Source organism: Stutzerimonas degradans, from assembly GCF_024448505.1.
GTDB lineage: Bacteria > Pseudomonadota > Gammaproteobacteria > Pseudomonadales > Pseudomonadaceae > Stutzerimonas > Stutzerimonas degradans.
On the sequence record NZ_JAMOHV010000017.1, the window covers coordinates 1 to 85,614 of the forward strand.

The 85,614-nt window shown below is 62.4% G+C and carries 87 protein-coding genes; 26 read left to right on the top strand and 61 right to left on the bottom strand.

Going from position 1 to position 85,614, the window contains the following annotated elements:
* The first annotated feature begins 137 nt into the window (after window positions 1-137).
* The 4 genes from NAV27_RS17620 (at window position 138) to NAV27_RS17635 (ending at window position 3,774) form a co-directional block, all read left to right on the top strand.
* Complete coding sequence (locus tag NAV27_RS17620; RefSeq protein WP_102829490.1) at window positions 138-1,475, top strand: TRZ/ATZ family hydrolase; 1,338 nt, start codon at window positions 138-140, stop codon at window positions 1,473-1,475.
* A 141-nt stretch (window positions 1,476-1,616) separates the two neighbouring features.
* Window positions 1,617-2,315, top strand: a complete 699-nt coding sequence (ubiG, locus tag NAV27_RS17625; protein WP_043296454.1) for a bifunctional 2-polyprenyl-6-hydroxyphenol methylase/3-demethylubiquinol 3-O-methyltransferase UbiG — start codon at window positions 1,617-1,619, stop codon at window positions 2,313-2,315.
* Window positions 2,315-2,986 (top strand): N-acetylmuramic acid 6-phosphate phosphatase MupP, encoded by a 672-nt coding sequence (gene mupP / locus NAV27_RS17630; protein ID WP_102829489.1) that lies wholly within the window; start codon window positions 2,315-2,317, stop codon window positions 2,984-2,986. Before ubiG ends, mupP begins: the two co-directional genes overlap by 1 nt.
* Before the next feature lie 47 nt (window positions 2,987-3,033).
* Window positions 3,034-3,774, top strand: a complete 741-nt coding sequence (locus NAV27_RS17635) for a YciK family oxidoreductase (RefSeq protein WP_043296458.1) — start codon at window positions 3,034-3,036, stop codon at window positions 3,772-3,774.
* Window positions 3,775-3,896: 122 nt separating this feature from the next.
* On the opposite strand, the gene NAV27_RS17640 is transcribed toward NAV27_RS17635, so the two are convergent.
* From NAV27_RS17640 to NAV27_RS17650, 3 genes are all read right to left on the bottom strand, one after another.
* The gene (locus NAV27_RS17640; RefSeq protein WP_043296461.1) at window positions 3,897-4,310 is read right to left on the bottom strand and encodes an HPF/RaiA family ribosome-associated protein; all 414 of its coding nucleotides are present in this window, start codon (window positions 4,308-4,310) and stop codon (window positions 3,897-3,899) included.
* Window positions 4,311-4,555: 245 nt separating this feature from the next.
* On the bottom strand, window positions 4,556-4,816 hold the full coding sequence (locus NAV27_RS17645) for a hypothetical protein (protein ID WP_043296463.1): 261 nt from the start codon (window positions 4,814-4,816) through the stop codon (window positions 4,556-4,558).
* 184 nt (window positions 4,817-5,000) lie between these two features.
* On the bottom strand, window positions 5,001-5,819 hold the full coding sequence (locus NAV27_RS17650) for an inositol monophosphatase family protein (RefSeq protein ID WP_077684002.1): 819 nt from the start codon (window positions 5,817-5,819) through the stop codon (window positions 5,001-5,003).
* A 166-nt stretch (window positions 5,820-5,985) separates the two neighbouring features.
* Here NAV27_RS17650 and NAV27_RS17655 point away from each other — a divergent pair, with 166 nt between their 5' ends.
* Both NAV27_RS17655 and NAV27_RS17660 read left to right on the top strand, forming a co-directional pair.
* Window positions 5,986-6,606, top strand: a complete 621-nt coding sequence (locus tag NAV27_RS17655; protein WP_054095292.1) for a sigma-70 region 4 domain-containing protein — start codon at window positions 5,986-5,988, stop codon at window positions 6,604-6,606.
* Window positions 6,599-7,333, top strand: a complete 735-nt coding sequence (locus NAV27_RS17660; protein WP_102829488.1) for a hypothetical protein — start codon at window positions 6,599-6,601, stop codon at window positions 7,331-7,333. Before NAV27_RS17655 ends, NAV27_RS17660 begins: the two co-directional genes overlap by 8 nt.
* A gap of 12 nt (window positions 7,334-7,345) precedes the next feature.
* Here the strand turns inward: NAV27_RS17660 and NAV27_RS17665 are convergent, their stop codons facing one another.
* A complete protein-coding gene (locus NAV27_RS17665) occupies window positions 7,346-7,591 on the bottom strand; it encodes a DUF2789 domain-containing protein (RefSeq protein WP_043296704.1) in 246 nt (81 codons plus the stop codon).
* 141 nt (window positions 7,592-7,732) lie between these two features.
* Window positions 7,733-9,223: a dGTPase gene (gene dgt, locus NAV27_RS17670; protein WP_102829487.1), complete on the bottom strand. Its 1,491-nt coding sequence runs from the start codon at window positions 9,221-9,223 to the stop codon at window positions 7,733-7,735.
* 121 nt (window positions 9,224-9,344) lie between these two features.
* Here dgt and NAV27_RS17675 point away from each other — a divergent pair, with 121 nt between their 5' ends.
* Together NAV27_RS17675 and NAV27_RS17680 are read left to right on the top strand one after the other, a co-directional pair.
* Window positions 9,345-9,563, top strand: a complete 219-nt coding sequence (locus NAV27_RS17675; RefSeq protein ID WP_102829486.1) for a hypothetical protein — start codon at window positions 9,345-9,347, stop codon at window positions 9,561-9,563.
* Between the two features lie 116 nt (window positions 9,564-9,679).
* The gene (locus tag NAV27_RS17680; protein ID WP_256055315.1) at window positions 9,680-9,811 is read left to right on the top strand and encodes a hypothetical protein; all 132 of its coding nucleotides are present in this window, start codon (window positions 9,680-9,682) and stop codon (window positions 9,809-9,811) included.
* Window positions 9,812-9,871: 60 nt separating this feature from the next.
* On the opposite strand, the gene NAV27_RS17685 is transcribed toward NAV27_RS17680, so the two are convergent.
* Window positions 9,872-10,762 carry an EamA family transporter gene (locus NAV27_RS17685; RefSeq protein WP_102829485.1) on the bottom strand — a complete coding sequence of 297 codons (891 nt, stop codon included), beginning with the start codon at window positions 10,760-10,762 and terminating at the stop codon, window positions 9,872-9,874.
* 176 nt (window positions 10,763-10,938) lie between these two features.
* On the opposite strand from NAV27_RS17685, the gene NAV27_RS17690 reads away from it, so the two are divergent.
* Together NAV27_RS17690 and NAV27_RS17695 are read left to right on the top strand one after the other, a co-directional pair.
* The gene (locus NAV27_RS17690; protein WP_008566919.1) at window positions 10,939-11,637 is read left to right on the top strand and encodes a YebC/PmpR family DNA-binding transcriptional regulator; all 699 of its coding nucleotides are present in this window, start codon (window positions 10,939-10,941) and stop codon (window positions 11,635-11,637) included.
* Between the two features lie 48 nt (window positions 11,638-11,685).
* Entirely contained in the window at window positions 11,686-12,027 is a 342-nt protein-coding gene (locus NAV27_RS17695) for a YajD family HNH nuclease (RefSeq protein WP_102829484.1), read from the top strand.
* A 27-nt stretch (window positions 12,028-12,054) separates the two neighbouring features.
* Here the strand turns inward: NAV27_RS17695 and NAV27_RS17700 are convergent, their stop codons facing one another.
* Window positions 12,055-12,486 (bottom strand): universal stress protein, encoded by a 432-nt coding sequence (locus tag NAV27_RS17700; RefSeq protein ID WP_102829483.1) that lies wholly within the window; start codon window positions 12,484-12,486, stop codon window positions 12,055-12,057.
* A 130-nt stretch (window positions 12,487-12,616) separates the two neighbouring features.
* On the opposite strand from NAV27_RS17700, the gene NAV27_RS17705 reads away from it, so the two are divergent.
* Window positions 12,617-13,057, top strand: coding sequence for a group II truncated hemoglobin (locus NAV27_RS17705; RefSeq protein WP_102829482.1), 441 nt, complete (start codon window positions 12,617-12,619; stop codon window positions 13,055-13,057).
* Window positions 13,058-13,148: 91 nt separating this feature from the next.
* Window positions 13,149-14,018, top strand: a complete 870-nt coding sequence (locus tag NAV27_RS17710) for a GNAT family N-acetyltransferase (protein WP_102829481.1) — start codon at window positions 13,149-13,151, stop codon at window positions 14,016-14,018.
* Window positions 14,019-14,562: 544 nt separating this feature from the next.
* On the opposite strand, the gene rpoS is transcribed toward NAV27_RS17710, so the two are convergent.
* The 7 genes from rpoS to ispF all read right to left on the bottom strand — a co-directional run bounded on the left by rpoS (window position 14,563) and on the right by ispF (window position 20,427).
* Window positions 14,563-15,558 carry an RNA polymerase sigma factor RpoS gene (gene rpoS, locus NAV27_RS17715; RefSeq protein ID WP_102829480.1) on the bottom strand — a complete coding sequence of 332 codons (996 nt, stop codon included), beginning with the start codon at window positions 15,556-15,558 and terminating at the stop codon, window positions 14,563-14,565.
* A 97-nt stretch (window positions 15,559-15,655) separates the two neighbouring features.
* The gene (locus NAV27_RS17720; protein WP_180981459.1) at window positions 15,656-16,507 is read right to left on the bottom strand and encodes a peptidoglycan DD-metalloendopeptidase family protein; all 852 of its coding nucleotides are present in this window, start codon (window positions 16,505-16,507) and stop codon (window positions 15,656-15,658) included.
* Window positions 16,508-16,536: 29 nt separating this feature from the next.
* Window positions 16,537-17,472 carry a polyprenyl-phosphate transporter gene (locus NAV27_RS17725; RefSeq protein WP_102829479.1) on the bottom strand — a complete coding sequence of 312 codons (936 nt, stop codon included), beginning with the start codon at window positions 17,470-17,472 and terminating at the stop codon, window positions 16,537-16,539.
* Window positions 17,473-17,490: 18 nt separating this feature from the next.
* A complete protein-coding gene (locus tag NAV27_RS17730; protein WP_008566909.1) occupies window positions 17,491-18,126 on the bottom strand; it encodes a protein-L-isoaspartate(D-aspartate) O-methyltransferase in 636 nt (211 codons plus the stop codon).
* Between the two features lie 41 nt (window positions 18,127-18,167).
* On the bottom strand, window positions 18,168-18,917 hold the full coding sequence (gene surE / locus NAV27_RS17735) for a 5'/3'-nucleotidase SurE (RefSeq protein ID WP_102829478.1): 750 nt from the start codon (window positions 18,915-18,917) through the stop codon (window positions 18,168-18,170).
* On the bottom strand, window positions 18,917-19,957 hold the full coding sequence (gene truD, locus NAV27_RS17740; protein ID WP_102829477.1) for a tRNA pseudouridine(13) synthase TruD: 1,041 nt from the start codon (window positions 19,955-19,957) through the stop codon (window positions 18,917-18,919). Before truD ends, surE begins: the two co-directional genes overlap by 1 nt.
* Entirely contained in the window at window positions 19,954-20,427 is a 474-nt protein-coding gene (gene ispF / locus NAV27_RS17745) for a 2-C-methyl-D-erythritol 2,4-cyclodiphosphate synthase (RefSeq protein ID WP_054095303.1), read from the bottom strand. Before ispF ends, truD begins: the two co-directional genes overlap by 4 nt.
* Before the next feature lie 182 nt (window positions 20,428-20,609).
* Between ispF and NAV27_RS17750 the strand changes: the two genes are divergently transcribed.
* Window positions 20,610-20,912, top strand: a complete 303-nt coding sequence (locus NAV27_RS17750) for an ArsR/SmtB family transcription factor (protein ID WP_003290692.1) — start codon at window positions 20,610-20,612, stop codon at window positions 20,910-20,912.
* Window positions 20,913-20,950: 38 nt separating this feature from the next.
* Window positions 20,951-22,000 carry an alkene reductase gene (locus tag NAV27_RS17755; RefSeq protein ID WP_102829476.1) on the top strand — a complete coding sequence of 350 codons (1,050 nt, stop codon included), beginning with the start codon at window positions 20,951-20,953 and terminating at the stop codon, window positions 21,998-22,000.
* A 167-nt stretch (window positions 22,001-22,167) separates the two neighbouring features.
* Here NAV27_RS17755 and fghA read toward each other — a convergent pair whose 3' ends face one another.
* Window positions 22,168-23,013: an S-formylglutathione hydrolase gene (gene fghA, locus NAV27_RS17760; RefSeq protein ID WP_102829475.1), complete on the bottom strand. Its 846-nt coding sequence runs from the start codon at window positions 23,011-23,013 to the stop codon at window positions 22,168-22,170.
* Window positions 23,014-23,104: 91 nt separating this feature from the next.
* Window positions 23,105-24,220, bottom strand: coding sequence for an S-(hydroxymethyl)glutathione dehydrogenase/class III alcohol dehydrogenase (locus NAV27_RS17765; protein WP_102829474.1), 1,116 nt, complete (start codon window positions 24,218-24,220; stop codon window positions 23,105-23,107).
* Between the two features lie 134 nt (window positions 24,221-24,354).
* On the opposite strand from NAV27_RS17765, the gene NAV27_RS17770 reads away from it, so the two are divergent.
* Entirely contained in the window at window positions 24,355-25,254 is a 900-nt protein-coding gene (locus tag NAV27_RS17770) for a LysR substrate-binding domain-containing protein (protein WP_008566901.1), read from the top strand.
* A gap of 138 nt (window positions 25,255-25,392) precedes the next feature.
* Here the strand turns inward: NAV27_RS17770 and ispD are convergent, their stop codons facing one another.
* From ispD to rpsB, 23 genes are all read right to left on the bottom strand, one after another.
* The gene (gene ispD, locus NAV27_RS17775; RefSeq protein ID WP_037019255.1) at window positions 25,393-26,112 is read right to left on the bottom strand and encodes a 2-C-methyl-D-erythritol 4-phosphate cytidylyltransferase; all 720 of its coding nucleotides are present in this window, start codon (window positions 26,110-26,112) and stop codon (window positions 25,393-25,395) included.
* Entirely contained in the window at window positions 26,109-26,387 is a 279-nt protein-coding gene (gene ftsB / locus NAV27_RS17780) for a cell division protein FtsB (protein WP_008566898.1), read from the bottom strand. Before ftsB ends, ispD begins: the two co-directional genes overlap by 4 nt.
* Before the next feature lie 149 nt (window positions 26,388-26,536).
* The gene (eno, locus tag NAV27_RS17785) at window positions 26,537-27,826 is read right to left on the bottom strand and encodes a phosphopyruvate hydratase (RefSeq protein WP_008566897.1); all 1,290 of its coding nucleotides are present in this window, start codon (window positions 27,824-27,826) and stop codon (window positions 26,537-26,539) included.
* Window positions 27,827-27,861: 35 nt separating this feature from the next.
* Window positions 27,862-28,707 (bottom strand): 3-deoxy-8-phosphooctulonate synthase, encoded by an 846-nt coding sequence (kdsA, locus tag NAV27_RS17790; protein ID WP_102829473.1) that lies wholly within the window; start codon window positions 28,705-28,707, stop codon window positions 27,862-27,864.
* Entirely contained in the window at window positions 28,704-30,335 is a 1,632-nt protein-coding gene (gene pyrG, locus NAV27_RS17795; RefSeq protein WP_102829472.1) for a CTP synthase, read from the bottom strand. The genes kdsA and pyrG overlap by 4 nt, the downstream gene beginning before the upstream one ends.
* Window positions 30,336-30,490: 155 nt before the next feature.
* Window positions 30,491-31,795 (bottom strand): tRNA lysidine(34) synthetase TilS, encoded by a 1,305-nt coding sequence (gene tilS / locus NAV27_RS17800; protein ID WP_102829471.1) that lies wholly within the window; start codon window positions 31,793-31,795, stop codon window positions 30,491-30,493.
* Between the two features lie 101 nt (window positions 31,796-31,896).
* On the bottom strand, window positions 31,897-32,847 hold the full coding sequence (locus NAV27_RS17805) for an acetyl-CoA carboxylase carboxyltransferase subunit alpha (RefSeq protein WP_102829470.1): 951 nt from the start codon (window positions 32,845-32,847) through the stop codon (window positions 31,897-31,899).
* A gap of 187 nt (window positions 32,848-33,034) precedes the next feature.
* On the bottom strand, window positions 33,035-36,556 hold the full coding sequence (gene dnaE, locus NAV27_RS17810) for a DNA polymerase III subunit alpha (RefSeq protein WP_102829469.1): 3,522 nt from the start codon (window positions 36,554-36,556) through the stop codon (window positions 33,035-33,037).
* Window positions 36,557-36,656: 100 nt separating this feature from the next.
* Entirely contained in the window at window positions 36,657-37,298 is a 642-nt protein-coding gene (gene rnhB / locus NAV27_RS17815; RefSeq protein WP_008566891.1) for a ribonuclease HII, read from the bottom strand.
* Window positions 37,298-38,431 carry a lipid-A-disaccharide synthase gene (gene lpxB, locus NAV27_RS17820; RefSeq protein WP_102829468.1) on the bottom strand — a complete coding sequence of 378 codons (1,134 nt, stop codon included), beginning with the start codon at window positions 38,429-38,431 and terminating at the stop codon, window positions 37,298-37,300. The genes rnhB and lpxB overlap by 1 nt, the downstream gene beginning before the upstream one ends.
* A gap of 1 nt (window position 38,432) precedes the next feature.
* Window positions 38,433-39,209 carry an acyl-ACP--UDP-N-acetylglucosamine O-acyltransferase gene (gene lpxA / locus NAV27_RS17825; protein WP_102829467.1) on the bottom strand — a complete coding sequence of 259 codons (777 nt, stop codon included), beginning with the start codon at window positions 39,207-39,209 and terminating at the stop codon, window positions 38,433-38,435.
* Entirely contained in the window at window positions 39,206-39,646 is a 441-nt protein-coding gene (gene fabZ, locus NAV27_RS17830) for a 3-hydroxyacyl-ACP dehydratase FabZ (protein WP_008566888.1), read from the bottom strand. Before fabZ ends, lpxA begins: the two co-directional genes overlap by 4 nt.
* A gap of 102 nt (window positions 39,647-39,748) precedes the next feature.
* A complete protein-coding gene (gene lpxD / locus NAV27_RS17835; RefSeq protein ID WP_102829466.1) occupies window positions 39,749-40,807 on the bottom strand; it encodes a UDP-3-O-(3-hydroxymyristoyl)glucosamine N-acyltransferase in 1,059 nt (352 codons plus the stop codon).
* Window positions 40,808-40,809: 2 nt separating this feature from the next.
* A complete protein-coding gene (locus NAV27_RS17840; protein ID WP_003290720.1) occupies window positions 40,810-41,313 on the bottom strand; it encodes an OmpH/Skp family outer membrane protein in 504 nt (167 codons plus the stop codon).
* Between the two features lie 46 nt (window positions 41,314-41,359).
* Window positions 41,360-43,747: an outer membrane protein assembly factor BamA gene (gene bamA, locus NAV27_RS17845; protein ID WP_102829465.1), complete on the bottom strand. Its 2,388-nt coding sequence runs from the start codon at window positions 43,745-43,747 to the stop codon at window positions 41,360-41,362.
* Between the two features lie 68 nt (window positions 43,748-43,815).
* Window positions 43,816-45,168, bottom strand: coding sequence for an RIP metalloprotease RseP (gene rseP, locus NAV27_RS17850; RefSeq protein WP_102829464.1), 1,353 nt, complete (start codon window positions 45,166-45,168; stop codon window positions 43,816-43,818).
* 13 nt (window positions 45,169-45,181) lie between these two features.
* Window positions 45,182-46,384: a 1-deoxy-D-xylulose-5-phosphate reductoisomerase gene (gene ispC, locus NAV27_RS17855; protein WP_102829463.1), complete on the bottom strand. Its 1,203-nt coding sequence runs from the start codon at window positions 46,382-46,384 to the stop codon at window positions 45,182-45,184.
* Window positions 46,369-47,184 (bottom strand): phosphatidate cytidylyltransferase, encoded by an 816-nt coding sequence (locus tag NAV27_RS17860; RefSeq protein WP_102829462.1) that lies wholly within the window; start codon window positions 47,182-47,184, stop codon window positions 46,369-46,371. The genes ispC and NAV27_RS17860 overlap by 16 nt, the downstream gene beginning before the upstream one ends.
* Entirely contained in the window at window positions 47,178-47,939 is a 762-nt protein-coding gene (gene uppS / locus NAV27_RS17865; protein ID WP_043296526.1) for a polyprenyl diphosphate synthase, read from the bottom strand. Before uppS ends, NAV27_RS17860 begins: the two co-directional genes overlap by 7 nt.
* A gap of 135 nt (window positions 47,940-48,074) precedes the next feature.
* Complete coding sequence (frr, locus tag NAV27_RS17870) at window positions 48,075-48,632, bottom strand: ribosome recycling factor (protein WP_043296528.1); 558 nt, start codon at window positions 48,630-48,632, stop codon at window positions 48,075-48,077.
* Complete coding sequence (gene pyrH / locus NAV27_RS17875; RefSeq protein WP_043296530.1) at window positions 48,629-49,372, bottom strand: UMP kinase; 744 nt, start codon at window positions 49,370-49,372, stop codon at window positions 48,629-48,631. The genes frr and pyrH overlap by 4 nt, the downstream gene beginning before the upstream one ends.
* Before the next feature lie 193 nt (window positions 49,373-49,565).
* Window positions 49,566-50,429: a translation elongation factor Ts gene (gene tsf, locus NAV27_RS17880; protein ID WP_054095316.1), complete on the bottom strand. Its 864-nt coding sequence runs from the start codon at window positions 50,427-50,429 to the stop codon at window positions 49,566-49,568.
* A gap of 124 nt (window positions 50,430-50,553) precedes the next feature.
* Window positions 50,554-51,294: a 30S ribosomal protein S2 gene (rpsB, locus tag NAV27_RS17885; RefSeq protein WP_008566876.1), complete on the bottom strand. Its 741-nt coding sequence runs from the start codon at window positions 51,292-51,294 to the stop codon at window positions 50,554-50,556.
* 272 nt (window positions 51,295-51,566) lie between these two features.
* Here rpsB and map point away from each other — a divergent pair, with 272 nt between their 5' ends.
* Window positions 51,567-52,349, top strand: coding sequence for a type I methionyl aminopeptidase (gene map, locus NAV27_RS17890; protein WP_008566874.1), 783 nt, complete (start codon window positions 51,567-51,569; stop codon window positions 52,347-52,349).
* A gap of 33 nt (window positions 52,350-52,382) precedes the next feature.
* On the top strand, window positions 52,383-55,085 hold the full coding sequence (locus NAV27_RS17895) for a [protein-PII] uridylyltransferase (RefSeq protein WP_102829461.1): 2,703 nt from the start codon (window positions 52,383-52,385) through the stop codon (window positions 55,083-55,085).
* Between the two features lie 15 nt (window positions 55,086-55,100).
* Here the strand turns inward: NAV27_RS17895 and NAV27_RS17900 are convergent, their stop codons facing one another.
* The 7 genes from NAV27_RS17900 to NAV27_RS17930 form a co-directional block, all read right to left on the bottom strand.
* Window positions 55,101-55,430: a Na+/H+ antiporter subunit G gene (locus NAV27_RS17900; protein WP_077683981.1), complete on the bottom strand. Its 330-nt coding sequence runs from the start codon at window positions 55,428-55,430 to the stop codon at window positions 55,101-55,103.
* Window positions 55,431-55,439: 9 nt separating this feature from the next.
* Window positions 55,440-55,709 (bottom strand): K+/H+ antiporter subunit F, encoded by a 270-nt coding sequence (locus NAV27_RS17905; RefSeq protein WP_008566870.1) that lies wholly within the window; start codon window positions 55,707-55,709, stop codon window positions 55,440-55,442.
* The gene (locus tag NAV27_RS17910; protein WP_102829460.1) at window positions 55,694-56,197 is read right to left on the bottom strand and encodes a Na+/H+ antiporter subunit E; all 504 of its coding nucleotides are present in this window, start codon (window positions 56,195-56,197) and stop codon (window positions 55,694-55,696) included. The genes NAV27_RS17905 and NAV27_RS17910 overlap by 16 nt, the downstream gene beginning before the upstream one ends.
* A complete protein-coding gene (locus NAV27_RS17915; RefSeq protein ID WP_102829459.1) occupies window positions 56,194-57,702 on the bottom strand; it encodes a monovalent cation/H+ antiporter subunit D in 1,509 nt (502 codons plus the stop codon). The genes NAV27_RS17910 and NAV27_RS17915 overlap by 4 nt, the downstream gene beginning before the upstream one ends.
* Window positions 57,699-58,028, bottom strand: a complete 330-nt coding sequence (locus NAV27_RS17920) for a Na+/H+ antiporter subunit C (RefSeq protein WP_043296549.1) — start codon at window positions 58,026-58,028, stop codon at window positions 57,699-57,701. The genes NAV27_RS17915 and NAV27_RS17920 overlap by 4 nt, the downstream gene beginning before the upstream one ends.
* Window positions 58,028-60,820, bottom strand: a complete 2,793-nt coding sequence (locus NAV27_RS17925; RefSeq protein WP_102829458.1) for a monovalent cation/H+ antiporter subunit A — start codon at window positions 60,818-60,820, stop codon at window positions 58,028-58,030. The genes NAV27_RS17920 and NAV27_RS17925 overlap by 1 nt, the downstream gene beginning before the upstream one ends.
* Before the next feature lie 194 nt (window positions 60,821-61,014).
* On the bottom strand, window positions 61,015-61,476 hold the full coding sequence (locus tag NAV27_RS17930) for an outer membrane lipoprotein (RefSeq protein ID WP_102829457.1): 462 nt from the start codon (window positions 61,474-61,476) through the stop codon (window positions 61,015-61,017).
* Between the two features lie 119 nt (window positions 61,477-61,595).
* On the opposite strand from NAV27_RS17930, the gene NAV27_RS17935 reads away from it, so the two are divergent.
* Window positions 61,596-61,844 (top strand): hypothetical protein, encoded by a 249-nt coding sequence (locus tag NAV27_RS17935; protein ID WP_102829497.1) that lies wholly within the window; start codon window positions 61,596-61,598, stop codon window positions 61,842-61,844.
* Window positions 61,845-61,887: 43 nt separating this feature from the next.
* Here NAV27_RS17935 and pdxH read toward each other — a convergent pair whose 3' ends face one another.
* The 4 genes from pdxH to dinG all read right to left on the bottom strand — a co-directional run bounded on the left by pdxH (window position 61,888) and on the right by dinG (window position 66,889).
* Window positions 61,888-62,535 (bottom strand): pyridoxamine 5'-phosphate oxidase, encoded by a 648-nt coding sequence (gene pdxH / locus NAV27_RS17940; protein ID WP_054095322.1) that lies wholly within the window; start codon window positions 62,533-62,535, stop codon window positions 61,888-61,890.
* Window positions 62,536-62,722: 187 nt separating this feature from the next.
* Window positions 62,723-63,379: an OmpA family protein gene (locus NAV27_RS17945; protein ID WP_102829456.1), complete on the bottom strand. Its 657-nt coding sequence runs from the start codon at window positions 63,377-63,379 to the stop codon at window positions 62,723-62,725.
* Between the two features lie 133 nt (window positions 63,380-63,512).
* Entirely contained in the window at window positions 63,513-64,661 is a 1,149-nt protein-coding gene (locus NAV27_RS17950; RefSeq protein WP_102829455.1) for a serine hydrolase domain-containing protein, read from the bottom strand.
* Window positions 64,662-64,744: 83 nt separating this feature from the next.
* The gene (gene dinG / locus NAV27_RS17955; RefSeq protein ID WP_102829454.1) at window positions 64,745-66,889 is read right to left on the bottom strand and encodes an ATP-dependent DNA helicase DinG; all 2,145 of its coding nucleotides are present in this window, start codon (window positions 66,887-66,889) and stop codon (window positions 64,745-64,747) included.
* Window positions 66,890-66,975: 86 nt separating this feature from the next.
* Here dinG and NAV27_RS17960 point away from each other — a divergent pair, with 86 nt between their 5' ends.
* Window positions 66,976-67,440 carry a CopD family protein gene (locus tag NAV27_RS17960; RefSeq protein WP_102829453.1) on the top strand — a complete coding sequence of 155 codons (465 nt, stop codon included), beginning with the start codon at window positions 66,976-66,978 and terminating at the stop codon, window positions 67,438-67,440.
* An 81-nt stretch (window positions 67,441-67,521) separates the two neighbouring features.
* On the opposite strand, the gene NAV27_RS19175 is transcribed toward NAV27_RS17960, so the two are convergent.
* Window positions 67,522-68,154, bottom strand: coding sequence for an OmpA family protein (locus NAV27_RS19175; RefSeq protein ID WP_476477657.1), 633 nt, complete (start codon window positions 68,152-68,154; stop codon window positions 67,522-67,524).
* A gap of 130 nt (window positions 68,155-68,284) precedes the next feature.
* On the opposite strand from NAV27_RS19175, the gene NAV27_RS17970 reads away from it, so the two are divergent.
* Window positions 68,285-68,776, top strand: coding sequence for a DUF6231 family protein (locus tag NAV27_RS17970; RefSeq protein WP_008566854.1), 492 nt, complete (start codon window positions 68,285-68,287; stop codon window positions 68,774-68,776).
* Between the two features lie 2 nt (window positions 68,777-68,778).
* A complete protein-coding gene (locus NAV27_RS17975) occupies window positions 68,779-69,264 on the top strand; it encodes a YchJ family protein (protein ID WP_008566853.1) in 486 nt (161 codons plus the stop codon).
* 85 nt (window positions 69,265-69,349) lie between these two features.
* Here NAV27_RS17975 and fpr read toward each other — a convergent pair whose 3' ends face one another.
* Window positions 69,350-70,126: a ferredoxin-NADP reductase gene (fpr, locus tag NAV27_RS17980; RefSeq protein ID WP_008566852.1), complete on the bottom strand. Its 777-nt coding sequence runs from the start codon at window positions 70,124-70,126 to the stop codon at window positions 69,350-69,352.
* Between the two features lie 118 nt (window positions 70,127-70,244).
* Here fpr and NAV27_RS17985 point away from each other — a divergent pair, with 118 nt between their 5' ends.
* Window positions 70,245-71,171: a LysR family transcriptional regulator gene (locus NAV27_RS17985; protein WP_102829452.1), complete on the top strand. Its 927-nt coding sequence runs from the start codon at window positions 70,245-70,247 to the stop codon at window positions 71,169-71,171.
* A 24-nt stretch (window positions 71,172-71,195) separates the two neighbouring features.
* Here the strand turns inward: NAV27_RS17985 and erdR are convergent, their stop codons facing one another.
* Window positions 71,196-71,846 (bottom strand): response regulator transcription factor ErdR, encoded by a 651-nt coding sequence (erdR, locus tag NAV27_RS17990; protein ID WP_043296569.1) that lies wholly within the window; start codon window positions 71,844-71,846, stop codon window positions 71,196-71,198.
* A 162-nt stretch (window positions 71,847-72,008) separates the two neighbouring features.
* Here erdR and NAV27_RS17995 point away from each other — a divergent pair, with 162 nt between their 5' ends.
* A complete protein-coding gene (locus NAV27_RS17995) occupies window positions 72,009-72,902 on the top strand; it encodes a DMT family transporter (protein WP_008566849.1) in 894 nt (297 codons plus the stop codon).
* Window positions 72,903-72,913: 11 nt separating this feature from the next.
* On the opposite strand, the gene NAV27_RS18000 is transcribed toward NAV27_RS17995, so the two are convergent.
* The gene (locus NAV27_RS18000; protein WP_102829451.1) at window positions 72,914-73,630 is read right to left on the bottom strand and encodes a tRNA-uridine aminocarboxypropyltransferase; all 717 of its coding nucleotides are present in this window, start codon (window positions 73,628-73,630) and stop codon (window positions 72,914-72,916) included.
* A 174-nt stretch (window positions 73,631-73,804) separates the two neighbouring features.
* Between NAV27_RS18000 and NAV27_RS18005 the strand changes: the two genes are divergently transcribed.
* Window positions 73,805-74,203 carry a PA3611 family quorum-sensing-regulated virulence factor gene (locus NAV27_RS18005; protein WP_180981458.1) on the top strand — a complete coding sequence of 133 codons (399 nt, stop codon included), beginning with the start codon at window positions 73,805-73,807 and terminating at the stop codon, window positions 74,201-74,203.
* A gap of 22 nt (window positions 74,204-74,225) precedes the next feature.
* Here the strand turns inward: NAV27_RS18005 and NAV27_RS18010 are convergent, their stop codons facing one another.
* Entirely contained in the window at window positions 74,226-76,631 is a 2,406-nt protein-coding gene (locus NAV27_RS18010) for a phosphoketolase family protein (RefSeq protein WP_102829449.1), read from the bottom strand.
* A gap of 129 nt (window positions 76,632-76,760) precedes the next feature.
* Here NAV27_RS18010 and NAV27_RS18015 point away from each other — a divergent pair, with 129 nt between their 5' ends.
* Entirely contained in the window at window positions 76,761-78,170 is a 1,410-nt protein-coding gene (locus NAV27_RS18015; protein ID WP_008566843.1) for an MBL fold metallo-hydrolase RNA specificity domain-containing protein, read from the top strand.
* A 124-nt stretch (window positions 78,171-78,294) separates the two neighbouring features.
* Entirely contained in the window at window positions 78,295-79,386 is a 1,092-nt protein-coding gene (locus NAV27_RS18020; RefSeq protein WP_102829448.1) for an LOG family protein, read from the top strand.
* Between the two features lie 104 nt (window positions 79,387-79,490).
* Here the strand turns inward: NAV27_RS18020 and recX are convergent, their stop codons facing one another.
* The 6 genes from recX to eutH form a co-directional block, all read right to left on the bottom strand.
* Complete coding sequence (gene recX, locus NAV27_RS18025) at window positions 79,491-79,955, bottom strand: recombination regulator RecX (protein WP_102829447.1); 465 nt, start codon at window positions 79,953-79,955, stop codon at window positions 79,491-79,493.
* A gap of 5 nt (window positions 79,956-79,960) precedes the next feature.
* Window positions 79,961-81,019: a recombinase RecA gene (gene recA / locus NAV27_RS18030; RefSeq protein ID WP_102829446.1), complete on the bottom strand. Its 1,059-nt coding sequence runs from the start codon at window positions 81,017-81,019 to the stop codon at window positions 79,961-79,963.
* Window positions 81,020-81,103: 84 nt separating this feature from the next.
* Window positions 81,104-81,601, bottom strand: coding sequence for a CinA family protein (locus tag NAV27_RS18035; protein ID WP_102829445.1), 498 nt, complete (start codon window positions 81,599-81,601; stop codon window positions 81,104-81,106).
* 240 nt (window positions 81,602-81,841) lie between these two features.
* Window positions 81,842-82,651: an ethanolamine ammonia-lyase subunit EutC gene (gene eutC / locus NAV27_RS18040; RefSeq protein ID WP_102829444.1), complete on the bottom strand. Its 810-nt coding sequence runs from the start codon at window positions 82,649-82,651 to the stop codon at window positions 81,842-81,844.
* Window positions 82,652-82,677: 26 nt separating this feature from the next.
* Window positions 82,678-84,072, bottom strand: coding sequence for an ethanolamine ammonia-lyase subunit EutB (locus NAV27_RS18045; RefSeq protein WP_102829443.1), 1,395 nt, complete (start codon window positions 84,070-84,072; stop codon window positions 82,678-82,680).
* A 122-nt stretch (window positions 84,073-84,194) separates the two neighbouring features.
* Window positions 84,195-85,478 carry an ethanolamine utilization protein EutH gene (eutH, locus tag NAV27_RS18050; RefSeq protein WP_102829442.1) on the bottom strand — a complete coding sequence of 428 codons (1,284 nt, stop codon included), beginning with the start codon at window positions 85,476-85,478 and terminating at the stop codon, window positions 84,195-84,197.
* Window positions 85,479-85,614 lie beyond the last annotated feature (136 nt).

Here is an 85,614-nt window from a genome sequence, read left to right on the forward strand (position 1 = left end):
GTGTGCGTCAAGCGCTTTGTGCGCTCATGTCTCAACCCAACTGAGACCATGGGGGCGATTCCCCCTTGCGGAGTTTCATTCGCCCCGAAAACCCATCGGCTTTACACTGCCGCCTTTGTTATTGCTTTGGCCATGCCATGTCAGAACTCGACTCCGAACAGCTGGACCTCCTCCTTTTTCCTACCTGGCTCGTTCCGGTCGAGCCGGCGGGCGTAATTCTGCGAGAGCATGGCCTGGGTATTCGCGACGGGCGCATCGCCTTGATCGCTCCTCGGCTGGACGCTAACAAGCATGCAGCGAAATGCGTTCTGGAGCTGCCTGACATGCTTCTGGCACCAGGGCTGATTAATGCGCATGGGCACGCAGCGATGACCTTGTTTCGCGGACTTGCTGACGACCTTCCGTTCAAGAATTGGCTGCACGACCACATCTGGCCGGCGGAAAATCGCTGGGTTGACGAAGCCTTCATTCAGACCGGCACGGAACTGGCGATTGCCGAGCAACTGCTAGGCGGTATCACCTGCTTTTCGGACATGTATTTCTTTCCAGATGTCGCCAGTGAAGTTGCACATAGATGTGGGATGCGAGCTCAGATCACCGTTCCGGTAATGGACTTCCCCGTTCCGGGAGCCCGCGACGCAGGCGAAGCGTTGCGCAAGGGCGTCGCTCTTTTCGACGATCTCAAGCACCATCCGAGGATTAGCATTGCGTTCGGCCCGCACGCCCCCTATTCCGTCAGCGACGACAGTCTGGAAAAAATGCACATCCTCGTCGCGGAGACGGACGCAGGCATTCATATGCACGTTCATGAAACTGCGTCGGAGATTTACGAAGCCTTGCAGCAACACGGCCAACGACCCCTAGCCCGCTTGGCAAAAAGGCAACTTCTAGGACCGCGCTTTCAGGCTGTACATATGACGCAGGTCGACGACGAAGATCTCGCCCTCCTCGTCGAGCATAATTGCAGCGTCATTCATTGCCCCGAATCGAACCTGAAACTGGCAAGCGGATTCTGTCCGGTAGAACGGCTCTGGGCCGCCGGCGTGAATGTAGCGATTGGCACAGACGGCGCAGCAAGCAACAACGATCTCGATCTGCTGGGCGAAACCCGCACCGCGGCGCTTCTTGCCAAAGCCGTCGCCGGATCGGCCAGTGCACTGGACGCACATCGAGCCTTGCGCATGGCGACCTTGAATGGCGCCCGGGCGTTGGGGCTGGACGAGCATACGGGTTCGCTGGAAGTCGGCAAGTTCGCTGATCTGGTGGCATTCGATCTTTCAGGCCTGGCGCAACAACCCGTTTACGATCCGGTGTCACAGCTTATCTATACCTGCGGCCGAGACTGCGTTCGCCATGTTTGGGTAGCAGGAAAGCAACTGCTCACCGATCGTCGATTGACCCGCATCGATCAGGACCAACTGATGGCGAACGTGCGCCAGTGGAGCACGAAGATACGCGATGGGAAAAAGCCCTGACTCTTCCTACCAGAACACTGCGCCACTGCGACAAACTGCCCCACGAGAGAGAACATTACCTCTCTCCTTTATCGGACTGAGGCTGGCAACATGAGCGATTGCAGCTCAAGCTTCACCTCAAGATCTTAAACGGAACAGACCATGAGCAACGTCGACAACGCCGAAATCGCCAAATTCGAAGCACTCGCCCATCGCTGGTGGGATCGTGAAAGCGAATTCAAGCCGCTGCACGAAATCAATCCACTACGCGTCAACTGGATCGACGAGCACGTCGCCTTGGCCGGCAAGAAAGTGCTCGATGTCGGTTGCGGCGGAGGGATTCTCAGCGAAGCGATGGCTCAGCGCGGCGCCCAGGTTACGGGTATCGACATGGGCGAAGCACCGCTTTCCGTGGCGCGCCTGCACCTGCTGGAGTCGGGACTGGAGATCGATTACCGGCAAATCACTGCCGAAGACATGGCTACGCAATGCCCCGAACAGTTCGATGTCGTAACCTGCCTGGAGATGCTGGAACACGTGCCGGACCCGGCCTCGGTAATTCGCGCCTGCTGCGCGCTGGTCAAACCCGGTGGCCAAGTGTTTTTCTCGACCATCAACCGCAACCCGAAAGCCTATGCGCTCGCTATCGTCGGGGCGGAGTACCTGCTGCAACTGCTGCCGCGCGGCACGCACGATTTCAAGAAATTTATCCGGCCGTCGGAGCTGGGCGCCTGGAGCCGCGATGCCGGCTTGGCAGTCAAGGATATCGTCGGTCTCACCTACAATCCGCTAACCAAGTTCTACAAGCTGTCGGCGGATGTCGATGTCAATTATATGGTTCAGACCATCAAGGAGGCTTGATGCGCCTGCGCGCCGTTTTATTCGATATGGACGGAACGCTGCTCGATACCGCCCCTGACTTCATCGCCGTTGCCCAAGCCATGCGACTGGCGCGCGGCCTGACTCCGGTCGCGAATCAGCAGATACGCGATGTGGTTTCTGGCGGCGCCCGGGCGATGGTACTGAGTGCATTCGACGTCGACCCCATGTCAGACGAGTTCGAAACGCTGCGTCTGGAGTTTCTCGAGCGCTACCAATCGCATTGCGCGGTGTACAGCCGCCTGTATGACGGGATGGAGCAACTGCTTAAGGACATCGAGCAAGCGAAGCTCATCTGGGGCGTGGTGACTAACAAGCCGTTGCGTTTTGCCGAACCGATCATGCAGCAGCTCGGGCTCGCTTCGCGCTCCTCGGTGCTGGTCTGTCCCGACCATGTCAGTCGCAGCAAGCCTGATCCAGAGCCGATGCTGCTCGCTTGCAGGAAGCTGCAGCTCGACCCGTCTACCGTGCTCTTCGTCGGCGACGATCTGCGCGATATCGAATCGGGGCGCGCCGCCGGAAGCAAGACTGCCGCGGTGCGTTACGGCTACATCCACCCGGACGACAACCCAGGCCTGTGGGGGGCCGACGTGGTGGTGGACAACCCGCTTGAACTGCGCTCCGTGCTTGACCGGGCACTGTGCAGCTGCTGAGCCGTTAGCGCTTTGCGTCCAGACTTCTGAAACAAGAGAGACTTTTCATGTTTGACTACACCGCCCGCCCCGACCTTCTCGCGGGCCGAATCATCATGGTGACCGGCGCTGGCCGGGGGATCGGCGAAGCGGCCGCGAAGGCTTACGCTGCTCATGGCGCAACGGTGTTGCTGCTGGGCAAGAACGAAGACAACCTCAACCGCGTTTACGACGATATCGAGGCAGCGGGTTACCCACGTCCGGCAGTCATTCCGTTCAACCTCGAGACGGCATTGCCGCACCAGTACGACGAACTCGCCGCAATGATCGAGCGAGAGTTCGGTCGTCTGGACGGCCTGCTGCACAACGCTGCCATTGTCGGCCCACGTACACCGCTGGAGCAGCTCTCAGGCGACAACTTCATGCGCGTGATGCAGGTGAACGTGAACGCAATGTTCATGCTCACCAGCACGCTGCTGCCGCTGCTCAGGCTATCGGCGGATGCGTCGGTCATCTTCACTTCCAGCAGCGTCGGTCGTAAGGGCCGCGCATACTGGGGCGCGTACGCAGTGTCGAAGTTCGCCACTGAAGGGCTGATGCAGGTTCTGGCCGACGAACTCGATGGCACCGCCTCAATTCGCGCCAACAGTGTGAACCCGGGGGCCACACGCACCGATATGCGCGCCAAGGCCTACCCAGGGGAGAATCCGCTGGTCAATCCGTTACCACAGGACATCATGCCGGTCTATCTGTATCTCATGGGTCCCGATAGCGCAGGCATCAACGGCCAGGCATTGAACGCCCAATAACCGAAGCCGCAAAGAGAAACGGGGTGCACCGCATGCGGGCACCCCGTTTTTTGTTAGCGAAGAAGGGAAAATCACTCGCCGGGCCTCGCCACCGCTAGGTGATGCAAGGCTCGGCGGTGCGTTCACGAGCTACGCAGCTGCTCGTCGGCGAGGAAATCCTCCTCCAGCAGCGCATCCTGCATGCCGGCGCCGCCTTCATTTCCTTGTGGCTGGGTGACGGCACGCTTGCTACGCAGCTTGCCGAACTGATGGCTCAGCGCGTTGCCTAGCTTATCGATCGCACCGTCGATGGCCAGCTCCAGCGACTCGGCCTTGTGGGTCACGGAAATCGGCTGCTGCCCTTTCGGGCGTGCCTCGATCTGGCAGCGTTTGTCATGCGCGCCGGCTTTCTCGCCGTTTTCGTCGTTGAGATGCACGACGATTCGGGTCAGTTCGTCGTCGAAACGCTCCAGCTTGCTGGCGACACTGGCACTCACCCAGTCGACTAACCGGGCACTGCCTTCGATGTGGTTATCGCTATGAACCTGGATTTGCATACGTCGTCCTTACTTCCGCTTCGTGAAGGCCATCTTTTCAGATGGCTTGAGACAAGCTATGCCACCGTTGCCGTTTTTAAGCAACGGGGAAATCAGCGCAGCCGTGAAAAGAGCCTGATGACTGCCGACACGGCTCTGCCGTTTAGCAGCGCGATGCGGGCAATTACCCGATGATGGCGAGCGTTCGTCGCCGGCCCCGCTTCTGGAGGGGCCGCATCGAAAACCAGCCAAACCACGCATCGTTTTCAGGCCGCCTCGGGAAATAGCCGCAAGCCGTGATCAAGACATTGATCTACCAGCCATTTTCCATGCGCAAGGGAAAGACGCTGGGCCTTGTCCAGCTCCGCCATGAAGGCGTGCTCGACGGGCAGGGACATGCGGCGGGTAGCATGACCCGACGGGTCGCTGATTCGGCAACCGCCGGCCCAAGGCGTCGGCGAACCGGGATACTCCATCACATCGGCAATGATGTGATAGCCACGGTAGGTGCATTGCATCGTGCTCATGATCGGTACCTCGCAGTCTCGAAGGCATCCATCAGGACGATACGACTGTTCGACAGCAACAAAAGCCCCGCTGGAGTACCAAGCATCCATCCGGCATGCAATCCGAGAACGGATCCTAGCGGATGTGTTCGACAGGCTGCGCGCCTCACCACGGCAATGCAATGTGCGACCGACGAAGGGCGCCTCAGCCATCCAGCGACGGGCCAATCAATTCCGCCAGCTGGTCATAAACGCCCGGACCGGCCACCAGATAAGGATTGCCATCGAGCAAGCCATCGTTGCGAAAGAAGTCGTTGACCCGTCCGCCAGCTTCCGTCACAAGCACAAGGCCGGCCACGCAGTCCCAACTTTTGAGCTGCGTTTCGTAGTAGCCGATCAAGCGCCCGGCGGCGACATAGGCCGTCATCAGCGCACCGGAACCGTTGCGGATGAACATGCCGCCCGCCTCCAGCAGCTTTTGCAGAAAGGGGATGAAATGCTCCTTGCCGCGCGGATGAAAGGTTCCGGTCCCCGTCAACCCCTCACGCACATGTCGCGCCTGACTGACAGCGAGCGGCGTGTCATTGACGAAGGCACCGCTGCCCTTGCAACCGTGGAACAGCTCGCGGTGATTCGGATCGGCGATGGCACCGAGGTACGGCTCGCCGTCGACCAGCAGGCCGACGGACACACACCAGTTATGCAGCCCATTGACGAAGCAGGCGGTGCCATCGATAGGATCGATGACCCAGACGCAGCGTGCATTGAGATCGGCGGAGCCACTCTCCTCGCCGAGAAAGCCATCCTCGGGGAAATGCTCGCTCAGCTGCGCACGAATGAAGGCTTCGATCTGCTTGTCGGCAATGCTGACCACGTCCTGTCGGTCATCCCCCTTGTGCTCTACCGTTAGATCGTTGCGTTGCTGATAGAACTCCATGCCCATTTGCGCTGCCTGCTGTGCCACGCTTTTCGCCCAGGCATAACGCGCCTCGATATCGAGCGTGGTGCCGGTGGAAGAAGCCATCGCAAAATCCTCAGAAGCCGAAGTGAAGGCGGGATTCTAAAGACAGGCAGCGCTCGGGCCTACCGCATCCCAGATATTTCAAGTAGCCCTTATAAGCAACATTTGAATATGTAGCCAATTAGGGCTACTTTCTGACAGGTAGCGTATGTACACAACGGAGCGACTCGTGAACCTGAAGGCTGTCCTGACCGGAGATCTCATCGACTCACGCTCGATGCGCGCCCCCAACGTATTCATCGCTCAGCTAAAGATTTTGCTCAGCGAACTCGGCGAGCACTTTGACGCCCAGGTCGAAACCTTCCGCGGCGATGGCTTTCAGGTTGTCATGCGCCATGCGCAGGACGTGTTCGACTGCGCGGTGGCGATACGCGCCGGCCTGCTTGCCGCCAGCGCGCCAGGCGAGCGCTGGGATGCGCGGCTGGCCTTGGGCATCAGCCAGGACAACACCGCGGCGCAGCCCTACAGCGAAGCCTTCGTTCTCTCCGGCAGGGGGTTGGATGGCATGAAAAAAGAGACGTTCTGCATCTTCAGCGACGAGCCCGGGCTCCAGCGCTGCACCGAGTTGCCGACCGCGTTTCTCGCCGCACTTATTGATCGCTGGACCCCCGTGGAAGCGCAGACCTATTTCCTGCATCTGGTCCAAGGTCGCGACCAGCAGAGCATCGCCGAGCAGCTGGGCAAATCCCGCGTGACGGTGACCAAGGCCCTGCAACGCGCCGACGCGCGCCTGGTGGATCGCTATCTGGCCTGCACTCGCGGCTGGGTCGAGGAGCTGCAGCATGCCTGACTCGACGACGCTGCTGCTGGCGCTACTGCTCGGACACGTCGCCGTGGATTTCCTGCTGCCACTGCGCCAGCGTATTCGGACTCACACGCCAGCCTGGCGCAGCCCGGCGCTCTATCTTCTGGCATTTGCCCAAGGACTCGCGGCGCTGGTGATATTCGCCATGCTGCGCGGCGGACTGGCGTTCGCCTGCGGTGCGGCCCTGGTATTGGCGTCGGGTCGCCTGCTGACCGCCGGCTGGGCGGCCAGCCGAGGTCCTCGCACTGCCGCCACGCTCCTTCTGGAACATGGCGTGCAGGTGGTACTGGTGCTAGCGCTCTGGCTATCCAGCGAACGACTGTGGACTTCGTTCCCGACCTTCCTGCAGGCGCAGGCCAGCACCCATCACCTGTCGATCCTGCTGACCTATCTGGTGGCCTTCAAACCAGCCTCGGCGTTGATCGGCGCCCTGCTCAAGCCCTGGCAGGAGCGCCTAGGCACTGACGATTCACTGGTCAACGGCGGCGCGTTCGTCGGCTATCTGGAACGTGGCCTGATCGTGACCTTCGTGCTGCTGGACCAATGGCAGGCGATCGGCTTTTTGCTGACTGCCAAGAGCATCCTGCGCTTCAACGAATTGAAGGGCCGCAACAACCGCCAGCGCAGCGAATACGTACTGCTGGGTACGCTGTTGAGCTTTTCGCTAAGTATCGCGCTGGGGCTGGCCGTAGCGCTTACACAGGATGCATAAGCGTGCCGGAGGTCACGGCGCGTTGTGTTCGTGCAGGCGCACGTTGAGCTCATCGACGATCGGCGCCCACTCCGCGTCCTCCAGCAATTCGCCCTTGAGGAATGCCGCTTGCGACTCGTTCCAGAACGGCGCCTCGGACACCTTCACCTCGTTGGGCAGCGGCGCATGCTGGGCGATGAACGCGTCGATACTGGCCGGATCGGAGTCCAGCCCCAGTTGTTCGAACAGGGTACCGAGGTCTTTATTGGGCAGTTCCATGAAATTCTCCGCATCGATGGCGCAGGCGATCATGCGCGCGCCGTTGCAGATAAGAGGCCGTTGCAAGCGATGCAGTTCCACCACGTTTCCCCGGCACGATGGCATAGCGCACTCCACGACCGCCCTCCTCCCTGCCTCCAGCTACAGCGCCGACAGCGCGCGGTATTCGTCCTGAGCGAGCTGATCGGTCATGCCGCTGACAAGGTCCTGCAGCAGACGGCTGCGGTAGTAGAACTCCCACAGCGGAAAGTCCGGCGAAGCCTGCGGCACATCCTTCAGCGCCTCGTGATAGGCCTTGACCAGCTGATCGGGCAGGCGACGGGCAAGCATCTGCAGTTGCGGCTCGCGCCGACAGTCGCCGGCGGCCAGCGCACGGAAGGTCGCCGGCGCAACCCGTAGCAACGCGCCATAGCCATCCAACAGTCCCTGGAGGATGCGATAGCCCTGCAGTTGCAGTGTTTCCACTTCGCGATGGCAGAACACCCGATCCATCGCCACGTCCTTGAAGGTCTGCACGATGGCGTTCGGCAGGCTGCGATCCTCCAGCAACGCTCGATCCAGCGTGCCGTGATAGATCGCTTCGATGTTGTCGATGAACTGCCGCGCGGCGTGCTGTACCAGCGGGTGAATCATCGTCACCCGCAGCCAGATGAAGAATTCGCCGGTCTTGTTGATCGGCTCACGCCCGGCGCGCTCCAGTGCGTAGCCAACCATGCTGCGGAAGCTGCGCTCGGCACCGGGAATCGGCTCATCCAGCGCACCATGCTCGGCGAACTTGACCAGTAACAGCTGCGCCAACTGCTCGATGGTGAAGATGCCCTTCTCCACCGAGTCCTCGATATCGGCCAAGCAGTAGGCGATGTCATCCGCGGCCTCCATGATGTAGGCGAGCGGATGGCGGCTACCGGGTTGCAAGTCGAGCACCTGCTGCAATTGCTCGATGAACGGCTGCTCCGACAGGTAGAAACCGGGCTTTTTCTGCAGATAAGCGCCGGGGCTGCCTCGCGGCGGACGCTCGGCATACGCGGCACGCACGTACTTGAGCAGTCCGGCGGTCTGGGTATAGGTCAGATTCAACCGCAACAGACTCACTACCAGACGGATCGCCTGAGCGTTGCCCTCGAAGCGCTTGAGGTCGGCCAGCATGCGCGCGCGTAGCTCGGCATCGCCTTGCCCATGCGGCACCGCGGCGGCAAACAGCTCGTCGAGGTGACGTGCGAACCATTCGCCGATCGCGAATTCGCCGAAATGGCCGAAGGGTGGATTGCCGATGTCGTGCATCAGGCAGGCCATCTCCACCAGGGTCTGCAGCACGTTTTCCAGCCCATCCAGACCGTAGTCCGAGGCTCTGGCACCCAGTTGCTTGTACAGCGTGCGGACGATGAACCGGCCGGTCTGCTGCACCTCCAGCGAATGCGTGAGGCGGCTGCGCACCGCGGCGTTGCGCTCCAGCGGAAAGACCTGCGTCTTCTGCTGCAGCCGACGCACGGCAGCGGAATTGATGATACGGCCACGATCGCTTTCCAGCTGATCGAGGATTGCAGCAATGTCGCCGTCGCTCGCCTTCATGCCGGCCTCGACCCTGCCGTAGGGACGTTGGCGGGAAATCTTTTCCTTGAAATCAACCGGCATAGCTCGCACTCGCGCAACGGAAAGCGCCGAGCCTAACGCGCTGTCGCCGCGATACCAAGCGTGGGGCTGGCATTGGCGCACGGGCTCTGCTATCCAGTCGCCCAAATCGACAGGAGGCCCCATGAAACGAGCGGATCTCCATCAGCAGAACGCAGCACGCGCCCAGGCCGAAGCACAGCGACTGCTCGACCAGCACGCTACGCTGGGTGCGCAATGGCTCGCTTGGGTCGCGACCGAGCTTTATCGGCTCAGTCCCGCCGAATACGCCTCGATGGTCCGTCGCGAACTCGAGCGGCTCAGCCGCGAACCCGAGAATGAGCGCAGCCGCCCGTCTCGCTGAACAGGCTGCCTGACGACAGCGGGTCCATACTGTTTAGGCAGGCAGGCGCGGTTCGACCATTCGCCCCGTCCCGCCGAGTCGAAGTACCCAGCCACTTACCGTCCGAGGTGAACATCATGAGCAAGGGTATGGATACGAAGAAGCAGGCCAAGAAGAAGCCGCTAAAAACCGCTCAGGAAAAACGCCTGGCCAAGCGCGCCAGGAAGAGCGGCTCCACGCTCCTGGGCAGCCACACCGCAACCCACTAGGCGACACTCCCGCCAGACACGCCCCGCACGCTGCGGGGCGTTCGGCCTCGGCGATCAGCATTACGAGCGCGCTCCGAGCGGACGCATGAGCCCGACCAGCCGCGCACCACCGACATTGACCAGCAACCCCAGCATGACCAGCAGGGCACCGGTCATCTGCAGCGCATCGAGGCGCTCGCCGAGCAACAGCACCGACGACGACAGTCCAACCACCGGCACCAGCAGCGAGAACGGCGCCACCTGGCTCGCCGGATAGCGCGACAACAGTCGACTCCACAGGCTGTAGCCAAGAATGGTCGCCCCGAACGACAGATAGGCCAGCACCAACAAGGACTTCAGGCCGAAGCCCTGCAGTGCGGTCTCGATGGCTACCGGCCCTTCCAGCCACCACGACAGCCCCAGAAACGGCAACGGTGGCACCAGGCTGCCCCACACCACCAGGCCAACCAGATTCACATCGCCAATCTTGCGCGTCACGACGTTGCCCAGCGCCCACATCGACGCTGCGCCGATGGTCAGCATGAAGCCAGCCAGCGTCATGCCCTGCCCGCTCTGCGCGCCGATCAGCGCCAGCCCGCCGGCGGCAACCAGCAATCCCAACAGATTGACGGAACGCACCCGCTCGCCCAGCAGCAGCGCGGCAAAGAACAGCGTGAAGAACGCCTGCGACTGCAGAACCAGCGAAGCCAGCCCGGCGGGCATGCCTACCTTCATTGCCGAGAACAGGAACGCGAACTGTCCCAGTGAAATGGTCAGGCCATAGGCCAACAACCAGCGCAACGGCACCCGCGGCGGCCTGATGAAGAAAACCGCCGGCAACGCCGCCAGCAAAAAGCGCAACGCCCCAAGCAGCATGGGCGGCACATCTTGCAACCCCACCATGATGACGACGAAGTTCAAGCCCCAGACCACGATCACGACCAGAGCGAGCAACAGATCTCTCGGCGACATGACACCCCACCCCGCATCGGGTAAAGAATCATTAGAGCCGCTGTCCGGCCGGGCCTCTCCGTACAGTGAACAGGCATTTCGTCGATACAGTTCGCCGCCATTCGCCGCATACAGATGCCGCCGGAACGGCGACCAGCTAGAATTCGCCGCTCGAACGACCTCACACGAGACAGGCTATGGGCGCACAGTGGAAAGCGAAACATAAGGAAGCGGCAGCGAACGCCAAAGGACGGATCTTCGGCAAGCTGTCGAAGGAAATCATGATTGCCGCCCGCAGCGGCGCCGACCCTGACATGAACCCCCGTCTGCGTCTGGTAGTCGAGCAGGCCAAGAAGGCCTCCATGCCCAAAGACACCCTGGAGCGTGCCATCAAGAAAGGCGCGGGGCTGAGCGGTGAGGTCGTCCATTACGAGCGCACCCTCTACGAAGGCTTCGCGCCGCATCAGGTTCCGCTGATCGTCGAGTGCCTCACCGACAACCTCAACCGCACCGTGGCGGAAATCCGCGTGCTGTTCCGCAAGGGCCAGCTGGGTTCCTCCGGTTCGGTGAGCTGGGATTTCGACCATGTTGGCATGATCGAGGCGGCCCCCGAAGGCGATGCCGATCCCGAAATGGCCGCCATCGAGGCCGGCGCACAGGATTTCGAAGCGGCAGATGAAGGTGCCACGCTGTTCATCACCGAGCCTACCGACCTCGATGCGGTGTGCAAGGCACTGCCGGAATTCGGCTTCACCGTGCAATCGGCACAGCTGGGCTATCGACCGAAAAATCCGGTCAGCCTGTCGGGAGCCGAGCTGGAGGAAGTCGAAGCGTTCCTCGAAGCCATCGATGCACACGACGATGTCCAGCATGTCTACGTCGGTCTGGCCGGCTGACGTACGACGCACCTTCACCGTGAACAGACTTCAGCGAGCGGACCAGCCATGAGCACGAACAAGCCAACCACGCCCTACAGCCAGCGCGAGCAGGGTTATCGGGAAAAGGCGTTGAAGATGTATCCCTGGGTCTGCGGACGTTGCGCGCGGGAGTTTTCCGGCAAGCGTCTCAGCGAGTTGACGGTCCATCACAAGGACCATAATCACGACAACAACCCGGAGGACGGTTCCAACTGGGAGCTGCTCTGCCTGTACTGTCACGATAACGAACATTCCCGCTATACGGACAATCAGTACCAGGCAGAGGCCCGCCCCGGCAGCGACCTGGGGCCAAAGGAAACCTTCAAGGCCTTCGCCAACCTGGCCGATCTGCTCAAGAGCAAGCAATGACGAAGGGCGGCCAAGCCGCCCGAGCCGTCACTTGACCAGCAGAACCGGAACGGTCACCTCGTGGATAACCCGGGTCGCCACGGAGCCCAGCACCAGTCCGGTGAAACTGCCCAGCCCGCGCGTCCCCATCACCACGGTATCGCAACCCAAACGCTTGACCGCATCGTTGATCTGCTCGGAGACGTTGCCAAGCACCGCATGGGTTGCATAGGTGATTCCGGCAGCCTTCAGCTTCTGTGCGGCCTCGTCGAGCACTTCCTGAGCTTGCGCCATCAGGCCGGCGTTGAGATCGTCGATCAGGCTGGCGGTAACGTATTCGCCGTAAATGATGGGCTCGTGCTGGACATTCAGTACCTGCACCTGCAGCGGCAACGACGTATCGCGAACCAGATCGATCACATACTGCAGCGCGCGTTTGGCGTTTTCCGAACCATCGAATGCAAGCAGAATATTGCGCATAGACACCTCCCTTGTTGAGTGAACTTGAGCATAGCCCAGCAGCATGACAGCGGCTCGCCACCATCGAGGCTGTCTTGATCTGGCGCAAGCAGGCATCATTTCAGGCTAATCACGCGACGCGGAGGTAAGCATGACAACCCCTGAAACTCCCCCTTTCGGCACCGCCGACGCCTCGTTCCAGGCAGCGGGCGGCACTGCCGGCATCGAGCGGCTGGTAGATGATTTCTATCACGCCATGAATCAACTCCCACAGGCAGCGGGTATTCGCGCCATGTACCCCGAAGACCTGACATTGCCACGCGAGAAACTGGCCGCGTTCCTCAGCGGCTGGCTGGGCGGGCCGCGTCACTATGCGCAAAAATTCGGTCCGATCAGCATTCCGCAATTCCATACACGTTGGGAGGTCGGCGACGCCGAGCGCGACGCCTGGCTCGACTGCATGGCCTACGCCATTGCACGACAGCCCTATTCCGCCGAATTCGCCGAATACCTGCTCCGACAGCTGCGCGTACCCGCCCAGCGTATTCTCCAGGCGCAGCCAGCGCATGGCTGCCCAGGCACACGGCAATAACGCAGCGCAGCTTCACGATGCAGCTTCGTCAGGCTTCGATACAGATGACTCGAACGCTAGACTAGGCGGTCTCGAACACCAGCGGACGGCCATGTCAGCCCTAGAATTCCTGCAGCTCTCTGCCGCGCAGCACCCCCTGATCGTGAAGTTCTACCGCACCCATCACAGTCGCAACCGGGTTCGACCACAGGCGCGATGCTGGGTTGTGCGGCGACGAGGCGAGATCATTGGTGGGCTGTGCCTGACACCCGTGGCGTACGGGCATTTCCTGACCGGCCTGCTGATCGCTCCAGATGAGCGCAACCAGGGCATCGGCGCACAATTGATGCGGCAGGCGCTGAAGGACATCCAGCAGCCGATCTGGCTGTTCTGCCAGCCACGTCTTTATGCTTTTTATGCACGTCTCGGGTTCACCCTAGCCAGCACCTTGCCCGAAGCGCTGGCCGACCGGCTGGCACGCTACCAGCGAACCAAAACATTGATTGCTCTTCAACGCAACGCCCGGATGGCCACCTTGCCCAGACCAACGCTGACGATATCCATTGCCTGCCTGTTCGACGACTCTGGCCGCATCCTCGTCGTGCGCAAGCGCGGCAGCGTCTATTTCATGTTGCCCGGCGGCAAGTCGGAGCCAGGTGAAACACCCATCCAGACGCTGCAACGGGAACTGTGGGAAGAGCTGGGGTTGCAGCTGGCTGAAAGCGAGTTCCAGTCGCTCGGTCATCATTCAGCGCCAGCCGCGAATGAGCCGGGACACTGGGTCGAAGCGGAGGTGTTCCAAGCGTCCCTTACCCAGGCCGTAAAGGTGCAGGCGGAACTGGAGGAGTTGGACTGGCTGGGCTTGCCACCTGCGCGTACCGAGCATCTGGCACCGCTGCTGCGTGAAAAAATTCTACCGCTCCTGCTGGAGCGCGAAGACCAGCTCTCGCTGCGCTTTACACAACCTGCAGCGACTGATTAAAGAACTGCCGTCAAACCTGATCGGCGCGACTGCGCTTGCGGCAAGCCGTGGGTTCGACACTGCGCTACTTTTTTTCGGGCAAAAAAAGGGGCGGGAGTTTATCCCCGCCCGTCTTCTTCCCTGCTCCCTGTCGTCCATCATCTTCCTGATGAAATCGCTCCGCGATTATTCCTTGGCCCTCATCCCTGCTGACCCGTGCTTATCCATAAGCACGAAGGGGATATTAATGACTTTAAGGGCGTCGACAACTCGCAGAGGTTCGCGCACCGGCGACATTCAACGCTTCGCGCCCTGAAAAAATTTCTTTTAAATCAGATAGATAAGAACAGTCTTGACCGACTCGGAGAAAATGCAGCAGCGTGATTTCACGCTTCTCCTACAGTTCTTGTAAGTAAATGCTTACAAAAGAAAGCGACATGCAGGAAATTTTCGACGCCCCCGATTAATTCCATCGACCGTTAACCGTTAAAACCGCAAAGGGGCATCACGGCGCAGGCCAGCGCATCGGCCCGGCAGAGTGGCCGGGCCGACAGCGGGGAACTCCCTACTGGAACAGCGCGTCGCTAGAAAGACCGTTGCGCTCCAAAATCTCGCGCAACCGCCGCAACGCTTCGACTTGAATTTGCCGAACGCGCTCGCGCGTCAGGCCAATCTCCTGCCCGACCTCCTCCAGCGTGCAACTCTCATGACCGCGCAGCCCGAAACGACGGACGACCACTTCACGCTGCTTTTCGGTCAGATCGGAAAGCCACTGGTCGATGCTGGCCGACAGGTCGTCATCGAGAAGCAGCTCGCAGGGATCGCTCGGTTTGTCATCCGTCAAGGTGTCGAGCAAGGTTTTGTCGGTATCCGGCCCAAGCGACACGTCTACCGAGGTAACGCGCTCATTGAGTCCGAGCATGCGCTTCACCTCGGCCACCGGCTTCTCCAGCAGGTTGGCGATTTCTTCGGGGCTGGGCTCGTGATCAAGCTTCTGGGTCAGCTCTCTGGCCGCGCGCAGGTAGACGTTGAGCTCTTTGACCACATGAATCGGCAGGCGGATGGTGCGGGTCTGGTTCATGATCGCCCGCTCGATCGTCTGCCGAATCCACCAGGTGGCATAGGTCGAGAAGCGGAAACCACGCTCGGGATCGAACTTCTCGACCGCGCGGATCAGGCCCAGGTTGCCCTCCTCTACCAGATCGAGCAGCGACAGGCCGCGATTGACGTAACGTCGGGCGATCTTGACGACCAGTCGCAGGTTGCTTTCGATCATGCGCTTGCGCCCCGCCGGATCGCCCTTGCGCGCCAGGCGGGCGAAATGAACTTCTTCTTCGGGGGTCAGGAGGGGGGAAAAACCGATTTCGTTGAGATACAACTGCGTGGCGTCGAGCGCGCGGTTGTAATCGATGAACTTGTGTTGCTTGCTGGCCGCGAGCTTGCCTTTGCTACTCGCGGGACTTCGATGCGCCTCGCCAACCGTCTCGAAGTCCAGGGTGGGTTCCATGAGCAGAACCTCGTCGTCAACGTCAAACTCCAGCGCTTTTTTTTCGAGTGCCATTTTTATTGTCCCGTTCTGAGTTCGACAACGGGCTCAGGCGACGCGCGATCCTTGGCGAAACCAGAGCCCATCCTACGTGGAACGGGTGGCCGTCAGGTCAACGCCTTGGCAGGTACTGCATGGGGTCTACGGGTTTGCCCTGACGGCGGATCTCGAAATGCAGCTTTACGCGGTCGGTGCCCGTCGAACCCATCTCGGCAATGCTCTGCCCAGCTTTGACTTGTTGACCCTCCCGAACCAGCAGCCTGCGGTTGTGGCCGTAGGCGCTCACATAGGTATCGTTGTGCTTGATGATCACAAGTTCGCCGTAACCCCGTAAACCACTACCGGCGTACACAACAGTCCCATCAGAAGCAGCCAAAACAGGCTGGCCTAATTGCCCAGCGATATCAACGCCTTTATTCAAACTCCCGTTTGAGGAAAAACGCCCGATGATCTGACCGTTCGTTGGCCATGCCCAGCCGCTGGCCGAACGTGCCACCGGAGTGACCTTCGTGGCCGGCACCGGTTGGGTGGGTGCCTTGCTGAGTGTTGGCGGCGACTGCTGAGGGACGGGCGTTGCGACAACGGCAGGCGGCACGGTCTTGGACGCTGGCGCTGGCGTTGGCGCGCTTCGGGGTGTCGGGGCACTGGCCACGGGGGTGTTCGCACCCCGGTCGAAACGGATGCGTTGCCCTGGATGAATGACATAAGGCGGCTGAATTCCGTTTGCGCGGGCCAGTGCGCGCCAATCCCAACCGTAGCGACCGGCGATCGACGACAGCGTGTCGCCGCGACGCACCGTGTGATAGCCGCTGGTAACGGCCGGACGGCCGTTACGGTCCACCACCTGCACGCCTCCCTGCTGGGGTGTCGAACAGCCGGTCAGCAACCAGCCAGCCAACAGCACACCAGGCACGAAACGGAACAAGGGATCGCGAATCAACCGCTGAATGGCTGTGAGCCTCAATGCTCGCTCCCTGATGAAGAACTCTCTGTTCAGACGCTTTCTGCAGCCGGCTGGCGACGACTGGCGAGCCACTCCAAGCCAAGCACCAGCGCTATACCGGCGATCGCCAGAACAACGGCCAATACGAATTGCGGATCCTGCCCGGTGAGCTCGCCATAGGCGCCCGGAAACAGGTTCTGTTCCAGCACGGGCGTACGCTCGCCGTGCGAATTGGTGCGCCAGGTCAGCGTTTCCTTCCACGGCCAAACCTTGTTCAGCGAACCCAGCATCAGCCCGGTGAGAAAGGCCAGCGTCAGATCGCGCCAGCGATGCAGCGTCCAGTGAAGCAGTTTGGCGAAGCTGAGCAGCCCCAGTGCACAGCCGACCGCAAACACGACCAGCACGGCGATGTCGAAGCTCTTTACCGCGGCCAGTACCGTCGGATAGAGACCGAGAAGCACCAGCACGAAGCTGCCGGAGATACCCGGCAAGATCATCGCGCAGATGGCGATGGCTCCGGCGAAAAACAGGCTCAGACTATCGGTTCCCCACTGCATCGGCGCCGCCACGGTGATCCAGTAGGCGAAGGCGATACCCAGCACGAAGCTGATGCCGCTCGACAGGTTGCGTTGACGGATTTCCCGAGCGACCAAGTGTACCGAGACCAGAATCAGGCCGAAAAAGAACGACCACACCGGAATCGGATGCTGCTCCAGGAGATAGGTAATCAAGCGGGCCAGACTGAAGACGCTGGTGAGGATACCGGCCAGCAGAGTTATCAGAAACCCGGCGTTGGCGATTTTCCAGGCCTCGCCCACACGGCCATGCAGCAACGAACCCAGCGCCCGGGGAAATGCCGCGATGGAACGCAGCAATTCGTCATAGATGCCAGTAATGAACGCGACAGTCCCGCCGGATACGCCGGGCACCACATCCGCCGCACCCATCGCCATGCCCTTGGCGTACAGCAACAAAGCGTCTTTCATGCTTCCTTCCACTGATGATCAAACAACCGGTCCATTGAGCAGCGGCACGAAGCGTACGGAATCCAGAAGGCGGCGCGAAAAGCCGGTTTCCTCACGAACGATCAGCATCAGTTGCTGAACCTCGCCGGCCCCGACCGGAATCACCAGACGCCCACCGGGCGCCAGTTGATCGAGCAGGGCCTGCGGTACCTCGGCAGCCGCCGCAGTAACGATGATGCCATTGTAGGGCGCCAGCGCAGGCCAGCCCTCCCAGCCATCACCCCAGCGAAAGACCACGTTACGCAGCTTGAGTTCGGCCAGACGCTCCTTGGCACGTTCCTGCAGCGCCTGGATGCGCTCCACGGAAAACACCCGCTCGACCAGCTGCGCCAACACCGCGGTCTGGTAACCCGAGCCGGTGCCGATCTCCAGCACCTTGTCCAGCGGGCCGTCGGCCAGCAGCAGCTCGCTCATGTGGGCGACCATGAACGGCTGCGAAATCGTCTGGTTGTGCCCGATGGGCAGCGCAGTGTCCTCGTAGGCCCGGTGCGCCAGTGCTTCGTCGACGAACAGATGCCGTGGCGTGCGACGGATCACTTCGAGCACATGAGGATTGGACAGCCCCTCCTCGTACAACCGCTGGATCAACCGATCGCGGGTGCGCTGCGAGGTCATGCCGGTACCGTGTCGCATCAGATCGCCCGATCCGCGATGACTCACAGCAGATCCTCCAGCCAGCGATCAAGGCCCAGGAATGCCTCGCGGAACGTGCGATCCAGCTGCAGCGGCGTGATCGACACGTAACCCTGCATCACGGCATGGAAGTCCGTGCCAGGTCCACCATCCTCGACGTCTCCGGCGACCGAAATCCAATAGCCTTCCTTGCCACGCGGGTTGGCTTGCTTGACCGGCGGCTTGGCGCGGCTGCGATGCCCAAGACGGGTCAGGCGGATACCGCGAATGTGATCCAGCGGGAGGTTCGGCACGTTCACACTGAGCACCGTACGCGGCGGCAGATCGAGCTGATCGTGTTTCTCGACCAGCGTTCGGGCGATGGCGGCAGCAGTCGGCAGGTTTTCCGGCGAACGGGAAACCAGCGAGAAAGCGAATGCCGGGCGCCCCGTGAAACGCCCTTCGATGGCCGCCGCGACGGTGCCCGAATAAAGCACGTCGTCGCCCAGGTTGGCGCCCAGGTTGATACCCGAGACAACCATGTCCGGCGTTTCGGCCAGCAGGCCGTTGAGCCCGAGGTGCACACAATCGGTGGGCGAGCCGTTCAGGCCGATGAAGCCGTTGGGCATGCTCACGGGGTGCAGCGGGCGATCCAGGGTGAGTGCGCTGCTGGCACCGCTCATGTCTTGGATCGGGGCAACCACCCGGCACTCGGCATAGTCGGCCAGCGCGTCATAAAGCGCGGCGAGCCCGGGCGCATGCACCCCGTCGTCGTTGGCGATCAGAATACGCATCAGATGTCCGTCTGCCCTGCCAGGTTGACCAACTCGCGCACCACAGCGGTGGCGAAACATCCGGTCGGCAGGACGAATTCCAGTTGCAGAATGTCAGGCTCGGGATAATGCCACGACAAACCCCCGATGGGGAGGCGAAGAATGCGCCGTTCGTGCTTCATGCCAGCATCTGCGAGCCACTTGGCGATCGCCGGCTCGCTGACCGCAATCCGCTGTTCCAGCGCATGGACATCGCCGGCCGCCGGCGATTCACCAGCGCCCCACAGCGGCCCGGTGGGATGCAGATCGAGAATCGTCAGCCGCGGATCGTCACATTCGGCCTCGCCCGCCGGAAAAAAGCTGCGGCTATCGGTGAACGCCAGCAGATCACCCACCTGTGCGCGATCCCAGGTTGCCGCAGCGACCCGCTCGGCCAGAACGCGGTTGAACAGGTAACTGCGGCCGGCCGAGAGCAACCGCGAACGCAGGTTGCGCTGCGCCGGCAGTTCCCCTCGGCCGGCGAATTCGCGGGCGCCGTGCACATTGCCACCTTCGTGGCCAAAACGCTGCAGACCGAAATAGTTGGGTACGCCGAGATTCCGGATACGCTCCAGACGGGCGTCAAGCGCTGCACGCTCGCCGCGCAGCTCCGTCAGGCGCAGGGTGAAACCGTTGGCCGAATGGGCACCGCGCTGCAATTTGCGCTGGTGACGGCTGCGCTGGAGGATCTTCAGACTTTCGTTCTCCGCAGCCGCCAGCTCCGGGTCGCTCTTGCCTGGCAGGTGCAGGCTGAACCACTGGCGGGTCAGCGCCTGACGATCCTTCAGCCCCGCGTAACTGACCATCTTCAGCGGCACCCCGGCGGCGCGCGCGATGCGTCGGGCGGCTTCCTCGGTGTTGAGGTTGCGCTTTTCCACCCACAGCCACAGGTGCTCGCCTTCACCGGACAAGGCGATGTCCAGCACCTCGTCGACCTGAAAGTCCTCGGCCACGGCCTTCAGCACCGCGCTGCCGCAAGGCTCGCCATGCGCCCGTGGCCCCAGCAGCTGGTCCTCGGTCATGCGCGTACCAGCAGGGCGACCGCATGCACCGCGATCCCCTCCTCGCGCCCGACGAAACCAAGCTTCTCCGTGGTGGTGGCCTTGACGTTGACCTGATCCAGCGCCACCTGCAGATCGGCGGCGATCAGCTCGCGCATGCGCTCGATGTGCGGCGCCATCTTCGGCGCCTGCGCAATGATGGTGGTATCGACGTTGCCGACCGTCCAGCCCTTGGCTTTCACCTGCTCGAGCACATGACGCAACAGCACGCGGCTGTCGGCGCCCTTGAACTGCGGATCGGTGTCCGGGAAATGCTTGCCAATGTCACCGAGCGCCGCCGCGCCGAGCAGTGCATCGCTCAAGGCATGCAGCAGCACGTCACCATCGGAATGCGCCAGCAACCCGAAGCGATGCGCAATCCGCACACCGCCGAGCGTGATGAAATCGCCCTCACCGAAGCGGTGTACGTCATAACCGTGGCCGATACGCATATGAGAAATACCTTCGAAAAAACGCAGGCGGCCGATTCTACAGGACCCCGTTGCGTCCGGATGACAAAGAGCCGCTGAGCTATCGATATCGGCGATAAGCATCATCAACCGGATCGATCATATATCGGCAAATCACGATATATAGTTCGCCTCATTCCGATATACCTTTCAACGGAACCAATATGCCGGACGACCTCGACGACATCATCAAAGCGCTCGCCCACCCGCTGCGCCGCGACATTCTGCGCTGGCTAAAGGAGCCGCACCTGCATTTCGCCGAACAGCATCATTCGCTGGAGAACGGCGTCTGCGCCGGGCAGATCGATCAACGGGCCGGGCTGTCGCAGTCAACGGTGTCAGCGCACCTGGCAACGCTGCAGAAGGCCGGCCTGATCAGCAGCCAGAAGGTCGGCCAGTGGCACTTCTTCAAGCGCAACGAGGCCGTGATCCAGGCCTTCGTCGAACGCATCGGCCAGTCACTCTGAAGCTTTTAATCCTCCCACTGCACAGGAGCGGTATCGCTATGCCCACTCTCTTCGACCCGATCAAGATCGGCGATCTGGAACTCACCAACCGCATCATCATGGCGCCTCTGACCCGTTGCCGTGCCGAGCCTGGCCGCGTCCCCGGCGCGCTGATGGCCGAGTACTACGCTCAGCGCGCCGATGCCGGCTTGATCATCAGCGAAGCCACTTCGGTCACGCCGATGGGGGTCGGCTACCCGGACACGCCCGGCATCTGGTCAGCCGAGCAGGTGCAAGGCTGGAAGAAGATCACCGACGCCGTGCATGCCAAGGGCGGCAAGATCGTGTTGCAGCTCTGGCACGTCGGGCGCATCTCCGATCCGCTGTACCTCGACGGCCAGTTGCCGGTCGCCCCAAGCGCCATCAAGCCGGCCGGTCACGTCAGCCTGGTGCGCCCGATGAAGGACTACGAGACGCCGCGCGCGCTGGAAACCAGCGAGATCCCGGCCATCGTCGAGGCTTACCGCAAGGGTGCCGAGAATGCCAAGGAGGCTGGTTTCGACGGCGTGGAAATCCACGGCGCCAACGGCTATCTGCTCGACCAGTTCCTGCAGGACAGCACCAACCAGCGCACCGATGCTTACGGTGGCTCGCTGGAAAACCGTGCGCGACTGATGCTTGAAGTGACCGACACCGCCATCAGCGTCTGGGGCGCCGGCCGGGTCGGCGTACACCTGGCGCCGCGCGCCGATTCGCATGACATGGGCGACTCCAATCGCGCCGAAACCTTCGGCTACGTTGCCCGTGAACTGGGCAAGCGCGGCGTCGCGTTCATCTGCACCCGCGAATACGCCGGCGAAGACAGCCTCGGCCCGCAGCTGAAGCAGATATTCGGTGGCGTGTACATCGCCAACGAGCGTTTCACCAGGGAACAGGGCAATGCCTGGCTGGCAGAAGGCAAGGCCGATGCGGTCGCCTTCGGCATTCCGTACATCGCCAATCCTGATCTGGTCGAGCGTCTGCGCCAGGATGCACCGCTGAACGCACCCAAGCCCGAGCTGTTCTACGGCCAGGGTCCGGTCGGCTACACCGATTATCCGTCGCTCTAAGCTCCGGCGATGGAAAGGCCCGGCCGGAAACTCCGACCGGGCCTTTTTTGTGCCCGTCTTCGGCGTTCATCCTTCCGGGCCGTCCTGAGTGTGTTCAACGCATCCCGGCGTAGCATGCGGAAGCTCGATTGAGCCGGCGCGTGGATGAGGCTGCGCCGTCATCCACCCTACGCGTTCAGCGCCTCGGCGTGATGGCGCAGATGGTCCTCGATGAAGCTGGCGATGAAGTAGTAGCTGTGGTCATAACCCGGCTGGATGCGCAGCGTCAGCGGATGCCCGGCAGCCCTGGCGGCGGCATCGAGCGCCCGAGGCTTCAACTGGCCATCCATGAAGTCGTCACGATCGCCCTGATCCACCAGAATCGGCAGCTTCTCACTCGCCTCGGCCAGCAGCGCACAGGCATCCCATTCCCGCCAGCGTGAGCGATCCTCGCCCAGGTAACGACTAAACGCCTTCTCACCCCACGGACAGTCCAGCGGATTGCTGATCGGCGCGAACGCCGACAGCGACTGGTAACGCCCCGGGTTCTTCAACGCGCAGATCAGCGCGCCGTGCCCGCCCATCGAGTGCCCGCTGATGCCTCGGCGATCGGAAACCGGGAAGTTCGCCTCGACCAGCATCGGCAGCTCGTGCACCACATAGTCGTACATGCGGTAATGCTGCGCCCAGGGCTGCTCGGTCGCGTTGAGATAGAAGCCGGCGCCCAGGCCGAAATCCCAGGCGCCGTCGGGGTCGTCCGGCACGTCCGCACCGCGCGGGCTGGTATCCGGCGCAACGATGATCAACCCAAGCTCGGCAGCCAGGCGCTGTGCACCGGCCTTCTGCATGAAGTTTTCATCGGTGCAGGTCAGCCCCGACAACCAGTACAGCACAGGCAGCCGAGCACCCTGCTCGGCCTGCGGCGGCAGGTACACGGCGAACACCATGTCGCAGTTCAGGCTGCTGGAACGATGACGGTAACGCTTGTTCCAGCCACCGAAACTCTTGTTGCTGGAAACGATTTCTAGAGTCATGGACGTGCCTCGCGCAGGGTGAAAAAACCGCAAGGTGTTTTCCACCGATCAAGGTGGATAAGCCGTGCGGCGGCGTTATCCACCCTACGGGTCAGAAATGGATGACGGTGCGGATGCTCTTGCCTTCGTGCATCAGGTCAAAAGCCTTGTTGATGTCGTCCAGCCCCATGGTGTGCGTAATGAAGGTATCCAGCGGGATTTCGCCGGCCTGCGATTTTTCGACGTAGCTGGGCAGCTCGGTGCGCCCCTTCACGCCGCCGAACGCCGAGCCGCGCCACACGCGCCCGGTCACCAGCTGGAACGGACGGGTGCTGATTTCCGCACCCGCCGGAGCTACGCCGATGATGGTCGACTCGCCCCAGCCCTTGTGGCAGCACTCCAGCGCCGCGCGCATCAGCTGGACATTGCCGATGCACTCGAAGCTGTAATCCACGCCGCCGTCGGTCATTTCGACGATCACGTCCTGGATCGGCTTGGCGTGGTCCTTCGGGTTGACGAAGTCGGTGAGCCCCAGTTCGCGCGCCACGGCTTCCTTGGCCGGATTGATGTCGATGCCGATGATGCGGCTGGCCTTGGCCATCTTCGCGCCGATGATCGCCGCCAGGCCGATGCCACCCAGACCGAAGATCGCCACGGTCGAGCCTTCGGTGACCTTGGCGGTGTTGAGCACCGCGCCGATGCCAGTGGTCACGCCACAGCCGAGCAGGCAGACCTTCTCCAGCGGCGCCTCCTTGGGGATCACCGCCACCGAGACTTCCGGCAGCACGGTGTACTCGGAGAAGGTCGAGCAGCCCATGTAGTGGTAGACCGGCTGCCCCTGGTAGCTGAAGCGCGTGGTGCCGTCCGGCATCAGGCCCTTGCCCTGGGTGGCGCGCACCGCGCTGCACAGGTTGGTCTTGCCGGATTTGCAGAACTTGCACTCGCGACATTCGGCGGTATAGAGCGGAATCACATGATCGCCAACAGCCACGGAAGTCACGCCCTCGCCGACCGCCTCAACGATGCCGCCGCCTTCGTGACCCAGGATGCAGGGGAAGACGCCTTCGGAGTCCTGCCCGGACAAGGTGTAGGCGTCGGTGTGGCAGACGCCGCTGGCAACGATGCGTACCAGTACCTCACCAGCCTTGGGCGGGGCGACATCTACCTCGACGATCTGCAGAGGCTGGTTCGGGCCGAAGGCCACGGCGGCGCGCGATTTGATTGTCATGACGGGACTCTCGATGTGACATGGAAAGCCGAGAGTGTAATTGAGCGGCAAATTGGTTTAATCAGGCTTTCCTGGAAAACATTATTGCCAATCAGGGACAATTGACCGCCACGCAATAAGAGAGAGATCAAACGATGAGTCGCTGGGAAGGCCTGGACGAATTCGTCGCCGTAGCCGAATGCGGCAGCTTCATGCGTGCCGCCGAGCATCTGCGCGTCTCGTCTTCGCATGTCAGCCGGCAGGTCGCCCGCCTGGAGGAGCGACTGCAGGCACGCCTGCTCTACCGCACCACGCGGCGGGTGTCGCTGACCGAGGCGGGCCACACCTTCTTCGCGCGCTGCCAGCGGCTGATCGAGGAGCGCGACGAGGCCTTCCTGGCGATCAGCGACCTGCACGCCGCGCCCACCGGGCTGCTGCGCATGACCGCGGCAGTGGCCTACGGCGAGCGCTTCATCGTGCCGCTGGTCAACGAATTCATGGCGCAGCACCCGCAACTGCGTGTCGAGATCGAGCTGTCCAACCGCACGCTGGATCTGGTGCAGGAAGGTTATGACCTGGCGATCCGCCTGGGCCGTCTCGGCGAGTCGCGGCTGGTCGCCACCCGCATCGCGCCGCGCGCGATGTATCTGTGCGCGGCGCCATCCTACCTGGAGCGCTACGGGCGACCGCACACGCTGTCGGAACTGGGCCGACACAACTGCCTGATCGGCACCGGCGACACCTGGACCTTCCAGATCGACGGCCGCGAACAGCACTTCAAACCGAGCGGCAACTGGCGCTGCAACAGCGGCCAGGCCGTGCTGGACGCTGCGCTGCGCGGCTTCGGCCTCTGCCAACTGCCCGACTACTACGTGCAGGAACCGCTGCGCCACGGTGAGTTGGTTTCGCTGCTGGAGGCCAATCAGCCGCCGGACACCGCCGTGTGGGCCGTCTACCCGCAACGGCGTTATCCGCTACCGAAGGTGCGTTTGCTCATCGAGGCGCTGAAGACCGGCCTAGCACAGCGCCCCGAATATGCCGGAACACCGCTCTAGAACGCGTACTCAATGATCGCCTCAGACGGGCTGACGAGCTGGACGCCTGGGCACGGAGGTTGAAGTCGTCATCGTGCCGTCGACCACCAGCGATGCGGCGGCGCGCTATCGCTATCCAGCGGTAGCGGGCAGAGAGGTCTAGCGGTTGTCAGGCGTTTTGGCCTGCCAGCGCTGCTGCAGCCAGAGCAGGTCCTCCGGCCTGGTGACTTTCAGGTTATCCGCTCGCCCTTCCACCATGCGCGGCGCAAGGCCCGCCCACTCCAGCGCCGAGGCCTCGTCGGTGACGTTGACACCGCTGTGCAGCGCCCTCTCCAGCGCGTCGCGCAGCAGGCCAAGACGGAACATCTGCGGCGTGTATGCCTGCCAGATCACACTGCGATCCACCGTTTCCAGCACGCGCCCATCGGGGCCGACACGCTTAAGCGTATCGCGCGCCGGGACACCCAGAAGTCCACCGACGGCATCGTCGCCAAGCTCGGCCAACAGCGTGTTCAGGTCTTCGCGCGTCAGGTTGGGGCGCGCCGCATCGTGCACCAGCACCCAGTCCTGGTCCTGCGCACCCAGCTCGCCAAGTCGCCGCAGACCATTGAGCACCGAGTCACAGCGCTCGCGCCCGCCGGCGGCGCGCTGCACGCGTTCATCGCGGGCACAGGCGAGGTCCGGCCAGTACGGATCGGCGTCGGCCAGGCTCACCACCAGTCCGCGCAATCCTGGATGATCGAGAAAGCAGTCGAGGGTGTGTTCGATAATGCAGCGCCCACCGAGCGGCAGGTACTGCTTGGGGCGATCGGCCCGCATGCGGCTGCCCACGCCAGCGGCCGGTATCACCACCCAGAAGTCGGGCAATGCGCAGCTCATTCGGTCAACTGATAGAGGGTCTCGCCCTCTTTGACCATGCCCAGTTCCTGGCGCGCTCGCTCCTCGACCGTCTCCATGCCGGCTTTCAGCTCCAGCACTTCCGCCTCGAGGATACGGTTACGTTCAAGAAGGCGCTCGTTCTCGCCCTTCTGCTCGGCGATCTGTTTGTTCAGGCTGCTGATCTGCGCAAGGCTGCCCTCGCCTACCCACAGACGATATTGCAAACCGCCCAGCAATAGGATCAGCACGACGAACAACCAGTAGGGACGGCGCATAGCAGGCATGAAACGAACTTCGGCGGTTTTCAGTAGGGAAAGATGGCGAGCGCACCGCTGGCGGCCCGAGTGACTTCCGCAGCGTTAAGCATCGAGCCGATTGAAACAAAAAAGGGCGACTTGCGCCGCCCTTTTTTAAATGCCGCAACTCAGCCGCGGAATTCGGCACGGCCCTTGTATGGTGCCTTGCCGGCCAGCTGCTCTTCGATACGCAGCAGCTGGTTGTACTTGGACACGCGGTCGGAACGGCACAGCGAGCCGGTCTTGATCTGACCGGCGGCGGTACCCACGGCCAGGTCGGCGATGGTGCTGTCTTCGGTTTCGCCGGAGCGGTGCGAGATCACCGCAGTGTAGCCGGCGGCCTTGGCCATCTGGATGGCTTCCAGCGTCTCGGTCAGCGAGCCGATCTGGTTGAACTTGATCAGGATCGAGTTGGCGATGCCCTTGTCGATGCCTTCCTTGAGGATCTTGGTGTTGGTGACGAACAGGTCGTCGCCGACCAGCTGCACCTTCTCGCCGATCTTGTCGGTCAGTGCCTTCCAGCCAGCCCAGTCGGACTCGTCCATGCCATCTTCGATCGAAATGATCGGATAGCGCTGAGTCAGACCAGCCAGGTAATCCGCGAAGCCGGCGGCGTCGAATGCCTTGCCTTCGCCGGCCAGGTCGTACTTGCCGTCCTTGAAGAACTCGCTGGATGCGCAGTCCAGAGCCAGGGTCACGTCGCTGCCCAGCTTGTAGCCGGCCTTCGCGACCGCCTCGGCGATGGCCGCCAGGGCGTCTTCGTTGGAGGCCAGGTTCGGCGCGAAGCCACCTTCATCCCCCACGGCGGTATTCAGGCCACGGGCTTTCAGCACGGCTTTCAGGTGATGGAAGATCTCGGCGCCCATACGCAGGGCGTCGGCGAAGGTCTTGGCGCCGACTGGCTGGACCATGAATTCCTGGATGTCGACGTTGTTATCGGCGTGCTCGCCGCCGTTGATGATGTTCATCATCGGCACCGGCATGGAGTACTGGCCGGGGGTGCCGTTCAGGTCGGCGATGTGCGCGTACAGCGGCACGCCCTTGGCCTGGGCAGCAGCCTTGGCAGCGGCCAGGGACACGGCGAGGATGGCGTTGGCGCCCAGCTTGGCCTTGTTCTCGGTACCGTCCAGCTCGATCATCGCCTGATCCAGGCCCTTCTGATCGACCGGATCCTTGCCCAGCAGCAGATCGCGGATCGGCCCGTTGACGTTGGCCACGGCGTTCAGCACGCCCTTGCCCAGGTAGCGGCTCTTGTCACCGTCGCGCAGCTCGAGGGCCTCGCGCGAGCCGGTGGAAGCACCGGACGGTGCACAAGCACTGCCGATGATGCCGTTATCGAGGATCACGTCGGCTTCCACGGTCGGATTGCCGCGGGAGTCGAGGACTTCACGACCCTTGATGTCGATGATCTTTGCCATTGTTATTAACACTCCATGAGATAGCTGCAAGGCTTTCAAGCAGTTTCGATTGGCGGAAAACTCTTGACCAGATCATCCAGCTGCTTGAGCTGGGTGAGGAAAGGTTCCAGCTTGTTCAGGCGCAGCGCGCAGGGACCGTCGCACTTGGCGTTGTCCGGATCCGGATGAGCTTCCAGGAACAGTCCGGCCAGTCCTTGGGACAGCCCCGCCTTGGCCAGGTCGGTAACCTGAGCGCGGCGCCCACCGGCCGAATCGGCGCGACCACCCGGCATCTGCAGCGCATGGGTGACGTCGAAGAACACCGGATACTCGAACGACTTCATGATGCCGAAGCCGAGCATGTCGACGACCAGATTGTTGTAGCCGAAGGACGAGCCGCGTTCGCAGAGGATCAGCTGATCGTTACCGGCTTCCTCGCACTTCTTCAGGATGTGCTTCATTTCCTGTGGCGCGAGGAACTGCGCTTTCTTGATATTGATTACCGCGCCGGTCTTGGCCATCGCCACCACCAGATCGGTCTGCCGCGAGAGGAAGGCCGGCAGCTGGATGATGTCGCAGACCTCGGCCACCGGAGCGGCCTGGAATGGCTCGTGCACATCGGTGATCACCGGCACGCCGAAGGTCTTCTTCACTTCCTCGAAGATCTTCATGCCCTCGTCCAGACCCGGGCCGCGGAACGAGGTGATCGAGGAACGGTTGGCCTTGTCGAAGCTGGCCTTGAACACGTAGGGAATGCCGAGCTTCTCGGTGACCCGCACGTACTCCTCGCAGGCCGTCATGGCCAGGTCGCGCGATTCGAGCACGTTGATACCGCCGAACAGCACGAACGGCTTGTCGTTGGCGATCTCGATACTGCCTACGCGGATGGTTTTCTGGGTCATGCCTTGCTCGCTTTGTAGTCCAGCGCCGCATTGACGAAACCGCTAAACAGCGGATGGCCGTCACGCGGGGTGGAGGTGAACTCCGGGTGGAACTGGCAGGCGACGAACCATGGGTGATCCGGCGCCTCGACCACTTCCACCAGCGCACCGTCGCCGGAGCGGCCGGTAATTTTCAGACCCGCGGCCTGCAGTTGCGGCAGCAGGTTGTTGTTGACTTCGTAGCGATGGCGATGGCGCTCGACGATGCGCTCCTGGTCATAGCATTCGAATACCTTCGAACCCGGCTCCAGACCGCACTCCTGCGCACCCAGACGCATGGTGCCGCCGAGGTCGGAGGAGTCGGAGCGTTTTTCTACCGCACCGCTGGCGTCTTCCCATTCGGTGATCAGCCCCACCACCGGGTGAGCGCTGTTCTTGTCGAACTCGGTGGAATTGGCGTCCGTCCAGCCCAGCACATCACGCGCGAACTCGATGACCGCTACCTGCATGCCGAGGCAGATACCCAAGTACGGAATCTTGTTCTCGCGGGCGTATTTGACCGTGGTGATCTTGCCTTCCACGCCACGCAGGCCGAAACCGCCGGGTACGAGGATGGCATCCACCCCGTCGAGCAAGCCGGTGCCCTGGTTCTCGATGTCTTCGGAGTCGATATAGCGCAGGTTCACTTTGGTACGGCTCTGAATGCCGGCGTGGCTCATGGCCTCGATCAGAGATTTGTAGGCATCGAGAAGTTCCATGTACTTGCCGACCATGGCGATGGTGACTTCCTTCTCTGGATGCAGCTTGGCATCAACCACGCGGTCCCATTCGGAGAGATCGGCACCGCCGCACTTGAGATCGAAGCGCTCGACGACGTAATCATCCAGGCCCTGCGCATGCAGGATGCCCGGAATCTTGTAGATGGTGTCGGCGTCCGGCAGGCTGATCACCGCGCGCTCTTCGACGTTGGTGAACAGGGCTATCTTGCGCCGCGAGGAGACATCGATGGCGCGATCGGAACGGCAGACCAGCACATCCGGCTGCAGGCCGATGGAGCGCAGCTCCTTCACCGAGTGCTGAGTCGGTTTGGTCTTGGTTTCGCCGGCGGTGGCGATATACGGCACCAGCGTCAGATGCATCAGCATGGCGCGCTTGGCGCCGACTTCCACACGCAGCTGGCGAATCGCCTCGAGGAACGGTTGCGACTCGATATCGCCGACGGTGCCGCCGACTTCCACCAGCGCCACGTCGGCATCACCAGCGCCCTTGATGATGCGGCGCTTGATCTCGTCGGTGATATGCGGAATGACCTGAATGGTCGCGCCCAGGTAATCACCGCGGCGCTCGCGGCGCAGCACGTCTTCGTAGACGCGACCGGTGGTGAAGTTGTTGTTCTGGGTCATGCGGGTGCGGATGAACCGCTCGTAGTGCCCCAGGTCCAGGTCGGTCTCGGCGCCGTCGTGGGTGACGAACACTTCACCGTGCTGGAACGGGCTCATGGTGCCTGGATCGACGTTGATGTAAGGGTCCAGCTTGAGCATCGTGACCTTCAGGCCCCGCGCCTCCAGGATGGCCGCCAATGAAGCCGAAGCGATGCCTTTCCCCAATGAAGAAACAACACCACCCGTGACGAAGATGTAGCGCGTCATGAAAAACCCTAGAAGTCTGCGTTAAGCGGCCAGCGCCGCCGGGGGAAAGCGAAGATGCCATTGCGCACCAGGCGGCAATAGCGCAACTGCCACGGATTCGAAGAAACCGCAGAAGCTGTATTGAGACGGGAGCGTAGTCTACTGGAAAGCACCTACTAGCTCAAACCTGCGTCGGCCGGCGGCGGCTGCCAGTCGATCGTCAGCGGCAGCGCGCACAGGCCGGGCAGATTGGCCACACCGACCAGCTGGCCATCGGCGTAGAGCAATGGCAGGCGCGCTCTGGCGAACCGCGGCACCCCCGCCTCGTTGAGCAAACGCTTGAGATCGCGGCTACCCCGCCCCGGCACCTGCAGCACTTCACCACCCTGCCGGTAGCGCACCTCGTAACGCGCCGGCGCGGCGGCGCCGGCAATCTGCACCGAACCGTTGTCAGGCAACTGCAGCGCCTGATTAGGATCATTCCAGGCAACCGGACCGACCACCGGGCGCAACCAGCGCCCCGACAGCCACCACAGGCGATCGCCACAGCGGTGCAGTTCGCCCGCGGCCAACCGCCACACGGGCGTCGAATCGGCGGCAGCGGCGCACAGCGACTCCCAACCTTTCCAATGCTCGCTGTCAGGCAATGCGGTAAACGGTGCCAGCCAGTGGCGCAATGCATTGCGCTGCCGGGCGGGACTGAGCGACAGCATGGGCGCGAGCGCCAGGCTCGGCACCGGCAGCCAGGCGTAAGCGCCGGGTGACGCCATCATCGCAACATCCATCTCCGCCAGCTCGTCCAGCAACGCCTGCGCTTCTGCCATGTGCGCCGCTGTGCGCGCCAGTGTCGTTGCCGTCTGCGGCCAACGTTGCGCAAGCACCGGCATCACCTGATGACGGAGATAGTTACGTGAGAACTCGAGGCTGTCATTGCTGGGATCCTCGACCCAGGTCAGCCCCAGGCGTCGCGCATGAGCCTCCAGCTCGCCCCTGCTGACATCAAGCAGCGGCCGCACCAGCCAACCGCGACCGAGCCTGCGCCTGGCAGGCATGGCAGCCAGCCCGCGCACACCGGCACCACGCAACAGGCGGAACAACAGCGTTTCGGCCTGATCGTCGCGGTGCTGCGCGGTCAGCAGCACTTCGCCGTCCTCGAGGCGCAGTTCAATGGCGGCGTAGCGTGCTTGCCGCGCCGCCTGCTCCAGGCTGCTCCCCGCCTCGACCTGCACGCGCACCACCTCAAGCGGAACCCCAAGCGCCGTGCAGACGCGCCGACAGTGCTCGGGCCATGCATCGGCCGCAGACTGCAAGCCATGATGAACATGGATCGCCCGCAACGGGGGGAGCGCTTCGCGCCGGGCAAGATCGACCAAGAGCTGCAGCAGCACCGTGGAGTCGAGCCCACCGGAGAACGCCACGCACCAACGCGGCGCATGACGGACGCAACTCAACGCAGACGACAAACGGGCTTCAAGAGACATATCGATCACGGCGCAACATCAGAGAGCGCAATGCCCCAAATGAAAACGGACAGGGCACATTAGTGCACCTGTCCGTTCGTGTCGCATGGATGGCAGCGCGATCAGGCGATGCCGTAGCTCATCAGACGCTCGTAACGACGCACCAGCAGCTTGTCGGTGTCCAGCGACTTGAGCATATCGAGCTGCTTGATCAGCTCCTGGCTCATCGAAGCCGCCATCGCCGCCGGATTGCGATGCGCGCCGCCGAGCGGCTCAGGAATCACCTTGTCGACGATACCGAGATCCTTCAGACGCTCGGCAGTCACACCCATCGCCTCAGCCGCCTCCGGCGCTTTCTCGGCGGTGCGCCAGAGAATCGAGGCGCAGCCTTCCGGCGAGATCACCGCGTAGGTGGAATATTGCAACATGTTCAGCTGGTCGCAGACGCCGATGGCCAGCGCACCGCCGGAACCGCCCTCGCCAATGACTGTCGCGATGATCGGCGTCTTCAGGCGCGCCATCACACGCAGGTTCCAGGCAATGGCCTCGCTCTGGTTGCGCTCCTCGGCATCGATGCCCGGATAGGCGCCGGGAGTGTCGATGAAGGTCAGAATCGGCAACTTGAAGCGCTCGGCCATTTCCATCAGGCGGCAAGCCTTGCGATAGCCCTCCGGACGCGGCATGCCGAAGTTGCGGCGCACCTTCTCGCGGACTTCACGACCCTTCTGGTGACCGATCACCATGACCGGCTGGCCGTTCAGGCGGGCCGTGCCACCGACGATGGCAGCGTCATCGGAGAAATGGCGATCTCCGTGCAGCTCTTCGAACTCGGTGAACAGATGATTGATGTAATCCAGCGTGTAGGGACGCTGCGGGTGGCGGGCCAGGCGGGCGATCTGCCAGCTGGTCAGATTGCCGAAAATGCTTTCGGTGAGCGATTCGCTCTTGTCCTGCAGGCGGGCAATCTCGTCGCCGATGTTCAGCGAGTTATCGTTGCCGACCAGGCGCAACTCTTCGATCTTGGCTTGCAGGTCGGCAATCGGCTGTTCGAAATCGAGAAAATTCGGGTTCATAGGCATCCGTCATGCGTCGACGGCCAGGCGGCCGGGAGGCTGTTCCGTTTTTTGCGCCATACCTTACGGGAGCGGCGCTTCGAGGTCGAACAAAAATTGTTCGGAACCATGACCCGATCGAGACCGGGCCGTTCTGGCACTACGCGGGCAGTGCCAAGGGATCAGGGTGCTCGGTAGCGACCACCCGTCATCGGTATTGCAGGAAGACGTTGTCGCGTCCGAACTGGTCACGCAACGCCTGAATCAAGTTGTCTGCCGGATCGATCCGCCAGTTCTCGCCGAACTGCAGCAACGCACGCGCGTCGGCCCCGGTGTATTCAAGCGTAATAGGACAGGCGCCACGATGCCGCCCGAATACATCGGCAAGCCAGCGCATCCGATCACCTTTGAGCGCGTCGCTGGCGACCTTCACCCGCAGGCTTTCGGCCAACCCGGTACGCGCCTCCTCCAGGCTCATCACCCGCTTGGCGCGCAGGCGCAGGCCGCCGGAAAAGTCATCGTTGCTGACTTCGCCTTCAACCACCACCAGCGCATCGGTCTGTAGCAGCGCCTGAGCGGTGTTGAAGGCTTCGGCGAACAGCGACGCCTCGATGCGTCCGGAGCGGTCATCGAGGGTGATGAAGCCCATCTTGTCGCCCTTTTTGTTCTTCATCACCCGCAGATTGACGATCAGCCCGGCCACGGTCTGGGTATCGCGCGCCGGCCGCAGGTCGACAATGCGCTGCCGGGCGAAGCGCCGCACCTCGCCCTCGTACTCGTCGATGGGATGGCCCGTGAGATACAACCCGAGGGTATCTTTCTCACCCTTCAAACGCTCCTTGAGCGACAGCTCACGCGCCTTGCGATGATTGGCATAGACATCTGCCTCAGGTTCGGCGAACAGCCCGCCGAACAGGTCCATGTGGCCGCTTTCCTCGCTGCGTGCCGTCTGTTCGGCGGCCTGCACCGCCTCTTCCATCGCCGCCAGCAGCACCGCACGATTACGGTCGATGTTGGCTTGGTAGGCCTTGGCTTCCTCGTGGAAGTAGGGTCCAAGGCGATCCAGCGCGCCGGAACGGATCAGCGCCTCCAGCGTGCGCTTGTTGATGCGCTTCAGGTCCACGCGACTGCAGAAATCGAACAAGTCCTTGAACGGCCCGCCTGCCGCGCGGCATTCGGCAATCGCCTCGACCGGACCTTCGCCGACGCCCTTGACCGCGCCCAGACCGTAGACGATGCGGCCATCGTCGTTGACGGTGAACTTGAACTCGGAGACGTTCACATCGGGCGGATCGATGCGCAGCTTCATGCTGCGGCACTCCTCGATGAGGATCACCACCTTGTCGGTGTTGTGCATATCCGCCGAGAGCACTGCGGCCATGAATGGCGAGGGGTAATGCGCCTTGAGCCAGGCGGTCTGGTACGAGACCAGGCCGTAGGCGGCCGAGTGCGATTTGTTGAAACCGTAGCCGGCGAATTTCTCCACCAGATCGAAGATGTTGCCTGCCAGTTCCGCATCGATACCGTTATTAGCGCAGCCCTCGATGAAGCCGCCGCGCTGCTTGGCCATTTCTTCCGGCTTCTTCTTGCCCATCGCCCGACGCAGCATGTCGGCGCCGCCGAGGGTGTAACCAGCCATCACCTGGGCGATCTGCATCACCTGTTCCTGGTACAGGATGATACCGTAGGTGGGCTTGAGCACCGGCTCGAGGCCGGCGTACTGGTAGTCAGGGTGCGGGTAGGAGACCTCGGCACGACCGTGCTTGCGGTTGATGAAGTCATCCACCATGCCCGACTGCAGCGGGCCGGGGCGGAACAACGCCACCAGTGCGATGAGGTCTTCCAGGCAGTCGGGCTTGAGCTTCTTGATCAGCTCCTTCATGCCGCGCGATTCGAGCTGGAACACGGCCGTAGTCTCGGCCTTCTGCAACAGCTGGTAGGTGGGCTTGTCATCCAGCGGGATGAAATCGATATTGACCGGCTCCAGCCCCTTCTTGGCCTGCTCGCGGTTGATGGTCTCCAGCGCCCATTTGATGATGGTCAGGGTGCGCAGACCGAGGAAGTCGAACTTCACCAGGCCAGCCTGCTCGACGTCGTCCTTGTCGAACTGGGTCACCAGGCCGCCGCCCTCCTCGTCACAGGCGATCGGCGCAAAATCCGTGAGTTTGGTCGGCGCGATAACCACACCGCCGGCGTGCTTGCCGGTGCCGCGGGTGATGCCTTCGAGCTTGAGCGCCATGTCCCAGATTTCCCGGGCATCCTCGTCGACGGCGAGGAAATCGCGCAGCGGCTCCTCCATCTCGTAGGCCTTTTCCAGAGTCATGCCGACTTCGAAGGGAATCATCTTCGACAAGCGATCGGCCAGACCATAGGACTTGCCCTGCACTCGCGCGACGTCGCGCACCACTGCCTTGGCCGCCATCGAACCGAAGGTGATGATCTGACTCACCGCGTTGCGCCCATAGGCCTCGGCCACGTAGTCGATCACCCGGTCGCGGCCGTCCATGCAGAAGTCGACGTCGAAGTCGGGCATCGAGATCCGCTCGGGGTTGAGGAAGCGCTCGAACAGCAGGTCGTAGGCCAGCGGGTCGAGATCGGTGATCTTCAGCACGTAGGCGACCAGCGAGCCGGCGCCCGACCCCCGGCCAGGGCCCACCGGCACGCCGTTGTTCTTCGCCCACTTGATGAAGTCCATCACGATCAGGAAGTACCCGGGGAAGCCCATCTGGATGATGGTGCCCAGCTCGAACTCGAGGCGGTCGATGTACACCTGCTTCTTCGCCGCGTAATCGGGCGTGTCCTTGGGCAGCAGCACTTCCAGACGCTCTTCCAGCCCCTCGTACGAGACCTGGCGCAGGTAGTCGTCAATGGTCATCCCGGCGGGCACCGGGAAGTTGGGTAGGAAGTAGGTGCCCAGCTGCACCTCAATGTTGCAGCGTTTGGCAATTTCGACGGTGTTTTCCAGCGCCTCCGGCAGATCGGCGAACAGCTCGGCCATCTCCTCGGGGGTCTTCAGGTACTGCTGGTCGGAATAGTTGCGTGGGCGGCGCGGGTCATCGAGGGTGCGCCCCTCGCCGATGCAGACTCGCGTCTCATGAGCCTCGAAATCCTCCTGCCGGAGGAAGCGCACGTCATTGGTCGCCACCAGCGGCGCGCCACAGCGTTCGGCAAGCGCCACCGCGGCATGGAGATACTCTTCATCGTTGACGCGACTGGTGCGCTGCACTTCCAGGTAGAAGCGCTCGGCGAACACCGCACTCCATTCCTGCAGCAACGCCTCGGCCAGCCCTTCGTCAGCATTGAGCAGGGCCTGGCCGATCTCCCCTTCCTTGGCTCCTGACAGTGCGATCAAACCTTCGGCCGCGTTCTTGACCCAGTCGCGCTCGATGACAACCAGATCGTTGCGCTGGCCTTCGGTCCAGCCGCGGGACACCAGCTCGGTGAGGTTGCGATAGCCCTTGGCGTTCATCGCCAGCAAGGTCAGCCGACTGAGCGGACCATCCTCCTCGCGACTGGCCAGCCAGATGTCGGCGCCGCAGATGGGCTTGATCCCGCCCCCCTGCGCCGCCTTGTAGAACTTGACCAGCGAACACATGTTGCTCTGATCCGTCACCGCCACAGCGGGCATTCCGGCACCGGCGACCGCCTTGGTCAGTGGCTTGACGCGCACCAGACCGTCGACCAGCGAGAACTCGGTATGCAGGCGAAGATGGACGAACGAAACGGACATGAACGAATCCCGGTAGCGGCGGTGACAAGCCGGCGATTGTAACGGAAAGCCGGTCAACGGACCGCGGAATGGCACCAGAAGGCGCTGTGACAGTCGGCGATCAGCTGACCAGTTCGCCAACCGCCCCGGCGGTGCATGTGAGTGCGGCTCGCTCAAGGAGCACGCGCACTGGCGCGAAGGAGCGCCGATGGATGGGCGTCGGCCCGAGGCTTTCCAACGCCTGGAGGTGCGCCGGAGTCGGGTACCCCTTGTGGCCGGCCAGTCCGTAGCCTGGGTAAACCAGATCCAGCGCCTGCATTTCCCGGTCGCGGCTGACCTTCGCAAGAATCGAGGCAGCAGCGATCGCCGGCACGCTGGCATCGCCCTGCACCACCGCCGCGCTGGGCACCGACAGAACCGGACAGCGGTTGCCATCGATCAGCGCCAGTCGCGGCAACACACTGAGCCCTTCTACCGCTCGCTGCATGGCCAGCATGGTGGCGTGCAGAATGTTCAGTCGATCGATCTCTTCCACCTCGGCGCGAGCGATGCACCATGCCAGCGCCTTTTCCTGAATCTCGTCGAACAGCACCTCACGCCGGGCTTCGCTGAGTTTCTTCGAATCATTGAGCCCCTGAATCGGTCGCAACGGATCGAGAATCACCGCCGCCGTGACCACCGGACCGCACAGTGGACCACGGCCGACTTCGTCCACGCCAGCGACCAGCTCCTGCACCAGATCGAAATCGAGCCCTAACTGCATCAGCCTTGCCCGATCAGGCCAAGCACCGCGTCCGCCGCCTGGCTGGAGGCCTCGCAGCGCAGGGTGCGGTGGATTCGGTCAAAGTCCTCGGTCTGCACATCACCGTTGTCGAGCAGCGGCGACAGCGCCTGGGCCAGCGCCTCGGGGGTCGCTGCCTCCTGCAGTAGCTCAGGTACCAACAGGCGCTGCGCCAGCAGATTAGGCAAGGCCACGTACGGGCTTCTCACCAAGCGTTTGAGAATGCGGAAAGTCAACGGTGCAACACTGTAGGCGACGACCATTGGCCGTTTGAACAGCAAGGCCTCCAGCGTTGCCGTACCCGAAGCGATCAGCACAGCATCGCACGCTGCCAGCGCTTCGTGAGAGCGCCCATCCACCAGGGTCAGCGGCAGGTCGCGCCCGGCCAACATGGCCTCCAGTTGCGTACGACGCTCAGGGCTGGCGCATGGCAGCACAAAATGCACGCCTGGCCGCATCGCACGCAGGCGCTCGGCCGCAGCCAGGAACAACTCGCCGAGACGCGCCACTTCGCCGCCCCGGCTTCCCGGCAGCAAGGCAACAACCATTCCCTGCGCGGGCAGACCGAGGGCCTGGCGCGCTGGTTCACGCTCGGTTTGCAGCGGAATCGTGTCGGCCAGCGGATGCCCGACGAAGCGCACCGGAACCCGGTGTTCCTCATAAAACTTCGCTTCGAATGGAAACAACGTCAGCATGAGGTCGCAGGCATCGCGAATCTTGAAGACCCGCTTCTGCCGCCAGGCCCACACCGAGGGGCTAACGTAGTGAACGGTGCGGATACCCGCACGGCGCAGCCTGAGTTCGAGATCCAGATTGAAGTCCGGCGCATCGATACCGATGAACACATCCGGCCGCGCCTCGAGCAGATCGCGCAACAGCTGCCGGCGTCGCGCCAGCAACTCGGGAAGCCGCCCCAGCACCTCAACGAGTCCCATTACCGCCAGACGCTCAAGCGGGAAGTACGACCTCAGGCCTTCGGCTTCCATCCGCGCGCCACCGACACCGATGAACTGCACATCGGGATGGCGCGCCTTGAGCGCCTGCATCAATCCGGCGCCGAGAATGTCGCCGGACGATTCACCGGCTACCAGCGCAACCTTCAGCGGCGCGCGCATATCAGCGGGTAATACCGCGGGTCGAGGCCTGGATGGAGTCACGGAACATCGCCACCTCCGCGAATGTCTGGGCGTCCTCCGCCAGCTCCGCCAGCGCCGCCTCGACAGTCAGTCCCTTGCGGTAAACAACCTTGTAAGCACAGCGCAGCGCATGAATGGCTTCATCGCTGAAGCCACGCCGGCGCATGCCCTCGAAATTCATGCTGCGTGCCTCGGCGGGGTTGCCGAACACGGTGACGAACGCCGGCACGTCCTTACCAATGGCGGTTCCCATGCCGGAAAAGCTGTGCGCGCCGATATGGCAGAACTGATGCACCAAGGTGTAGCCAGAGAGGATGGCCCAGTCACCAACGTGAACGTGGCCCGCCAGGGCCGTGTTGTTGACCAGGATGCAGTGATTGCCGATCACGCTGTCGTGGCCGATGTGCGCGTAGGCCATGATCAGGTTGTGATCACCGAGCGTGGTCTCGGAACGATCCTGTACGGTGCCACGATGGATCGTCACGCCTTCGCGGATCACGTTGTGATCGCCGATCACCAGCCGAGTCGGCTCACCCTTGTACTTGAGATCCGGCGTGTCCTCGCCGACCGAGGAAAACTGGAAGATCCGGTTGTGCCGGCCGATCACGGTCGGCCCCTTGATGACCACGTGCGACGCGATCACCGTTCCCTCACCAATTTCGACATTCGGCCCGATGATCGACCACGGTCCGACCTGGACGTCATCCGCCAGTCTGGCCGTGGGATCGACGATGGCGCGAGGGTCGATCAAAGTCATAGTTCGCGTTCCGCACAGATGATTTCTGCCGAGCAAACCGCCTTGCCATCGACGCTGGCCTGGCACTCGAACTTCCAGATGCCACGCTTGACCCCGAGGAACTTCGCCTCGAGTACCAGCTGGTCGCCCGGCAGCACCGGCTGGCGAAAGCGCAGCTTGTCGGAACCGACGAAGTAGTACAAGGTCCCATCCGAAGGCGTCGCCCCCATCATCTTGAAGCCCAGCAGACCAGCGGCCTGCGCCATCGCCTCGATGATCAGCACGCCCGGCATGATCGGATGCTGCGGGAAGTGGCCATTGAAGAACGGCTCGTTGATGGTCACGTTCTTGTATGCGCGAATGCGCTTGGCGTCCGTGTCCAGCTCGACCACACGGTCTACCAGCAGAAACGGGTAGCGGTGAGGCAGGTATTCGCGAATCTCGTTGATATCCATCATGTCAGCAAAAAGCCCGTAAATGAGTATGGGAGCCGCCATCGCCCGCACCGCCGGCGCAGGCAGGCACTACCCTTGAAAAAAGACGGCGATCAGAGAGATAGCTCAGGCATCAGAAGCCGTATCCCCATCCGGGGTCACGGCGGCGAGGCGCTTTTCCAACTGCTGCAGACGACGCGCCATATCATCGAGGTGGCGAATACGCGCCGCACTCTTGCGCCATTCGGCTGCCGTTTGCATCGCCGTACCGGACGAATAGCTGCCCGGTTCGGTGATCGAACGCGTCACCATCGTCATCCCGGTCACGAAGACGTTATCGCAGACTTCAATGTGTCCAACCATGCCGACACCGCCCGCGATCATGCAGTTGCGGCCAATCTTGGTGCTGCCGGAGATACCCGCGCAGCCCGCCATCGCGGTGTTGTCTCCGATCTGCACGTTGTGCGCGATCATGATCTGGTTATCCAGCTTGACGCCGTTGCCGATCAGCGTATCGGATAACGCTCCGCGATCGATGGTGGTATTGGAGCCGATCTCCACGTCATCACCAATGGTAACGCCGCCAATCTGAGCGATCTTTTGCCACACGCCCTTCTCGTTGGCGAAGCCGAAGCCCTCGCCGCCTATCACCGCGCCGGACTGAATGACCACCCGCTTGCCGATCCTGACATCGTGGTACAGCGTGACACGCGGCGCCAACCGCCCACCCTCGTCGATGCGGCAGCGTGCACCGATGAAACACTGGGCACCGATCACCACATCAGGGCCGATCCAGGCGCCCGCCTCGATTACCGCATAGGCACCGATGCAGGCCGAAGGATCGACCTGAGCGTCAGCTGCGATGATCGCGCTCGGATGAATACCGGCCACAACCGCCGGTCGCGTCTCGAACAGATGCGAGGCGCGGGCGTAGGCCAGATAGGGGTTTTCGATGACTAATGCCGCGCCGCTATAGCCGGCGGCATCCCCGGGCGTCAGCAGCACCGCGCCGGCACAGGTATCTTCAAGGAACTTGCGATACTGGGCATTGGCCAGAAAGGTGAGATGCTGCGGCCCCGCGTCCTGAAGCGTCGCCAAACCGTGGATCGGCCGAGACGCATCGCCACGTAGGGTGGCGCCCAGCAGCTCGGCCAGCTGGCCGAGCGTATACACGATAGAAGACATGATCAGCGCAGCTGGTTCATGCGCTCGATGACCTGGCGGGTGATGTCGAACTGCGGTTTGACATCGACCACCGCGCCACGCTCGAACACCAGATCGTAATTACCTTTCTTGATGACCTCTTCCACAGCCTGATCAAGCTTCGGCTTCAGTTGCTTGAGCATGTCCCGATCGGCAACAGCCTTGGCCTCGTTCAGCTCCTTGGACTGGAACTGGAAGTCGCGAGCCTTCTGCTTGAACTCCAGCTCCAGACGCTCGCGCTCCGCCTGCTGCATCTTGTCGCCATCCTTGACCAGACGATCCTGGATGCGTTTGGCATCGCTCTCCAGGGTCTTGAGCTTGTTCAACTGGGGACCGAACTTCTTCTCGGCATCCACGGCGTAACGCTTGGCGGCATCGGATTCAAGCAGGGCCATCTGATAGTTCATCACCGCGATCTTCATCTCGGCGAAGGCCGGAGTCGCAACCAGGGCTGCGACGACGAGGAACAACTGAGTCAACTTACGCACGGTATACACCACTCCTGAAAAGGCACTGAAGCGCGACGCTGCAGCGTTAGAATGTTTGCCCCAGCGAGAACTGGAAGACTTGGGTATCGGCATCGTCCGGCTTCATCACCGGCATCGCCAGACTGAAGCTCAGCGGCCCCATCGCCGTGATCCAGGTCAGGCCGACGCCCACCGAGCTGGCCATGTCGCCGAAGTCGATGTCGCTGCAGTCTTCCGAGCCGGAAGGACAGTTGGTATCGAAGACGTTACCGACGTCCCAGAACACGGAGGTGCGCAGCGAACGCTGATCCTTGACGAACGGCATCGGGAACAGCACTTCCAGACCGCCCTGGACGAGCACGTTGCCGCCGAAGGGCAGCGGATCCTGATCATCGGTGCAACGCCCCGAGGAGTCACAGGCGCCTTCTGGCAACAGATTCCCAGAAGAATCATACGCCCGGCTTGGCGTGCTGCGTGGCCCCAGACTGCTGTCCTCGAAGCCGCGCACGGAGTTGAAGCCACCCGCATAATAGTGCTCGTAGAACGGCAGCCGCGATGTCGAGCCGTAGGCGTCACCGTAACCCAGACGGGTGTGCATGCGCAGGGTGTAGTCCTTGCTCATCGGCACGAACAGCTGGCCGTTGTAGTCGAGCTTGTAGAACGACAGATCGCTACCCGGCAACGTCGTTTCGAAAACCAGACTCTGCGAGTGGCCGCGCGTGGCCAGCACACCGCGGTTGAGTGTCGACTCAGACCAGCCTATCGATCCCTTGAAGTTGAGGAAGCTATCGCCCTCTTCGTCCATGAAGTCGTAGATTTCATCGACCGTGTAGCGACCAGTGTCCAGATCGTCCTGCTGCACCGACAAACCGAATGACAGGCGCGCCGTTTCACTGATCGGGTAGCCGATATTCACACCGCCACCCAAGCTATCGACGGAATAGCTGGAAACGTCGTAATCCAGCTCGTCGTAGTCAGTGGTGCGATAAAAAGCGTTGTAGCCTAGGCTGACACCGTCTTCGGTCCAGTAGGGATCGACGAAGCCGAAGTTGTAGCGCGACTGATACTCGCTGCGCGTCAGCCCCAGCGATACCCGGTTACCGGTGCCTAGGAAGTTGTTCTGACTGATCGAACCACCCAGGATCAGGCCGGCGTTCTGAGCGAAACCAACACTGGCCATGATCGAGCCGGACGGCTGCTCTTCGACGCTGTAGTTGACGTCGATCTGATCCTCGGTGCCCGGCACCTGCGGAGTCTCGACGTTGACTTCCTTGAAGAAGCCAAGACGCTCCAGACGGGTTTTGGACTGATCAATCAGATAGGTCGATGCCCAGCCACCTTCCATCTGCCGCATCTCGCGCCGCAGTACTTCGTCCTCGGTCTTGGTATTGCCACGGAAATTGACGCGATTGACGTAGGCACGATTACCTGGATCGACCACGAAGGTGATCGAAACGGTATTATCCTCGTCATGAGCCTGCGGCACGCCGTTGACGTTGGCGAAGGTGTAGCCCTCGTTGCCCAGACGACGAGTAATCAGCTCAGACGTGGTGGTCATTACCTTGCGCGAGAAGACTTGTCCTTCTTTGGCCAGCAGCAGTGCCTCTACCTCCTGCTGGGGCACCTTAAGATCACCGCTGAGTTTGACTTCGCGCACGGTATAACGCTCGCCTTCGGCGATGTTCACCGTGACGTAGACATCCTTCTTGTCAGGGGTGATGGATACCTGGGTAGAGGTGATATCCATGTTGATGTAGCCGCGATCCAGGTAATAGGAGCGCAACCGTTCGAGGTCGCCTGAAAGTTTTTCGCGGGCGTACTTGTCATCGTTACGGAAGAAGGACAACCAGTTGGTGGTCTTCAGCTCGAACAGGTCGATCAGGTCCTCTTCAGGAAAAACCGTATTGCCGACCACGTTGATGTGCTTGATGGCCGCGACCGAGCCTTCATTGATCTTGATCTTGAGGGCCACGCGATTGCGTGGTTGCGCGACCACCTCGGTGTCGATGGTGGCCGAATAGCGGCCTTGTGCGACGTACTGGCGCTGCAGCTCGTTGCGCACACCTTCGAGGGTGGCACGCTGGAAGATTTCGCCTTCGGCAAGGCCCGACTGCTGCAGACCGGCAAGCAGGTCCTCGGTCTTGATGGCCTTGTTGCCTTCGATTTCGATGGCCGAGATCGATGGACGCTCGACCACACTGACTACCAGCACGTTACCTTCGCGGCCAAGCTGGATGTCTTGAAAGAAGCCAGTCTTGAATAATGCGCGAGTGGCCTCGACCAGGCGTCCGTCATCGGCGGCATCACCTACGTTCAGCGGCAGCGCACCGAATACACTACCGGCGGAAACCCGCTGCAAACCGTTGACCCGGATATCGGAGATGGTGAAGGACTCAGCGTGAACTTCGGCGATCATCAACGCGGAAATTACCGCAGGTAGCAGCAGACGTTTCATGAAGTCCTTTCTTATTAAACCTGAAAAAATGAACTCGCGTTTGGCGCAACGACATTAAGAAGCCCGCGTCACAGACGGCCGATATCGTTGACCAGCGCCAGCAGCATCACTCCGACGACCAGTGTGATACCGATCTGCATCCCCCACCCCTGGACTCGATCCGACAAAGGCCGGCCTCGAACCCACTCGACCAAATAGAAGAGCAAATGGCCACCGTCGAGTACCGGGATAGGCAGAAGATTGAGAACCCCCAGACTAATGCTCAAATAGGCGAGGAAATTCAGAAAATCCCCCAGACCCGACTGGGCAGAAGCGCCCGCCACTTTAGCAATGGTTATCGGGCCGCTCAAGTTTTTTACCGACAGCTCTCCGAGCAGCATTTTCTTCAGCGAATCGAGCGTCAGAAGGCTCATCGCCCAGGTTCGCCTACCCCCTTCGACCATCGCCTCGAGCGGGCCGAAGCTAACCTCACGCAGCATTTCGGCGGGCCACTCGCCCGCAGCGACACCCGCGCCAAGATACCCCCGAGCAAATGCCCCCTCACCGCGGACACCAAGGGTCAATGCGATTTCCTCTTGTCGCCCTTCCCGCTCAACAACCAAGCGAACCGGTTGACCTGGCAGGCTCCCGACCTGGTCGATAACCTGCTGCCAGTCCGCCAACGACTGGCCATTCAGGCTCAGCAGACGATCGCCGAGAACGACGCCAGCCGATCGTGCCGGCCCCTCGGGGTCAAGCTGCGCGATTACAGGGGCCACCTGAGGACGCCACGGACGAATTCCGAGCGCACCGATCGGGTCCGGCTCCTCGACGCCCTTCAGCCACTCATGCAGCACAATCTGGCGGTGCTGCTCCTGCGAAGCGCCCAGCTCGCGCACCGTCAGATCCAGCCTGCCGCTTTCACCGAGACGTCGAACCAACTGCAGATTGACCTCTCCCCAGCCCGTCACCCGCTTCCCGTTGACGGCCAGGATCTCCTCATCTGCCGCCAGCCCGGCCTGTTCGGCGAGGCTGCCCGCCTCGACCGCGCCAATGACGGGCCTCACCTGCTCACTGCCGAGCATCGCCAGCAGCCAGAAAAACGCCAGAGCGAGTAGAAAATTGGCCAGAGGTCCGGCCGAAACGATAGCAAAGCGCTGGCGCACAGACTTGCGATTGAACGCACCGCCGAGCAACGCCCCCGGCACGTCAGCCTCTCGCTCGTCGAGCATCTTGACGTAGCCGCCCAAGGGAATTGCCGCAATCACGAACTCGGTGCCGTGACGATCGGACCAACGCAGTAGCGGCTTCCCGAAGCCGACCGAAAAGCGCAGGACCTTGACGCCGCAGCGCCGCGCCACCCAGAAATGTCCGAACTCGTGAAACGTGACCAGCACACCCAGCGCGACCAGAGTGCCGACAATCATATAAAGCGTGCCCATCGAATCCTCCAGGCTAACGCCCGTGACGATCGAGCCAGGAACCGGCGAGAGCCCGGGCCTGCCGATCTGCCGTCAGTACGTCCTCAAGGCAGCGAGCCGGAACCGATGCCTCGCGATCCAGTACATCACCGATAATACCTGCGATTTCAGTGAAACGAATCCGCCGATCGAGAAACGCGTCGACTGCCACTTCGTTGGCCGCATTGAGCACCGCCGGGCTGGTACCGCCCGCCTCCGCGGCTTGCCGGGCAAGGCGCAGACAAGGAAAGCGCTGTTCATCCGGAGCCTGGAAATCAAGCCGACCGATGCGCAGCAGATCGAGCGCGGACACGCCAGAGTCCATGCGCTCGGGCCAGGCCAGCGCATGGGCGATGGGCGTACGCATATCGGGATTACCCAACTGGGCGAGCACCGAACCGTCGACGTAGTCGACCATCGAATGAATCACGCTTTGCGGGTGTACTACCACTTCGACCTGATCCGGCCGGGCATCGAACAGCCAGCACGCCTCGATCAGTTCGAGCCCTTTATTCATCATGCTGGCGGAGTCGACCGATATCTTGCGCCCCATGGACCAGTTCGGATGCGCGCAAGCCTGTTCAGGCGTAACGCTGGCGAGAGCGGCTGCCGGCAGTTCGCGGAAAGGACCGCCGGACGCGGTCAGCAGAATGCGCCGCACACCGACCTCAGCCATACCGCGCGCATAATCGCGCGGCAGGCACTGAAAGATCGCATTGTGCTCGCTGTCGATGGGCAACAACACCGCTCCGCTGTCACGCAGCGCCTGCATGAACAGGCCGCCGGACATTACCAGCGCTTCCTTGTTGGCAAGCAGGACGCGCTTGCCAGCCTGCACGGCAGACAAGGTGGGACGCAGGCCGGCGGCACCAACAATCGCAGCCATCACGAGATCCGTTTCCGGATGAGCCGCCACCTCGCACAAACCGCCTTCGCCCACCAAAACCCGCGTGGACACGCCATCGCGCGCCAACTCAGATTGCAGGACACGCGCCTGAGCTTCCTCCGCCACCACGGCATAGCGTGGCCGATGCAACAAGCACAGCTTGTGCAAATCAGCCATCCGCGTAAATGCTGTCAGGGCGAAGACCTGGTAGCGCTGTGGATGGCGCGCCACCACATCGAGTGTGCTGAGACCGATCGAGCCGGTAGCGCCCAGCAACGTAACGAGCAGCGGTCGCGTCACCATGCCCCCCATCCCGCCAGCCAGAGCAGCACTGCAAACAGGGGAATCGCCGCAGTGAGGCTGTCGATGCGATCCATCACCCCGCCGTGGCCCGGCAGGAGCTGACTGCTATCCTTGATTCCGGCACTACGCTTGAACATGCTTTCGGTCAGGTCTCCAATTACCGAGACACCCACCACCAACGCTGCGCCCAGCAGGGCCAGCACCAACTCGCGCGCGCTCCAGCCGCGATTTAGCCCAACCGCCAGCGTGATGGCCAGGCTGGCCAGCAGGCCGCCGATGAGACCTTCCCAGCTCTTACCCGGACTGACGGCGGGCGCCAGCTTTCGCCGACCGAATGCCTTGCCGGAAAAATACGCACCGATATCCGCCGCCCAGACCAGAACCATCACCGCGATGATCAGCCAGTTGCCAGACGGCCATTGCTTGAGTATCTGGAGCGCCTGCCAAGCCGGCAGCAGAATCAGCAAACCGATCAGCAGACTGCCCGGGGCTCCGCCCCAGAAGCGCCGGCTCTGCGGGTAGCCGACCACAAGCGCGGTTGCCGCAATCCACCAGAGCACCGCCGCAAGCATCAACCAGGGTGCCAGCGCTGGAAGCTGATAAAGCACCGACAGCAGCAGTGCGACCAGAACGGCGTAGGCAATGCGTACCGGCTGCGCATTGAAGCCCGCGAGATGCGCCCACTCCCAGGCGGCCAGTGTCACGACCAGACCAATGAACAGGGCGAAGGCGATGCCTTCGAGGTAAAAAAATCCCACGATGGCGACCGGCAACAATAGCGCTGCCGTGATGATCCGCTGCTTCAGCATTCGGCTCTAACCTCGTTTTCTACTTGTTCGCCGGTCTTGCCGAAGCGACGCTGACGCGAGGCAAAATCGACCAGGGCGCGACGCATCGCCTGATGCTTGAAGTCAGGCCAGAACAGATCGGAGAAATAGAGCTCCGCGTAAGCCAGCTGCCACAGGAGGAAATTACTGATGCGTCGCTCGCCACCGGTACGGATGCACAAGTCAGGTGGCGGCAGATCGCCCGTAGCGAGATAGCCCTGAAACAGAGCAGGCGTGATCTCATCGGGATTCAAGCGTCCGGCCTGAGCCTCAGCCGCCAGGTGACGGGTGGCCTGGAGAATGTCCCATTGCCCGCCATAGTTGGCCGCGACCTGCAGGATGAAACGATGGTTGTGCGCGGTAATCGCTTCGGCCTCGAGCATCGCCGCCTGCAATTCGGGGTGAAATCGCGAGCGGTCGCCAATAATCCGCAGGCGGATACCATTGTCGTTCAGCTTGCGCGCTTCTCGGCGCAGCGCCCTGAGAAACAGCTCCATCAGCGCACCGACCTCGTCGGCGGGACGCTGCCAGTTTTCGCTGGAGAAGGCGAACAGGGTCAGCACCTCCACGCCGGACTCGGCACACACCTCGATGACCGCGCGCACCGCATCGACACCCGCCTTGTGCCCAGCCACACCCGGCAACAAGCGCCTCTTTGCCCAGCGGTTATTGCCATCCATGATGATCGCCACGTGACGGGGAATATTCCGCCCAGCGATCTGCCTGACCTTTTCCATCAAACAACTCTACTTGCGCTGAAACACGCTTCGAACGATGAGAGGCGCAGCAAAAGCCGGCCAAATGCATCGATTGGACTGCCGCGTCCGGCAGCGGTTTCGTCCATTGTGCCGGCTAGAGATCGAGGATGGCGATTAGACCGCCATCAGATCGGCTTCCTTGCTTTCCAGCGCCTTGTCGATCTCTGCAACGAACTTGTCGGTGAGCTTCTGGACATCATCCTGCCCGCGGCGCTCGTCGTCTTCGCTGATTTCCTTCTCTTTCACCAACTCCTTGAGCTGCGCCAGAGCATCCCGGCGAATGTTGCGCACGGCGACGCGGGCATTCTCCGCTTCGGCGCGAGCCTGCTTGGTGAAGCCCTTGCGGGTCTCTTCGGTAAGCGCCGGCATCGGTACGCGAATGGTGGTACCGGCGGTTGCCGGGTTAAGCCCGAGATCGGAGGTCATGATCGCCTTCTCGACCGCCTGGATCATGCTCTTGTCGAACACGGTCAGAGCAAGCGTACGCGAATCCTCGGCGATCACGTTGGCAACCTGGCGCAGCGGCGTATCGGCGCCGTAGTAGGACACCATGACACTGTCGAGAATGCTTGGGTGCGCTCGGCCGGTACGAATCTTGGAAAACGCGTTATCCAGCGATTCCAGAGTCTTCTTCATGCGCTCCTGCGCGTCTTGCTTGATCTCGTTGATCATTCGTTCGATTCCTCGATCAGGGTTCCTTCGGCGCCACCGAGCACAATGTTCAGCAGGGCCCCAGGCTTGTTCATATTGAAGACGCGCAGCGGCATGTTGTGGTCGCGGCACAGGCAGATGGCTGTGAGGTCCATGACACCCAGCTTGCGGTCAAGCACGTCATCATAGGTCAATTGCGCAAATTTCTCGGCGTTTGGATCCTTGAATGGATCGGCTGTATAGACGCCGTCCACTTTGGTCGCCTTCAGCACGACATCCGCCTGGATCTCGATGGCGCGCAGGCAGGCTGCCGAATCGGTGGTAAAGAACGGATTGCCGGTGCCAGCCGAGAAAATCACGACCTCGCCAGACTTGAGATGGCGCATCGCCTTGCGCCGGTCGTAATGATCGGTCACACCAACCATGGAAATCGCAGACATCACCAATGCCGGGATATTCGAACGCTCCAGCGCATCACGCATCGCCAGCGCGTTCATAACCGTTGCCAGCATGCCCATGTGGTCGCCAGTGACGCGATCCATGCCCGCAGCGGAAAGCGCGGCACCGCGGAACAGGTTGCCCCCACCGATGACCAGGCCGACCTCCACACCGATGCCGACCAGCTGGCCGACTTCCAGCGCCATACGATCCAGCACCTTGGGATCGATGCCGAAGTCTTCGGACCCCATCAGGGCCTCGCCGCTCAGTTTGAGCAAAATGCGCTTGTAGCGAGGATTGCGTGAACTCATCTGCTGAGCCATTGGCATGTGTCTCCTGCGGCGTTCAAATGACTAGATTGATTGGCCAGACAAAAAATATCTGCGCTAGGACACTGCGTGAGCAGTTTGGTGCCCGGCGGCGAGCATAAAGCGTAAATACAATTTGTGCGCTTCTCTGAAAAAGAGGCCGCGCGCGTAAGCGGGCAGCCTCTTCGGGGACAGCGGAACCGAGGTATTACTGCTTGCTGGCTGCGACCTGAGCGGCCACTTCCGCAGCGAAGTCGACTTCAGCCTTCTCGATGCCTTCACCCACTTCGTAGCGAACGAAGGAAACGATCTGTGCGCCGGCTTTCTTGGCCAGATCGCCGACCTTGACTTCCGGATCCTTGACGAAAGGCTGCTCAACCAGGCTGGCTTCAGCCAGGAACTTGTTGATACGGCCCTTGATCATGTTCTCGACGATGTTCTCCGGCTTGCCGGCGATCTTATCGGCGTTGAGCTGCAGGAAGATTTCCTTCTCCTTGGCGATCAGCTCCTCGGAAACGTCCGCCGGGCTCAGAACAGCCGGATTGCTGGCCGCCACATGCATGGCGATGTCCTTGGCCAACTCAGCGTCGCCGCCCTTCAGAGTGACCAGCACACCGATACGATGGCCGTGCAGGTAAGCTCCCACCACTTCGCCTTCGACCGCAGTCAGACGACGAATGTTGACGTTCTCGCCACACTTGGCAACCAGCGCCTCGCGAGCGGATTCGCGCGAAGCGATCAGCGGAGCGGCTTCAGTCAGCTTCTGCTCGAAAGCTTCGTCCAGGCTGTCCTTGACGAACGCTTTGAAGTCGTCCTGCAGGGCCAGGAAGTCGGTCTGCGAGTTGACTTCGATGATCAGGCCACGACCGCCTTCAACGCGAACAGCGATGGCGCCTTCGGCCGCGATGTTGCCGGACTTCTTGGCCGCCTTGATGGCGCCGGAAGCGCGCATGTCGTCGATGGCCTTCTCGATGTCACCGCCAGCAGCGACCAGCGCCTTCTTGCATTCCATCATGCCCTGGCCGGTGCGCTCGCGCAGTTCTTTGACCATCGCCGCAGTGATTTCTGCCATGTTCGGAATCCTCTCGATTGGTTTCTAACCATTCGCCCGACAGCGCGGACGATCAATTCGGAAGTGGCAAAAAGGGGGCCTAGCCCCCTTTTTGTCCATCGGGTGTCACGCTAGAGCGTCACTCTCAGCCTTGAGCGGCTTCGGAAGCGACTTCCTCGACGAACTCATCGGCACCGGCACCAGCATTCTGGCGACCGCGCAGGACAGCGTCAGCCATCGAGCCCAGATAGAGTTGCACGGCGCGGATGGCGTCATCATTACCGGGGATAATGTAGTCAACGCCTTCCGGACTGCTGTTGGTATCGACGATGCCGATGACCGGAATGCCCAGCTTGTTGGCTTCGGAGATGGCGATGCGCTCGTGGTCGACGTCAATGACGAACATCGCATCCGGCAAACCGCCCATGTCCTTGATACCGCCCAGGCTGCGCTCGAGCTTCTCGAGGTCGCGGGTGCGCATCAGGGCTTCTTTCTTGGTCAGCTTGTCGAAGGTGCCGTCCTGGGACTGAACTTCCAGCTCACGCAGGCGCTTGATCGAGGCGCGGATGGTCTTGTAGTTGGTCAGCATGCCGCCCAGCCAACGATGATCGACATACGGCGAGCCACAACGAGCGGCTTCTTCGCGGACGATCTTGCCAGCGGAACGCTTGGTACCGACGAACAGAATCTTGTTCTTGCCAGCTGCCAGCTTTTCAACGAAACGCAGAGCGTCGTTGAACATCGGCAGAGTCTTTTCCAGGTTGATGATGTGGATCTTGTTGCGCGCGCCGAAAATGTACTTGTCCATTTTCGGGTTCCAGTAACGGGTCTGGTGGCCGAAGTGCACACCGGCCTTCAGCATATCGCGCATGGTGACTTGAGACATGATACGTCCTCGAATAAGTCGGGTTAGGCCTCCACGCGCCCCGATATCCAACTCTTTCGAGCACCCAGGATACCGTGTCGACGCGTGTGTGGGTTCAGGCGCAACGGGGAGGTCCCCGCTGAGCGGCGCGTTTTATAGCATAGAAAACCTGCACAGGCTACAGGCTAACACTTGATGCGCGGCTCGGGTCGACCACAGCAAGCGCCCGGCTTCAGGCTTGCCGCCTCAAGCTGCTACCATACCGCCCTTTCCTTTCGTGCCCGAGAGTTCCCATGACAGTCACCATCAAGACGCCCGAAGACATCGAGAAAATGCGTATCGCCGGCCGGCTCGCCGCCGAGGTACTGGAAATGATCGAAGAGCATGTCAAGGCCGGCGTCACCACCGATGAACTGGATCGCCTCTGCCACGACTACATCGTCAACGTGCAACAAGCGATTCCGGCGCCGCTCAACTACAAGGGCTTCCCCAAGTCGATCTGTACGTCGCTGAATCACGTCGTCTGCCACGGAATTCCCAACGATAAGCCGTTGAAGGATGGCGACATCGTCAATATCGACATCACCGTAATCAAGGATGGCTACCACGGTGACACCAGCCGGATGTTCATCGTCGGCCAGGTACCGGAATGGGCGCAGCGGCTGTGTAAGGTGACTCAGGAATGCCTATATATAGGCATCGAAATGGTCCGCCCCGGTGCTCGCCTGGGCGATATTGGCGAGGCGATCCAGAAACACGCCGAAAAGAACGGCTTCTCCGTCGTGCGCGAATACTGCGGGCATGGCATCGGCAAGGTCTTCCACGAGGAGCCGCAGGTACTGCACTACGGCCGTGCCGGCACCGGCATGGAACTCAAGGAAGGCATGACCTTCACCATCGAGCCGATGATCAACCAGGGCCGCGCCGAAACACGCCTGCTCGGTGACGGCTGGACCGCAATCACCAAGGATCGCAAGCTCTCCGCCCAGTGGGAACACACCATTCTGGTCACCGCCAGCGGCTACGAGATCTTTACCCTGCGCCGGGACGACACCATCGCGCGCACCTCGGCCTGACCTTTCCATCGTTTGCGGCATCAGGGGGTTCGCATGCCTCAGGTTGATCCAGAGCTGTTCGATCGCAGCCAGTTCCAGGCCGAACTGGCGCTCAAGGCCAGCCCGATTGCCGCATTCAAGAAAGCCATCCGCCAGGCCCGCGAGGTGCTCGACAAACGCTTTCGGGATGGCCGGGAGATTCGCCGGCTGATCGAAGACCGCGCCTGGTTCACCGATCAGATCCTGCGCGCAGCCTGGAGCCGCTTCGACTGGGATAAGGGTGCGGATATCGCGCTGGTTGCGGTCGGCGGCTACGGTCGCGGCGAGCTGCACCCCTACTCCGACATCGACCTGCTGATCCTGCTCGACGATAGCGACCACGAATTGTTCCGTGAGTCGATCGAGGGGTTTCTGACGCTGCTCTGGGACATCGGGCTGGAAGTCGGCCAGAGCGTGCGCTCGATCGCCGAATGCGCCGAGGAGGCGCGCGCCGACCTCACCGTCATCACCAATCTGATGGAAAGCCGCACCATCGCCGGCCCCGAGCCGTTGCGCAGGAAGATGCTGGAAGTCACCCGCCCCGAGGTGATGTGGCCGAGCAAGGATTTCTTCCTCGCCAAGCGTAACGAGCAGCGCCAGCGGCATTCCAAGTACAACAATACCGAATACAACCTGGAGCCGAACGTGAAGCGCTCGCCTGGCGGCCTGCGCGACATCCAGACGATTCTCTGGATCGCCCGTCGGCAATTCGGCACGCTCGATCTGCAGGCCATGGTCGACCAGGGTTTCCTCACCGAGGGCGAACTCAGCCTGCTGACCGCCGCCCAGGAGTTTCTCTGGAAGGTACGCTACGGCCTGCACATGCTCGCCGGGCGTGCGGAGGATCGCCTGCTGTTCGATCACCAGCGCTCACTCGCCGCCCTGCTCGGCTACGAGGACAGCGACGCCAAGCTGGCCATCGAACGCTTCATGCAGAAGTACTATCGGGTGGTGATGAGCGTCGCCGAGCTGAGCGATCTGGTCGGCCAGCACTTCGCCGAGGTCATCCTCTGGGAAGGCGATTCCGGTCCGAGCACCAAGCTCAATAGTCGCTTCCTGGTGCGTGACGACTACCTCGAAGTTCGCGACCCGGCGGTCTTCAAGCGCACCCCGTTTGCGATCCTGGAAACCTTCGTCCTGCTTGCCCAGCATCCGCGGATTCAGGGCGTGCGCGCCAACACCATCCGCCTGCTACGCGATCATCGCTACCTGATCGACGATGACTTTCGCAGCGACATTCGCAACACCAGCCTGTTCATCGAGCTGTTCAAGTGCAAGGAAGGCATCCACCGCAACCTGCGGCGGATGAACCGCTACGGCATTCTCGGCCGCTACCTCCCGGAATTTGGCCATATCGTCGGACAGATGCAGCACGACCTGTTCCACATCTATACGGTCGACGCCCACACGCTCAACGTCATCAAATACCTGCGCAAGCTGACCAAGCCGGGCGTGGCGGAGAAGTATCCGCTGGCCAGCGCGCTGATCGAGCGCCTGCCCAAGCCGGAGCTGATCTATATCGCGGGGCTCTATCACGACATAGCCAAGGGCCGCGGCGGCGATCACTCCGAACTGGGCGCGGTGGATGCCGAGCAGTTCTGCAACCGACACAAGCTGCCGGCCTGGGATACGCGACTGGTCGTCTGGCTGGTACAGAATCACCTGGTCATGTCCACGACCGCCCAGCGCAAGGACCTTTCCGATCCACAGGTGATCATCGATTTTGCCCAGCAGGTAGGCGACGAGACGCATCTCGATTATCTCTACGTGCTGACCGTCGCGGACATCAACGCGACCAATCCGACGCTCTGGAATTCCTGGCGCGCGAGCCTGCTGCGCCAGCTGCACACCGCCACCCAGCGCGCGTTGCAGCGCGGCCTGGAGAATCCGCTGGGGCGCGAGGAGCAAATCCGCCAGACCCAGCGCGCCGCACTGGACGAACTGGTGCGCAACGGCGGCGACCCCGACGAGGCTGAGCAGCTGTGGGCGCAACTGGGCGATGACTATTTCATGCGCCACTCGGCCAGCGACGTGGCCTGGCATACCGCGGCGATCCTCGCGCACGGCGAAGACAACGGTCCGCTGGTGCTGATCAAGGAAACCACGCAGCGCGAGTTCGAGGGCGGCACGCAGATCTTCATCTATGCGCCGGACCAGCACGATTTCTTCGCCGTGACGGTGGCGGCGATGGACCAGCTCAACCTGAACATCCACGACGCCCGCATCATCACCTCGAGCAGCCAGTTCACGCTCGACACCTACATCGTGCTGGACGCCGACGGCACGCCGATCGGCGACAACCGCGAGCGGATCGAGGAAATTCGCCAGGGCCTGATCGACACGGTGCGCAATCCCGACGAGTACCTCACCATCATCCAGCGCCACGTGCCGCGCCAGCTCAAGCACTTCGCCTTCCCGCCGCAGGTCACGATCCATAACGATACCCAGCGCCCGCAGACGATCATTGAGATCATCGCGCCGGATCGTCCCGGCCTGCTTGCCCGCGTCGGGCAGCTGTTCCTGGCCTTCGATCTGTCGGTGCAGAACGCCAAGATCGCCACACTGGGCGAGCGGGTCGAGGACGTGTTCTTCGTCACCAACGCCAATAATCAGCCGCTATCGGACCCACAGCTCTGCACGCAGCTGCAGCAGGCGCTGATCGCGCAACTGCAGCAGGAAAACGAGCATCAGCCGTCGCCGAGCAGCTTCACCATCTGACGCTGCGCGACAGCTTTACTGCCAGGGCTTGCCGCGCGTGCGCTCGAAGAACGGTAGCTTCTGCTGCATTGCCGCCTTGGCCAGCATGTGCGCACTCACCGGGGCGGTGAGGAAGAGAAACAGGGTGATCAGCAACTCGTGCAGACTCAGCCCCTCGGTCCGGCTGCCAAAGAAGATCATCGACGCAATGACAATTCCGCCAACCCCCAGCGTGGTCGCCTTGGTCGGGCCATGCAGGCGGGTATAGAAATCCGGCAGACGGTACAGGCCGATGGCACCGACCAGCGCGAACAGACTGCCGACGATCAGGCAAACGCTTACCAGCAACTCGATCCAGAAAGGCATGCGCAATCCTCAGTCAATGATGTCGCCGTGCAGCAGGTGCTTGCCTACTGCGACCGTGCTGATGAACCCCATCACCGCGATCAGTAGCGCAGCCTCGAAGAACAGCTCCGACGCCAGCCAGATGCCGAACAGCACGATCAGCGCGAGCGCGTTGATGTAGAGCGTATCAAGCGCCAGCACCCGATCCGGCATCTCTGGGCCGATGATCAGACGTGCCAGGTTGAGTATCGCCGCCAGCGACATGATCGCCAGGCAGATGGGTATCACGTACGTGAGCATTCAAAAATCTCCAGCAGCGGCGCCTCGTAGCGCGACTTCACCTCGTGCACCAGCGCCTCGACGTCCGGCGCGTCCAAGGCGTGCAACAGCAGGGTCTTGTGATCCGGACTCAGACCGGCCGACACCGTGCCCGGGGTGAGCGAGATGATGCTGGTCAGTACCGCAAGCACGAAATCATCCTCGATCGCCATCGGCACCTCGACGAACGCCGGGGCGAGCCGGCTCTTCGGTCCGAGCACCAGTTTGGCGACATGCAGATTCGCCACCACGATGTCGTAGAACACCAGGGCGATGAAGCGGCACAGCAGCAACGGTTTGCGCACCGTCGGAACCTCGATGAGAAAACACCGCAGCAGCAGCGGCAGGCCCCAACCGAGCACAGCACCGAGCACCACATGACCGGTGCTCAAGGTGTTGTTCAACATCAGCCACAGCAGCGTGAGCAATACGCTGAGGGCAGGATGAGGCAGCCAGCGTGACTTCTTCATGCGCCACCTCCGGTAATCGTCTGCAGATAGGGCTGCAGATTCAGCAACTGACTCGCCGTCGCCTGCAGATAGCCCTGCACCGGCTGCGCGAGCACGACCAGCAGCAAGCTGGCGGAGAGCAAGCCCAGGGTCGCCAGCAGCCTGATCGGATCGGCCCCCGCACCGGCAATGGCCGGGCACTCGTCATTGGTGCGCCAGAACACCAGACTTCCGGCGCGACTGAGGGCGATCAGCATGCCCAGTCCGCCGACCAGCAATACCGACCACAGCCAGGCCGCCTGACTGTTCAGCTCCACCGCGCGCATCAGCATGAGCTTGCCGAGAAACCCGGAAAAAGGCGGCAGCCCGGCCACCGAGATTGCCCCGAGAAAGAACAGCATGCCCAGCAGTAGCGGCTGGCGCAGCGGTCCAGCGGAGATCAGATCCGTGCCAATCGCCCCGCGTTGCAGGCCGATCAGATCGGCCAACAGGAACAGTGCGCCGGCGATCAGCGTGCTATGCAGCAGGTAGTACAACGCCGCTGCGATGCCACTCGCATTACCCAGCGCCATGCCCGCCAGCAAGGTACCGACCGAAGCCACGACCAGATAGGCCAGCATGACCTGCAGGTTGCGCGCCGCCAGCGCACCAATGACGCCCGCCGCCAGCGTGAGCAATGACAACGGCCACAGCCAGACCTGCGCCAGGTTGCTCAGCTCGCCGGCCTCGCTGCCGTAGATCAGCGTGAACACCCGCAGGATCGCGTATAGCCCGACCTTCGTCATGATCGCGAAGAGCGCCGCCACCGGAGCCGTCGCCGCCGCGTAGGCACGGGGCAACCAGAAATACAGCGGCAGGATCGCCGCCTTCAGGGCAAATACCACCAGCAGCAGGAAACCGGCGGCAGCCACCAGCGGTGCCTGCGCCGGATCGAGCAGCGCAGTACGCCAGGCCAGATCCGCCATGTTCAGCGTACCCAGCACGCCGTACAACATGCTCACGCCCAACAGGAAGAACGACGAGCCCAGCAGATTCAACACCACGTAATGCATGCCCGAGCGAATGCGCGAAGGACCATGGCCGTGCACCAGCAGCGCATAGGACGAGATCAGCAGAATCTCGAAGAACACGAACAGGTTGAACAGATCGCCGGTGAGAAAGGCGCCGTTGATGCCGAGCAGCTGGAACTGGAACAGCGCATGGAAATTCGGCCCGCGCTCATCGTCGCCACGACAGGCGTACAGCAGCGCGAAACCGGCGAGCAGCGCCGTCACCAGCAGCATCAACGCGCTCAGGCGATCTAGCAGCAGGACAATACCGAACGGCGGCTGCCAGTTACCCAGCGCATACACGCGCAGCTGATCGTCACCGGCAAGCAACAGCAACCAGAGCGCAAGCGGCACCAGCGCCCAGGTCGCCAACAGCGATAGCAGGCGCTTGCTGGAACTACCCAGCCGATGGCCAAACAGCAGCGCCGCGCCCATGAAAAGCGGCAGCAGGATGGGCAGGATCAGCACATGGTTCATTCGCCCGGCTCCTGACCATCCACATGATCCGTGCGCAGCTCACCGAGCCCACGCAAAGCCAGTACCACCACGAACGCGGTCATGGCGAAACCGATGACGATCGCAGTCAGCACCAGCGCCTGTGGCAGCGGGTCGCCATACTCCGCGCTCTGCCCGATGACTGCGGGCACTCCGGTCGCCAGACGGCCCATCGAAAAAATGAACAGGTTGACCGCATAAGAAATCAGCGTCAGCCCCACAACCACCGGAAAGATCCGCGCCCGCAACAGCAGGTAAACGCCACTGGCGGTCATCACGCCCAGGGTGATGGCAAACAAAGCTTCCATCAGAGCACCTCCTTGCTCGTTTCGTCCTGACCGACATGGCCGATGTTGGAGAGGATCAGCAGCGTCGCGCCGACGACCACCAGATAAACCCCGAGATCGAACAGCATCGCGGTCGCCAGCTCGAATTCGCCCACCAGCGGCAAATCAAAATGCCCGAACGCCGAAGTCAGGAACGGATAGCCGAACAGCCAGCTGCCAAGCCCGGTCAGCCCGGCGATCAGCAACCCAGCGCCACTGATCGCGTGATAGCTCACCGGCTGACGCTCCTGTGCCCAGGCGACCCCGTGTGAGATGTACTGCAGGATCAACGCCGCGGCGGTAATCAGTCCGGCGATGAAGCCCCCCCCTGGCAGATTGTGCCCGCGCAAGAAGATGAAGACCGAAATCAGCATGGCCAGCGGCAGCAAAGCCCGCGCCAGTACATCGAGGATCATCGGATGGCTGTCCGGCGACCACGGTCTGCCACCATAGTCACGCAACGGATGCGGCAGGTGCAGGCCATACAGCAGGCCATAGATGGCCACGCCGGCGATTGCCAGCACACTGATCTCACCGAGCGTATCGAAGCCGCGGAAGTCCACCAGAATCACGTTGACTACGTTGGTCCCGCCGCCACCGGACACACTGTTCTCCAGGAAAAAGCCCGCGATGCTTTCATATGGACGGGTCAGTACCGCGTACGCCAGCAAAGCGACCATCGTGCCGCAACCGCCGGCGAGGAGCAGGTCGCGCAGGCTACGCAGACTGCTGGATTCGGCCGGGGTCCGATCAGGCATGAAGAACAGCGCCAGGATCAGCAGGATGATCGATACCACCTCGACTGACAGCTGGGTCAGCGCCAAATCGGGCGCCGAATAGCGAGCGAATGCCAGAGACACCATCAGCCCGACCACTCCAAGCACCATCAGCGAAATCAGCCGGCGACGGTGAAAGAGCACAGTCAGCAGCGAGGCCAGCGCGAGGATCGCCATGCCCAGCACCGTCACGCCATCGAACGGGGTCATGGCGACGCTGCCGTGGAATGAGTCCAGCGTCGACAGCGCGAACACCACCAGCGCCAGCGCACTGGTCAACATCAGCGCCAGGTAACGCTGCAGCGAGCCGTTATCCAGGCCATCGGTGAGCTTGCGTGCTGCTGCCGTGAGTGCACTCATGGCGCGCTCGAAGACCGCCAGCGAGTCGACCACCGGCAGCCCCTCGTACCAGCGGAATATCCAGCGGCGCAGCGAATAGATCAGCACGCCACCGGCCAGCGCCAGGAAACTCATCATCAGCGGCAGGTTGAATCCGTGCCAGATCGCCAGGCTGTACTGCGGCGCTTCGCTGTTCAGGCTTGCCGATACGGCCGACGCCAGCAGTGGCGCCACTGTATAGGCGGGGAGCATGCCCACCAGCAGGCAGAGCAGTACCAGCACCTCCACCGGAATCTTCATGTAGCGCGCCGGCTCATGCGGCGGGTATTTCGGCAGGTCGATCGGCTCGCCGTTGTAAAACACGTCATGAATGAAGCGCAGCGAATAAGCCACCGAGAAGGCGCTGGCAATCGTCGCCAGCGCCGGGATGATCCAGTAGAAGCTGCCGAGCAAATGCTGGTCCAGCGTTTCGGTGAAGAACATTTCCTTGCTGAGGAAACCGTTGAGCAACGGCACACCGGCCATCGCCAACGACGCCACCATCGCCAGCATCGCGGTATGTGGCATGTACTTCCACATGCCGTTGATGCGCCGCATGTCCCGTGTACCGGTTTCATGGTCGATGATGCCGGCGGCCATGAACAGCGAGGCCTTGAAGGTCGCGTGGTTGATGATATGGAAGATCGCCGCCACCGCTGCCAACCGCGAATCCAGCCCGAACAACAGCGTGATCAGACCCAGGTGACTGATTGTGGAATAGGCCAGCAGTCCCTTGAGGTCGTGCTGGAACAGCGCCATCACCGCGCCCACCAGCAGGGTCGCAAGGCCGGTCATGCTCACCAGATAGAACCACAAATCCGAGTACGCCAACGCCGGATACAGGCGGGCAAGCAGGAACACCCCGGCCTTCACCATCGTCGCTGAGTGTAGGAAGGCCGAGACTGGTGTCGGCGCCGCCATCGCCTGTGGTAACCAGAAGTGAAACGGAAATTGTGCCGATTTGGTGAAAACGCCCAAAAGCACCAGCACCAGGATCACCGGATACAGCGCACTGTTGCGAATCACCTCGCCTGCATCGAGCACGCTGCTGAGTTCGAAGCTGCCGACCACCTGACCGATCAGCAGCACCCCGGCGAGCAGCGCCAGACCGCCGCCGCCCGTCACTGCCAGCGCCATGCGTGCGCCCTGGCGGGCGTCGGCGCGGTGGTTCCAGTAGCCGATCAACAGGAACGACGACAGACTCGTCAGCTCCCAGAACATCAGCATCAGCAGCAGGTTTTCCGACAGCACGATGCCCAGCATCGAGCCCATGAACAGCAGGAAGAAGCCGAAGAAGCGCCCCATCGGATCGCGCTTGGCCAAGTAGTAGCGCGCATACAGAATGACCAGCAGGCCGATGCCGAGAATCAGCAGCGCAAACAGAAAGCCCAGACCATCCAGACGCAGACTCAGATTCAGCCCCAACTCCGGCAACCAGGGCACCTGCACGATCTGCACCTTCCCGGCGAACACTGCAGAGCGCTCGGAGAGCAGCAGCACCAGGGCGGCCAACGGCCCGATGCCGGCTCCGAAGGCGCACGCCGAGCGGCCGGCGCGCTCCAGCAGCAACGGCAGACAAATGCCCAAGAAAGGCAAAGCGATGATCAACGCAAGCGTCATGGGAAACTCTCTGGGCCGTCCGGCTCGACGGCATTTCTTCTTCTAAGCGAACTGACTATCAGCTCGCGCGCATACATAGATGCGCTCGATTATCCATATCACCGCAGTGAACGTCATGGGTCCATGTATTACGAAAAACAAAAAGGCGCCGCCTCGCCGCAAAGCGAAGCCGCGCCTTTTGTAGGGTCCCGCCGTCAGGGTGTGACGCGACTGGTTCCGCTTACGCTCAGGATGCGTACCCGCTGGCCGACCCTGAATACCTGGTTCGGCTCGACTTCCTGCACATAGGCGCGGATATTGCCGTCGTCCTCACGCACGGTGATCTCGACGCCCTGCGTGCGGGTGAAGCCCTCCTCCGCCGCCGCGCCGAGCATGCCACCCGCAACCGCACCGATGACCGCCGCGACGGCACTACCGCGCCCGCCGCCGACACCGCTGCCGGCGACTCCGCCCACGATGGCGCCAGCACCGGTGCCAATCGGCGTCTTGGTTCCTTCGATCTTGACCGGTCGCAGCGACTCGATGGTGCCATAGCGAACAGTCTGGACGGCACGCGCCTCATCACGCGAATAGGTGTCGCCCGTCAGGCTGGACGCGCAGCCGCCGACCGCGAGAGCTACGGCAGTGAGTGAAGCGATACAAATTGACTTGCGCATGGGTTCTCTCCTGAAAAACGAACGAATCGCTTGGCAACCAACCGGCCCTGCCGCAGCATTCTCGCTGCTTGGCGGCATGCATGGGCCGTCAGATCGTATTCAACCGAACGAGAATGTCCGTGGATTATTTCATCATAGCCGTCACCACCTTCGCCGGCCTGGCTTTCCACGCCTGGCTGTTCATCCGCTTTCGCCGCTGGATCGAACGCGACCTGGCCTATTCGATCGCCGGCAGCGATCCCGATAAGCGCGCGTGGCTGCTGGGGCGGCTGGGCGAAGCCAAAGCGCAGAAGATCAAGCGGCGGGATCTGCAGGCGTGGCTGGAGCGCGAAATCCAGCACTATCCAACCCAGCGCGCTCAGCAATAAGCCCAGTCGGCCGCCGCTCGCTGTCCGGCCAACGGCTTACGCTTCAGGGCGCCAGTCGCCGACGCTCCCAGCCACCGGCTACGCAGCGGTAATCGAGCCGGTCATGCAGGCGGCTCGGACGGCCCTGCCAGAACTCGATACGCTCCGGTATCAACCGGTAGCCGCCCCAGTGCGGCGGACAATGCGGCGCCTGATCGAGGAAACGTTGTTCGGTTGCTGCGAGCAGGCGTTCCAGCTCTGCGCGATCGGCAATCACCTGGCTCTGCGGCGACGCCCAGGCGCCCAGGCGGCTACCCAGTGGCCGTACATGGTAGTAGGCGTCCGACTCTTCGACGCTGACCTTCTCTACCCGCCCCTCGATACGCACCTGGCGCTCCAGCGTCGGCCAGAAAAACGTCATCGCGGCAAAAGGCTGCCGACTCATCTGCTGCCCCTTGTCGCTGTCGTAGTTAGTGAAGAACGTGAAACCACGTTCATCCAGCGCCTTGAGCAGCAGAATCCGGCAGTGCGGCCGGCCCGCCTCATCCACGGTCGCCAGCGACATGGCATTGGGCTCGACCGGCGCCTGCTCGGTCTTCATCGCCTCACCGAACCACTGGCGAAACAGGCTGAACGGTTCGTCAGGAGCGTTCGCTTCGCTGAGTCCTTCACGGGTGTAGTCGCGGCGCATATCGGCCAGGGACTGGATCATTCGCGGGTTCCTTCTTCGTCAAACGGGCCGGATCGAAGGCAGCGCACGGCGCACTCGCCTCACGGGTGGCGGCCATCGCGCAGCCGCCCGGAGCCTAGCTTATCCCTGCAACCAGGCCGCGCGCTTGATTCAACGCAAAAGCAAACGGGCCTGAAAAGGCCCGTTTGATGATGCCGTTACTGTGCTGCTATTTTTCGCTCTTGGCGGTCTTGGCGACAGCAACCTGCGTGGCCGCGGCCGGAGCCGCTGGTGTTGCGGTCGGGTCATTATATTCGGCTACTGTCGCCAGCAAGCTGACCTGCTGCGTCAACAGCATCTCTACACGACGATTCAGCGCGCGCCCATCCTTGCTGTCATTGGCTGCCCGCGGCTTGTCCGACCCCATGCCGCGGATGCGCAGGCGATCGTGCTTCAAACCGCTGAGGCGGAATATGGCGGCCACCGCGCCTGCTCGCTCGCGGCTGATGGTGCGATTGATCGCGTCGGAGCCGGTGCTATCCGCATGACCGAGAATGACCACGGCGGCCTTGCTGTCCTTTTCCACCAGTTTGGCTACCCGCGTGATGGGACCCAACGTGACCGGCAACAGCATGCCGGGACGATCAGGATTGAACGAGGAGTCGACCGGCGCAGTGATCACCAGCAGATTGTCGCGGCGCTCCAGCTCGAAGCGGCTGTCCTTAATCGCCTCGCGCAAACGCGGCTCGTAATCGTCCATCCAGGCCGTATCGGCCTTCGCCACGGCAGGCGCCGCAGCCGCAGTCTCGGTGGGCTTCTCATCCTTGGAGCTGCAGCCGACCACCAACAGGCAGACAATCAGAGAAGCGCTTTTCAGCATGTTCATGTGCGGATTCCGTCAGACGTTTGAGTTCAGATTCTCGCCAGGCAGTCCAGCCGGCAATAATTGAAGAGATTGATCAAATTGTGGCCGCAAGTCCCTGCCCTGCAAAGCCTTGCCATGCAGAACTGACGAGCGGTTAACCTATGCATTCCGCCACGCTTCGCGCCAGGGCCTGCGCGCGGGGGTCCATCAGCACATATGGGCCGAGCGTATTGGTGACGAAACCGAACGCCAGGTCCCTGTCCGGGTCGGCGAAGCCGATACTACCGCCGGCACCCGGATGGCCGAAAGCCCTCGGGCCCATCGCGAAAGTCGCGTTGGCGACCTCCGGCTGATCGAGCCAACAGCCAAGTCCGAAACGGGTCTGGGATAACAGCGTAAGGTCTTCGCCGGCACTGTGCTCGCGACGCATTTCATCGAGCACGGCCGCATCCAGCAAACGTCCCTGCAGCAGACCGGAATAGAAGCCTGCCAGAGAGCGTGCGTTGCCATGTCCGTTGGCGGCAGGCTGCGCCATGCGCCGCCACTCGGGCTTGTTACCACTGTTCATGATTGACGGTGGATTGTTGAAGGCCCGCGCGCTCAACGATGCCGGATCACTCATCAAGACCTTGAACAGCCGCTGCGCCGCCGCATCGCCGAAGTCGTTCTTGGCACGGGTCAGGTAAGCGACGCGTTGAAACTCCTCGTCATCGAGGCCTATATGGAAATCCAGCCCCAACGGAGTGGCCGTTCTGGCCACGATGGCGGCTCCCGGCTCCGCCCCATCGACTCGCCGGATCACCTCTCCCACCAACCAGCCATAGGTCATCGCGGCGTAGCCCTGGGCCTCGCCGGGCGTCCACCAGGGTTGCTCCGCGGCCAATGCGGCGGTCATGGCATTCCAGTCGTACAGTGCCTCGGGCGGCAGAGGCTGGCGCAAGGCAGGTAGACCCGCGCGATGGCAGAGCAGCTGACGCAGCGTAATGCGCGACTTACCGTTTGCCGCGAACTCCGGCCAGACCTCGGCAATCGGCCCCTCGAGCTGCAGCTTGCCCTCGGCGACCAGTTGCAGCGCCGCAACCGCGGTAAAGGTCTTGGTACAGGAAAACAGATTGACCAGCGTATCGCCGTGCCACGGCAGCTCACCGGCATTGTCAGCCACGCCAGCCCACAGATCGACGACCGTCTCGCCGGCAATCTGCACGCAGACAGCCGCACCGCGGGTCTGGGTATGCTCGAAAAGCGCGGCGAATGCATCTCTCACCGCCTCGAAACGAAGATCGAAATAACCTTGTATCTGCACGCTGCCCCCTGTGATCGGATGTTATCGGCACATCGTTCCAGCAGCCTCACCGGAAGAAAACCGCACGGATCAGTCGGAAAGAATCAGTCGATCTCACGACGAAACGGCGGCAACGCATTGAGAATCGCCTTGCCATAACGCTGTGTCACCACTCGTCGGTCGAGCAAGGTGATGGTGCCGCGGTCGGCCTCGGTGCGCAGCAGGCGACCACAGGCCTGCACCAGTCGCAGCGAAGCATCCGGCACGGCAATTTCCATGAACGGGTTGCCGCCCCGCGCTTCGATCCACTCCGCCAGCGCCGCTTCCACCGGATCGTCCGGCACCGCGAAGGGAATCTTGGCGATCACCACATGTTCGCAATAGGCACCGGGTAGATCGACCCCTTCGGCGAAACTAGCCAGGCCGAACAGCACACTGGACTCTCCGTCATCGACACGTTTGCGGTGCTTGTTCAGCGTTTCCTGCTTGGACAGGTTGCCCTGGATCAGCACCCTGCGACGCCAGTCACGCTCGAGACCATCGAATACATCCTGCATCTGCCGGCGCGAGGAGAACAGCACCAGCGTACCGCGTGAATGCTCCACCAGCCCCGGCAGTTCGCGGACAATGACGGCCGTGTGCGCGGCCGCGTCGCGCGGATCGGCCTGCAGGTTCGGCACCCGCAGGACCCCGGCGTCGGCATGATGGAACGGGCTCGGCACCACGGCAGTGACGGCAGACCGCGGCAGGCCTGCGCGCATGCGGTAGCGGTCGAAGCTGTTGAGCGCCGTCAGCGTCGCAGAGGTCACCAAGGCACCGTAGGCGACATTCCAGAGATTGCGCCGCAACGTCTCGGCCGCCAGGATCGGGCTGGCATTGACCTCGATATCGAACAACGCGCCGCCATCGGCGAGCGTCAGCCAGCGCGCCATCGGCGGACTGTCCTGCGGGTCTTCGACGGTAAACGCCGTCCACAATTCCCAGTTGCCCTGGGCGCGCGTCAGCAGACTGCCAAACAGTGGATACCACTCTTCCGCCTGGTGACTGGCGATGCCGCCGCCCGTCTCGCCATCCATCGCCTCTTTGAGCAGCTCGGCGATGCGCGTGAACAGGTCGGTCAGGCGCGAGAAGCCCTTCTTCAACTCCACGCCCAGCTCGATCAGGTGTTCCGGCACCACGCCACCGACAAAGCGATGGCGCGGCCGTTCGCGTCCTTCCATATCCTCGCCGGCGCGGAAATCCGCCAGTTGCTCGCAGGCGCTGAACATGAACTGTTGCTGGCTGCGCAGCTCGCGGGCCAGCTCCGGCACGCCTTCGATCAGCCTGCCGAGTTCACCCGGCAACGGATGCTGGGCGAGCAGCTTGGTCAGATTCTTCTCCACCTGCCCCAGCCACTCGCCGGTCGAACGCAGACGGGTGAAATGCGCGAAATGGCCGATCGCCTTGTCCGGCAGGTGATGCCCTTCGTCAAATACGTACAGCGTGTCACGCGGATCGGGCAGCACCGCACCGCCGCCGAGCGCCAGGTCGGCCAGCACCATGTCGTGGTTGGTGACGATGACATCGACCTTGGTCATGCCTTCGCGAGCCTTGTAGAACGCGCATTGCTGGAAGTTGGGGCAATGCCGGCCGGTGCACTGGCTGTGATCGGTGGTCAGACGCGACCAGTCGGTATCGTCCAGTTCTTCGGGCCAGCTGTCGCGATCGCCATCCCAGCGGTTGCCGGCGAGCTTTTCAATCATGCCGGTGAACAGCTTCTGGCTGCGCTCGTCGACGTCGATGCGAAAGCCCTCCTCCTCGAACAGCTGAGCGGTGGCCGTCTGCGCGTGCCCTTCCTGCAGCAGCAGATCCAGCTTCGACAGGCACAGGTAACGCCCGCGCCCCTTGGCCAAGGCGAAGCTGAAATTCAGCCCACTGTTGCGCATCAGATCAGGAAGATCCTTGTTGACGATCTGCTCCTGCAGCGCCACGGTCGCGGTGGCGATGACCAGGCGCTTGCCGGCAGCCTTCGCCGTAGGAATCGCCGCAATGCTGTAGGCCACGGTCTTGCCAGTGCCCGTGCCGGCTTCCACCGCCACCACCGCCGGCTCGCCTTCACGACGGCCCTCGTCATCGGCCTTGATGGCGCCCAACACCTTGGTTACCTCGGCGATCATCAACCGCTGACCGTAACGTGGCTTGAGGCTCTTGGCCTCGAGAAAACGGGAATAGGCGCCCTGGATCTGGGACTTGAGTTCGGTGCTGAGCATGGGCGCTGATGCTGTATATATTTTCAGTACTTCAAATGGGCGGCTATGATAACGCGCGTCGCCCCGATCGCCAGCGGAGATTTGCCATGACCCCATTTGCCTCGCACTATGCCTTGCACGTATTGGCCGCCGTGTTGTGGGTGGGCGGTATGTTCTTCGCCTGGATGGTTCTGCGCCCGGCGGCCGTTGCGGTGTTGCAGGCGCCCGAACGCCTGCGGCTGTGGGCCGAGGTGTTCCGCCGGTTCGTGCAATGGGTCTGGATCGCGGTGGCGGTGCTGCCGATCAGCGGCATCGGTATGTGGCATCTGCGCTTTGGCGCGATGGCCAGCGCCCCTCGCTACGTGCATGTGATGACCGGCTTGTATCTGGTCATGCTGGCGCTGTTTCTGCGGCTAGTACTGCTGCAGCTACCGGCCCTCCGACGCGCCATCGAGGGCCAGGATTGGCCGGCCGGCGGTGCCGTTCTGGGGAAGATTCGAGCATTGGTAGGGCTGAACCTACTACTCGGCATGGCGCTCATCGCGATCGCCACCGCGCGCCCGGAGTTCTGAGCACGGAGTGCCGCATCTGCCGGCACACCACGTTGCGCAAAAAAAAGCCGGGCAATGCCCGGCTCGGTTGTACAGCTGGCGTCAGGGACGCGCTTCGACTTCCGCTTCCACCCGACGGTTGATTGCCCGACCGGCATCGGTCGCGTTATCCGCTACCGGGCGCGATTCACCGTAACCAACCGCATCCACCCGACCAGCCTCCACGCCGTACTGGTTGACCAGCACTTCGCGCACTGCATTGGCGCGACGCTCGGAAAGCCGTTGGTTGTAGGCGTCGGTGCCGACCGAGTCGGTGTGACCTTCCAGCACGGTGGTGGTCTGCCCGTATTCCTTCATGAAGTCCGCGAGATTCTGGATATCGCCGTAGCTGTCAGGTTTGACGACCGCGCGGTCGAAATCGAACTTCACGTCAAGCTCGACGCGCACCGGCTCGGCTGCGGGCTCCGGTTCCTCGGCCGGCATCGGCTCGACGGTTTCAACCACCGCGACCGTCTGCTCCTCGGTGCCGTTCGCCCAGCAATAGGCCGCCGCGACACCACCGCCGATCACGGCGCCCCAACCGGCATAGGTGGAGCTTTCGATCGCACCAAGCGCGGCACCCGTGACGCCACCAACCGCGGCACAGGTAGGCCAATCCTGCTTCTGCACGCCCGCGCAACCGGCCAGGAACGTGGTCATTACAATCACGGGTACTGCTGTCCGTAGGGTACTCATCGATAAAACCTCCGCTGTGGGTTCGTCCAGAACCGCCACCTGCTCGACCTCAGGCGGCTCCGGTTGCTTTGAGACTAGGCCGCGATCGGTGACCACGCTAGTCTTGCGCCTCTTGTCGAGGATTTTTAGCGTGATTGCCAACGCCCGCACGCCGCAACAAGCGCTCGCCGCATTGCTCGAGCAGTACCAGCCAGAGCGTATTCTGCAGGTCGGCCAAAGCCGTCCGCCGGCGCTCGACGCTTATCTGGCGGGCCACCCGCACAGCCAGGTTGACCACATCGACGGCACCTTCTCGGACGCAACCGTCGTGCAGCAGCGCTACGATCTCGCACTGATCGTCGACTGCCTGGAACACCTGCCCAAACGTCGCGGACGTGAGCTGCTGGGCGGTATTCGCAATCTCCATGCGAGCCGCCTGGCAGTTCTGGTCGATCTTGAGGCTAGCGACTGGCAGACCACCGAGTTCTTTTCGCTCGGTCTGCAGATTGCCGATCGCTTCCAGCGAGATGCGCAGACCCTCACGCTATTCACGTATGACCTGCTGGACTACAAACAGATTCCCGACTGGTTGAACGCCAAGTTTTGGGCGAATCCGCAGATGTTCGGCAAATACTGGTGGTAACCATGAACATGCAGGCAGCGCAAACCGAACAATGCCCCTGCGGCAGCGCCAACACCCTGGCACAGTGCTGTGGCCGCTATCACGCCGGCACGCCTGCGCCCAGCGCCGAGCTACTCATGCGCTCCCGCTACAGCGCCTATGTACTCGGCCTGATCGATTATCTCCAAGCCACCACGCTGCCGGTGCAGCAGCCACTCCTGAACCTGGAGTCCATACGCCAGTGGAGCCTGGAAAGCACCTGGCTGGGGCTGGAGATCGAACAGAGCACCGTACTGGGTGGACAACCGGAGCATGCACTGGTGACCTTCACAGCGCGCTGGCACGACCACAGCGGCGAACATAGTCATCAGGAGCGTTCGGCATTCGTCCAGCGGGAGGGCCGCTGGTATTTCATCGATCCGACGGTACCGCTCAAGGTCGGCCGCAACGACAACTGCCCTTGCGGCAGCGGACAGAAATTCAAGAAATGCTGTGCGGCCTACCTGTAGCAAGTCGAATCGGTAGCCGCGGCATGCTTTCGCATCTGGCCAGCACACAACGTTGTGCGCGCTGGCCGTAAGGCAAACTCTGCGATTACTTCTCGACGAAAGCGCGCTCGATCAGGTAGTCGCCCGGATCGCCCATACGCGGCGAAACTTTCAGGCCGAAGCTATCCAGCACCTGGCTGGTCTCTTCGAGCATGCTCGGGCTGCCACAGATCATCGCTCGATCGTCCTGTGGGTTAATCGGCGGCAGACCGATATCGCTGAACAGCTTGCCGCTGCGCATCAGATCGGTGAGTCGCCCCTGATTCTCGAAAGGCTCGCGCGTCACCGTCGGGTAATAGATGAGCTTTTCCTTCACCGCCTCGCCGAAGAACTCGTTCTGCGGCAGGTGCTCGGTGATGAACTCGCGGTACGCCACTTCATTCACGTAGCGCACACCATGGACCAGGATGACCTTCTCGAAACGCTCGTAGGTTTCGGGGTCCTGGATGACGCTCATGAACGGCGCCAACCCGGTGCCGGTGCTGAGGAGGTAGAGATGCTTGCCCGGCAACAGGTCGTCAAGCACCAGCGTCCCGGTCGGCTTGCGGCTGACCATCAGCTGATCGCCTTCCTGCAGGTGCTGCAGGCGCGAGGTCAGCGGACCGTCCTGCACCTTGATGCTGAAGAACTCCAGATGCTCCTCATAGTTCGGACTGGCGATGCTGTAGGCGCGCATCAGCGGACGCCCGCCCACTTCCAGACCGATCATGACGAACTGCCCGTTTTCGAACCGCAGGCCGGGATTGCGGGTGGTTTTGAAGCTGAACAACGTATCGTTCCAGTGGTGCACACTGAGGACACGTTCCACGTTCAGGTTGCTCATGCTGCGAGTTCCTCGTTTACAACGGATAGTGCGTCTTGCGCGGATGAGCGCCAGTTTATATACAGATCGCTTATCCGTTAATTAAATAATTAAGATATGGGTTATCGGTTATATCGATATGCATTTTACCTTGAGACAAATGCAGGTTTTCTCTGCCATCGCCCGCCTGGAAAGCGTCTCTCGCGCCGCCGAAAGCCTCTCGCTGTCACAGTCGGCGACCAGTACTTCGCTGGCGGAGCTTGAGCGGCAGTCGGGTTGCCTGCTGTTCGATCGCGCCGGCAAGCGACTGGCGCTTAATGCGCTGGGCCAGCAACTGCTACCGCAGGCCGTGGCCCTGCTTGACCAGGCGCGCGCCATCGAGGATCTGCTCAACGGCAAAAGCGGCTTCGGTTCGCTAGCGGTGGGCGCGACGCTAACCATCGGCAATTATCTCGCCACCTTGTTGATCGGCGGCTTCATGCAGCGGCATCCCGACTGCAGAGTAAAACTGCATGTCCACAATACGGCGCATATTGTGCAGCAGATCGCACAGCATGACCTTGATCTGGGTCTGATCGAAGGCGCCTGCCAGCATCCCGACCTGATCGTCGAGCCCTGGGTCGAAGACGAACTGGTGGTGTTCTGCGCTCCGCAGCATCCGTTGGCCAGCCGCGGCATCGTCGATCTGGACGAACTGGCGCGTGAGGCCTGGATTCTTCGCGAACAGGGGTCGGGAACTCGCCTGGCTTTCGACCAGGCCATGCGCCACCGACCGGGCCGCCTCAACGTCCGCCTGGAGCTGGAGCATACCGAGGCGATCAAGCGCGCAGTCGAGTCGGGATTGGGGATCAGCTGCATCTCACGCTTGGCGCTACGGGATGCATTCCGGCGCGGCAGCCTGGTGCCGGTGGACACGCCGCAACTGGATCTGAGCCGGCAGTTCTCGTTCATCTGGCACTCGCACAAGTACCAGACTGCAGCAATGCGCGAGTTTCTCGAGCAGTGTCGGGCGCTGACTTACGGAGTGCGTCGCAGCGATGAAATCATCCTGCCACCGATCGCCTGACTGCGTCGGTGGCAAGATGAGCCGTCAGGCGGTGGGAATAGAGCCCATCTGCTGCAGCAGCAGTGCGGCCTGGGTGCGCGTGCGCACACCTAGCTTGCGGAAGATCGCGGTCACATGCGCCTTGATGGTGGCTTCCGACACGTTGAGTTCGTAGGCGATCTGCTTGTTCAGCAAACCGTCACACACCATGGTCAGCACACGGAACTGTTGCGGTGTCAGGCTGGCAAGTCCGGCGCTCGCGGCTTTCGCCTCGTCGCTGACATGACCGACGTCCTGGATGTTGCTCGGCCACCACACGTCCCCGTCGAGCACGGTCCTAACCGCCTCCTGGATGGTTTCCAGCGAACTGGATTTCGGAATGAAACCGCTGGCACCGAACTCGCGGGAGCGCGAGACCACTGCGGCATCTTCCTGCGCCGAGATCATGACCACGGGTAGGTGCGGATACTGTCCGCGCAACAGCACCAGACCGGAAAAGCCGTAGGCGCCGGGCATGTTCAGGTCGAGCAGAACCAGATCCCAGTTGGCGCCTTGGTCAAGCAGGGCTTCGAGTTCGGCGATGCTCGCCGCCTCGACCAGACGAACGTTGTCGCCCAGCCCCATGGTCAGCGCCTGTTGCAAGGCGCTACGAAACAACGGGTGATCATCGGCAATGATTATTTCGTAAGCAGCCATTGGCAGACCTGTATTTTTTATTGGCGCTTTGACCAACTGTTTCAGTCGATCCCGGGAGTTGCCGGAAAACCTCAAGCGGCGCAAGCATGCCGACCGCAGAATAAGTGGTCAAGCACGATGCTTTGCTGCAAAGTTTGCGGCTCACTTGCAGCGAGCCCAAACATGCGTAGCCAAGCCCTCCGTGCCGATTTCCTGATGCTGATTACCGCCATGATCTGGGGCACGGCATTCGTAGCCCAGCGCGTGGGCATGGACAATATAGGCCCGTTCCTTTTTACCGGGCTGCGCTTCGCGCTCGGCGCACTCGCATTGCTGCCGCTGCTGCTGTATCAGGGGCGCCACGCCGCTCGCCATGAGCCCTTCATGCAACGTGGGCTGCTGCTCGGCGGGCTGGCGATGGGGCTGGCACTGACGCTCGGCATCAATCTGCAGCAGGTTGGCCTGCTGTTCACCAGCGTGACCAATTCCGGGTTCATCACCGGTCTTTACGTCATCGTCGTGCCACTGCTCGGCCTGATCATCGGCAACCGTACCGGACTTGGTACCTGGCTCGGGGCCGTGCTGGCGGTAGGCGGCATGGCGCTGCTGAGCATCGGCGAGAACTTCCAGGTCGCCTCCGGTGACTGGATCCAGCTGGCCGGCGCGTTTGTCTGGGGATTGCACGTGCTGCTGGTGAGCTTCTTCGTCAGCCGCCACGACGCCATCCGCCTGGCATTCCTGCAGTTCGCCACCTGTGCAGTGGTCAGTCTGATTCTTGCCGCGCTGTTCGAGGAGACGAGCCTCGGGGCTGTCTGGCTGGCCGCTCCTGCGCTGCTGTACGGCGGCCTGTTCGCCGTGGCGGTCGGCTACACCTTGCAGGTCGTCGCGCAGAAGCATGCGATCGCCTCGCACGCTGCGATCATCCTGTCGCTCGAAGCGGTATTCGCGGCGATCGCTGGTGCGCTGTTTCTGGACGAGAGTCTTAGCCCACGCGGTTATTTCGGTTGTGCGCTGATGTTCATCGGCATGCTCACCGCGCAGCTGTGGCCGCGTACGGGGCAGCCAGCAAACGCCTGAACCGAGGGCGCTCAGAGTCGGGTGCTGGCGGCGAGCGCGCGATGTGCCGCGCTGTGCGGGTCGGTCACACGGTGGTGCTTGGCATCCAGATAATGCTCGGTGAAGACGTCGAGCCAGGCATCGAGCACCCGCGCCGCCCGCAGGTCACCCGCGAGTTCGAGGCACAGGGCGGCAACCTCGGCGGTACACAGGTGTTCGCCTCGGGTCGAGCGGCGCAACGCATAGCGCGACAACGCTTCCGGTTGCAGGCTCAGCACCGGCAACGCATCGAGATACGGGCTCTTGCGAAACATCTTGCGCGCCTCGGTCCAGGTCGCGTCGAGCAGGATGAACAGCGGACGCTTGCCCGGGGGCAGCGTGACCCGCTCGACAACCCGCGACGGCTCGGCATATTCCCCTGGAAAGATCACCCACGGTTGCCACTGCGGATCAGCCAGCAGTTCCAGCAGGCGCGGATCGACGTCGGTGCGCTGCCAGCTGAACGCATAGCAGTCTGCCACCACATCGGCGATCAACCAGCCGGTGTTGCTGGGCTTCAGGGGTTCGATATCGTGCATCAGCAGGCACACCCCGCAATGCGACGGCACCTGCGGCAGCCAGCGGCACAGGCAGTGGCTGACGGCGACCCGGCAGCGAGAGCAGCGCTGCGTACGCGAACCGCGCGCAACGAACGGCTTGAGGCTGCGCGCGAGGCGCTCGTCGCGCAGACGGGATACGGCATGAGGCATGGTCGGCTCGCAGAGAGTTGAAGGCAGACGCCGCGTTTCGGAACCTCGAATCCGTTTCGATGTACCGTTTGCGATCATCGCGAAGCCGGCGCAACCTACCGGCCCTCAGGAAAAATGGCAATGAACCGCGTAGCCCGCTACCGGTCGAACGAGCGCAGTCAAAAGGAGATCGCCATGTACCGTCTAACCCCCCTGCTCCTACTCAGCCTCGCGCTGCCGAATGCTCACGCCGCATCGCTGCAGGAGCAGCAGCTGGGCCAACTGCTCGAGCAGGTCGCGCAGCAGAGCAGCGTCGGCACACCGCGCGCCATCAATGAGGACATCCTCGACCAGGGCTACACGGTCGATGGCAACGAGCTGGTGAATCATCTCAGCGTGCAGCCGCGCCATGCCGCGCAGATGCGCGACAACCCCGAGCAAGTGCGCAGCCAGCTGGCGGTCAGCGTCTGCGGTAACAAGGGCCTGCGTACGCTGCTGAGCAAGGGCGCGGTACTGCGCTACGAATTCAGCGAGTACAAGAGCAACCGGCCAATCGCGACCGAACGCTATCGCGCCACCGATTGCGCGCGCTGACGCTGCGCGCGCAATCGCCCCGTCAGCGCAAGCTGTCGGGGCAGCCCTTGCCGGCTACCGCCGCTGCCTCTTCGCGTGTCAGCAGCGCTGTACGTGGAACGCTGCGCAGGCGTGCACAGGCGGCCAGCACGTTAGCCCAGCAGGCGCGATTGACAAACTGCATGCCGTCCACATCCAGCGTGCCGCCACGGTTGCGATAGCCCAGCACCGAGCTGCGCCGCGCGTCCGGCAGGATCGGCCACAGGTGCCCGCGCGCCACTTCCGGCCGCATATGCGTGAGCATGACGCGCATGTCCATGCTGTCCGGGAATAGCCGTGTCACCAGCTCATCGTCGGCATGCACCTCGGCTTCCCAATGATCGCGCGGCGCACGGAAACGCCCCGGTTCCTGCAGATAGACCAGCCGATAGGCGCAATCCGCCTGTTTCAGCCGTTCGGCCGCACGCAGCATTTCGCCCAGCTGATAGCTGCCGTTGGCGATCAGCAGCAACGATTCCGGACCACGGCTTTCATCGACGACGATCGCTCCATCACGTGCCAGCTGCTCGGCCTGGGCTTGACCGAAATAGCACGGCCGCTCGCGCTTGGGCATAACCAGACAGGCCAGCTCGCCACGTGCCTGATAGATCGAGGGCAGCAGCGCCAGCGCACTGTTGTGGTCGGCCGGAAACAGCACGCGCACCATGTCGCTCATTTCGCCCAACAGCGCTTCGCAGAAGGTGGTGTCTTGGTGCGACTGCTGGTTCTTGCCGTTTTCCCAAGTGTGCGAAGTGGCAATCAACGGCCAGCCGAGCCACCCGGCAGGACGACCAACTTCCTTCTGCTGGCGCGCGAAGATCAGCGTCTGGCGCACGGCACCGAGCATCTTCACGCAAAAGGCTTCATAGCTCGCGACCAGGTTCAATCCGCCCTGGTTGGCCAGACAGGCGGACACCACGGCCTCCTCGTTGAGCGCGGTGATGATGTCGCCGTCGATTGCTTCCAGTTCGCTTTCCGGGTCGATGACGCGATGCTTGAGCGCTTTGAGCACGCCCCCCAGGCGGTTGCTGGCCAGCTCGTCAGGGTTGCCGACGCGTGGCCGCAAGCTGGCGTTGGCCTGGGTCAGCTCGACGAAAAAGCGATCCACGGCAGACATCGGCGAGCAGGCATCGTCACGGTAGTGAAGTCTGGGGATGACCGGCGCGGCCGGGCGGCGCAACGCCAGTGCGTTGTCACGCTCCAACGGACGGCCGCGGCGATGCTGGGTGAACAGGGTCAACGCGGCAGTCAATTGCTCCTGCGGCACGAACAGTTCCGCCGCGTGCCGGTTGAACAGCTCGCGCGACTCGATGTCCAGTCGCGGATTACCCGGCAATGGCAGGTTGTGCGCGGCATTGCTGCCTGCGCCGTAGAAACCGAAGCCCTTGATGGTTTCGGCGATACCGTACGGGATCGGCAACGGGTAGTTGAGAATGCCCCGCCCCTTTTCCTCGACCCGACGCGCGAGACGCTGCTCCATCTCCCACAGCGTGGCGACGAATGCCGCCGGGTCACGGCCATCGAACGGAATCGGATCGAAACCGCAGTGGCTCAGGTGCTGCCGGAAGCCGGCCAGTCCCTCGTCGGTAGCCAGCGAGGTGCGCTGCTCGATGCGCCGGCCATTGGCGATCATCACCGGAAGCGCTGCGCCACAGTCTTCGGAACGCCACCAGCGCGGCATCCAGTCGCTGCCGCGCTGCTCTTCCGCCGCACCATCCGACAGGAACGCCACCAGTGTTTCACCCGGCAACGGCATGTGCGCGTACTGCAGTTCCGCGAAGCCCAGATAGCCGCCTTCAGCAATGCCACCGGCGGTATGCGGGTTGACGTGGCTTCCCAGCGGCGCCAGCGGACTTCCGTCGCTGGCCTGCCGGTAGCCATAGAAATCCTGCAACATGCGGTTGATGCCCGTTTCCCCGCCACCGTAGGCCTGAGCCTGCTCGGCATGCAGGTTACCGGTCAGCAAATTGAGCGCATCGATGGCGGCGACACAGTGCCCCTGCCCCATCAACCAACCCCGCGTGTGCCCGGTGAGGGCGTTGAGTGCCAGGTAGCCGGCATACGCCGGCACCATGTTGAGCGCGCCGCCGGTATGCCCCTCGGGCGTGCGCTTGAAGTCCTCGGCCGCGAGCGGCGAGCCATCGAGATGGACCTGCTGGGCATAGGTCATGTGCACCACCAGCCACAATCCCGCAGAGGTAACGTGATCGAGCGCCTGCAGCAGGCGATACACACTGGCGAGGTCCGGCTGCAATCCAGCCTGCACCAGCTGATGGGCCAGACGGAACACCGCCGCCTGGGTTTCCAGCGTGTGTTCGAGCGGACCGCAGCCGGCGCGCCAAGTGGCGAATGCCGGCTGGGCCTCGGCGTGTTGCTCCAGCTCGACAAGGCTGGGCAGAAGCTGACTCATGGGATTACTCCATCACTGACCGGTTGCGATAGTCTAGGCAGCACCAGCTCCACCACCTCTGACATGTATCAAGGCGAGCCGGCGCATAAGCGAGCACCTTTGGAAATATCCTACAGACAGGGAGGCATTATGGCTTTGCTCAGTTTTCTCGGTGCCATTCAAGAGGTCACCGGTTCCTGCTACCTGATTGAGACACACGCCGGCACACGAGTTCTGCTCGATTGCGGGATGCATCAGGGACAGCGCAAGAACGAGGACAAGAACAGCGCCCCGTTTCCTTTCGACCCGAGCAGTTTGGATGCCGTGGTGCTCTCCCACGCCCACATCGACCACAGTGGCCTGTTGCCGCGACTGGTTTCGGAAGGCTACCGCGGCCGCATTCACTGCACCGACGCCACCGCCGAACTGCTTGAGCTGATGCTGCTGGATTCGGCGCAAATCCAGGAAAAGGACGCCGAATGGGAGAATAAATGGCGCGCTCGCATCGGCAAGCCGTTGATCCAGCCGCTGTACACCCGTGTGGATGCCGAGCGCGCGCTATCGCAGCGTGAACCGCACAGCTACGCCGAAACGTTCGAAGTGGCGCCGGGCGTGCGCATCACCTTCCACGATGCCGGACATATTCTCGGCTCGGCAATCGTCCAGGCCGATGTCACCGATTTCGGCCAGACCCGCAAGCTGGTGTTCTCTGGAGACCTGGGCAATACCTGCTCGCCGCTGATGTATCCGCCCACCACGCTTACCGAAGCCGACGTGATCCTGATGGAGTCGACCTACGGCGATCGCGATCACCGTGACCACGACGCGACCATCGAGGAGCTGGCCGATATCCTGCAGCAGGCCCACCGCGATGGCGGCAACGTGCTGATGCCATCGTTCGCCGTGGGACGTACCCAGGACCTGATCTATTACCTGGGACGGTTCTACCGCGAAGGCCGCCTGCCGCAGCAGGTGGTATTCCTCGACAGCCCGATGGCGATCGGCGCCAACGCCATCTACGCGCACTTCAAGGACCAGCTCGATCTCAACGGCATCTCCCCGGCAATCGATCCCAGCAAGCGCAAACTCTATGCCGAGCGCTGGCTGCCGATTCTCAAGAGCACATCCACCCCCGAGGAATCGATGGCGATCAACCGTTTCAAAAGCGGTGCGATCATCATTGCCGGCAGTGGCATGTGCAACGGCGGGCGCATTCTCCATCACTTCAAGCACAACCTCTGGCGCGAGGAATGCCATCTGGTGATTCCGGGTTTCCAGGCGCAGGGCACCCTTGGCCGCGTGATCGTCGATGGCGCGTCGAGTGTCAAGCTGCTGCACCAGCGCATCGCAGTGAACGCGAAGGTTCACACGCTCGGCGGCTTTTCGGCACATGCCGGCCAATCGCAACTGATCGACTGGGTAAGCCACTTCAAAAAACGCCCCGAGCTGTACCTCGTGCACGGCGAGCTTGACCGGATGCAGGCGCTGCAACAGGCACTGAAACGACGCCTGAACTGGGACGCTGCCATTCCGGAACCCGGCGACCGTATCGCACTCTGACACAACGCAGAGTCATCCCAGCCCAAGCCGTGCCCGCGTTCACCACCGGGCGCGGCTTGGCGCTTGAAGCGCCCGGCATCGCACCTATAGCCTGAACGCGCAAGCCCATACATGGAGAAGTTGTATGTCCTTCGAACCGGACGACTATCTTTCCCGGCACTTCAAAACCAGCGCCGTGGACCTGTCCAGCAAGATCGACGAGCTCGTGTCACTCGTCGTCTCGGACACCAGCCCCAACCTGTCGCTGTACCGCGAGATGCTGGTCACCGTGATCCGCATGGCCCAGGCGGATCGCAGCCGCTGGGATGCCAAGATCCTGCTGCAGACCATGCGCGAAATGGAGCACGCGTTCAGTCGTCTCGATCAGTTCAAGCGTCGGCGCAAAGTCACCGTGTTCGGCTCGGCACGCACCCCTGTCGAGCACCCGATCTATGCCCTAGCACGCCAGCTCGGCGAGACACTGGCGCGCTACGACCTCATGGTCATTACCGGCGCCGGCGGAGGCATCATGGCGGCCGCCCACGAAGGCGCCGGGCTGGACAACAGCCTGGGACTGAACATCACCCTGCCGTTCGAACAGCACGCCAATGCCACCGTGGGCGGCACCAGCAATCTGCTGTCGTTCCACTTCTTCTTCGTGCGCAAGCTGTTCTTCATCAAGGAAGCCGATGCACTGGTGCTGTGCCCCGGCGGCTTCGGCACCCTCGATGAGGCACTCGAAGTGCTGACCCTGGTGCAGACCGGCAAGAGTCCGCTGGTTCCAGTGGTATTGCTGGACGAGCCAGGCGGCTCGTTCTGGACGGATGCGTTGCAGTTCATGCGCCGGCAGCTGGTCGACAACCGCTACATCCTGCCCACCGACCTGCGCCTGGTGCGGCAGGTCTACAGCGCCGAAGAGGTGGCTCAGGAGATCACCACGTTCTACCGCAACTTCCACTCGAGCCGCTGGTTGAAGGATCGCTTCGTGATGCGAATGAACCATTCCCTGAGCGATGCAGCGCTGGAATACATCAACACGACCTTCGCCGATCTGTGCCTGAGCGGCTGCTACGAACAGCAACCTTGCTGCGAGCACGAACTGGATGAGCCGGAACTGCAGCGTCTGCCCCGCCTGAGCTTCGCTTTCAACGGCCGGGACTACGGGCGCCTGCGCGAACTGACGGACTACATCAACGAAACGGAAAGCTGGGCGGCCCCGCTACCGTCCGAAGACTGAACCACGTCTCACACCTGCAGACGGCAGCACCACCGTTACCGCCTGCCCGGAACGCGGCACGTTGCCCGTTCCGGTGCGCTAGGTGGCATCGGGCCGGAGGCGCATCAGTCGTCCGCCACGCCGCGCAGCAGACGCCCGATCATCTCCAGCGAATAACCCCGATAACTGAGGAAACGCCCTTGCCGGGCGCGCTCGCGCGCATCGCCTGGCAGCTGTCCGGCGAATTTGCGTTGCCAGACCTCGCGCAGCTGCGCGTTCCAGTCGAAGTCGCCGTCGCGTAATGCTCGCTCAATCGCATCACGCGCCAGCCCGCGCTGTGCCAGCTCTTCACGAATGCGTAACGGTCCGTAGCCGGCGAGCGCACGGCTTCTGACGAAGCTCTCGAGATAGCGCGAATCCGACAGCAACCCCTCGTCGCTCAGACGATCCAGGGCTGCCTCGATCAGCTCGGCAGCTGCGCCGCGCTGGCGCAGTTTGCGGGTCAGCTCGACACGCCCATGCTCGCGGCGTGCCAGCAGGTCCATCGCGGCACGTCGCACGGCGGCTGAGCTGTCGAGCACGACGGGCATGGCGATCAGAGGTCGACGTCGGCCAGGTCTTCGCTGACCACGGCGCCCGCGTTGGCACCGGCTGCCTTGTTACCGGAAACCACCAGCAGCTTGTCACGAATCTGCTGTTCGATCTCGCGACCTACCTCGGGGTTGTCCTCGAGATACTTGGCGGCATTGGCTTTGCCCTGACCGATTTTGTTGCCCTTGTAGGCGTACCAGGCGCCGGATTTCTCGACCAGGCCCTGCTGCACGCCGAGATCGATGATCTCGCCGTTGCGATAGATGCCCTTGCCGTAGAGGATCTGGAACTCGGCCTGACGGAACGGCGGCGCCACCTTGTTCTTCACCACTTTGACGCGGGTCTCGCTACCGACCACCTCGTCACCTTCCTTCACCGCGCCAGTGCGGCGGATGTCCAGACGCACCGAGGCGTAGAACTTCAGCGCATTACCGCCGGTGGTGGTTTCCGGGCTACCGAACATCACGCCGATCTTCATGCGGATCTGGTTGATGAAGATCACCAGGCAGTTGGCGTTCTTGATGTTACCGGTGATCTTGCGCAGCGCCTGGCTCATCAGGCGCGCCTGCAGACCGACGTGGGCGTCGCCCATCTCGCCTTCGATTTCCGCCTTGGGCACCAGCGCTGCCACGGAGTCGACAATGATCACGTCCACCGCGTTGGAGCGCACCAGCATGTCGGTGATTTCCAGCGCCTGCTCACCGGTATCGGGCTGCGATACCAGCAGATCATCGACATTGACACCCAGCTTGCCGGCGTAATCCGGGTCCAGCGCGTGCTCCGCGTCGACGAAGGCGCAGGTGGCGCCCATCTTCTGCGCTTCGGCGATCACCGACAGGGTCAGCGTGGTTTTACCCGAGGACTCCGGGCCGTAGATTTCGACGATACGGCCTTTCGGCAGACCACCAATACCCAGCGCGATGTCCAGCCCCAGCGAGCCGGTGGAAATCGCCGGAATCGCCTGGCGATCGTGGTCGCCCATGCGCATCACCGCGCCCTTGCCGAACTGCTTTTCGATCTGGCCCAGAGCTGCGGCCAAGGCGCGCTTCTTGTTCTCGTCCATTACCATCCTCACTTGATCAAGAGGGCCAAAGGCCACGACAACTGTATAAGTAGACAGTATTAGAGCATAGGGAAAATGCTCCGCCTAGCCCTGCAGCGGATTTTCTCCGGCCACCAGACGAATCAATCCGACCAGCGCTGTCTCGACCGTCTGACCACGTACCGCCTGGCGATCGCCAGCGAACAGGCAGCGTCGGGCGAACAGCCGCTCGCCATCGGCCCAGGCGACCCAGACCGTCCCCACTGGCTTCTGCGGTGTTCCGCCGCCAGGTCCGGCGATACCGCTGACCGCCACGGCGAAGCGCGCGCCGCTGGCCTGTTGCGCGCCGCTCGCCATGCGCTCGACCACCTCGCGGCTGACCGCGCCGACCGTTTCGAACAGGTCGACCGGCACCCCGAGCTGCCGGGTCTTCTGCGCGTTGGAATAGGTGACGTAGCCGGCCTCGAACCACGCCGAACTCCCCGCAACCCGAGTAATGGCCTCGGCAATGCCGCCACCGGTGCAGGATTCGGCGGTGGTCACCTGTGCGCCGAGCGCGGACAACTGCATCCCCAGGCGAGTCGCCAGTTCGGTCAGGTCCATCGTCTTCCTCCGTAGCTGTAAACAGCCGCTACCCTACACCAGCTCCCTCCTGACTCGCCCCTCCGGTCATCGCACACCGCCGCAAGCGCGTGCGCGGCACGCAGGTCTGAGCGGTACTGTCGGGTGTCCTGGGTAAGGACGTAGTGTTACTAGCCCGATTTTTATCCCCCTGCGCTGACGCTAACGTCTTGAACGACCGGATGGGCGGCAAGCCGAGCAATCGGTGAACGCCGCACGCGCTCAGGCGTTATCCGGCAGCAGGAAGTTGCCAGGCCCCTGGTTTTCCAGGGTAGGTACTTGTGCTTCGTCCTTGAGATCGACGCCCGAGAGTTGGCGCCGGCAGGCTTCGCGCATCAGGTACATCAGGCGGAAGGTGGCCATGCCGTAGCTCAGGCCTTCCAGACGCACATTGGAGATGCAGTTGCGATAGGCATCGTTGAGGCCGATGCGCGGCGCCCAGGTGAAGTACAGGCCGAGGCTGTCCGGCGAGCTGAGGCCGGGACGCTCGCCAATCAGAATCACCGTCATCTTTGCCCCCAACCGCTCGCCCACCTCGTCGGCCACCGCCACCCGGCCCTGTTCAACCAGGGTTATCGGCGCCAGCGACCAGCCTTCAGCCGTCACCTGTTCGAGCAGGCGCTGGAGGAACGGCAGGCTGTGGCGGCTGACAGCAAGGGATGACAAGCCGTCGGCGATGACGATGGCGAGGTCATCGCCGCCGCCGTGCTGCTTGACGTGCTCATCCAGGTGCGCGGCGGACGCCTCGTCCAGGCGCCGGCCGAGGTCGGGGCGTTGCAGGTAGGTGTGGCGGTCACTGGCGGCGCTGTGCAGCAGCAACGTGCTATGGCCGAGGGCGTGCAGTTCCTCGCGCAGCTCAGCGTGGTCGAATGGCAGGTGCACAGCGTCGCGGGCCTGGGCGTGGGCAAACTGGAAATCCAGTTGGGCGCGGGTCGGCAGGCTGGTGCCGGCGCGGCCCAGGGCGATGCGTGCGGGGGTCAGCTGGCGCAGCTGTTGCCACGGGTTCTCGGTGGCGGGGGTGTGATCAGGCATGCGTACCTCTGCATGAATGCGCGAATTCAGGAAAGTTGCGCCAGCGCCTGGCGGAAGGCGGTCGGCAGCTCGTTGCCCAGGCGCAGCTGGCCGTCGCGCTGCTGGAAGATGCCCATGCGCGCCAGCCACTGCTCGAACTCCGGCGCCGCGCGCAAACCGAGCACCTGGCGGGCATAAAGGGCGTCGTGGAAGGAGGTGGTCTGGTAGTTGAGCATCACGTCGTCGGAGCCGGGGATGCCCATGATGAAGTTGATGCCCGCAGCGCCGAGCAGGGTCAGCAGCATGTCCATGTCGTCCTGGTCGGCTTCGGCATGGTTGGTGTAACAGATGTCGCAGCCCATCGGCACGCCGAGCAGCTTGCCGCAGAAGTGGTCCTCCAGCCCGGCGCGAATGATCTGCTTGCCGTTGTAGAGGTATTCCGGGCCGATGAAGCCGACCACGGTGTTGACCAGGAACGGGTTGAAGTGACGGGCCACCGCATACGCGCGGGCTTCGCAGGTCTGCTGATCGACATCGTGATGGGCGTTGGCCGAAAGCGCGCTGCCCTGGCCGGTTTCGAAGTACATGAGGTTGTTGCCCAGCGTGCCGCGCTTGAGGCTCAGGCCGGCCTCGTAGCCTTCCTGCAACACCTTGAGGCTGATGCCGAAGCTGGCATTGGCCGCCTCGGTACCGGCGATGGACTGGAACACCAGGTCCAGCGGCGCGCCGCGTTCAATGGCGGCGATGGAGCTGGTGACGTGGGTCAGCACGCAGGACTGGGTGGGAATCTCGTAGCGCTGGATGACCGCATCGAGCATCTCCAACAGGGTGCAAATGGAGCCCATGCTGTCAGTGGCCGGGTTGATGCCGATCATCGCGTCGCCGTTGCCGTAGAGCAGGCCGTCGAGCGTGCTGGCGGCGATGCCCGCCGGGTCGTCGGTCGGATGGTTGGGCTGCAGCCGGGTGGACATGTGGCCGCGCAGGCCCTGGGTATTGCGGAAGCGGGTGACCACGCGGATCTTCTGCGCCACCAGGATCAGGTCCTGTACGCGCATGATCTTCGACACCGCCGCCGCCATCTCCGGCGTCAGGCCGGGCGCCAAGGCCCGCAGGCTGGCTTCGTCGGCATGGTCACTCAGCAGCCAGTCGCGCAGGCCGCCGACCGTCAGGTGGCTGACCGGGGCGAAGGCGCTGGCGTCATGCGTGTCGATGATCAGTCGGGTGACCTCGTCGCGCTCGTAGGGAATCACCGCTTCGAGCAGAAACTGCTTGAGCGGCACGTCGGCCAGGGTCATCTGCGCGGCCGCGCGTTCGGCGTCGCTGGCGGCGGCGACGCCCGCCAGGCAATCGCCGGAACGCAGCGGGCTGGCCTTGGCCAGGACTTCGCGCAGGCTGTCGAAGCGCCAGGTCTGGCCACCGATGCTGTGGGAATAGGTTGCCATGGTCAGGCTCCTGTCTCGGGGTGGAAGCAACCCGGCGAGCACGGCTACAGATAGAGACTGCTGCACTAAAAGGAAGCTAAGCCTCTATCGCAGCCGTGGCCGGTTTCAGGGTTGCGGGCGGTTCAGGCCTGGACGGCTTCTTTCGGGATCGGCAGCGGGCTTTCGTGCAGCGATGAGCCTGGATACTCACCCGCCTCGATGATGCCGGCGGCGCGATCCCGCTGCTCCAGCTGCAGCGCCTTGGGCACCGACAACCAGTAGGCGAGCCCCACGGCCGTGAAGCCGGCGAGGATCTTGCCGATCAGCACCGGCAGGATGATGGTCGGCTGGAAGTTGGCGGTGAACGACAGGTGATCGCCCAGCAGGAAAGCCGCGCACACGCCGAAAGCGATGTTGATGACCTTGTCCTTGGGCGGCATGAAGCGCACCAGACGGAACATCGCGAGGATGTTGGCGATGGTCGCCAGCATCCCGGCGCTACCGACGGCGCTCAGGCCGACCTTGCCGCCGAGCGTTTCCAGCGGCCCGCCGAGGTACTTGCGCAGCAGGTACACCATCGGAAAGGCACCGGCCAGCATGATGCCGATGTAGCCGGCGGTTTCCAGCGCGCGGGTCTGATCCTCGGCATCGGCGATGATCGGGTGGAAGCCCCAGCTGCCGAAGATCAGGGTGAAGAAGCCGGTGAAGTATTCGACGATGGAGAACACCAGCACCAGCTTGATCATGGCATCCAGCGCGCGACCGAAGCCGATGAAGCCCTTGATCATCAGGTCCGGCAGGAAGCGCAGGCCGGCAGCCAGCGCCACCACGAAGACGATGATCGGCAACAGGTTGGCGAAGATGCCGCCAAGGCCCATCGCCAGCTGATAAGTGGCCTCGCCATTGGTGGCGACCACCTCGCGCACCGCAGGGTTGCTCAGCATCAGCACGACGCTGGCGATCAGCACCCCGACCGGGATGCTGAGGATGCCGGACATGATGCCCAGCGCCATGTACTTGTGGTCACGCTTGTCGAGCATGGCCAGGCCCATGGGGATCGAGAAGACGATGGTCGCGCCGCCCATGAAGCCGGTGATCAGCGCCATGATCAGCGCTTCCTTGCTTTCCGTGAGCGCGGCGGCCAGGTGGTAGCCGCCCATGTCCGAGGCGATGATCATCGTCGCTGCCAGCGCCGGGTCGGCGTTCAGCGCACCGAAGAACGGCCCGAAGACGCTTTCGATCATCACCGTCAGGTAGGGAATGGAGGCCATGATTCCAGCCGCCGGGACGAAGATGTGCCCGGTGGCATGGATACCTTCCATGAATTCGCGGCCGAGGCCTTTTTCGCTGTCTCGAATGGCTGCGAAGGCCCCGAGGACCGCGCAGAACATGATGACGTAGAGGACGTAATTGCCGATCTGATCCATTGCTTTGCCCTTTTATTGTTTTTACCAGGCGCCAGAGACCAACCTTCAGCGGCAACTCGCTACCGCTGGAGAAGGAATCACGGAGTTCGATGCGCCGGGGCTGAACGCACGCAAGCCAGCCCCGGTGGTCTGCGTT

Bases quoted from the DNA above. Each gene is read 5' to 3' on its own strand.
- NAV27_RS17620 (WP_102829490.1), top strand. From the start codon at position 138: ATGTCAGAACTCGACTCCGAACAGCTGGACCTCCTCCTTTTTCCTACC.
- ubiG (WP_043296454.1), top strand. From the start codon at position 1,617: ATGAGCAACGTCGACAACGCCGAAATCGCCAAATTCGAAGCACTCGCC.
- mupP (WP_102829489.1), top strand. From the start codon at position 2,315: ATGCGCCTGCGCGCCGTTTTATTCGATATGGACGGAACGCTGCTCGAT.
- NAV27_RS17635 (WP_043296458.1), top strand. From the start codon at position 3,034: ATGTTTGACTACACCGCCCGCCCCGACCTTCTCGCGGGCCGAATCATC.
- NAV27_RS17640 (WP_043296461.1), bottom strand. From the start codon at position 4,310: ATGCAAATCCAGGTTCATAGCGATAACCACATCGAAGGCAGTGCCCGG.
- NAV27_RS17645 (WP_043296463.1), bottom strand. From the start codon at position 4,816: ATGAGCACGATGCAATGCACCTACCGTGGCTATCACATCATTGCCGAT.
- NAV27_RS17650 (WP_077684002.1), bottom strand. From the start codon at position 5,819: ATGGCTTCTTCCACCGGCACCACGCTCGATATCGAGGCGCGTTATGCC.
- NAV27_RS17660 (WP_102829488.1), top strand. From the start codon at position 6,599: ATGCCTGACTCGACGACGCTGCTGCTGGCGCTACTGCTCGGACACGTC.
- NAV27_RS17665 (WP_043296704.1), bottom strand. From the start codon at position 7,591: ATGGAACTGCCCAATAAAGACCTCGGTACCCTGTTCGAACAACTGGGG.
- dgt (WP_102829487.1), bottom strand. From the start codon at position 9,223: ATGCCGGTTGATTTCAAGGAAAAGATTTCCCGCCAACGTCCCTACGGC.
- NAV27_RS17675 (WP_102829486.1), top strand. From the start codon at position 9,345: ATGAAACGAGCGGATCTCCATCAGCAGAACGCAGCACGCGCCCAGGCC.
- NAV27_RS17680 (WP_256055315.1), top strand. From the start codon at position 9,680: ATGAGCAAGGGTATGGATACGAAGAAGCAGGCCAAGAAGAAGCCGCTA.
- NAV27_RS17685 (WP_102829485.1), bottom strand. From the start codon at position 10,762: ATGTCGCCGAGAGATCTGTTGCTCGCTCTGGTCGTGATCGTGGTCTGG.
- NAV27_RS17690 (WP_008566919.1), top strand. From the start codon at position 10,939: ATGGGCGCACAGTGGAAAGCGAAACATAAGGAAGCGGCAGCGAACGCC.
- NAV27_RS17695 (WP_102829484.1), top strand. From the start codon at position 11,686: ATGAGCACGAACAAGCCAACCACGCCCTACAGCCAGCGCGAGCAGGGT.
- NAV27_RS17700 (WP_102829483.1), bottom strand. From the start codon at position 12,486: ATGCGCAATATTCTGCTTGCATTCGATGGTTCGGAAAACGCCAAACGC.
- NAV27_RS17705 (WP_102829482.1), top strand. From the start codon at position 12,617: ATGACAACCCCTGAAACTCCCCCTTTCGGCACCGCCGACGCCTCGTTC.
- NAV27_RS17710 (WP_102829481.1), top strand. From the start codon at position 13,149: ATGTCAGCCCTAGAATTCCTGCAGCTCTCTGCCGCGCAGCACCCCCTG.
- rpoS (WP_102829480.1), bottom strand. From the start codon at position 15,558: ATGGCACTCGAAAAAAAAGCGCTGGAGTTTGACGTTGACGACGAGGTT.
- NAV27_RS17725 (WP_102829479.1), bottom strand. From the start codon at position 17,472: ATGAAAGACGCTTTGTTGCTGTACGCCAAGGGCATGGCGATGGGTGCG.
- NAV27_RS17730 (WP_008566909.1), bottom strand. From the start codon at position 18,126: ATGACCTCGCAGCGCACCCGCGATCGGTTGATCCAGCGGTTGTACGAG.
- surE (WP_102829478.1), bottom strand. From the start codon at position 18,917: ATGCGTATTCTGATCGCCAACGACGACGGGGTGCATGCGCCCGGGCTC.
- truD (WP_102829477.1), bottom strand. From the start codon at position 19,957: ATGACCGAGGACCAGCTGCTGGGGCCACGGGCGCATGGCGAGCCTTGC.
- ispF (WP_054095303.1), bottom strand. From the start codon at position 20,427: ATGCGTATCGGCCACGGTTATGACGTACACCGCTTCGGTGAGGGCGAT.
- NAV27_RS17750 (WP_003290692.1), top strand. From the start codon at position 20,610: ATGCCGGACGACCTCGACGACATCATCAAAGCGCTCGCCCACCCGCTG.
- NAV27_RS17755 (WP_102829476.1), top strand. From the start codon at position 20,951: ATGCCCACTCTCTTCGACCCGATCAAGATCGGCGATCTGGAACTCACC.
- fghA (WP_102829475.1), bottom strand. From the start codon at position 23,013: ATGACTCTAGAAATCGTTTCCAGCAACAAGAGTTTCGGTGGCTGGAAC.
- NAV27_RS17765 (WP_102829474.1), bottom strand. From the start codon at position 24,220: ATGACAATCAAATCGCGCGCCGCCGTGGCCTTCGGCCCGAACCAGCCT.
- NAV27_RS17770 (WP_008566901.1), top strand. From the start codon at position 24,355: ATGAGTCGCTGGGAAGGCCTGGACGAATTCGTCGCCGTAGCCGAATGC.
- ispD (WP_037019255.1), bottom strand. From the start codon at position 26,112: ATGAGCTGCGCATTGCCCGACTTCTGGGTGGTGATACCGGCCGCTGGC.
- ftsB (WP_008566898.1), bottom strand. From the start codon at position 26,387: ATGCGCCGTCCCTACTGGTTGTTCGTCGTGCTGATCCTATTGCTGGGC.
- eno (WP_008566897.1), bottom strand. From the start codon at position 27,826: ATGGCAAAGATCATCGACATCAAGGGTCGTGAAGTCCTCGACTCCCGC.
- kdsA (WP_102829473.1), bottom strand. From the start codon at position 28,707: ATGACCCAGAAAACCATCCGCGTAGGCAGTATCGAGATCGCCAACGAC.
- pyrG (WP_102829472.1), bottom strand. From the start codon at position 30,335: ATGACGCGCTACATCTTCGTCACGGGTGGTGTTGTTTCTTCATTGGGG.
- tilS (WP_102829471.1), bottom strand. From the start codon at position 31,795: ATGTCTCTTGAAGCCCGTTTGTCGTCTGCGTTGAGTTGCGTCCGTCAT.
- NAV27_RS17805 (WP_102829470.1), bottom strand. From the start codon at position 32,847: ATGAACCCGAATTTTCTCGATTTCGAACAGCCGATTGCCGACCTGCAA.
- dnaE (WP_102829469.1), bottom strand. From the start codon at position 36,556: ATGTCCGTTTCGTTCGTCCATCTTCGCCTGCATACCGAGTTCTCGCTG.
- rnhB (WP_008566891.1), bottom strand. From the start codon at position 37,298: ATGCAGTTAGGGCTCGATTTCGATCTGGTGCAGGAGCTGGTCGCTGGC.
- lpxB (WP_102829468.1), bottom strand. From the start codon at position 38,431: ATGCGCGCGCCGCTGAAGGTTGCGCTGGTAGCCGGTGAATCGTCCGGC.
- lpxA (WP_102829467.1), bottom strand. From the start codon at position 39,209: ATGACTTTGATCGACCCTCGCGCCATCGTCGATCCCACGGCCAGACTG.
- fabZ (WP_008566888.1), bottom strand. From the start codon at position 39,646: ATGATGGATATCAACGAGATTCGCGAATACCTGCCTCACCGCTACCCG.
- lpxD (WP_102829466.1), bottom strand. From the start codon at position 40,807: ATGTCTTCTATCGTGTATACGCTCGGCCAGCTGGCCGAGCTGCTGGGC.
- bamA (WP_102829465.1), bottom strand. From the start codon at position 43,747: ATGAAACGTCTGCTGCTACCTGCGGTAATTTCCGCGTTGATGATCGCC.
- rseP (WP_102829464.1), bottom strand. From the start codon at position 45,168: ATGGGCACGCTTTATATGATTGTCGGCACTCTGGTCGCGCTGGGTGTG.
- ispC (WP_102829463.1), bottom strand. From the start codon at position 46,384: ATGGGGGGCATGGTGACGCGACCGCTGCTCGTTACGTTGCTGGGCGCT.
- NAV27_RS17860 (WP_102829462.1), bottom strand. From the start codon at position 47,184: ATGCTGAAGCAGCGGATCATCACGGCAGCGCTATTGTTGCCGGTCGCC.
- uppS (WP_043296526.1), bottom strand. From the start codon at position 47,939: ATGGAAAAGGTCAGGCAGATCGCTGGGCGGAATATTCCCCGTCACGTG.
- frr (WP_043296528.1), bottom strand. From the start codon at position 48,632: ATGATCAACGAGATCAAGCAAGACGCGCAGGAGCGCATGAAGAAGACT.
- pyrH (WP_043296530.1), bottom strand. From the start codon at position 49,372: ATGGCTCAGCAGATGAGTTCACGCAATCCTCGCTACAAGCGCATTTTG.
- tsf (WP_054095316.1), bottom strand. From the start codon at position 50,429: ATGGCAGAAATCACTGCGGCGATGGTCAAAGAACTGCGCGAGCGCACC.
- rpsB (WP_008566876.1), bottom strand. From the start codon at position 51,294: ATGTCTCAAGTCACCATGCGCGATATGCTGAAGGCCGGTGTGCACTTC.
- map (WP_008566874.1), top strand. From the start codon at position 51,567: ATGACAGTCACCATCAAGACGCCCGAAGACATCGAGAAAATGCGTATC.
- NAV27_RS17895 (WP_102829461.1), top strand. From the start codon at position 52,383: ATGCCTCAGGTTGATCCAGAGCTGTTCGATCGCAGCCAGTTCCAGGCC.
- NAV27_RS17900 (WP_077683981.1), bottom strand. From the start codon at position 55,430: ATGCCTTTCTGGATCGAGTTGCTGGTAAGCGTTTGCCTGATCGTCGGC.
- NAV27_RS17905 (WP_008566870.1), bottom strand. From the start codon at position 55,709: ATGCTCACGTACGTGATACCCATCTGCCTGGCGATCATGTCGCTGGCG.
- NAV27_RS17910 (WP_102829460.1), bottom strand. From the start codon at position 56,197: ATGAAGAAGTCACGCTGGCTGCCTCATCCTGCCCTCAGCGTATTGCTC.
- NAV27_RS17915 (WP_102829459.1), bottom strand. From the start codon at position 57,702: ATGAACCATGTGCTGATCCTGCCCATCCTGCTGCCGCTTTTCATGGGC.
- NAV27_RS17920 (WP_043296549.1), bottom strand. From the start codon at position 58,028: ATGGAAGCTTTGTTTGCCATCACCCTGGGCGTGATGACCGCCAGTGGC.
- NAV27_RS17925 (WP_102829458.1), bottom strand. From the start codon at position 60,820: ATGACGCTTGCGTTGATCATCGCTTTGCCTTTCTTGGGCATTTGTCTG.
- NAV27_RS17930 (WP_102829457.1), bottom strand. From the start codon at position 61,476: ATGCGCAAGTCAATTTGTATCGCTTCACTCACTGCCGTAGCTCTCGCG.
- pdxH (WP_054095322.1), bottom strand. From the start codon at position 62,535: ATGATCCAGTCCCTGGCCGATATGCGCCGCGACTACACCCGTGAAGGA.
- NAV27_RS17945 (WP_102829456.1), bottom strand. From the start codon at position 63,379: ATGAACATGCTGAAAAGCGCTTCTCTGATTGTCTGCCTGTTGGTGGTC.
- dinG (WP_102829454.1), bottom strand. From the start codon at position 66,889: ATGCTCAGCACCGAACTCAAGTCCCAGATCCAGGGCGCCTATTCCCGT.
- NAV27_RS17960 (WP_102829453.1), top strand. From the start codon at position 66,976: ATGACCCCATTTGCCTCGCACTATGCCTTGCACGTATTGGCCGCCGTG.
- NAV27_RS19175 (WP_476477657.1), bottom strand. From the start codon at position 68,154: ATGAGTACCCTACGGACAGCAGTACCCGTGATTGTAATGACCACGTTC.
- NAV27_RS17975 (WP_008566853.1), top strand. From the start codon at position 68,779: ATGAACATGCAGGCAGCGCAAACCGAACAATGCCCCTGCGGCAGCGCC.
- fpr (WP_008566852.1), bottom strand. From the start codon at position 70,126: ATGAGCAACCTGAACGTGGAACGTGTCCTCAGTGTGCACCACTGGAAC.
- NAV27_RS17985 (WP_102829452.1), top strand. From the start codon at position 70,245: ATGCATTTTACCTTGAGACAAATGCAGGTTTTCTCTGCCATCGCCCGC.
- erdR (WP_043296569.1), bottom strand. From the start codon at position 71,846: ATGGCTGCTTACGAAATAATCATTGCCGATGATCACCCGTTGTTTCGT.
- NAV27_RS17995 (WP_008566849.1), top strand. From the start codon at position 72,009: ATGCGTAGCCAAGCCCTCCGTGCCGATTTCCTGATGCTGATTACCGCC.
- NAV27_RS18000 (WP_102829451.1), bottom strand. From the start codon at position 73,630: ATGCCTCATGCCGTATCCCGTCTGCGCGACGAGCGCCTCGCGCGCAGC.
- NAV27_RS18005 (WP_180981458.1), top strand. From the start codon at position 73,805: ATGTACCGTCTAACCCCCCTGCTCCTACTCAGCCTCGCGCTGCCGAAT.
- NAV27_RS18010 (WP_102829449.1), bottom strand. From the start codon at position 76,631: ATGAGTCAGCTTCTGCCCAGCCTTGTCGAGCTGGAGCAACACGCCGAG.
- NAV27_RS18015 (WP_008566843.1), top strand. From the start codon at position 76,761: ATGGCTTTGCTCAGTTTTCTCGGTGCCATTCAAGAGGTCACCGGTTCC.
- NAV27_RS18020 (WP_102829448.1), top strand. From the start codon at position 78,295: ATGTCCTTCGAACCGGACGACTATCTTTCCCGGCACTTCAAAACCAGC.
- recX (WP_102829447.1), bottom strand. From the start codon at position 79,955: ATGCCCGTCGTGCTCGACAGCTCAGCCGCCGTGCGACGTGCCGCGATG.
- recA (WP_102829446.1), bottom strand. From the start codon at position 81,019: ATGGACGAGAACAAGAAGCGCGCCTTGGCCGCAGCTCTGGGCCAGATC.
- NAV27_RS18035 (WP_102829445.1), bottom strand. From the start codon at position 81,601: ATGGACCTGACCGAACTGGCGACTCGCCTGGGGATGCAGTTGTCCGCG.
- eutC (WP_102829444.1), bottom strand. From the start codon at position 82,651: ATGCCTGATCACACCCCCGCCACCGAGAACCCGTGGCAACAGCTGCGC.
- NAV27_RS18045 (WP_102829443.1), bottom strand. From the start codon at position 84,072: ATGGCAACCTATTCCCACAGCATCGGTGGCCAGACCTGGCGCTTCGAC.
- eutH (WP_102829442.1), bottom strand. From the start codon at position 85,478: ATGGATCAGATCGGCAATTACGTCCTCTACGTCATCATGTTCTGCGCG.